Genomic DNA, 113,139 nt, shown 5'->3' on the forward strand with positions numbered 1-113,139 from the left:
GCAGCGCCTGACCGACCTGCTGACCATGCTGCGTCCAGCGGAAGTGGCTGTAAATCAGGTGCAGCCTACGCTGCGCTAAGCGAGGTAGTATTTTCGGCAAGCTTTTTGGCAAAAGCCCGTTTAGTGCACAGCAGGTGCATTGAACGGGCTTTTGCACGACCTCACAAAAAATAGTCTTGTAGTTCAGCTAGGTATAGCCAGCCGGCTATATTTGGCGAACATTTTGCCAGGAAGTCAAGTAAGCACATCCGGACTGTAAGCAAACCCGCTCTTTTTTTCTTTCCACCAATTTTCTTCTGATGAAATCTCCCAAATCCCTTCTGGCTCTATTCATGGCCCTGACCATGTTCCTGGGTTCCTGCGCTTCTTCGCAGCCAGCCAGCCAGCCTGATCTGTCAACGAACAATGGTACCGGTGCTCGCAAAACCGGCATGAGCAAAACCGCTAAAGGCGGTATTATTGGTGCCGGTGCTGGTGCTGCTGCCGGGGCTGTATTGGGCCGCGTAATTGGCGGTAAGTCAGGTACGGCTGCTGGCGCTATTATCGGTGCTGCTGTCGGCGGTACGGGCGGCGCGCTGATTGGCCGTAAAATGGACAAGCAGGCCGAAGAGCTGCAGCGCGACATGAAAAACGCCCGCGTAGAGCGGGTTGGTGAAGGTATCAAAATCACCTTCGATGCCGGTATCCTGTTCGATACGAACAAGTCGGACCTGCGCGCTGCCTCGCAAACTGAAATCCAGAAAATGGCTGAGGTGCTGAAGAAGTACCCCGACACCAACGTAATTGTAGAAGGTCACACCGACAACTCCGGTTCGGACGCCATCAACCAGCCTTTGTCTGAGCGTCGCGCTCAGGCCGTTGCTAACTACACCACGGCCCAGGGCGTTGATGCTTCGCGCATCACGACCAAAGGCTATGGCTCGTCGCAGCCCGTGGCCGACAACACCACGGCTGAGGGCAAGCAGGCAAACCGCCGCGTAGAAATTGCCATCTTCGCCAACGAGAAAATGAAGAAGGCTGCCGAAAACGGTACCCTGTAAGCTTCGGCTTTCTATTATTGTCTTTGAAAGAGCCGCACCCATAAAGTGCGGCTCTTCTTTGTCTATAGTGGCAAGCTACTGGTGATGAGCAGCCTTATTTGCAGGAAACGAACAGTGATTTTAATTCAGAATATTAATTGAAAAATCCTGTAAAATAGTTTTTAAAACCGGTTCATAACCACTGTAAACTCTAGTGCTGATTAATCAAACAATAGGGCCAGCCGATGAGAGTTAGATAAGCTGAATTAAGGCAATAAAGAGGGCGTAATTATCGTTTGTAAAAATAATTACCGAGGTAAAATGCTGGTTATTTGCGTGGAATGGCACTTTGTGGACTTTTTTTTAATCGTTTGCAAAGTTTGGCAAGGAGGTTGCAAAATACCTTGCATCAGACCCTCAGCCATGATATAAAATAGTAGCATGGCGGTTTGAAAAGAAAAACCTCTGCATATTTACAGCGCACCAAAAACACAAACTCACAAGACAATGAAAACCCTTCGCTCGTATATCGCAATCATGTTGGCAGTGTTGCTGCTGGGCACTAATTACGCCCAAGCCCAGACGACGACTACCACGGAAAAAAAGCCTTGGAGCAAAACGGCTAAAGGCGCTATCATCGGTGGTTTGGGTGGGGCTGCCGGTGGTGCCGTACTGGGCCGCGTAATCGGTGGCAAGTCGGGCACCGCCAAAGGCGCCATCATTGGAGCCGCCGTAGGGGGCGCCGGTGGCGCACTGATTGGCCGCCGCATGGACAAACAAGCTGCTGAGCTGAAGAAGGAAATGGCCGGTGCTCGCGTAGAGCGGGTTGGCGAAGGTATCAAAATCACCTTCGACTCGGGCCTGCTGTTCGCCAAGAACTCGGCCGCTCTGACCTCGACTGCTCAGGACAACATTGCTGAGCTGGCCAAAACCCTCATCAAGTACAACGACACCAACGTAATTGTAGAAGGTCACACCGACACCAGCGGTTCGGATGCTATCAACGACCCTTTGTCGCAGCGTCGTGCCCAGGCTGTAGCCAACTACGCCCAGCAGCAAGGTGTTGATGCCTCACGCTTCACGGTAACGGGTTACGGCTCGAAGCAGCCGGTAGCCGACAACTCGACCGAAGCTGGTCGTATTGCTAACCGTCGCGTAGAAGTAGCCATCTTCGCCAACGAGAAACTGAAGAAAGCTGCCGAGAAAGGCACTATCTAAGGCTCAATAGGCTGATTATCAAAAAGGCGGCGCCCCAGGGTGCCGCCTTTTTTGTTCCGTAGCTGCATGGGCTGCGTGCAGCACTTCCGAGAAAGTAGCAACCCATACCTGGCCAGAGCGGTACAAACAGGCATGACCTCAGCCTATGCTCTCCCACCCGCCGACAAAACCTGGCAAGACCATGTTATCCTCAACGAGTTCTTTGGCCCCCTCGACCCTACGCCCCGCCGCACCCCCATGCGCGAGCTGATCAGCACGCTGCTTTCGCACCGCACTACCCACCATGACGAAGAGCTGGCCTACGACCGGATGCTAGAAGCTTTCGGGGATTGGGATGGGGTATTAGCAGCTCCCACGGCGGAGCTGGCCCACGCCATCCGTACCACGCGCTGGCCCGACACCCAAGCCCCCCGTATTCAGGAAATACTGCGCCGCATCAAAGCGGAGCAAGGAGCCTTTACACTCGATTTTTTGGCCGACTGGCCCGTGGAGAAGGGACTTGCTTGGCTGACCGATATGCCCGGCATTGGGTTGAAAACAGCGTCTTTGGTATTGCTCTTCAATTATCAAAAGCCTGTGCTGCCCGTGGATACGCACGTGCACCGCGTGGCCCAGCGCGTAGGCATGATTGGACCCAAGGTATCGGTGGAGAAAGCCCACCAGGTCCTGCTGGCCCAGTTGCCGCAGGACGCCTCGATTCTGCTCAACTTCCACAAGCACAATTACTGGCACGGCCAGCATATCTGCTTTTTCACCAAGCCCGATTGTCCGCGCTGTCCGTTAAAGGGCTTCTGTAACTACTACCTCGAACACTATGGGCCGGCTACGGCTGAGGCGGTGGTAGCTACGCCCCGGCAGTGGGATACGTCGCGGGGCACCTTGCAGCACTAAGTATCAGCGTAGTTCGCCGAGTACGTGGTCTAGGGCCGTGGCAAAGGGCCGTAGATACGTTGGTAGCTGCTGGGTGTTGGTGTCAATTAGCCAGAAGCGCCGCTGTCCGTTCTGAGTGACTTCTACATAAAAACCTCCCTGGTCGGTAGCATCGGGTGAACCTATCACGGTCGATTTCTCCAGGAGCAGTTCGACCGGTAACTGAGGAATTAAATCTTTAGCCAGGGCATAATCAGCTTGACTACGAGCCGTATAAACTCCATCATAGGCCGTGTCGGCCCCAGGCCGCTGATCCTTGGTGTCTTCAGCCAGCGTGTTAGCCTTTGTATCGAGCTTGTAAATATCGACGCACTGTTCGCCGATGCATTCACCGTAAAACGACCCAAAGATCAGGGAACTGGTGTCGAAGCTAGAATCGGCTTCAACGTTTTGCTTTGAGCAGGCGCTCAGACTTAAGCTGGCTATACTTCCTAAAATAAGCAGCGTAGAGATTTTCATGCATCCGAGCGTAGTGAAACTTACCTACCAAGCAGAGACTTGCGCAACCGAATTGGTTGCATCCGGTTGCTGACGGTAGCCTCAACCTCTTTTTGCCAGCTAGCACCTGCTTACCTTTACCCAACTATGCGTCTTGTTCGTCACCCGGTGCTCTGCAATTACTACGTTACGTATCGGTGTAATGCGCGCTGCTCATTTTGTGATATCTGGGAAAAGCCTTCTCCCTACATTCAGTTGGCCGACGTAGAGCAAAATCTGCGCGACCTGAAACGGCTGGGTGTAAGTGTGGTCGACTTCACTGGGGGTGAGCCGCTGTTGCATCGTCAGATTCACGAGTTTGTGGGCTTGGCCCATGATATGGGCTTTATCACTACCCTGACGACCAACTGCCTGCTATATCCTAAGTACGCGGAAAAGCTGCGCGGCAAGGTTGATATGCTGCACTTCTCACTCGATGCCTCCGAAAAAGAAGTCCATGACAAAGGCCGGGGGGTGGCCTGCTACGACTTCGTGCTCGAAAGCATTCGGGTAGCCAAAGAGTTGGGGGAGCGGCCCGATATTCTGTTTACCGTGTTCCGGGAAAACCTCCACGACCTGGAAGCCGTGTACCGCGACATTGCCCAGCCCAATGGGTTGATGCTCATTATCAATCCGGCCTTTGAATACAACAGCGTCGAAACCGGTGAGCAGCTGAACGCCGCCGAGCTGGCGTTTCTATCGGCTTTTGGGAAACGGCGCGGCGTGTATCTGAATGAAGCCTTTATTCAGCTGCGCAAAGACGGCGGCAACCATGTAGCTGCGCCGGTGTGCAAGGCCGCCAGCACCACGCTGGTTATTTCGCCCAGCAACGAGCTGGTAGTGCCGTGCTACCACTTGGGCGAGCAGAAATTTCCCATCCAGGGCCAGCTTCACGATTTGTATCACTCGCCCGAAGTAGGCCGGATGATAGCCTTGGAAGGGCGACTGCCCCAGTGTGAAGGCTGCACGATCAACTGCTACATGCAGCCCAGCTTTGCGGTGGAGGTAAACAAATACTTCTGGCAGGCCTTGCCCAGTACGCTGAAGTACAACGTGCAAAAAGGCACCTGGAAGCGTATGCTCACCCGTTAGAGATTTAAACCGGGAGGCAGAAACCAGTCTTCTTGCAGTACCTCCGCACGATTCGCTCATTTTTTCATCAGTTTCTTATGTCAGCACTGATTCTGCCTGTTCACGGTATTCTACCAACGCTGGGTGCTAACTGCTTTGTGGCGGATAATGCCACTATTGTCGGGGATGTGACGCTGGGCGCCGAGTGTACGGTCTGGTTTAACGCCGTTATCCGGGGCGACGTGAACAGCATCCGGATTGGCGACAAAACCAACATTCAGGATGGCGCCGTGCTGCATTGCACCTATCAAAAGGCCGCTACCACGGTAGGCTCGCGGGTGAGTATCGGGCACAAAGCCATTGTGCACGGCTGCACTATCGAGGATGATGTGCTCATTGGCATGGGAGCTATTGTGATGGACCACGCCGTAGTAAGGCAGGGCTGTATTATCGCCGCCGGGGCCGTGGTCCTGGAAAATACCCAGTGCGAGCCGGGCTATCTGTACGCCGGCATTCCGGCCCGCAAGATCAAGCCCGTAACCGAAGAGCAGCGGACGAACCTAAGCCGCACCGCCGACAACTACGTGCTGTACGCCAGCTGGCTGAAGCCTGAGTAAGGCTCTAGTAGTGGTTTTTGAAGATTACAAAAAAGGCCCGCACTCTACAGCGCGGACCTTTTTTTGTGGTTGCTAGTGTAGCCACAACGCTACAAGTTTAGGCTTTCACCTGCCTCTAGCTCCCGTTCTTCGGGGGCCGTAACGCGCAACTGTACCAGCTCTACGGCTCGGCGGGAGCGTTTCAGGACGCGAAACTCGTAATTGTCGAGCACGGCCACGTCCCCGACCTCGGGGATGTTGCCGTAAATCACGTTGAGCAAACCGCCGACGGTTTCGTAATCGTCGCCTTCGGGCAGGGGATAGGGCAGGTACTCGTTGGCGTCGGAAATGGGTGTAGATGTATTGACGCGGTAGTCTGTTTCCGAAATTTTCTCGACTACGGGCACTTCATTGTCGTACTCGTCCTGAATTTCGCCGACCAGCTCCTCAATAATGTCCTCGATGGTCACAATACCCGACACGCCGCCAAACTCATCCGAGACAATGGCCATGTGGGTATGCTTGCGCTGAAACTGGCGCAGCAAGCGGTTGATTTTTTTGGTTTCTGGCACGAAGTAAGCCGGCCGCATAATCTTGGACAGCACGATGGGCTCGTTGCGGCGAATGATCTGCAGCAGGTCCTTCACGTAGAGTACCCCCACGATGTTGTCGATGTTTTCTTCGAACACCGGAATCCGTGAGTAGCCCTCGTTATACACAATTTCCAGGATGCTTTCCTGGGGTGTGTTCACATCAAGGGCAGCTAGTTTGGTGCGGGGCACCATAATCTGCTTCACCATCCGGTCGTTGAACTCAAACACGTTTTCGAGCAACTCGTGCTCCGAGTCCTGAATTTCTCCGCTTTGCTTGCTTTGGTCGAGCAGCAGGCGTAGCTCTTCCGACGTGTGTACTTCCGTGCCGTGCGTAGCGCTACCGCCAAACAGGCCTGCTACGATATTGGACAGCCGATCCAGAACCCAGATCAGCGGAAAAGTAACAAAGGCAAAAGCCCGCAACGGTATGGCAATAGCCATGGAGGTTGTTTCAGGTTTCTGAATGGCCAGAACCTTCGGGGCCTGTTCACCGAGTACAATGTGAAGAACGGTAATCAGCGTAAACGACGTGAACAGGGCAATTTTATGCACCGTTGCATCGGAGAGGGTGATTCCAAGTTGGTGAATAATAGCCAGCACGACTTCCGCCACAACGCTTTCCCCGATCCAGCCTAGCGCCAGCGAAGCCAGAGTGATACCTAGCTGAGTGGCGGATAAGTAGTAGTTCAGATCATGCAGCATGCTCTGAACTAGCTTGGCTAGTCGGTTGCCTCCCTGCGCTTTTATCTCAATTTGAGACAGACGGACTTTGACGAAAGCAAATTCAGCGGCCACGAAAAAGCCGTTGATCAACACCAACAGAATAGTCAGTAATATTTTTAATCCCATAGATCCGGGGGTCGGGCTCACGCGGCCCAGCTCCCTTGGTACCACAAAAGTACGAGATTCTGCCCAAGCGGTTCCGGCTCAGTTTCTATTGGCTTAGCAAGAAGTGCCGATGACCTTCGAACCGAGAGGGCAGGAGCAGCCTTAATAACAAGATTGTGACACTTCCTACCGTACTTTGTTTATCCAACGACGTTGTCGCCGTTCTAAATTTGCTTCATGCTTTTCAGTAAAAAAATATTGCTGCCACTGTGGTTACTCCTGCTTTTGGTGAGTGCTGCCACGGCTCAGGTCTTGGTTCCTACCAAGCTCAGTTCGGCCATAAGCCAGCCTACTGCCAAGGTGGGAGAAGAGGTTGAAGTCATCGTCAATGCCCGTATCGACAATACCTGGCACCTCTACGCCACCGATTTTGACCCTGACCTGGGGCCTACGGTTTTCACTTTCGCCTTTGCCAAAAGCCCGGCCTACGAGTTGGTTGGCAAACCTAAGTCCATTGGCGCCAAGAAAGCTTTCGACGAAGTTTTTAAAGGAGACGTCACGTATTTCGAGAAAACCGGACAAATCCGTCAGCGCATCCGGGTCTTGCAGCCCGGCCCGCTCATCATCAAGGCCGATGTAGAGTACCAAAGCTGTACCGACGTAGACGGGCGCTGCATCCCCGGCAACGAAACCCTGAGCTTTGGTCCGGTAGAAGTAACCGGTACTGCCGCCGCCCCAGCTACTGCTACCACTGCCTCCGGACCGGCGGCCACGCCTGCTACGGCTCCGGCGGCCACCAATATGACTCCAATAAATTCTCCCGGCCAGGACTCCGTGGCCGCGGTAGCTGCAGTGCCCGGCCAGGATTCCGTAGCAACTTCCTCCAGTGCTACTCCCCAAGTTGCTGTTGCTCCGTCGAATAGTGCTGCTCCTGCTGCCTTGGCGGCAGCTCCCGCCAATGCTCCGGCCGGTGCCGGGCTGAGCTTGTGGAAATACTTACTACTGGCATTTGGAGCCGGTCTGGTAGCCGTGCTCATGCCCTGCGTGTATCCCATGCTGCCCATGACGGTGTCGTACTTCACCAACAACAGCCGCAGCCGGGGCGAGGCTATCAGCAAGGCGTTGGTGTATGGCCTATCCATTATCAGCATCTACACGGGGGTAGGCGTGGTGTTGAGCCTGATTTTCGGGGCCGATGCGGCCAATGTTATCAGCTCCCACTGGCTGCCCAACCTGCTGTCTTTCGTTATTTTCCTGATTTTCGGCATGTCGTTTCTGGGCATGTTCGAAATCAATGCGCCCAGCCGCCTAGTCAATAAAGTTGATGCGCAAGCGGACAAGGGCGGCTGGTCAGGCCTGTTTTTTATGGCCGCCACGCTGGTGCTTGTATCCTTCTCCTGCACCGTGCCCATTGTCGGCTCGGTTGCCATTGCCGCCGCTAACGGGGAGCTGTTGCGCCCCACGCTGGGCATGCTGGCTTTCTCAACTGCCTTTGCGCTGCCCTTCGTGCTGTTTGCTCTGTTCCCGACCTGGCTGAAGTCTATGCCCCGCTCGGGCGGGTGGCTTAATACGCTGAAAGCGGTGCTGGGCTTTGTCGAACTGGCTATGGCGTTCAAATTCTTGAGCTCCGCTGATCTGTCTTACCACTGGGGCCTGCTGCCCCGCCCCGTATTTTTGGCCATCTGGATTGTGCTGGCGGGCCTGCTGGGAATGTATCTGCTGGGTAAGATTCGGCTCCCCCACGACAGCGACTCCACCCGCGTAAGCGTGCCGCATCTGCTGCTGGCGGCCATTGCTCTGTCGTTTATGCTGTACATGGTTCCCGGCTTGTTTGGCGCGCCGCTCAATGGGCTTTCAGCTCTGGCTCCGCCACCTACTCGGCAGGATTTCGCCTGGCTCAACAGCGGCTCAACTATTTCTGCCGCCACCCCTACGGCCGGGTCCACGCTCTGCAGCACTCCTCAGTATGCCGATCAGCTAGAGCTGCCGCACAGCTTGAACGGCTATTTCACCTTGCAGGAAGCTCTGGCTTGTGCCCGTCAACAAAACAAACCTGTATTCGTCGACTTCACGGGCCACAACTGCGGCAACTGCCGCGTAATGGAAGCCTCCGTCTGGAGTGACCCCCGCGTCCTGAAGCGCCTGCGGGAAAACTTCATTATCGTGGCTCTGTACGCCGACGATAAGACGGAGCTGCCCACTAGCCAGTGGTATACCTCAGCCCGCGACCAGCGCGTGAAGAAGACTATTGGAGAGCAAAACCTCGACTTTCAAATCAGTCGCTTCAACATGAATGCGCAACCCTATTACGTTTTGCTTGACCCAGCCAGTACCATCGAAAAGCCGGTACTACTCAACCAGGCAGTGGCTTACGAGTCGGATGTCACTAAGTTTATTCAATTTTTGGATGCTGGTTTAGCCCAGCACCGCCAAGCCAGTACTCCGGTAGCTCAGCGGTAGGTAACGTATTAATAAGTACTTATATACACAATAAACCGGCGGTAAAACCTTTTAGTCATATCTGACATAATAAGATGGTTTTACTGCCGGCCTTTCATCTTGTAGGGTTTTTTGGTTTTCTTTGCAGCCGATTGGACTACGGAAGCAATGAATTGACTGCTTCGCTGACAGATTGTTACCACAAAAAAAGGCTGCACCCACCCAGATGCAGCCTCTTGAATGAGGACGTACCCACCCAGATACGTCCCTTTTTTTCCCTCCTCACATTATCCAACATATCAGCTGTAGAAGAAGGGTTCGAACCTCCACGGTGTAGTTAGCCGGCCGCCGGACCAGTTTCTCCCAAGTCACCACCCCCGAGAGAGGAGGGCATGTCTGCCAGTTTCATCATTCTACAAGGTGGTCCAACACCGTTTGCGATGGATTGCAACAAATTTAGCGTTTGGGTTGATTAAATAAAATAATGGCAGACATATGGAGTAAAATTTACATACTTTTTACTATCTCTTACACCGATTTGCAAAACCGGCAATCAACCTGCTGAAAAATGGCCCGTAATTACGAACTTGACGACACCGACCGCAAAATCTTGGCACTTCTGATCGAAGATGCCAAGATTCCCTACACCGAAATTGCCCGCAAGGTCCATGTTTCGGGGGGTACCGTACACGTACGGATGGCTCGCCTAGAGGAGTTGGGCATCGTGAAAGGTGCTACGCTAAAAATTGACTATCAGAAGCTTGGCTACGGCGTAAGCGCTTTTCTAGGCATTTATTTGCTCAAAAGCTCTGTTTATGCCAGCGTCGTTGAGCAGCTGCGCGAGATACCCGAAGTCGTGAGTATCGATTTCACTACGGGCGCCTACGGGGTGTTTGCGCGCCTGGTGTGCCGCGACACCCAGCACTTGCGCGACGTACTCCACGACCAAATTCAACTCATTGAAGGCATTGAGCGCACCGAAACCCTGATTTCCCTGGAAGAGGCTCTAAACCGCGCTATTCAGCTGCAGTAGCCGATCCGAATAGTGTATTACCCTGAGGTCAGCCCCTACTAGCTTGTAGTGGAGGCTGATCTTTTGCTTTCAACTTCCTGACAATTATTCAGCGGTATAGGATGGCCTGCATGAGCGCTACAACGCTTGATTGAGGATTTTTTCCGGAAACAGCTAGACTATCTTCTGAGTATATAGTACGCTGTATGCGCATCTGTCGGTGCAGATTTACTGCCTGATCTGGCGGTACTTGGCTATAAGCGAGTAAGTAAGTATCTTTCCTGAGCTGATTTTTTCCGGAAATCCATGAAAGCGCTTCTCATTGCATTTTTAACTGCTTCAGCCGCTCTGCCTACTGCCAGTGCCCAGAGCCTGCCCGCGGTGTACCTAAATGCACGCGACGAAGAAACCGTACCCGACAGTGCGACGCATTATCGTATCGTGGACCGAAAAAAAGGGGAGGGCGGCTACGCCATGCGCGATTATGCCCTCAACGGTACTTTGCTGCTGCGCGGTACGGTTACTGGGCTGGAGCCTGCGGTGCGAAATGGCTTGTTTACCTGGTATCATCCCAATGGCAACAAAGCCGCCCAGGTACACTACCGCAACGACGAAGCCGACGGAGTGTATGTGTCGTGGTACGAAGACGGCAAAGTAAGCCAACGGGGCGAGTACGCCGACGGGCAGCGCGTGGGCAAATGGCTTAGCGTGCACCGCAACGGCCAGAAACGCTCGGAAGGCACCTACGTAGCCAGCCGGCCCCACGGCGAATGGCGCTATTACTACGACACAGGCCAGCTCAGCGCCATTGAGAGGCTCGACAATGGCCGCAGCATGAATCTGAAGTTTTTCAACCTCGACGGGGAGCTGTACGCGGGTATTCCCCGGCGTCGGCAGGCCGCCGAGTTTCCGGGCGGGCAGGCGGCGCTGATGCAGTATCTGGCCCGCAACACCATCTACTCGCGCGCCGCCCGCCGCAAGAATATTACCGGCAAAGTCTACGTATCCTACACCGTGGGCGAGGATGGCCGAGTAAGCCAGGTGCGGGTAGTGCGGGGCCTCGCGCCGGAAGTAGACATTGAAGCCCGGCGGGTAATAGCCGCGCTGCCCGTGTTCAAGCCCGGGCGCGAATACAACGTGCCAACGGCCATGACCTATACCCTGCCCATTATGTTTGCGCCCAACTTTAAGCTGTTTGGCGGGGTGAAAGCCACCCAAACGCCCCCCACGGAGGCCCGGGCCAGCAACCCGGACGACAGCTTTTAGCTTACCAGCTACCACCTGCTTTCAACAGAAAAGCCCTGCCTTTCATAAGGCAGGGCTTTTGTATGGTGTTCACCACCTCTTGAACTAGGCGGTTACCTGGGCATCAAGTTTTTGGGCCAACACGTGCTTTGGCACGGCACCCACTTGCTTGTCCACAATCTGACCATTTTTGAACACCAGCAGGGTTGGGATGCTGCGGATGCCAAACTTGGCCGAGGTCTGCGGGTTGGAGTCTACGTCGACCTTGCCGATAATGGCCTTGCCTTCGTATTCACCGGCCAGCTCTTCTACAACCGGGCCTACCATGCGGCACGGACCGCACCACTCGGCCCAGAAATCCACGAGCACGGGTTTGTCGGAGTTGATGATCTGGTCGAAGTTAGCATCGGTAATTTCGATGGCTTTATGTCCCATGACAATAGGGGGTTTGTGGTGACAATGAAAATGCTCCTTACGAAACTTGGGGCTGCAAGGTAGCAGATTGCGAGTTCAACAAGTCCCGCGCCGGAAAGTTTCAACCAGCCAGCTTGTCATATTCTACCCTAGCACTTGGTAGGCGCCTTGCGCCGGCTTATCGTCATCCAAACCAAGCCGGCGCGAAACTGCCTTATTGCTTAAACAGGCTTGTCGACGACAAACTGGTAGGTGCGGGCGTATTCCTGGGCCCGGTGGCGTAGTTTATAGAACACGTAGAGATTAAAGAAGTGCATGGCACCCAAAATCAGAATGATCGTACCTAGCTTGATGCTAAGCGTCTCGACGCTGGCTTGGTAGCTCGTGATTTGGTCGGTACTACGGAGCGTCAGAGTGGCATACCCAATGTTGATCAGGTAGAACCCCGTGAGCAGGAGCTTGTTGACGGAATCCGCCAGGTGCTCATTGCCGTGAAAAATATCGACCAGGAACGTGCGGCCATTTGTGAAAAGCGTACGGGCCACCCACACCGTGAGCAGAACCGTAACGGGCAGGTATACCCCGTAAACGAGCAAGTGGTAATTCATGACGGTAAGCAGTTAAAAATGAGAAAAAATGAACAAGGAACGCGGAAGTAAAATCGGTTAGGGGAGCCGGGGTACCAAGTCGGCGAGGGCCTGCCGGCAGGTAGGAAACTGAAACTGGAAGCCTGCCTGCAACAGCCGCTCGGGTATCACCTTCCGGCTCTTCAGAATCAATTCAGTTTCGGTTCTGAGCAGGAAGGCCCCGATTTCGAGCAGCCACCGGGGTTGGGGCAGATGAAAGCGTGGCTGGTAATAGTGGTCGAGCAGGCCGTTGAACTCCTGATTAGTCAGAGGCTGCGGAGCACACAGGTTGAAGGCCCCATCCAGCTCTGAACGAGCTAGCAGAAACTCCACGGCCCGGCAGAAATCCAGCACGTGCAGCCAGCTTACCCACTGCTGACCGGTGCCCTGCGGCGTGCCCAAGCCGAAGCGGGCCAGGCGGGCCATAACGGGCAATGCTCCCCCGGTGGAGCCCAGCACAATAGCCGTGCGCAACACTAAACGGCGCGTGCTGGGCGTGGCGGCCGCCCAACATTCGGCTTCCCACTGCTGGGCCACCATTTCGGAAAAGTTGCGCCCAATCAAGCCGGTGGCCTCCGTGTTGGCGGGCCGGTCGGCCGCAGTGTCCGCATAAATCGTGGCAGTAGATAAATTCAGCCAAACGGGTGGCGGAGCCTGGCAGGCACCAATAGCCTGCCCCAGTACTCGGGTGCTTTCGGTGCGGCTACGGGTAATGGCGTACTTATTAGCCAACGTGTAACGACAGTCGACGCTACGGCCGGCCAAATTAATAACTGCGGCGGCCCCTTCTAGCTCGGCCGTCCACGGACCCAGGGTGCGCCCATTCCACGCAACCCGGCCAATTCCCGACCTGCGGCTTAGCACCACAACCTGATACCCTCGCCCGGTGAAATAACGGGTCAGATGCTGACCAAGAAATCCAGTGCCACCAGCGAGTAGCATTTTAAGCCGTTTCATGCTGTAAAAGGCGTTAAGTGGAGAAAAGAAGCGGAAAGAGAGAAAAGCAAGTGCTGATTTGTATTAAACTTTCAATAAAATTTGAAAGTAACAAGGCAAAAAAAGAGGCCTTTACGGGTTGGGGCGCATAAGCTTCATAAAGGTGCTTAGAAACCAGTTTTCATCCGCTTTAATAAGGGTGGCTGCGGCACGGTCGGCAAACTCGGCGAAGTTCTGAATGCTGGCAATCATCTGCGTGAAAGCCTCGGTTTCTTCAGGAGTAGCGGTGGCGGAGGGCTCTACGTGGCGAATTTCACCCAGTACGCGCACAATGGGTTCCAGCTCCCGGCGACGGCGCTCCTTCAGAATCAGGGTGGCTACCCGGTGAATGTCTTTCTCAGCCGAGAAAAACTCACGCCGTTCCCCGGGCCGCAACTCCTTGCGCACAATGCCCCAGTCCATGAGGGCGCGCACGTTCATGTTCACATTGCCCCGCGAAATCTGCAACTGGTCCATGATGTCCTCCGTGCTCAAGGCTCCTAGCGACACTAGCAGCAGCGCGTGCACCTGCGCCATCGTACGGCTCACGCCCCAGGCAGAGCCCAGGGTGCCCCAGCCTTCAATGAATCTGCGCTTGGCTTCGTCGAGTTGCATGGCTCAAATGTAGGAGACTATTTTAAACTTTCAATAATTATTGAAAATAAATTTTCACTCAAGTCCTACTGTATTGTTTCGGATAGTTGATAAAAAATCATGTTTAAATTCAATGAGACATGTGTGAAATTTGTCCAGTTTGTCTGCCGAGCTTGTAAGTAGGTCTATTCTCGCCTGGTGGTAAACAGGCTGGAACATCGAAACATACGCATGTAAAAATACAGGTTCCCATAGTCCTAAATCTCTTGTTGAGGCGAGTGTGCAGGCTAGCTGAGCCGTAGGAACTAACCAGGGGAGGCAGCGTAAGATTTGCCCATGGAACCCAACCGCCCTATATCAACTCCAGCCGAAACGTCCCAGCCGGCTACTGCCGGCATTGGTCAGCCCTTGGTTATTCCGGTCATTGAAGAACAGGCCGTTATCAATCGTGAGGTAGTGGAAAGTGCACGAGTGCGCTTAGCCAAAACGGTGCACGAGCGCGAGGAGATGTTGGAAATACCGCTGCAGCACGAAGAAGTGCTAGTTGAGCGGGTACCCGTCAACCAATTTGTGGCCGACGGGGCCGCAACTCCTGGCTTGCGCTACGACGGCGACACTACCATTATTCCGGTGCTGCGCGAGGTCGTTGTGACGCGCCTGTTGGTGGTAGAGGAAATCCGGGTTACCAAGCGCACTCAGACCACGACTCATACCCAGCCCGTTACGCTACGGCACGAGGAAATACACGTCGAGCGGAATTCGGCAGCCGGCCCTTCGCCTACGCCCGCACCGGGCACGAGTCCGACAACCTGAGAAACAACCTATTCATAATTCCCCAACCCTAAATTCTTTCACCATGAATCAGACCGTAGTAGGAATCTTCGATAATATTCAGGCTGCTCAGCAGGCTTCCCGTCAGCTTATTGCCGCCGGTTTTACCCAGGAAAATGTTGACATCTCCTCCGGAGGCACCGCCTCGTCCAGCACCAGCACCACTGGCGCTACGAGCACTACTAGCAGCAACTACCAGAACACCAGCGGTACGACAGCCGAAGCTGTGGGCGACGCCACGGGCCGCACCGGTGATGGCATCAGCAACTTCTTCAGCAACCTGTTTGGTGGCGACGACACCGAAGACGCCCGCCGCTACTCGCACGTAGCCCGCCAAGGTCACTCCATTCTGACGGTGCATTGCCAATCGGCGGAGCACGCCCGCCAGGCTGCCGAAATCCTGGACAACGCCGGGGCAGTAGACGTGGACGAGCGTGCCGCCCAGACCGGCTACGCCGGCACCAATAACTATCAGGCTGGCGCCAACACGGATCAGGCCGGAATGTCGGCTCAAGTAATTGAGGAAAACCTGCAGGTAGGCAAGCGGGTGGAGCAAACCGGGGGTGCCCGGCTGCGCAGCCGCATCGTGGAGCGGCCCGTGGAAGCCAGCGTACGGCTGCGCGAAGAACACGTGAATGTAGAGCGTCACGCTGTAAACCGGCCCGCTACCGAAGCGGATTTCAACGCCTTTAAGGAAGGTGAAATTGAAATTACGGAAAGCGCCGAGCGGGCTGTTGTAGGCAAAGAAGCCCGCGTAGTAGAAGAAGTGACCTTAGGTAAGGAAGTGACTGAGCGCGAAGAAACCATTCGTGACACGGTGCGCAAAACCGAAGTTGATGTGGAGCGCATCAACGATGCTTCTACCCAGCGCAGCGGCTACACTACCGACGACGACCAGCGTCGTAACTCGTAGTTGCCGACGAGCTTAAAAGAAAAAGGGAGCCTGTGTAGGCTCCCTTTTTTGCGTTTATAGCTGATTAGGCTGCCTCTTACTTAGCTGAGGCTTTGCGCAGCTTGTCCAACGCATCCAAGTCCGCTTCGCCCTGCGCGGCGGTTACCCATTGCCAGAGGGGAGCACCGGGCGTGGCCGGGGTAGCCGATATTTTGAGGTAATTCAACTGAGCCGCATTGGGCACCAGCAATTGACAAGGATTGGGGGTAGCTACCTCCAAACACAGCCGCAGCATCCGGGCATAATAAGGCCAGGGTAGCTCCAAGTATTCGTTGGGAAGCAACTTGCCGACTTCCTTGCCCTCCACAAATACGGTAATCGGGGCTGGGGAAGCATCGGCTGCGCGGTAGAGGTACACGTAGGTGGTGTCGGGCCGGGCCGGGCGGGCACGTAGCGGGTTGGGGTAAGGAGCAGACTGGCCGGTGCGCATGTCCACAGCGTAGGGAGTTGGCTCACCGGTGTGGTTGGGGGCCCGTACGGTAGCCACCCCCGTTACCATAGCCCGGGCCTGAGCATCCGACCGGGCCCGCATATATTCTACATCCAGGGGCTTCTCGCCCACAAACGTGAAGAAATTGCCTTGGCGCATCAAGGGGAAATATTGCTTATTGTGCTGCACGTAAAGCTGCTGTCCATCGGAAAAGCCCCAGGCCATTTTGCCAACGGGCTGGTCGTAGTTGTGACCGTTGGGGGCTACAGGTCGAAACCGGGCAACGCCAGACCAGAGTAGACGGCCGTTGCTGCCGCGCAGGCGCAACGGTATCGTATCGGCCCGCACGGGCAGGATGGAGTCGGGGCGGTTGGCCAGGAATTGCTCGAAGGTGTAAAATATGCCCCGCCGCGGCACTTCCCGCAGAATAGGCGCGAGCGGGACTCTTTTACCATCGGGGGTTGCGGCTACCGGGTTGTCGGCGGCAAGCTGCGCCAGGGTTCGAGCCGGGGAAAACTTGGTTTGGGCCCAGTCGGTAGCCGTAATCTGGCCCAGGCACCGCTGCAGCAACAGGGCAATGTGCTCGGGGTGCTGGGCGGTAGTTTCCAGGGCTCGGTTAGAAGTGCGGGCAGCCACGGTCCGGACAAAGTAGTAGCCGCCCCCAGGCAGGTGCTCGTACACATCGGCGGCCAAATCGGCACTGGCTACTTCAGTCAGGCCGCCTAGCTGCTCACTGATGCGCAGCTCGCGCAGGCAAAGCACCACCGCGTGGTCGGCGGGGCGGGCCGGCAGCTGTTTTTGCAGAAACGTCTGCAGTTCTGATTCCAGCCCATTGCGAAACAGCACCGCGGCGGGCCGGTTGTCCAGCCCCCGGTAAACCAAGCCAATAGTCGGATGACCCGGCCGACCGTCGACAACCTGCTCTACCTGGAGTGTGCGTTCGGGCAACGTCAGGCGCTGGCGGCTCAGGTCGAGGTAGTATACCTGAGCCTGAACCTGAGCCGTGAAGAGGCCGCAAATAACCAGTGAAAGCAGACGACACCAGAAACGGGTGGATAGTGGCATTCGTCGATGGATAGCAACGTCAGAAAACCTTGGGCAAAAAACATCCGCCGGGCTTGCAGAACCTTACTGCAAGTCCGGTGGCGAAAGATCTGTACTGGCAGGTAATACTTAAATCAGCTGGCAGGCTTCGATTTCCATTTCCCGCATCTTGCGAATAAACTCCTTGGGCTCAATACGGTAACGGCGCGAATACGTGTCGACGGTGAGGTGCTCGTGGGGCTCGGCAAACTTGATTTCGAGCTTTTTCGAGCCCGCGCAGCCTTCCACGGCTTCCATGAACCGGTCCATGAAGGGCTCCGTGATGGTGCGCAGATCGAGCTGTACCCGCACGCCGTTGGCTAGTTTCTCGGCCACGTTGAACAGGGGCTCCATGGTCAGGATCTTGAACTCGAACTGGTCGGAGTCGCGGAAGCGCTGGGCATACTTGCCGCGGATGTACATGGGCGGTACCTGCTCCTTGTCGTAGTTGCGGGGGTTAATCAGGGCCGAGAAGCGGGAGTAGTCGTCGCGGAACAAGGCCAGGTTCAGACTCGACTCGTAGTCTTCAATCGTGAAGGAAACGAAGGGCTGGCCAGTTTTGGTGGTCTTGAACATGACGTTCGTAATCAGGCCGGCCACGGTTACCTCGCGGTTTTTGTAGCTCTCTACCTTGTCCAGCCCGCAGGTGCAGTACGAGTCGATTTCGAGCTTGAAGTCGTCGAGTGGGTGGCCCGAGAGGTAGAAGCCTACCACTTCTTTTTCGCGGCGCAACTGCTCGGTGGCGGGCCAGGGCTCCATGTCGGCCACTTTGGGCAAGGGCATGGCCACAGCCCCAAAAGCTCCGCCGCCAAACAGGCTCTGCTGGGCCGAGTCCTGGTCGGCCTGGTACTGCTGGCCCATTTTCACGGCCTTGTCGATGAGGTTCTGGTCGCCGCCGGGGGCTTCCACAAACTGCCGACGGTGGTAGCGCTCAAACGAGTCGAAAGCGCCCGACAAGGCCAGGCTTTCGAACGTCTTCTTGTTGACGGCCCGCAGGTTGACGCGCTTGGAGAAGTCAAAAATATCGGTGTACGGGCCTTTTTTGGCGCGCTCGGCCACGATGTTCTCAATAGCCGCTTCCCCGGCCCCCTTCACGGCGGCCATGCCGAAGCGGATCTGGCCCTTTTCGTTGACGTTGAACTTGAGGATGGATTCGTTGACGTCGGGCCCGAGTACTTCCACGCCCTGGCGGCGGGCTTCCTCGATAAAGAAGGTGACCTTCTTGATGTCCGACATGTTGTTGGTCAGCACGGCGGCCATGTACTCGGCCGGGTAGTTGGCCTTGAGGTAGCCGGTCTGGTAGGCCACTACTGAGTAGGCGGCCGAGTGGGAGCGGTTGAAGCCGTAGGCCGCAAACTTCTCCATCACGTCGAAGACCTCGTTGGCCTTTTTGGGCTTGATACCGTGCAGCTTCTCGGCGCCCTCGCAGAATTTCTCCCGCTCCTGGGCCATCTTCTTCATGTCCTTCTTACCCATGGCCCGGCGCAGGAGGTCGGCACCGCCGAGGGAGTAGCCGGCCAAAATCTGAGCGGCCTGCATGATCTGCTCCTGGTACACCATAATGCCCTGGGAGTAGTTCAGGATGGGTTCCAGCAACTCGTGGGGGTACTCAATTTCCTCGCGCCCGTGCTTGCGGTTGATGAAGTTCGGAATGAACTGCATCGGGCCCGGCCGGTACAAGGCGTTCATGGCAATCAGGTCCTCGATGTTGGTGGGCTTGAGGTCCTTGAGGTACATGCGCATGCCCTCGGATTCAAACTGGAACGTGCCAATCGTGTCGCCGCGCTGGTAGAGCTCGTAGGTTTTGGGGTCGTCGAGCGGGATGTCGTCGATGTTGATGTCGACGCCGTGGTTTTTCTTGATCAGCTCCAGAGCATCGACGATGATGGTCAGGGTTTTGAGGCCCAGAAAGTCCATCTTCAGCATCCCGGCGCTCTCAATCACCTTGCCGTCGAACTGCGTGACGAGCAGGTCCGAGTCCTTGGAGGTACTGACCGGAATGTACTTGGTGATGTCGTCGGGGGCAATGATAACGCCGGCGGCGTGAATGCCGGTGTTGCGCACCGAGCCTTCCAGTTTTTCGGCCAGGCGCAGAATCTGGCCCCGGAGGTTGTCGGGGGCGTCGTCACGCCGGATCATGTCGAGCTCCTGGTTTTCGGCAAAAGCCCCGGCCAGGGTCGTGCCGGGCTTTTCGGGCACCATCTTGGCCAGCTCGTTGGTCAGGGGCAGGGGCAGCTCCATAGCCCGGGCCACGTCCTTGATGCTGGACTTGGCGGCCATGGTACCGAAGGTGATAATCTGGGCCACCTGGGTTTTGCCGTACTTATCGACCACGTAGTCGATGACGCGCTGGCGGTTCACGTCGTCGAAGTCGATGTCGATATCGGGCATGGACACCCGCTCCGGGTTGAGGAAACGCTCGAACAGCAGGGAGTACTTAATCGGGTCAATGTTGGTGATACCCACGCAGTAGGCCACGGCCGAGCCGGCCGCCGAGCCCCGGCCCGGACCCACGGCCACGCCCATTTCCCGGCCCTTGTTGATAAAATCCTGGGTAATGAGAAAGTAGCCGGCAAAGCCCATCGTCTGGATGATGCGCAGCTCGTAGTCCAGGCGCTCCTCAATTTCGGGCGTCCGCTCGGAGTAGCGCGGCGGCTTGGTCATCGTCACGACGCCTTTGCCCGCACTCGGCCCGAAGGCCCCCACGTAGGTCAGCTCGCGCAGAAACTCGTCGGCATTGGCAAAAGCTGCGGGAATGGGGAAGTTGGGCAGCAGAATGTCGCGCTGCAGCTTGGGCGGCGTGATTTTATCAACGATTTCGTTGGTGTTGTCCACGCTTTCCGGCACGTCGCGGAAGAGGTGGTTCATCTGCTCCTGGCTCTTGAAGAAGAACTGGTCGTTGGGGAAGCCGAAGCGGGAGCGGGGCCGGGGCATCTGGGCTTCCTCGTCGATGCGCATGAGCTGGCGGCGCACCGAGTCGTCGGAGGCGGCCAGGGGGCGCAGGTTGTCGAGGTGGTCGTAGAGCACCTCTTTTTCACCCGAAATCAGGCGGAAGTATTTCGTCTGAAAGTCGCCGACCGGGATACTGTATTCTTCGCCCGTATTGACGCACAAGAGCAGGTCGTGGGGCGCAAAGTCTTCCTGGTTGACGTAGTGCGAGTCGTTGGTGCAGATAACCTTGACGTTATACTTCTGGGCCCAGCGCAGCAGCACCTGGTTCAGGTCTTCCTGGCTTTTGCCGGTGTTGTCGATGTTCTCGATGCCGTGGCGCTGGATTTCGATGTAGTAGTCGTCGCCGAACACGTCGAGCCACCACTTGAGCTGTTTCTCGGCTTCCTCCTCGGTTTTCCAGAGCAGGGCCTGGGGAATTTCGGCCCCGATGCAGCAACTCGTGGCAATCAGGCCCTCGTGGTACTGGAGCAGCAGCTCCTTGTCGATACGCGGGTACTTGCTGTATACGCCCTCGATAAAGCTCATGGAGCAAAGCTTGGCCAGGTTCTGGTAGCCGGCCTGGTCTTTGGCCAGCAGCAGCTGATGGTGGCGCACGTCCCGCTCGCCTTTTTCCCGGCTGAAGCTCTTCTTGTGCCGGTCTTCCACCAAGTAGAACTCGCAGCCCACGATGGGTTTCACGTTGTACTTATTGGCCTCGGCCACGAAGTTGAAGGCCCCGAACATGTTGCCGTGGTCGGTGAGGGCTACGGCGGGCATGCCGTCGGCCTGAGCCTTTTTCATCAGGGCGCTGATGCTGGCCTGGCCGTCGAGCAGGGAGTATTGGGTGTGGCAGTGGAGGTGCGAGAAAGTAGGCATAAGCAGGGTGGTTTCGCGCGGGATAAAGCGTCAAGCGAAAAGTAAAGTTACCACCGCTGCCCGGGAATGGAAAGTAGGAAAACCGGTGCTTTTTGCGTAAACAGAGGTACTACCATAGCCCCGGCTCATTGTCGGCCGGGAGGGTCGCTGTTCGGGCCGGCGGCTGCCCGGCAACGAGAAGCGCCCTCAAGGATTGCTACTTAGTGAAGACTTATTATCTAGTAATAGTGCCCTGTTTTGCTACCATGCGTACCCTGTTTACTGGCTGTTGCTATTGGCTAATCCTGAGTGGGCTAGGCAGTTGCATTCAACCTTACGCCCCCGAGGCACTGTCCGGCCCCACGCAGTTTCTGGTGGTCGACGGCTGTATTAACCCGCGGGGGGTGACCACAATTCGACTGAGCCGTACCCGTCCTTTGCAGGACGACAGCAAGCCGGTGGAAAGTAAAGCTTCGCTGGCGGTGGAGGAAGAAGGTGGGCCCCGCCACCCTTTACTGGAAACAGCCGTGCCGGGTACCTATACCTCCGCCGCCTTGCAACTGCCGGCGGGCCGGCGCGTGCGGCTCATCATCAAAACAGCCGCGCAGCGCGAATATGCCTCCGACTACAGCACCGTAACCATTACCCCCGAAATTGATGCCGTGACCTGGCACATCGGGCCCGAAGGCGTGCAGTTCAACCTCAGCACGCACGGCGCCCAAGCAGCGTCGCGCTACTACCGCTGGGAGTACGAGGAAACCTGGAAGTTTGTCTCCGCCTTCGAGTCAACGGTAGAGTTTAGCAACGGCCGCCTGATTCCCCGCACCACTGATATCTACCGGTGCTGGGGAAGTGAGCCGTTTACCCGCATCAAAATTGGGAATACGGCAAGACTGACCCAAAATACTGTAGCCGACTACCCGTTGCAATTACTGCCGAGCAACTCAGTGAAGCTGCGGTTTCGCTACAGCATTTTGGTAAAGCAGTACGCGCTGACGGCCGCGGAGTATGCCTACTGGGAGGCCTTAGGCAAAAACACGGAGAACATCGGCTCGCTGTACGACGCCTTGCCCACCCAGCTCGCGGGCAACGTGCACGCGCTGGCCGACGCTGCGGAGCCCGTGCTGGGCTTTGTCGGGGCGCAGTCCGTGACCCAGCAGCGTCTCTACATCGACCGCACCGAGCTGCCCACCGACTGGCGCTTCGAGACCGGCTACAATGACAAGTGTGAATTGAGCAGAATACCGGTTTCCCTCTACCAATACGGTAATTATACCCCCGTTGAACTCAGCTTGGGCAGCACGACTGAGTGTGTCGATTGCCGCAAACGCGGCACCAACATAGAGCCAACATTTTGGCAGGATTAAGGGCTAAACTATCCTTTGTCATACCCAGCGCAACGCCCCCTGAACCCGAGAATTGCGAGGGTAAAGCAGCCCTCGGTTTGCTAAAGTGTTAGTAGTACCGAATGGCTATATTTGGTGCCGCTCCTTTCTCAATTCACTTATGCAACTAATTCGATACTGTATCTACTTGGTCCTCGGGCTGAGCTTAGGCGGCTGTATTCAGCCCTACGCACCGGAAGTGCTTACTCAGCCGAACAACTTTCTGGTTGTGGATGGCTTCATCAATACCCGTGGGGTAACGTCGATTCGGCTCATGCGCACGCGCAACCTGCAAGACGACAGCAAGATTCCGGTGGAAAGCAAAGCCGTGCTCTACATCGAGCAGGAGGGCGGGGGCCGCTTTCCACTGACCGAAACAGCCGTGGCCGGCACGTATACTTCCGCCCCGTTGCAGCTAGCCACCGGCCGGCGCGTGCGCCTCTACATCAAGACCCAGGCCCAGCGCGAATACGCATCTGACTATGTGGCGGCGAAAGCTACCCCGGCAATTGACGCCGTAACCTGGCGCATCGGGCCCGACGGGGTGCAGCTCTACGCTAACACGCACGACGACACCGGCGAGACGCGCTACTACCGCTGGGAGTATGAGGAAACCTGGAAGTTCACCTCCGCTTTTCAGTCTATGTTGCAGTGGACGCCTACTGCTATTACCTACCGTCCCGAAAATATCTTCAACTGCTGGGATGACGAGAATTCAACTTCCATTAAACTAAGCAATACGCTTAAACTAACGAAGGACGTGGTGGCAGATTATCCCCTGACCTTGCTGCCTGCTACCTCGCCCAAGCTGCGGTTCCGCTACAGCATTTTGGTAAAGCAGTATGCGCTGACGGCCGCGGAGTATGCCTACTGGGAGGCCTTGGGCAAGAACACGGAGAACATCGGCTCGCTGTACGACGCCTTGCCCACCCAGCTCACGGGCAACGTGCACGCGCTGGCCGACGCTGCGGAGCCCGTGCTGGGCTTTGTCGGGGCGCAGTCCGTGACCCAGCAGCGTCTCTACATCGACCGCACCGAGCTGCCCACCGACTGGCGCTTCGAGACCGGCTACGACTGTGAGCTGGCCGAGTTGCCCCCGCCGCTGGCGCCGCCCGTCAACCCGCTGGTGTTCTTCCGGGACGGCACCTTTATTCCCGTCGAGATGATCAACGGCAAGTATATGTATGGCACGGCCGACTGCATTGATTGCCGCAAGCGAGGTACGAATGTAAAGCCAGCTTTTTGGCAGGATTGACGCACCCTATCGACGGATATCTAGAGTATAGCGCGTCAACAACTATAGCAATTATCAATGGATACGATTACGACGATTATACTCCGTTACTGCTGCTACGTTGCTGTGGCAGTTGGGCTTAGTGGCTGTATTCAGTCCTACTTGCCCGAAGTCCTGTTGAACCCCGATAGTTATCTGGTCGTGGATGGCTCGATCAATCCGCGGGGTATTACCTCCATTCGGCTCATGCGCACGCGCAACCTGCGCGACGACACTACGATTCCGGTGGAAAGCAAGGCCGTGCTCTACATCGAGCAGGAGGGCGGGGGCCGCTTTCCACTGACCGAAACGGCCGTGGCTGGCACGTATACTTCCGCCCCGTTGCAGCTAGCGCCCGGCGCCCGGGTACGGCTTTCGCTTAAAACCCAGGCGCAACGCGACTATGTATCGGACTATATAGAAGTGAAAATCACCCCGGAAATTGATGCCGTGCATTGGCGCATCGGGCCCGACGGGGTGCAGCTCTACGCCAACACCCACGATGATACGGGCACCTCACGCTACTACCGCTGGGAGTATCAGGAAACCTGGAAGTTTACCTCTGCTTTTCACTCTCATTACAAATGGACTCCGACTGGTATAGTTTACCGGACGGAGGATATTTTCAACTGCTGGGACGACGAGAATTCGACTAATGTCAAACTGAGTAACACCACGAAGCTGACCAAGGATGTGGTAGCCGACTACCCGTTGCAGCTATTGCCGAGCAACTCGGTGAAGCTGCGGTTCCGCTACAGCATTTTGGTGAAGCAGTACGCGCTGACGGCCGCGGAGTATGCCTACTGGGAGGCCTTGGGCAAAAACACGGAGAACATCGGCTCGCTGTACGACGCCTTGCCCACCCAGCTCACGGGCAACGTGCACGCGCTGGCCGACGCTGCGGAGCCCGTGCTGGGCTTTGTTGGGGCGCAGTCCGTGACCCAGCAGCGTCTCTACATCGACCGCACCGAGCTGCCCGCCGACTGGCACTTCGATACGGGGTACAACTGTGAGCTGGACGTCTATCCGTCGCCCTTTGCTATTAGGCCCAACGCTTTTGTCTTTTTTTCGGATGGCACCTTCATTCCGGTGGATGAACTATCCCCTGGAGTGGCGTATAAGTATGGCACGGTCGAGTGTATCGACTGTCGGATACGGGGTACCAACGTAAAGCCGGCCTTCTGGCAGGATTAAGCTAGGTGACCGGGCATGCGGGCAGAAACCCTATACCGTGCTTATCACAAGAAAGGCCACCTCGTTCGGGTGGCCTTTTTTATGCGCTAGTACCGCTGGGTGCTAGAAGAATCTACTTGGACGTTTCCACTACGAGCACCTCGCCAATTTTTACGCCTCCGTCGGCCTTCTTATTCCAGGCCTGCAGCTGGGCCGGAGTAACTCCGTACTGCCGGGAGATGCTAAACAAGGTTTCTCCTTTCTGCACTGTGTGCCGGGTAGTGGCAGCGGCTGTGGCCACAGCCGGGGCCGGAGCTACCTTGGCGGTGGTAGCAGAAGCAGTTGCTGCCGGAGCTGGTTTGGGCGCTACGGGAGCCGGTTTCGGAATGGTAAAGCCCGCGGCGGGCTTGGCTCCACCGGCTTTCGAAGAAGCTAAGGCATTGCTGGCTGGCACCGGGCGCGACTTAGTTGGGGGCAGCGAAATAGTACCCATGGGCTCCGGGGCCGGGGCAGCGGCAACGGCTGGTGCCGGGCGGGCCGTGCCTACAAAGCCCGAGGCGTGCAGGCGCTCAGCTGCCGCTTTCAAGTCGTGGTTTTTGGCGGCCCGGGCGTCAAAACCCCGAAACTGCGGGCTCCGCATCAGCGTCTGCAACTCAATTTGCCAGGGCTGCTGCCGTAGCCGCTGGGCCAGTACCTGCTGCTGGTCGCGCGGCAGGCTGGCTGTGTAGTGGCTCAAGCGCTGATTTAGCGTCGGAATTTCTTGCAGCGCTTTTTCAATCAGCTCCACCGCGCGGGCGTCGCTGGGTTCAAAATAAATTTCGCGCAGCTGCCGCACGCTAGCCTGCACCAAGCCCGACATAACCCGCACGGAGTCTTCGGAAAGGGCAGCTGGTGCCGGGGCCGACTGCTGGGCCTGTGCTGCCAAAGGACCTGCCAGCAGGCTCCCACACAAGAGTACTTGGAAGAAGGGACGCATTCGGAAAATCAGAAAATAAGTATCGAGAACCGTTCAAAAAATCGGAGCAGACTACTTGGCCGGGTTAATCACCAGGACCTCGCCCAGCTTAACGTTGGAATCAGCCTTGTTATTCCACTCCATTACTTGTTTAACACTCACGCCGTACTTGCGGGCAATGCCATACATCGATTCGCCGGTAACCACGGTGTGGCGCACGGGAGCGGCCAGCGCTACTTCCGTGGCGGTTGGCAGGCCCGTAGTGTTTGCTGGGGCCACCGTAGCGGGAGCCGTTACGCGCAATACCTGCCCCAGGCGCAGGGCCGGGCTGGCGGGCAGGTTGTTCCAGGCAATCAGGTCGGCCGGGCGCAGGGCATACCGCCGGGCCACCGCATACAAGGTTTCCCCTTTTTGCACGGTGTGCAGCCCCGTAGCCGGAATGGGCTCTACCGCCGTAGTAGCCGCGGCTGGGCCGGCGGGCGGTAAGGGTGCAGACGTTGGGGCCGGCACCGGTACTGGAGTCTTGGCTGCCGCTGGCGCACTAGCCGGAGAAGCTGTTTTGGGGGCCGGCGCAGGCTTGGCCGATACCGGGGCTGGCGCGGCGGCTACGGGTTCTTCCGCCGTCTGGGGCTCATCGGCTACCGGAGCGGTGGCGGGCAGCGGCTTGGGGGGCTGCTGAGCTACCGGGGCTTCCTGGGCGGCTGGCTTAAGAGGAGCTACTGCTGTCTGCGGCAGCTCGTTGAGGTTTTCCATGTGGTCGTCCGTCACGCTGTCGGCCTGGGTTACCAGGGTCTTGTCCGTGTTGGCGGCCTCTTTGTCGAGTTCCCCGGTTTCTTCCACGGCCCGGCTGGCGGCCGCCGTTGGGCCCGTGTAAGGTTCGGCTTCGTCCTTCGCTTTATCCTTCTTCTTGGCTGGCTTGGCAGGGACGGGTGCGGCGGTGGCCGGCTGGGGAGCCCGTTCGAAGGCGGCCAGGGCGGCGGCATTGCTGCTATTGGCATACTCGATGGCCACATCCTTGGGCCGGGTGTGCTGCAGCCACAGGATGCGGCCGGGGCGCAGCTCCTCGTTGCGCGGCATGCGGTTCTTGCTCCAAATGGCCTTGGCGCGCACCCCATATTTCTGCGACACGATGGCGACACTCTCGCCCGGCTGGGCTACGTGGTATTCGACGGCGGCCTTGTCTCGCTTCTTCTGCACGAAGTAAGGCTGACCTACCACGATATTGTCGAAGGCAAATAAATCATTGTATTGCATGAACCGCCGCATTTTCAACCCAGCCCGCTGCGCCAGGCTTTCCTTGGTTTCGCCGGGCAGGGCAATAATGGCCCGCAGCCCGTTGACCTGCACAAACTCGGCGTTCTGGGGGTCAGGGGTGGGTTCGTGTAGCAGCTGACCCACGGTAGCGGCGTGTTGCTGGGCGGCCATGGCCGTGAGCTGCAGCGGGTCGGTGATGGGCACCAGGATGGTGTAGGCTTTATCCGTCGGCACGGGGCCGTCGTTGAGCAGCCAGCGGTTGTGCTTGGCTAGCTCCTCGGGGCTGGTTTGCAAGGAAGCGGCCATAGCCGAGAGCTGCTGCCCGGCCATAGCCGGAAATTCCTGGAGCAGCATGGGTGGCTTGGGGTTCTGGCCGCAGGCCGTTTCGAAGGCTACCTTATGGGCCAGAAACGTGAGAACATAGGTGTGGGTCTGCTCGGAAATCTCCATTTCCGTGGCGTTGGCATCGGTGGGCAGCGCGTACGGCTTGGCCCCGGTTAGGCCCAGGTTGTAGCTCAGCAGCGTGTTTAGCCAGTTGTGAAACGTATTGTTGTTGCGCAGGAAATACTTGGCCGCCGCCCGCGACGAGGCCACAATGTGCTTGCGCTCATCTACCGCGTCGTTTACCAGTACGCCTAGCTCCGTGGCCGACTCGCGCTTGAACTGCCAGTAGCCTACCGCGTCGTGAATAGATTGGGCCTCGCCCTGCAAGCCGCTTTCCTGGAGCACCAGGTAGCGAAATTCCATCGGCACTCCTTCGGTCTGGAACACCCGGTCGATGATGGGAAAATACGCATCGGCTAGGTTCACGCGGGCCTGAAACGAGGGCTGGTAACGCCGGATAGCGTCTACTTTTTGTTGGATAGCCGCCCGGCCGCCGTCAGTGAGGCGCAGGTGCAGACCGGCAAAATACAGGTCGGCGGGAACCGGCACGCTCTGGGCCGCGGCCAGCAATGGCAGCAAACAAAGCAGGGAGAGTAGCAGTCGTTTCATAACGGGCAAAGCGGAAATTCTGACTTCAATCCTACTGCAAGTCAGTTTTCACCTCTACAAAGTAGGCGAAAAAACGGTGGATGAAGCTGCAAAAGGCCTGAAAAAGCATGATTTTACCGGTTGCCCGGGTAGTTTCGGCGAGCTGTTTGGCCTAGCGGGTGCAAATTTCGCTGCCGCCAAACGAAACAGGGCGCCGGCTTTTCGTAGCCGGCACCCTGTTCGAGCAGTGCCTTTTGGCGGGGTTGAGCGGTGGACTTAGCCCCCGAATCCGCCGCCGGGGCCCCCGCCGCCGCCCGGAGGACGGCCGCCGGGGAAGCCGCCCCCGGGAGGCGGGCCAAACGGCCGGTTTCCGTCGCGGGGCTGGTCGGCGGGGGAGCCACCGGCGCCGCTGAAGTTGCGCAGGTTGTAGGTAAACATCAGCATAAAGTAGCGCTGCAGAATGTTGGTGCGCACGTCTTCGGTATAGGCGTCGGTGATGTTGCGCTGAATGCTGTTGTTCTGCCCCAGCAAGTCGAAGGCGAACAGGCGAATTTCCCCTTGCTGCTTGGCAAATACCTTTTTGCCCAGGCTGGCATTCCAGAGCACGAAGTTCTGGTTGTAGCCCGCCGTCAGGCCCCGGTAGGCCACATGGTTTACATCCGACTGCAGCGTGACGCCCTTAACCACAATCCAGTTCAGGCGCAGGGTGGTGTTTTGGCGGAAATACTCGCTGTTGCTCTGGCTCTGCACCGTGTTGCGGGCATAGGTCTGGGAGGAGTTCGACGAGATGGTGAAGTCCAGCTCGGGGCTGATGTTGCTGCTCAGCACCGCGCCCAGACCAAAGTTGGGCGCCCGGTTGTAGTTGAGCCGGTCGTTCACGAAGCCGGGAGTTTGGGAAAAAGTGGCCGAGGCGTTCAGGTTCAGGTTCGACTTGATGACTTTCAGCGGCAGGGTGTAGTTGGCAAAAGACCGTAGCGAATACTGATTATTCAGGTTGACGGGGCGGATAATGGTACCGCCGGCCGGCACGATAACCCCGCCAATGGCCGTCGGCTCGCGCACCACCGTGGTGCTGTTGGCAATGGAGTTGTCGGTGTAGGAGCCGCCAATCAGGGCAAAGAAGGAGCGCGACGTTTCGGGCTGCGACGAGGAGTAGCGGATGAACAGGTTGTGGGTAAACTCCTGGGCCAGGTCGGGGTTGCCGGTCCGGATCTGGAGCTGGTTGGAGTTGTTCACTACCTCCTGCAGCTGGCTGATGCTCGGGTTCTGAGTGCGCACCTGGTAGTTGAGGCGCAGGTTCTGCTGGCGCGAAAATTTGTACTGCACCTGCGCGTTGGGCAGAAGGTTGAGGAAGTTGCGGTTGGTGGTCAGGGTGCGCGGAAACTCCTGCTCGTTGTGCAGTTGGGCGTACTGCACCGCAGCGCCCACGGCCCATTCCAGCTTCTCGAACTGGTAGCGGTAGGTCAAGCCCCCGGAGTTGGTCAGGTAGCGGCTCGTGAAGACGTTGCTGAGCTCTTCGTTCAGCTCCCGCTGCTCGGCCGGCAATAAGTTAAACGTCTTCTTGTCCGAGTCGTTGGGCGAGAAGTTGAGGGTGTAATTGAACTGCAGCTGGCTTTTCAAGCTGAGCGGCTCAGTGTAGTTGGCCGAGCCGTTCCAGGTCCAGCCAATCTGGTCGAGGCGGGAATACTGGTTGGTTTGAGTCAGCGTCCGCTCGGGCCGGGAAGTAAAGTCGTAGTTATCCGAATACAGGTAATTGTCCGCGTCCCGGTCGTTGTAAGTGGTATTGACGCCCAGCGAGAAGGTGCGGCCCCGCTTGGCAAAACGGTGACGGTACAGAATCTGGTTGGTAAATGTCAGGCCGTTCTGGGCCGAGTTGTAGCGGCTCAGGTTTTGGCTCTGGGTGCTGTCGGCCAGGTCGGAAAAGTCGCCCAGAAAGGTGCGGCCGTCCAGGTTGCTCTCGCTCGTGTTGCGCTGCATCGTGAAGCGCGGCTGCCACAGAATCGAGTTCAGCGAGTCGAACTTGTGTTCCAGGCGCAGGTTGAAGCGGTTGTTGATGTTGCGCGCCGAGCCGTCCGATACCTCGTCGTAGCCTAGGGTGCGGCCCCGGGTCAGCACGTTGTAAAGGCGGTTGGTGGTGCTATTAGCGACGTTGTCGCTCAGGTTGAAGAAGTAGCTGGCCTGCACCTCGGTTTTCTTGCCCCAGGTGTCGGAGTAGTTCAGGCCCAGGGCGTGGGTAGTCGAAATGCCACTGGCCTGATTAACCAGGAAATTGCTGGCGTTGCCGCCGCCCCCTTGGCCGCCGCGGTTACCGCCCTGGCCGCCCTGGCCGCCCCGGTTGCCGCCTTGGCCGCCCCCGCGGGCTCCCCCACCCCCTTGAGCCGAGGTGCCGATGACGCCCAGCAGGTCGTCGGTGCCGAAGTTTTGCTCGTTCACGTTGTTGGACTGGGCCACAATGGAAAAGCGGCGGGCCCCCTTAAACGAGTTGATGTTGCCGCTCACGCGGTACTTGTCGTTGCCCTGGTCGGGGCCGTAACCGGCCACAAGGCGGCCGAACTGTCCGTTGCGGAACGTGGGCTTGGTGACGATGTTGATGGTTTTCTCGGTGTTGCCGTCGTTGAAGCCCGTGAATTGCGACTGGTCGCTGCGCCGGTCGTAGACCTGAATTTTGTCGATGGCCTCGGCCGGCAGGTTTTTGAGCACGGCGTCGGGGTCGCTGCCAAAAAACTCTTTGCCATCCACCAGCACCCGCTGCACCTGTTCGCCCTGGGCCTGCACCTTGCCGTCGGTAACGACCACGCCGGGCATCTTGGTAATCAGATCCTGGGCATTGGCGTCGGGGTTGGTTTTAAAGGCCCGCGAGTCGTACTGCGTCGTGTCGCCTTTCTGCACCGACGAAGCTGCCTGCCCCACCACTTCGACGCCGTTGAGCTTCACTTGGTTGGTGGCCAGGCCCAGGGAGCCCAGCGCCACGGGCGCCGAGGCCACTTCCAGGGGCCGGCGCAGGGTCTGGTAGCCCAGAAAGGATACGGTCAGCACGTAGCGGCCGGGTGCGGCCGGTAGTTCAAAGCGGCCGTTGGGGTCGACGGCCGTGCCGGTTTTCACCGAGTCGGGCAGGCGCACCAACAGCACGTTGGCCCCAATAAGCGGCGACTGGTCGGTGATGTCGACTACGCGCCCCGAAATAGGATAGGTTTGGGCAAAAACGGGGGCCGTAACCAATAAAAACAAAAGGAGTAATGCTACTTTTCTCATCATACTATTGAGCCTGAAGCTCAATAGACGCGGCGTTACCCTAAATGTTTAATAGCCCGCCATAAAAATTATCGTTTGCGTACCATCAGTAGGCCGTCGCGCAGGGACAGGAAGACATTTTCCACCCGCTCATCCTGCTGCACTAAGTCGTTGAAGGCCCGCACGGCGTGGGCATCCTTGTCGGAAGGTTTCAAGCTATAAGAAGGTAGGGCCTTGCCGCTCCAGAGCACGTTATCAATCAGAAGAAAGCCGCCCGGGCGCACCCGGGGCAGTACCAGTTCGTAGTAGCGCGCGTTGTTGATTTTGTCGGCGTCGATAAACACCAAGTCCCAGGTTTCCTGCAAGGTGCCCAATACGGCCGTGGCATCCCCGATGTGCAGGTGGATGCGGTGGGCAAGGCCGGCTTCCTGCACGTAGCGCCGAATTCGAGCCTCTAACTCGGGGTTTTGCTCTACGGTATGCAGCTCGCCATCGGCCGTAAGGCCCTCGGCCAGGCACAGGGCCGAGTAGCCCGTGAAGGTGCCCAGCTCCAGCACGCGGCGGGGGCGCACCATGTGGCTGAGCATGCTCAGCACCCGGCCCTGCAAATGCCCCGACAACATACGCGGGGCCAGCACCTGCACGTGGGTTTCGCGGTTGAGACGACGCAGCAGTTCGGTCTCGGGCGTGGAGTGGGCTTCGGCGTAGGCCTGTAGTTCGTCGGGATGCACAGAAAAGAATGGAAAAGTAAGCGAATCAGGAAAGAGCGGCGGCCGGCCCGGCCAGGCGGCGGCGCAGGGTACCGGCCGCTACCAGCATGCCGACCAGCCCGGCACTCATGCCCGTAACGAGTACCGAGTTGGCGTCGAAGGGCCAGATGGAGGCAGAGTAGATCATAAACGGACCCCACAGCAGCAGCAGCACCGCTCCAGTCGCCAGCCAAAAGGTAAACCGGGTGCGGGTAGGCGGTGGGGCGGCCGTCGGCTGAGCGGGCAGCTTGAGAATAAACCACAGAATGCTGCCCAGCCCAATGAAAGTACTCACGTACTGCAGAAACGTATACAGGGGCCACCCCAGCGCAAAGCCCGGCAGTACCTGGCGCAGCAGCGGCCAGTGCCGCACCACCAGGCCGTCATCGTGGGTAAACCAGTCCCAGACGATGTGGGAAACGCAGCCGAGCAAAGCGCCTAGCAGCACCGGTGCCGAAAGCAGGCGGCGCCCTGGCCAGGCCGCCCCGACCAACGGCAGCAGACGGGCACGGAGCAGGTCCGGCAGGCTTTGCACCAGGGGCCGTTTTACCAGGTTGTGAAACAGCCAGGCAAAGACCAGAATCAGCGGCAGGTCGAGCCAGAAGATGCCGGCCAGCGTGTGCCCATAAATCCCGTCGGGCCGCAGCCGCAGGAAGTATTCGAAGTCGGGAGCCATGGCGCCTAGTACCAGCGCCGTAGCCGACAGCTGGCGGTGCCAGGGGCGCAGCAGGGGCAGGACCAGGGCCGGATGGGCGGGCGTGAAGGGCATGCCGCTAACGGTTCAGAGGTGTGATAAAGACGGACCGGCGCGCAAATAACGTTAAATCAGGGGGCAGCATTATACGTCGGCTAGTAGAGGGCGCAAAGTAAAAAGCCAGATGCAGAAACCCGACCGGCCCCGCACGTATTGAGCATCTCTGACTTGGTACAGGCCTTCGTAGCGGTAAGCCGATAACCCATCCTCCGTGTCAACTTTTTGCAGCACGCGCACCGGCAGCTGGGTTTCCAGGCTTTGCAGAAAAGCCCGGTTACGACTGGTCAACTCCTGGTCGGCTACCTGGCGGCCGGTTTTGGCGTCGCGCCCGCCTTGTCCGGCGTACAGAATCTGGTCTTCCCCGAATACGTCGTCTTCGTACTGGCCAGCCAGCACAATCGAGTCGACACCCTCGGCCGGGGTGCCGCTGACGCCCGCCCGCAGTGGCCGGTGCACTCCGGCCGCACTAAGCGCCAGGCGCGACGCAAACGTGTCGCCGGGCCGGTAGGTGCCGATATGGCCAAAAACGCGCATAGGCGGGAAAGGAATAATTTAGTGACTAAGTGAGTTTCCGTGCTGTCCTTGCGAGGAGAAACGACATTCCGCGCAGCAAGCGGCGGCCATCCGTCCGCGGCACAGGTAAGCCCGTTCTTTACCCAAAAAGCCCTTTATTCCAGCGGGAGTAAAGGGCTTTTCACGTTAGGGCACTTGGTCCATTTCAGCGGACGGATGGCCGCGCTGCGCCCGCCAGGACACAAGACGCAAACCCTGCTTACTCCGGCAAATACTGCAGCACGCTCAGGTTGTCTTCGCGCAGCACGTCGTTGGCCAGGTCCCGCAGCTCTTCGGCGGTAATCTGGCGAATCTGGGCGAAGACCTCGTTGATAGACTCTACCCGGCCCAGGTCGAGGGTGCTTTTGCCCAGCAGCTGCATCATGCCGCTGTTGCTTTCCTCCGACATGGCCAGCTGCCCCATCAGCTGCTCTTTCACCACGTGCAGCTGATTGGTGGTCAGGGTTTTTTCGCGCAGGAGCTTTAACTCTTTGTTCACCAGGGAAATGGTGCGGGCCACCTGCTTTTTCTCGGTGCCGAAGTAGATGCCAAACAAGCCCGTATCGGTATAGGGGCTGTAGGTCGAGTCGATGGTGTACACCAGACCGTACTTTTCGCGCACGGCCAGGTTCAGGCGCGAGTTCATGCCGGGGCCGCCGAGCAGGTTGTTGAGCATGAAAAACGGAATGCGCCGCTTGTCGCCAATGGCGTAGGCGGGCCCCCCGATGATGCAATGGGCCTGGTTGATGGGCTTCCGCTCGGTTTGCTCCACGCGCTGAAAGGCCGTGAAGGGCGTGCGGGGCCGGGCGCCCAGCTGAGCCGGCAGCGGGGCCAGGTACTTGTCGGCCAGGCGCTTCACTTCCTTGAAGGGCAGGTTGCTCACCGAGCTAAAGGCCAGCCGGTCGGTGCGCACGTTGTCGGCCAGGAACTGGAAGAAATCCTGCTGCTGGAAGCCCGACACACTCTCGCGGGTACCCAGAATGTTGTGGCCCAGGGAATGGTTCGGGAAAATCACCCCGTCGAAGTCGTCCACAATGGCGTCTTCGGGCGCGTCCTGGTACATGCTCATTTCCTCCAGAATCACGCCGCGCTCCTTCTCGATTTCCTTTTCGGGAAACACCGAGTTGAAGGTCAAGTCGGTCAGCAGCTCGAAGGCCCGCTCGAAATGGGTGCTGAGCAACGAGGCGTAAAAGCAGATTTTCTCCTTGGTGGTATAGGCATTCAGCTCGCCGCCCACGGTTTCGAGACGGTTCAGGATATGAAAGCTCTTGCGCTTTTCGGTGCCCTTGAAAGCCATATGCTCCCAGAAGTGGGCCAAACCCAGCTGGTGCAGCTTTTCGTCGCGGGAGCCAATGTCCAGCAGGAAGCCGCAGTGCGCAATTTTGGTGTGCAATACTTGTTTATGTAGAACCCGAATGCCGTTGGGCAACTCGTAGAGGTCGTAATCAGACATTGGTTGGGGTCTTGAAGACTAGGCCCGGCCAGCTAAAAAATAGCCCGGTCCGGAAAAGATACTAACCAGCAAGCACCGCCGCTGGTTTCATCCTGGCAAAGGTAGCGCGTCAGCCTACATGTGCTTCGGCCTCGGCCAGGGCACTGAGCAGCTGACTGGTTTCGATGCCGTGGGCGCAATGGAAATGGTTGAGCGGGCACTTGCGGTAGCCGTGCAGGCCGCAGGGCTTGCAGGCCAGCTCCTCCCGCAGCTCGACCACCCGGGAAAAGGGGCTCAGGGGACCAAAGCCGAAAAAGGGCACCGTAGAGCAGTAGATGGCACAGGTCGGTGCGCTTTGGGCCGAGCACAGGTGCATGGGAGCCGAGTCGTTGACGTAGTTGAGTACCGCTCCGCGCATCAACGCCGCCGAGGCCAGCAAGGACAGCTTACCCGCCAAGTTCACGACGCCAGGTCTGCTCGTCGCCGCTAGCAGCTGCTCACACTCGGCCACGTCGGGCGGGCCACCCAGCAAGAATACGGCGTATTTGGCCGGCAACGCCCGCAGCAGCTTTACCCACTGCTCCCGCGGAAATTGCTTGGTAAACCACACCGAAGTGGGCGCAATGCAGATATACGGCTGGCCGTGGCTGAACTCAGCAGCCTGGGCCGCGGCGGCTTCATCGGCGGCGGTGGGGTAGAGGCGGGGCAGCGTCAGGGGGCCGTCGTAGGCCGGGTCGAGCAGGTGCAGGTTGCGCGATACCTCGTGCACGCCGGGCCCAATGACGTGGGGAATAGTGCGCGTGAAGCGGAAGGCCAAGGGGTTCTTGTCGAAGCCGACCCGCTCGGGCGCCCCCGAAAAAGCCGTCAGGAAGCCCGTGGAGGCAAAGCGCTGCAAGGTTACGACCCGCTGGTAGTCGGCCTCGCGGATCTGCTGGAGCAGGTGCCACAGGCCGCGGTACTTGTCTTTCTTCTTGTCCCAGATCAGCACCCGGCGCACGTGGGGGTGGTCTTGTACCAGGCCTTCATTGCCCTTGCGCACCAGAAAGTCAACCGGCGTGTCGGGCTCGGTTTGGTGCAGATACTCCAGCAGCGCCGTGGCCAGAATAACGTCGCCGATGAAGGCGGTTTGGATGAGCAGGACGGCGCGGCGGGCAACAGGATGGGGCATAGATGAGTAGCAGTTTGCAAAGATACCGCCTTGCCGCCCAGGTTCAAGCCGGGGCGTAAATAAGCGCGGCCCCGCCCGGCATTCCGGCGGGTGTGCCCAATCTATTTAACTTGCAGCCGCCCCGCCCCGGGCGCGTCTTTCTTCGCCAACCAACTCCTTCCTATGCGTTACGGTCCCATCGATCCGCAGCTGTTTATTCAGAATCGGCGCAACTTCGTTCAGCAACTGCCCCCGGCTTCGCTGGCCATTTTCCACTCCAACGACATCATGCCCACCAACGCGGATGGGACCATGGCTTTCCGCCAGAACAACGACTTGTTCTACCTCTCGGGCGTCGACCAGGAGGAAAGCATTCTGGTGATTTTCCCCGATGCCAAGCTGCCCCAGTACCGCGAAATCCTGTTCCTGAAGGAAACCAGTGAGCATATTCTGGTCTGGGAAGGCTATAAGCTGACCAAGGCCGATGCCCGCGCCCAGTCGGGGGTGGCCACCATTATGTGGCTCGAATCGTTCGAGACGGTGCTGCCGGCCCTGATGAACGAGGCCGAAAACGTGTATCTGAACTCCAATGAGCATATCCGGGCCGTGGTGGAGGTCGAAACCCGAGACGCCCGTCTGGGCAAGAAGCTGCGCGAGCAGTACCCCTTGCACCAGTACCGCCGCGTGGCCCCCATCATGCACCACCTGCGCGCTACCAAGAGCGAGGAGGAAATCCGCCTGATGCGCGAAGCGGCCAACATTACCGAAAAAGCCTTCCGCCGCCTGCTGGGCTTCGTCAAGCCCGGGGTGTGGGAGTACGAGATTGAGGCCGAAATCCTCCACGAGTTTGTGCGCAACCGCAGCCGCGGCCCGGCCTACGGCAGCATCATTGCCTCGGGCGCCAATGCCTGCATTCTGCACTACGTCAGCAACGACCTGCAGTGCCAGGACGGCGACGTGCTGCTGCTCGACTTCGGGGCCGAATTTGCCAACTACGCCGCCGACCTTTCGCGCTCCATTCCCGTGAACGGTACCTTCACGCCGCGGCAGCGCGCCGTGTACGAGGCCGTGCTGCGGGTCATGAAGTTTGCCACTTCCCGCCTCGTGGCCGGCAACAACATCGAAGACTACCACGCCGAAGTGGGCCGCACCATGGAGCAGGAACTCATTAAGCTCGATTTGCTCAATGAAGCCGACGTGCGCAACCAGGACCCCGCCGCCCCCCTTTACAAGAAGTATTTCATGCACGGCACCTCCCACTACCTGGGTCTCGACGTGCACGACGTGGGCGCCAAGTACCGCACCTTCGAGCCGGGCATGGTGTATACCTGCGAGCCGGGCATCTACATCCGCGAGGAGGGCCTGGGCATCCGCCTCGAAAATGATATTCTTATCACCAAGACGGGCAACGAAGACCTGATGAAGAATATCCCGCTGGAAGCAGCCGATATCGAGCGGCTGATGGCCGAAAGTCGGAGCTAACCGCCTGGAATAGTACCTGGCCTGGAAAAGAGCCGTCCGGGGTGCGGGCGGCTCTTTTTTGTGGGCAGTAATCTGAGTAGAGTGAAATAATCAGGATTTGTTACAAATTTTTTGACAGGGCGTGACTGGCTGAGAGGCAGGCAGAAAGCCCCCAGGCCTAGGGGGGCAAACAGGGTTTGTAGCACCTCAGCGGCAACCTTCTTGTAGCTAAAAGGTATAGACCATTAGCTATGTTTGAGGCATGGCCGTCTTTGGTATGTCCACAACGCGGCTGATTTTCCATCCAAATCCGTTCTCATGAAACGTTCTCTAATCTCCTCCCTGGCCCTGGGACTGGCGCTCTTGGCGGCGGCCCCGCGTGGGCACGCGCAGACAGCTGACCGCAAAACGGCTATTGGCCTCTACGGCAGCGCCTACCAGTACAAGGGTAGCCTCGGCTCCGATTTCTGGAACTGGAGCAACAACTCCTATGGCCCCGGCATCAGCATCAACCGCTACCTCACCCCCGGCCTCGATTTGGGGTTGCAGGGCGCTTATGTGGAGTTGAAGGGCACCAAGGACGCGGGTACCAACTTCGCGACCAACGTGGTGAATGTGAACCTGGCGCTGAAGCTGAAGCTCAACAACGGCTGGGCGCTAAAAGAAGATGCTAAAATCCAGCCCTATCTGCTGGCCGCGCCCGGCATTGCCTACACCAGCCGCGAAGGCGTGGTGCGCGGGCAGCGCATCGACGAGGACAAAACCTATTTCGACCTGTTTGGCGCCGCCGGTATCAACTTCCAGGTAAGCGAGGCTATCGGCTTGTTTGTGCAGACCGGCCAGCATATTCCGCTCAATGCCAACCTCGACGGGGAGCCGATTCGCGACGATGATAAGTTTGATGACCGCTACCTGCAACACACGGTAGGCGTAAACATTGCCTTCGGCAAAGCCAAGGACACCGACGGTGACGGCGTGCCGGACCGCAAAGACAAATGCCCCGACACGCCCACCGGCGTCGCCGTGGATGAGAACGGCTGCCCCCTGGACGGCGACGGCGACGGAGTTCCGGATTACCAGGATAAGTGCCCCACCGAAAAAGGTGTAGCTAACTTGGAAGGCTGCCCCGACCGTGACAACGACGGTGTGCGCGACGGCGACGACGCCTGCCCCGATACCCCCGGTACGCCCCAGATGCGCGGCTGCCCCGACACCGACAAAGATGGCGTAGCAGATCCGCAGGATAAGTGCCCCGACACACCCGCCGGCACGCAGGTGGATGCCAACGGCTGCCCACTGGTGCTCGACCAAGACAATGACGGCATCCTCGACAACGTGGACAAGTGCCCCGACACCCCGGCCGGTACCCGCGTCGATTCGAACGGCTGCCCGCTCGTTGTGGACCCCGCCCTGCGGAAGCTGGAAGTGCCGATTCGCTTCAAAACCAACAGCACCGTGATTGAGCGGAGCTCGTACCCCGCGCTGAATAAGATGGTAGAAGCCCTGAAAACGCGCCCTGAGTACGGTATCCGCGTCATTGGTCACGCCGACAGCCGCGGTACCGATGAGTACAACCAAGGCCTCTCGGAGCGTCGTGCCGAATCGGTGAAGCGCTACTTCACCGGCAAACAGGTAGAAGGCAGCCGCGTCGTGACCGAAGGTCGTGGTGAAGGGGAGCCTGCCGCCCCGAACACGTCGTCCTCCGGCATGTCGAAAAACCGCCGCGTAGAGTTCAAGTTCGAATTCTTCGCCCTGCCGAAGCCCGCTATGTAATCTGTAGCAGAGTTTATACAAAAAAAGGCCTCACCAATCCGGTGAGGCCTTTTTTTGTGGATTATCGTTTCGGGGTGGTGGTTTGCAACTCGGCTATTTTCTGCCGGGCTTCGGGCAAGTCCTGAATGCGTAAGGCGGCAGCGTAGTAGCGTAGGGCTTGGGCCTTGTCGCCCCGCTGCTCGTAGTAGGCTGCCATGCTGGCGTGGGCGTTGTAGCTCTGGGGGTAGTTCGTTAGGTTCAGCTGCAGAAACTGGTAGGCTTTTTCCCAGAGCTTGTGCTGCATATAGCCCCAGGCATACATATTCATGGTTTCCTCCGGCGGCAGCACGGCATAACCGTATTGCTGCGAAACCTGCGCGTAGTGCCGCTGCACCACCGCCAGAGTAAAGCGTGGGTCGGTGGGGGAAGTGGGCAGAGCCAGCTCCTGATGCCGAAAAAAGGCGTGCAAAGCATCGTACTCGGCCGGCACCGCCACCGAGAAGTGATTTTCGCGGGGGTAGTATTTCCACTGCCAAGCCAAAGAGCCCGGCTTCTGCCGGCGCAGCCGGTCGACCAGGGCCAGGTTAGCCCGCGTATGCCGGGTGCTGCCCGTCGTGTCGCGCCGCACCTGGGCCGTATCGAGGTCTGGCCTTTCGGTGTGCGCCACGGCCAGAAATAGCTTCTGCCCGGTGAATCTACCTTGTTGCCCGGCTGCGTCTAGTTTCCGCAGCACCAGGGTATTGTCCCACCACAGGCTGGGCTCAATGGCTAGGTACGCATTGAACAGCTTGGGCTTGGTGGCCAGTGTGTTCAAGACCGCTAGGCCGCCCAGGGAGTGGCCTACCAGCAGCCGGTACGCCACCGTGGGGTAGTTCGCGTCGATGTAGGGCTGCAGCTCGGTTTCCAGAAACTCCAGGAATTTTTCGCCACCGCCGGATCCGTTCAGCGCCCGGTCTTCGGTCCCATCCCAGCGCCTGGTCGAGTGCGTGGGCGTCAGGTCGCGGGTGCGGGTGGGGTAGGGGTGCGGAATCCCGACCACTATCATTTCGGGGCCCTGGCCGCTCAGGTGCAGTTGCTGGGTTAGGGCCGTGACGTAGGCAAAATTCAAGTCGCCATCCAGCAAATAAAGCACCGGGTAATGCTTGGGCGCGTAGCCGGGCTCGGCGGCAGCCGGCGGCACGTAAATCCACAGACCGCGCCGTTCCTGCAGCACTTTTGAGCTCAGGCTGTCGATGTGGCCAATCGTAATCTTGTTCCGTTGGGCCCGGGCCGGGCCGGCGCCCAAGTGAAGCAGCACTAGCCCCATGGTCATTACTTTCCAAAGCATAGATATCGACGTGTATAAAGTGCTCCTGGCTAGCCAAGAATCGGGTAGATAATGTATAGTTTTTTCAACAAGCCACGAATCTGAAGGACGCAATCAGGCGCTGACCGGGCGGCCACAAAAAAGGCCGCCCGGTTACCGGGCGGCCTTTTTTGTGACTGGAAAAATGGCGCTACTTAGCCAGTTCGCCGCTTACATTAGGCAGGAACCGCACCAGCTTATCAACCTGGCTTTTGGTGAAGTCGCCGGAAATGGCCACGAGCATAAACGACTCGGGGGCACCCTGCACGTTGCCGGTAGCTACCACTTCCTTTACCCGGTCGCCCTGCTCCCGGGCCGAATAGCGCATCACCGTGGTGCCGGCTTCGGCCGTTACGGGCAGGGGCTTGTACCGCTCGTTGGCCAGCAGGCCGTCTACCTCCTTGGTCAGACCCTCGGCTACCAATTCGCGGGCACTACCGGTAGTGGGCGAAAACGTGAGCACCTTCACGCTGCGCACCGCCGAAATAGCCTGGGTCAGCTCATTGTCGCCGCCCAGGTTGCCTAGCTTCAAGAGCAGGAGCCGGGTTGTCAGGCCCGCCGACCAGTCGGTGGCTTTAAAGCCGGAGCGGTTTTCATACTTGTTGAAAAATTCGGCTACCGTGCGGGCGGGGGTGCCGGGGCCGCTGGTACGGCAGCTGCTGGCCGCGAGCAGCGCAATCAGCACCCAAAGAGTCAGAATTCGGTTTTTCATAGCGTAAAAGAAGAGCAAAAAGAACAAACTGCTTTTCCCATACGCAGCCCCGGGCCGTCCGTTCGGCTCAGTTGAAATCGACGGCGTTGACAAAGAACACGTCACGGCCGTGCCAGTTGGCGGCGCGCACGTGCTGGTAGCCAAAAGCCAGAAACCGCCCGCCGTACCAGGCCTGCATGCCGCCGTGGGTAGTGCCCGATGGTTTTTCCTTCACGTTGGGCGTCAACGTGGTGGCAATAGGCACCAGCAAATCATTCGGGGCCGGGGCCGTGCGGTCAATGACTTTGTAGCGGATTTCCTGGTCATCCAAGTACGCCAGGGCAAACCGGCGCCCATCGGGCAGAGCTTGCACCCGCACCATTTCCTGCAAAGAAACACTTTCCACATCCTTTAGCACGAAGGTGTTGTCCCAGAGCAAGTTGCCCCGCCGGTCAAATCCGCAGATAATGGCGTGCGTGGTTCGGTAGCCGTCGAAGTTGCGCGGTAAGCTGCTGCCGGGCCCGTACCAATAGTTGCTGTACCGATAATGGGGGTAGTAGATTTCGGCGACCATCACGTAGCCTTCCGGGCTGGGCAGCAAATCGTGCATTAGCAGGCGGTAGTGCAGCCGAAATTCGCGGGCGGCCGCCAGGCGCCGGGCCCCGCGCTGCCGTAGCCGGGCCTGCCGGTTGGGGCTCATGAAGTCAAAGAAATGCTTCAGGTTCAGAAAGTCGTAGAAGCGCAGCGAGGACCGCACGCCCGTGGGCGTCAGGCCCTGGGTGAGGTCGGTGGCAAACAGGCCCTGGGAAAACCGGTTGTCGCGCAGGGTGTAGGTGCCGGCCATCAGGCGGTTGGTCGAGTCGCCGGTGCTAAGCTGGGCCGTAATCAGGCTGCGGTTGCTTTCGGCCTGCACAAATTCGCTGTGGAGCAGCTTGCCCTGGGGCGAAATCTGCTTGACCTGCAGACGGGATTTTACGCCGTTGGTTTGGCTGACCACAAACTTGATTTGCTTGGCTACCGAGTCGGCCAGAAAGGTCAGCTGGCTGTCGAGCGGTTCGTAGACGGCGGGCAGAAACTGAAACTCGCCCGACTGCAGGTTCAGCATCAGGGCCGTGAGGTGCTGCTCGATTTGCACCGTCACGAAGACGTTGCCATCGAGCACTTTCATGCCGAAGATCTGGTGGTTGATTTTCGTGTCGTAGGTAGAGGAGCGGATTTCGCCGGTGCGGCTGTTCAGCGCCGCAACCCAGAGTTTATTGGCCAGAAAATCGTCCTGAAACAAGGCGTATACCATCGTTCCTTCGGCGCACATCCGCGACAGGTAGAACCGTTCGGGTACTTCCAGGGGCTTCGTCCAGCGGGTGTGCAGGGCGTGGTCCAGCTTCTGAAACGTGTAGGTGCTATTGCGGGAAAGCCGGGGCTCACGCTCAATGAGCAGCACGGCGCTGCTGTCTTCGGGAATAGCCAACACGTCCACGTCACTGGAATACGTTTCCAGGTCGAGTTCCAGCCTGGCGGTTTGCCGGGGCGCATCCGCGGGTACATCCTGGGCCCGCAGCTGGCCGGGCAAAGCCGCCAACATCAGCAGAAGGAGGCCGAGTAGGGTTTGTTTCATAAGAACCATCGGGCAGGGCACCGCGCCAGTATCAGGTAAGGGGAAGATACGACGAAGGCCAGACAATAGCCACGCGTCGTACTATGCCTGATGCCGCGTTTCGTCATTTTGCACACAACATCCGGCGAATCGTATTCTGTTCAGGCCCGCAAAAAAACCTGGCCCTCCAGAAAAGACCAGGTTTTGGCAAAAAATGGGAAGTGGGAACAGGCTAGCTGCCCAGCTCCAGCAGCACGTCAAACTCCTCGGCGCGCAGGGGCATTACGCTCAGGCGCGACTGGCGCAGCAGCCCGATCTGGCCCAGGCGGCTGTCTTGCTTGATCTGTTCGAGCCGGACGGGCCGGGCCAGGGCCTGCTGGGGGCGTAGCTCCACGGCTACCCAGCCACTGCCGGCTTCGGCCGTTGCGTCGGGGGCGGCGGCTTGGCTAACCTCGGCAATGCCCACCACGGTTTTTTCGGTTACGCTGTGGTAAAATAACACCAGGTCGCCGGGCTGCATCTGCTGCAGGTAGTTGCGGGCCTGAAAATTACGCACCCCGGTCCAGTCGGTGCGGCCGTCTTGGGTGAAGTTCTGCCAGGAGTAGGCGCTGGGTTCTGATTTTACGAGCCAGTAATTCATGAAAGCAAAAAGAAAGCAAAGGAAAAGCCCGGCAAAAGAAGACTGAAAAATGTTCAGTTCAGCTTTTGTCGGGCTTTTTATCCGGTTGCCCCGGCGTCGAACCAGGCTATTCTACCCGCCGCACGTAGAGCACGTCGTTTTGGATCGAAATCAACTGCAGGCCGTAGCTGATGCTTTTGCCGCTGGGCGTAATGCGGAACGTGCTGTTGTCTTCCGTAATCCAGAGGCCGGGGTAAATGGCAATACCATCGGTAGGCGAGGGGCCCCGCCCGGTAAAAACACCGTTTTCATCGAACCGAAACCCATTGCGGGGCCAGGAAGCGGGAAACGCGTAGGTATCGGGGCGGAATACTTTAATGTCGCTGCCGGGCTGCTCTTCCTCCCACGACTCCACCCAGTTGCGCCCCTGGATCTGGGAATCAAAGGAGGCTTGGGTAACAATTGGAGCAGTAGGATCGGACTCTTTGGAGCAGCTACCCAGCAGAAGCAGGGCGCTAAGCGAAAAAAGCAAGAGGCGCATAAAGCAGAACAAAAAATTGCGGGAGTATATAGACTAGATACTATAATAGGGGTGAAGGTTGCACGGCGGCACCGCTTCTCTCGTTACTCCAGGCGGCGCACCTTCAGCACCCCGCTTTCCAACGACACAATTTCGAGCTTGTAGTCAGGGTCTTTTTTATCGTCGAGGCTGATGAGCAGAATAGTGCTGCCTTCGGCCTTCCACGTGCCCTTGCGGCCTTCCAGGCCGTCGGTAGGAGCAATGTCATATTGCGTAAACAGGCCGTTGTGGTCGAACTGGAACCCCGTGCGGCCCCGGGAAGGCGGGAAGGCGTAGGTATTGGGCCGGTACACCTGCACGTCGCCCTGGTCTTCCTCGTGGGCATGCAGCCAGGTGCCTTCCAGCTGCTTGAGCCGGGGCGTCGAAGCCCGCGAATCGGTGTTGCAGGTGCCAGCCAGCAGAAACATACTCAGCGAAGCCAATAAAGCCAGTAAGCGCATACGAAAGACGAAAAGGAGAATAAACCTAGCCACTGCTCGGCAATGGGCCGTAGGAGCGAATGTACGACTTTGGCCCGTACCTTTGACCAGCCACCCCCATCTGGTTTCGTTGTTAGCTGCCCGTTGCTTGCCGTCCGTTTCGGCAGTTCCGCCCCCCGGCTAACAACTGATAACCGACAACTAGCAACTACAAACGAAGTGGATAACCGCGCCCTTATTCGTGCTTTTCGCCTCGCCGCGTCGCTTATGGAGCTGCACGACGAGAATCCTTTCAAAATCCGGGCATACGAAGGCACCGCCGCTACGCTCGAGCGCCTGGAGCTGCCCGTGGCCGACATGGACCGCACTGGCCTGCCCGACCGCACGGGGCTGAGCAAGACGGCCGCGGCCAAAGTAGCCGAAATGCTGGATACGGGCACGTTTGAGGAGCTGCGCAAGCTCCTGGAAATTACCCCGCCCGGCGTGGTCGAAATGCTGGGTATCAAAGGCATCGGACCGAAGAAAATCCGGGCCCTGTGGCGGGAGCTGGGCATCGAAAGCCCCGAGAAACTGCGCGAGGCCGCCGAGCGGGACGAGGTGAGCAAGCTCAAGGGCTTTGGCAAGAAAACCCAGGACCTGATTCTGGCCGCCCTCGAATTCAACCAGGAAAGCCGGGGCAAGGTGCTCTACCCCCAGGCCGAAGAGCTGGCCGAGGACCTGGCCCGCCGCCTGCGCGAGGCGCTGCGCACCGAGTCGGTGGCCGTGGCCGGGGAAGTGCGCCGCCGCCTCGAAATCGTAGAAACCATTGTGCTGGTGGCGGCTACTGCCCAGCCCTGGCAGGCCCACGAGCTGCTGAATGGCCTCGAGGGCCTCACGCCCGACCCGCAACGCTCCGGGCCCTTTGCCTGGCGCGGCACGGCCACGGCTTCGGGCGTGAAAGTGGAAGTGCAGCTGGTCAGCAAGGAAAACTTCGTCAACCAGCTGTTTCTGCTCTCCGCTACCGATGCCCACCTGACCGAGCCCCTGGCCCACGCCGGCCGGGCCGGCACCCTGCGGCAACTGGTCAAGCAGGAAAAGTTTTACCAGGAAACGGCCATCTACGAAAAAGCCGGCCTGCAATACGTGGAGCCCGAGCTGCGCGAAGGTCTGGGCGAAGTAGCCCTGGCCCAGGAAAAAAAGCTGCCCCAGCTGCTGACCGAAGAAGACCTGCGCGGCTCCCTGCACAACCACAGCACTTACTCCGACGGCGCCCACACCCTGCGGCAGATGGCCGAGTTTCTGCGCGACCAGGGCTACGAGTACCTGGGCATCTGCGACCATTCGCAGGCAGCCCACTACGCCAACGGCCTCAGCCCCGAGCGGGTGCGGCAGCAGCAGCGCGAAATCGACCAGCTAAATCAGGAGCTGGCTCCTTTCCGCATTTTCAAAGGCATTGAGAGCGACATTCTCGGCGACGGTTCGCTCGATTATTCCAACAACGTGCTCGAAAGCTTCGACTTCATCGTGGCCTCGGTGCACAGCAATCTGCGCATGGATGAGCGCAAAGCCACCGAGCGGCTGCTGCGGGCCATTGCCAACCCCTACACCACCATGCTGGGCCACCCCACGGGCCGGCTGCTGCTACGCCGCGAAGGCTACCCCATCAACCACAAGGCCATTATCGACGCCTGTGCCCAACACAAGGTCATCATCGAAATCAATTCCAACCCCTGGCGGCTGGACCTGGACTGGCGCTGGGTGCGCTACGCCCTGGACCAAGGCGTGAAGCTCAGCATCAACCCCGACGCTCACCACACCGACGGCTACGCTGACATGCGTTACGGCGTGATGATGGGCCGCAAGGGCGGGCTGACCAAGGACATGACCTTCAACGCCCTGAGTGCGGAGGAAATGGCTGCCTATTTTGCCGAGCGCAAGGCCAATATTACCCCGCCCCTGGAATTTAAAGACTCCCTATTTGGGTAATAGTACGGGTCGGCTACGTCCAGCCGGCCGTGAGTAGCTTGTATGAAAATTCTGGTTCTGCGCTTTTCTTCCATCGGTGATATTGTGCTGACAACGCCCGTGGTGCGGGCGCTAAAGCAGCAGGTGCCCGGAGCACAGGTGCATTTTTGCACCAAACCTGCCTACCGCAGCCTTATCGAACCCAACCCCTACATCGACAAAGCGCACTACCTGACCGGCACCCTGGGCGAGTTGGTGGCCGAGTTGCGGCAGGAGCGGTTCGACTATGTCGTCGATTTGCACAACAACCTGCGCACCAGTATCCTGAAGCTGCGCCTGGGCGTGAAATCGGCCAGCTTCGACAAGCTCAACGGGCAGAAATGGCTGCTGGTGAATACCAAAGTAGATCTGCTGCCGCGGGTGCACATCGTGGAGCGTTACTTGGCCGCCGCCGCCGCCCTGGGGGTAACAGACGACAAACAGGGCCTGGATTACTTTATTCCCGAACAGGACGAGGTGAACGTGGCCACGCTGCCGGCGGGGTTTCAGCCGGGCTACGTCGCGTTTGCCATTGGGGCGCAGCACGCCACTAAGCGTTTGCCCACCGAGCGAATCATTGAATTGTGTGCCCAGCTCAACCGGCCCGTGGTGCTGCTCGGTGGCCCCGAGGACGAAAGCAACGGTCATATCGTGGAGCTGGCCTTTGAAAACAACCCCGCCTCGCGCACAACCATTTACAACGCCTGCGGCCACTACTCGCTAAACCAGTCGGCCTCGCTGGTGCGGCAGGCCCAGTTTGTCGTCAGCCACGACACCGGCCTGATGCACATTGCGGCCGCCTTTCACAAGGAGATTTTCAGCGTGTGGGGCAACACCGTACCCGAGTTTGGCATGTACCCCTACCGGACCGAGTTTCGGGTGCTCGAGGTGCGCGGGCTGCCGTGCCGTCCCTGCTCCAAAATCGGCTACGCTAAGTGTCCGCAGGGGCATTTCAGGTGTATGCGCGACATAACGTTCGATCTGGATCTGCCGCCCAGCCACGACGGCCGGTAAGCTCGGCCACGACAGCTGGGATACGCGGCGACAATTGGTTACCTTTTGCCTTTCCGCCCGGCGGTGGTTGCCGTTTGGGTCTAACGACTAGTTCCATGCTGGCAGATAAACACGTGCTGGTGCGCGTCGGCCCCGAGGCATTGCAAGCCGATGTGCAGGCCGGGCGCCACACCTTTATTGTGGACGAGCCTACCGAGGTGGGCGGGCAAGACCGGGGGCCCACGCCCTACGACTTATTGCTCAGCGCCCTGGGCGCCTGCACCGCCATTACGCTCCGCCTCTACGCCACCCAGAAAAAATGGCCGCTCGAAGGCATAGAAGTGCGGCTGAGTCATCAGCGCGTGCACGAGCACGACTGTGAGAAGTGTGAGCAGCCGGGGCAGATGCTGGAGGAAGTCACCAAGGAACTGCGCCTGCTCGGCCCCCTGACCGAGGAGCAGCGCCAGCGCCTGGAGGCAATTTCCCAGAAGTGCCCGGTGCAGAAAACCCTGATGAGCGGCCTGCGCATTGTCACGCGGCTGGTACCTGAAACCGAATTTCTTACCTCTTAAAACGTGTTGCTCTATGGCCCTTTGTCAGCATTTGCAGGCTATTGAACCCATTATTCCGGCGGCTGCCTACAGCTGCGCCGAGTGCCTAGCGCTGGGCGACACCTGGGTGCACCTGCGCGTGTGTCAAAGCTGCGGCCACGTCGGCTGCTGCGACTCGTCTAAGAACAAGCACGCCACCCAGCATTTTCGGGCCACCCAGCACCCGGTGGTTACCTCCGCCGAGCCCGGTGAGCAATGGGCCTGGTGCTACCAGGATCAGGCTATGGCCGAATATTAGTTGCCTTCAGCTCTGCTGGCGCAGAAAGCATTGGAAAGTGAACAAACGTCTCCTGGTGAGCCTGAACGCCGAAGTTATTCTTCTAAAATGAGCTGATGCTTGGAAAGAGGAAAGCCCTTACTCGTTGTGCTACGAGTAAGGGCTTTCTGGTAAAAGGGCGGGGACTACGGCGCCGAGTGAGTCATTGCAAGCAATGCGAAGCAATGACTCACTCGGCGCCTCGCGAAAACAGGTTGTCTACCCGATTTTGCTGAACCCGCAGTAGCTGTGCAGCACTTCCGGCAGCTGAATGCCGTCTTCCGCCTGATTGTTTTCCAGGAGGGCTGCTACAATGCGAGGCAGGGCCAGGGCCGAGCCATTGAGCGTATGAAGCAGCTGGGTTTTGCCATTGTCGCCGCGGTAACGCAGCTTGAGGCGGTTGGCTTGGTAGGTTTCAAAGTTCGAGGCCGAGCTTACTTCCAGCCACCGCTGCTGGGCGGCACTCCACACCTCCAGGTCGAAGGTCAGGGCCGAGGTAAAGCCCATGTCGCCGCCGCAGAGGCGCAGCACGCGGTAGGGTAGCTCTAGCTTCTGCAGCAGCCCTTCGATGTGGACCACCATGCCGTCGAGGGCCGCGTAGCTGTCTTCGGGCTTGGTAATCTGCACGATTTCGACCTTGTCGAACTGGTGCAGGCGGTTGAGGCCGCGCACGTGGGCGCCCCACGAACCCGCCTCGCGGCGGAAGCAGGGCGTGTAGCCGGCATTGCGCACCGGCAGCTGGTCGGGGGCAATGATTTCGTTGCGGTAGAGGTTGGTAATGGGCACCTCGGCCGTCGGAATCAGGTACAGGTCGTCGGCCGTGGAGTGGTACATCTGGCCTTCCTTGTCGGGTAGCTGGCCCGTGCCGTAGCCGCTGGCCTCGTTCACCAGAATCGGGGGCTGGATTTCAGTATAGCCGGCATTGCGGGCCTCATCCAGAAAAAAGTTAATCAGGGCGCGCTGTAGGCGGGCGCCCTGCCCTTTATACACCGGGAAACCGGCGCCGGTAATCTTATTGCCCAGCGCAAAGTCAATGATGTCGTACTGCTCGATAAGCTCCCAGTGGGGCTTGGCCGTAGCGGGCAGCTCGGGCTTGGTGCCTACTTCGCGCACGACTTCGTTGTCGTCGGCCGAGCGGCCTTCCGGTACGCTGCTGTGGGGCACGTTGGGCAGTTTGTACAAGGTTTGCTGCAGGGCTTCCTCTACCTGTACCAGTTCGTCAGAATGGGTTTTGGTCAGCTGCTTAAGCTCGGCGGTGCGGGCCTTTAGAGTTTCGGCCCCGGCTTTATCGCCGCTTTTCATCAACCCCCCGATTTGCCGGGCCAGGTCATTGGCTTCGGCCTGGGCTTGGTCGTGCTCAGTTTGCAGCTGTTTGCGGCGCTGGTCCAGGTTCAAGATGGCCGAAACATCCGCTTCCGCCGTTTTATAGTGTCTTTTGGCTAGGCCGGCCAAGACCAGCTCGGTATTATCTCGCAGAACAGAAACTTGCAGCATAAGGCAGAAAACGCGGTTTTGAACAAGGGCAAAAGTAGGTTTTTTTGAATAGGCTTTCGGATAAAAACACGATTGATACGGCGGTGAAACCTCAAACTGCTTTTCGGGGTAAGCTATACGGTGCTGGTAGTGCATGGAAAGCGCGGGGGTCAATCCTGGCTGAAAATGGAAGCCAGCAAGTACTTGGAAGGGCTTCGCACCAATCAGTTAAAAAAAATGTATCCCATTTGGCGGTTCGGGCGTATTACGCTAACATTGCGTAAGCAAGCCGGCCGCTGATGCCGGGCCCGCAGTCAGTTTTATTGCGCACGGCCCGATTTATCCCCAGCGCCTCCCCCTCGTAATTACCCCCGTTTCATTCCGTTACTGTGCTTCCGCGCCGCCTTGCGGCTGCTTCTGTTGCCCGGATTGGCCTGTGTTGCTCTGTGTCGGTTTCGCCCCGCCCGTTTTTTCTCCCAGTTTTAGTGTATGTACAATATTGAAGAGTTGAAGGACCGTCTGCTTTCCGAGTTGAAGGAAATAGCGGAAGAACTGAACGTCGGTAACTTCAAAAAACTCAGCAAGCAGGATCTGATTTATAAGATTCTGGATCAGCAGGCCATCACGCCAGCCGACAAGCTCCCCAAAAAAGTGAAAACGGGTGACGATAAACCCGCGGCCACCGCGCCGTTGGCTTTCTCGGATGTAGCCGTAGCTGCGGCTCCGGCGGCGCCCGAACTGCCGGCTCCGGTAGCGGTAGCTCCCGCTCCCCGCACCAACTCCCGGGCCCCGCGAACCACCCCGCCCCGTCGCGACAATGGCGTAGCCCGTGCTACGGCCGCCGCTGCGGCTCCGGTTGCTGTAGCAGCCGAAGTTGTCGCCCCGGTAGCTGTGGAAGCCGCCCCAGTGGCAGCCGAAGTTGCTGCTCCTGCCGCTGAAACCCCGGCCCGGCCCATCAAGCCTTACCAGCGCCCCGAGCGCCGGAGCCGCTCGGAAGGGCGGAGCCGCGTAGAAGAAGCCCCAGCTGCAGTGGCTGCCCCAGCCGCTGAAGAGGTGAACAATTCGGCGGCCGAAGTGGCCGTTGCGGCGCCGGTAGAGGTGGAAGCCGTAGCAACGACCCCCGAAGCGGTAGTGGCACCCGCCCCACCGCGGGAGCCCCGTCCGGAGCAGACGAACGGCCAGCCTCGTGAGCAGCGGGAGAGCCGGGAAGATGGCCGGGAGCCCCGCAATTTCCGAGAGAACCGGGAGCCCCGCGAAGGCCGCGAGCCCCGGGAACAGCGGGCCGATGCGCCGCGCGAATACCGCAATGATGTTGTGCGTGAGCCCCGGGAAGGCCGTGAGGGCCGGGAGCCGCGCGAGCCGCGCCCCCTGCGCGACACGCCCCGTGAACTGCGGGAGCCCCGCCCGGAGCGGGAAGGCCGCGAAGGACGGCGGGAAGACCGGTTTGCCGCTCGGGACCAGCAGCGGCAGCTGCGTCAGGGCGGTGAGCCGCGGCCTCAGGGTGAGCAGGCTCAGCAGCGCCCCCGCAACGATTTTGACATTGTAATTCCCAGCGAAGGTACACTGGAAATGATGCCCGACGGCGGCTACGGCTTCCTTCGCTCGCCCTTCTACAACTACCTCGCCTCGCCGGATGACATTTATGTGGCTCCGCAGCAGGTAAAGCAGTTTGGCCTGAAAGCTGGCGACACGGTAAAATGCACAATCCGCCCCCCGCGGGAAGGTGAAAAGTACTTTGCCCTGGTTGGCGTAGAAGGCATTAACGGCCGGACACTGGAGGAAGCCCGGGACCGTATCCCGTTCACCAACCTCACGCCGCTGTTTGCCGAAGAGCGGCTGAAGCTGTCGACCAAGTCGAGCCAGCTGAGCACCCGCATTCTGGACCTGTTTGCCCCCATTGGCAAAGGCCAGCGCGGGTTGATTGTGGCCCAGCCCAAAACCGGTAAAACGGTGCTGCTGCAGGAAATTGCCAACTCGATTTCCGAAAACCACCCCGAGGTCTACCTCATCATCCTGTTGATTGATGAGCGCCCGGAAGAAGTAACGGACATGGCCCGCTCGGTGAAAGCCGAAGTGCTGAGCTCCACCTTCGACGAAACGGCCGACCGCCACGTGAAAATTGCCAGCATTGCGCTGGAAAAAGCCAAGCGCCTGGTAGAGTGCGGCCACGACGTGGTGATTCTACTCGACTCGATTACCCGCTTGGCTCGTGCTTATAACACGGTGCAGCCCGCTTCGGGCAAGATTCTGTCGGGTGGTGTGGACGCTAATGCCCTGCATAAGCCTAAGCGCTTCTTCGGTGCGGCCCGCAACGTGGAAAACGGCGGCTCGTTGACCATCATTGCTACGGCCCTGATTGAAACCGGCTCCAAGATGGACGAGGTTATCTTCGAGGAATTCAAGGGTACCGGCAACATGGAACTGCAGCTGGACCGCAAGCTGGCCAACAAGCGTATCTTCCCGGCCATCGACGTGCCGGCCTCGGGTACCCGTCGCGAGGACCTGCTCATGAATAAAGACGAGTTGAACCGCATCTGGGTGCTGCGCAAGTTCATGGCCGACATGACCGCCTCGGAGGCCATGGAGTTCTTGAAGGACCGCATGAAAGGCACCAAGGACAACGAAGAGTTCCTGATGTCGATGAACGGCTAAGCCGGATATAAAAGAACGAAAAAGCCAGTGGAACCATGTTTCACTGGCTTTTTCATTTCATGCCGCCCAAACTTTTACCTTCTTTGCCGGTCTTACTGCTTTTGCCAATACCTGATATGGAACAAACCCCCGACCTGCCCGAACTGCTGTACATTTTTGACCCGCTGTGCGGCTGGTGCTACGGCATGAGCCCGGTCGTGGAGCGTATCCAAAACGAGTTTGCCGGCCGCCTGACGGTATCAGTGCTCAGCGGCGGCATGGTGACGGGCGAAAACGTGGGCCCCATCCGGCACGACTGGGACTATATCAGCGGGGCACTGGCCCAGGTGGAAAAGGTGGCCGGCGTTAGCTTCGGGCCCGCCTTTCGGGCGCTGGGTGCCGAGGGCAGCTACATCCAGGATTCGGAGCCGCCTTGCCGGGCCCTGACTGTCTTTCGCCAGCTCGACCCTTACAACCAGACGGCCAGCTTTGCCCACGCCTTGCAGCAGGCGTACTTCGGGGAAGGCAAAAATCTGAACGACTCGGCAACTTACGAGGTGCTGGCCGCTGACTTTGGCTTGAACGTAGCCGAGTTCAGCCGGCGACTGGCCTTGCCCGAAACCGCCCACGCGACGCGCCAGGAGTTTGCGGCGGTGGCTCGAATTGGGGTGCAGGGGTTTCCTACCAGTATTTTGCGCGTGGGCAACCAAGGTTACCTCCTTGCCCGCGGCTTTATGCCCTACGAGGCCTTTGCCAGCAGCCTGGAGCAGGCTATGCAGCAGGCCGCCGAAGAGCACGGAAACCAGTAGAGCCGCTAGCCGCCCTGGCTCGGCAGATGCACTACCTGCTTTTTCAGCGGCGACCAGACAATCCGCTTGCGGTCTTCCTTGCCAACCAGATACTGGAAGCTCATGGCGTCGGGGCGCTTGCGTAGGTCGTCCCAGGTGGCGCGGTCCAGGTCGCCGGGCGTGTAGGTGTCTTGGGAGCCCACGGCGGGCTTGCGGAAGTTTGGCTCGGCGAAAAGGTTGTCGATTCGGCGGCGAACAAAGGCCTCGCGCTCGGCTTGGGTGGCCGTAGCGGTTTTCATCTCATACACCATCGAGGCTTCCAGATCAGCCGGGCTCAGCATCTCGCGGAAGATGACCTGCCCGGCCGCATCCGTAATCGTAAAGGAAACCTGCCCGTTGAGCACCGAAGTACCGCGCAGCACGGCCGTAAAGAGGTCGGGAGAGCCGGGTGAAGAAAAAACGTGGCGTTGTCGCACTACCTTCAACGTATCCGACTGAGCCGTCACATTCTGCGCCCGGGCCGTATCCAGCGGCTCGGCTGCCGTGGCCACGGAGTCGGTGGTGGTGGCACTCGTGGTCTGCGACGAATCGGAGGTAGAGCAGGCACTAGACAAAGTCAGCAGTGAAAGCAAAGCGAGTGTACGCATAGTCGTTGAAGGCGCTTATAGGTGGTAATTGCTGCGCAATACGTACCGTTTGGCTTTCCTGTTGAGCCACGAGCTACACATAGCTTAGAATCAGCATCACCAGAAAAGCACCGCTCAGGCATAAGGATGATACCTGATTCATCCGCATGGTATGCTCATAATCGGCGGCGGCTGGGTTGTGCCACACGGCCCAGGCCCAGCGCGTAAACAGAAAGACGACCGGACCGGTGGCAACCAGGAAAATCAGCAGGTTGCGCAGTTCGTGGCGCAGCCAATACGCTATAGCCATCAGTACTGCCCCGGCCAGCAGGCCCACGCCCGCAAAAAGGAAGGTGCCCCGAATGCCGAGCCACAGGCTGAGGGTCTGGTCGCCGCGCTGCCGGTCTTCCTGGTGCTGATATACCTGCGTGAGCGGGTAGGAGCCGCACAGAAACAGGGTGCTGACCAAGGCCAGCAGCAAGTTAGAGGATTCCAGAATAGCGCCTGTGGGTGCTCCAACCCCGACCTGGGTCATCAGGAAGGTAAAGGCCCCTTGAAAAACGACGACCACTGCAGTGCTCAGAAACGGGTACTTCTTAAGCCGGACTCCTTCGTAGCTATAGGCTTTGGAAACGAGCAGATACACGGCTACCAGCGCGGCAAACAGCGGCGACAACAAGGCCGCTCCCAGCACGGCCAACGCGTCGAACAGCCAGACCAGGTGAATTAACTCCTCGGATACCTTCGGGGGGCGCTTGAGGCCGCCAATGCTGCCTTCGTCCCGGTCGTAGTAGGAGTTGTAGCCGTTGGAGGCCGGATACACCAGCAGGTGCAGAATCAGGAATACGGCGGCGGCTCGCCCCGGTGCCACCGCCTGGGGCAGGGCACTAAGCCCAAACCAGTACACCGGCATCAGGTAGATGGAAAAGGGGATGCGCAGCAGCGGCAGCGCCCGGCGGTAAGCAAGCAGCATAAAGCAAATGTAGACGTTCGGGCCAAACCCACTGGTTAGCCTACTTCGGATAGCCCACCAGATAGGTTACCTCGGGCCCCCAGCTGTGGCGCACTTTGCCCGCCTGCCAGTGAAATTGCTGGCCGGGGTCGGCACGGCGGGCCAGCTCCAGCAGCTGGGCCGGCGGATACATGCGCAGAATTGAAACGGTGCCATCCCAGATAGTGAAGAGAGGAATAAGTGGCACAACGTAGGTGAAAAACAGCCGGCTGAGCCGGAAAGGGCGCATAAAGGGCGTAATCAGCAACTGGGCCACGGGCAGCACCGTCCAGGCCAACAGAATTTCGAGCCAGTGCTTGCCCGCGCCTTCAAACACGCCAATGCCCGAGTTCTGGCGCACGGCATCGGCCAGCATAGCCTCGGCGGCAGGGGGGGAGAAGTGGTGAAAAGCAGAAAAAATAGTGCGAAAACCCACCAGCCCGGGCGGCACCGCCAGGGCATTTACCGGGACGGGCTCAAAGTCGATGACCGGGGCATTGCGCTGGGCCAGCAGCTGCCAGGCGGCGGGCTGCGGATACAAATCAGTAAGGGTGACGCGCAACTGCTGCAACTCGGGGTATTGGCGCAAGGCCAGCGTCACGCCCTCGGTACCGCCCCCGGCCCCGGCCCCTAGTTCTACGAGCCGCTGCTGCCCCGTGGCTTGCAGGGCCTCCCGAAGCAGGGGCACAATGGGCTGGTAGGTATTCAGGGCACTAATCATAAAGCGCAGGTAGTCCATCATGCCAGCCCTGATGACCCCGGGAAACCAGGGCAGGTCTTCAAATTCAAATAGCTGGAGGCGCAGGCGCATGGGAGGTCTGGGAGGAGGAAGGAAAAGCGGAACGCAGATAAGAACGATTAGCCCACAGCGTAACCAGGTAGGCCGCCAGAATCCAGGACCGGCATGTTTTCAGGGCCCAGAACCAGTTCACATCTACGAATTCTGACCCGGCTTCCTGAAGGGTGGGTACGGGTAAAAAAGCCCCCAGGGTTACGCCCATCAGCAGCCAGGCCCAGCGTTGCCAGGCAGGCCTGCGGGGGCCGTAGCGGCGTAGCCCGGCCAGCGTGGCGAATAGAACCAGGAATGCCGGCCAGGATAACCACAGGGCGAGGTAGGTAACGAAGCCTAAGGTTCCCAGCAGTTTTTCTATTTCTTCCACAAAATTGACCTGCTCACCATTTGTATCGGACAAACTGGCTGACAAGAGCACCCACAGTAGCGTACCTAACACCAGAATAAGTATATACTGGCCTACTGCGGCTAATACCAATCGGCCTATCGGTAGCCAGCGGTTAGTAGTCGACGGGGCTACATAATCCATAGCGCAGGAAAATTTGAAAAATGTTAATCCGGTTAGGCTTGCAATATATCGGTTGTCTACTAGCTTTGCATCACAAAGTGCTCTGAAAGACATGAAGCCAGCTACCGATCCACTTGCTCAACTCACCGAGATTCGCGCCATTATGGAGCGGTCCTCCCGCTTCTTGTCGCTCAGTGGCCTCTCAGGGGTGGGCGCCGGGGTAGTGGCGCTGGCCGGGGCCGCCGTTGGGCATTGGTACCTGCAAGCTCACTTTGGCCAGCAAGGCTTCCTGAGTTTGATGGTTGGCTCAGAAGAGCGGCGGCAGACGGCCTTGCCCTTTTTGCTGGGCTTGGCCGTGGGCATGATTGGGCTGGCGCTGCTGGTGGCCTTCTATTTTACCTGGCGCCGGACCAACCGGGAAGGCCGCACTCTTTGGGATGCGCCGGCCCGCCGCCTGGCCCTGAGCCTGGCCCTGCCGCTGGTAGCCGGTGGGTTGTTCTGCCTGGGGTTGTATCTTCGCGGCGCGGCTTCGTTTGTTGTGCCGGGTTTGCTGTTGTTTTACGGCCTTGCCCTGCTCAACGCCAGCAAATATACCCTCGATGAAATTCGTCTGCTGGGCCTCACCCAGATGGCCCTCGGTTTGGTAGCCATTCTGCTGCCCGGCTGGGGTCTGATTTTCTTTGCCCTGGGTTTCGGACTGGGCCATATTGGCTACGGTCTTCTTATGTACAACCGCTACGAACGCGCGCCCCGGCCCACGCTGTGAAACACCTCATCCATACGCTCAATAAGGCTTTCGACAACCGGGTGCGGTTGGGCGTCATGGCAGTGCTCATGGCCAACGAAGCCGTGAGCTTTAATGACCTGAAGGAAGCCCTCGACCTAACCGATGGTAACTTGGCCAGCCACGTATCGGCCTTGGAAAAAGCAGGCTATGTACTGGTCAATAAGCAGTTTGTCGGCAAGAAGCCCAATACTACGTATCAGGCTACCAAAGAGGGGAAAAGCGCCTTTCAAGACCATCTTACTGCCCTCGAAAAGCTGCTGCGGGGTTCTCCGTAGTCTTTTTTTATGGATAAACTTTGAAATACAAAGTTCTTTTAAAATGCCCAGCTTATGCCTTCTCCTATGCTTCCCGACCTTGTTCCTGCTACTCCGTCCTGGCTGATGCTCGGCCTCGACACCCTGGTACTGTGGGTGCTGATTCTGGCCATGAGTCTGCTATTACTCCTGAATTGGGGGTGGGAGCTGGCGCTGAGAATCTGTTGGCCCATGGCTCCCGCAACTTCCGCAGAAAACTAGGGAGACTCTTTTTTTTGTTTTTTGTCTTTATACTTTGAAATACAAAGTTCTTTTAAGCATTACGCAGCAATGACTACTTTCACTTCCTCTTCCGCGGGCTGGCCGGCCGCTCCTGCCGCCAAGGCCGCTCCTTTCCCGCTAACAAACCTGCAAAAGCTTCTGCTACCGGTCGGCGCCGTCCTGTTCGATGTGCTGTTCTGGCAGGAGCGGGCTGCCCTGAGCATGCTGCTCTACACGGCTTTTGTGGTGGGCGGCGTGCTGGCGGGCTTGCCCCGGCACGCGGCAGCCTGGCGCTCGGGCTACTTCTGGCTGACGCTGGCCGGAACCGGTATCAGTGCCGTGATGGTGGCTGTCTACAGCTCGGCGGCCGCGCAGCTGAGCTGCGTGGTGTCGTTGGCGGCGTGGCTGGGTTACGTCAATCAAAGTCACCTGAAGCTGGTGGGCTACGCCGTGCTGACCAGCCTGGTAAACCTGTTCCCGGCCATCGAGCGGGTCGGGCAGCTGGTTCGGTTTCCGGCCAATGTGAGTGGGCGGGCCAGCCGGCTGTGGTACTACGGGCGGCTGCTGGGCGTACCGCTGGCGGCGCTGCTGCTGTTTCACTGCCTGTTTGTGGTAGCGAATCCCCAATACAGCTATTTCAGCGGCCGGGTGCTGGAGTTGCTCGGGCAAGCGTTGGACTTGCTCTTTGCCCGGCTGTCGGTGCCGCATTTGTTGTTTTTTGTTCTGGGGCTGTTGCTGACCGCCGGCGCCGTCTTCCTTATTCCGGTGCATTACTTTGCCGATCAGGAGTCGCGCTTTGGGGAGGTTGTGCGCCGTAGCCGCGACCGGGTGGCCTCCTTTGCCGTGCGCCGCCCCGATTTCCGCCCCGCCGCTTTCCGCACCCTCGACCTGCGCAAGGAATACCTGATGGCGCTGAGTCTGATTGGGCTCGTCAACGTGCTGTTGCTGGTCGTAAACGTCATCGACATCCGCTGGATCTGGTTTGGCTTCGTTCCTACCAGAGACTTCGACCTGACCCAGTTTGTGCACGAGGGTACCTACGTGCTGATTTTCAGTATCCTGGTGGCTATGGGCATTGTGCTGTGGTTTTTCCGGCGCAACCTGAACTTCTACCAGCCCGGCTTGCCGGTGCTGCGCTGGGGCGCCACGGTGTGGGTGCTGCAAAACGCGGTACTGGCCGTGTCGGTGGGCTTGCGCAATTACTACTACATCCAGTACACGGGCCTGGCCTACAAGCGCATCGGGGTGTACGGCTTCCTGCTGCTAACCTTTTTCGGGCTGGCTACCGTGCTGCTCAAAGTGTGGCAGCGCCGCTCGGCCTACGCTTTGGTGCGACTCAATGCCCTGGCCGTGTACACCGTGATGGTACTGCTGGCCTGCGGCAACTGGGAAATCTGGATTGCGCGCTACAACCTGCAACCCCGCTTCCGGGAAATCGACTACGGCTTCCTGCTCGACATGCCCGACCGGGTGCTGCCCGAGCTGGCCGCCCACGCGGCTACGCTCGGCCGGCAGACGCTGATTCGTGAGGATGGCTACAACCACTGGGCGCCCTGGCCCCAGGAGGAGGCCCGCCAGGCTCTGCAGGCCCGCATCCGCAGCTTTCGGGCCCAGCAGGCCCAGCGTCACTGGCCCAGCCTTTCCTGGGCCGACTACCAGGCAGCCCGTTACTTCGATGCTCATCCTTTACCCGCCCTTGGCCATGTTACAGTTCGCCCTTAGTCTGCTGATGATTCTGCTGTGCGCGGGCGGTATTGTGGCGCTGGCCCAGGTCCTGGCCTGGCAGGAGCAGGCCGCCTCGCCCGACGTCCGCCGCCACCGCCTGCTCTGGCTGGTGCTGCCGGTGGCCGGCACCGTGCTGGCTCTTATGCTCGGGGCCGTGTTCTTGCTGATGACCATTTGGTCGCCCCAAAGCGCTGATATTCTGGCCAGCCTGTAGCCAATTTTTCCATGCCGTCTACCAACTTATGTATGGACCTCACTTCCCCGACTCCCGGCCTGAACCAGTACCAGCGGCTGGCCCGCCAAGTCATTGCGCAGGCCACAATTTCCCTGCTGATTCCGGTGCTTTGGCAGCTGTATGGCACCGACAAGCCTGAGTTGACTTTGGAACAGCTGGCTCAGCTGCCCGCGGGTAGCCTAGGCCGGGGCATTGCCCAGGTGCCGCCGCTGCGTTCTACAATTGGTTTTTACGAAGCGCAGGAAGTATGAAGACCTTGGACAATCGGCTGACGCCCGTGGCTTCGGCCGGCCCCAGTCTGGGCGTGCTCATCAGCGTCGTGGCCGGGCTCTGGTTCTGGCTGCAGCTGCCCGACTGGTACCACGCCGGCCACGCCGAAGCTGCCGGGTGGCTAACCAGGCTGGTGTATAATACCTGGACTGCCCTGGGCCTAATTGTAGCGGCCAACGTGGCGGTGGCCCGCTACACCACCGCGCCGATGTGGCGGCTGGGGCACTGCCCCGCGCTGCAGGGCATGCAGGGGGCCTTTGTCTTTGTGCTGGGCCTGCTGTTTCACCTGCTGGCCGGGAGCTTCGGCGTGGTGCTGCTCTGGCTCGGCGCAGCCGATGCTACAATGCTGAACGGGTAGCTGCTGGACCATGGAAAACCTGTTGTACTGTATCCGGCTCGTGTTGCAGGTGGCTCCTCCGTTGCTGTGGTGGACGGTGGGCGTGCTGGTTTTTAGTTTACTCAACGTAGAACTGGCTTGGGAGCTGTGGCCGCATACCCCGCTGGCTCAGCCGTTCTTTACCGGGCTGGCCGTGGGCTGCGTGCTCCTGCTACCCTGGATTGCCGTGTATTTGACCTGGCAGTTGGCGGAGGTAGTGCAGAGCTTCTTCTGGAAAACCATCTGGCGGTTTGCCTCGGTGGCGGCATTTGGAGGCGGACTGCTCTTCTTGTTCGGTGCCCTCATCTTCTTATGGGAGTAAGCAGCGGCCTTACTCCCCGGCTCTTTCTAGCGACTCAGAAACCTCAGCCGCCCGGCTCACGCTGCCAATGTACCCAGCGGCTGAAACAGGAAAGGTGGTATCTATACTTGGTGCGGTATACAGTAGGCGCAAGGCGCAGTAATAGCTAGTGTTTTATCCTTAAACGCCCCGGCTGCTGCGGCCGGGGCGTTGCTATGCTTAGCGGGTAGAGCTCTTGGGGTAAGAATACTGGCGCTGCTTGGCGGCAAAGCACCTTGCTACCACGGCGGGTAGCCCGGCCAGACAGGCGCCCAACTACTAGCTACTGCGGTTGGGGTACGCTCTCAACAAAGCCTCGTTTTCACTAGCTTACGGCCTTTCCCACCCAACCTTGTACTATGGCCCGTACCGCGCTGCTCGTTCTCCTGTTGCTCGCTTTGGTTATTGAGTTGGGGCTCACCGTGGGCGGGTTTGCCGCCCCGGAGGTGCTATTGGCTAAGTTTGGGGTAGGGGCTACCCCCGATACCCGGTTCATGGCTTACGCCCTGGCCTGGCTGCTGCTGTTTGTATCGGTAGTCGACGCCGCGGCTCTGTGGCAGGTCTGGCGCCGGCAGCCGCACTACGCTACGCTCTGTTACGTATTAGGCTTCTGGTGGATGGGCATCGGGCTCGGGCTTTATCTAAACTACCACCGGCTCGACAACCTGCTGCTCGACACGGGCAAGGGCCTGTTGATCGTGCTGGCTACCTGGCAAAGTCGCCGTAATTCGTTGGTTATGGCTACTTAGCCGGGTAAATACCCCGGTCGGAGCAACTCCGACGCTTACGGGGCCGCGCCTAACTGGTATATTTGCACTTCAGTTGCCAGGAGCTTGGCCTCCTGCTGCCTCTATCCGTCCCGAATGTCCGCTTCCGAACAACCGAATACAACCGCCGCTTCCCGCCCCCCGCGCCGTTGGCCCAACATCGTGTCGCGCACAGTCTGGGGGTTATTCGTCGTGGGCGTCGGCATTTTTCTGCTGTATCCAATTCTGGTCAAGAGCAACTTCCTGTTTTTGTTCGGCAAGTCGCCGGGCCTGGAGGATCTGGAAAACCCGCGGGTAGAGCAGGCCTCGGAGCTCTACACGGCCGATGGGGTACTGATCGGTAAGTATTTCCGCGAAAACCGCTCCCCGGTTCCTTTCAACCAGATTTCGCCCCTGCTCGTCAAGGCCCTTGTTGCCACCGAAGACATTCGCTATTACGAGCATTCCGGCATCGACCTGACGGCTCTGGCCCGGGCCGTGGCCGGGGGCGGCCGCAACGGCGGCGGCTCAACGCTAACCCAGCAGCTGGCCAAGAACCTCTACAAAACCCGGCGCGGCGAGCGGGGCCTGCTCGGGCATATTCCCGTGGTCAGCACCATTATCAGCAAGACCAAGGAGTGGCTCACGGCCGTGGAGCTGGAAAAGCGCTACACCAAAGAGGAAATTCTGCGGATGTACCTCAATACCGTTGAATACGGCTCCCAGGCCTTTGGCATCAAGGTCGCGGCCAAAACCTTCTTCAATACGTCTCCCGACAGTCTGAAGCCCGAACAGGCGGCCATGCTGGTAGGGATGGTCAACAACCCGACGGCCTTCAACCCCAAGTTTCACCCCGAAGCCGCCCTGAAGCGCCGCAACGTGGTGCTCTCGCGCATGAAGCAGGCCAGCATCCTGCCGGCGGCCAAAATCGACTCGCTCCAGCAGCTGCCCATTGTGTTGCAATACCGGGTTGAGAAGCACATCGACGGGCCCGATACCTATTTCCGGGGCGCTGTGAGCCAGTACGTGAACAAGTGGTGTGAGGCCAACGGCTACGATATGTACCGCGACGGGCTGAAAATCTATACCACCATCGACTCGCGGATGCAGGCGCACGCCGAGGATGCCGTCCAGGACCGCATGAAAAAGCTGCAGCAGCAGTTCGACCGGTTCTGGCGCAACCGCGGCGGCAACCCCTGGGTGGATGATGAAGGCAAGGAAATTCCGGGCTTTATCGAAACCCAGATCAAGCGCACCGAGCTCTACAAGGAGCTGGCGGCCCGCTACCAAGGCCAGCCCGCCCGCCTCGACTCCGCCCTGCACGCCAAGCGCCCCATGAAGGTCTTTACCTGGAAAGGCGACGGCGACACCACGCTGGTGCTTTCACCCCTCGATTCGCTGGCTTACTATAAGCACTTCCTGCACGCGGGCATGATGACCATGGACCCGTTCACGGGGCATGTGAAAGCCTGGGTGGGGGGCATTAATTTCCGCTTCTTCAAGTACGACCACGTCAAGCAGGGCCGTCGCCAGGCCGGCTCCACCTTCAAGCCTTTCGTGTACCTGACGGCCCTCGACAACGGCTACACGCCCTGCGACCGTATCCGCGACCAGCGTGTGACCATCAAGTACGTGGAAAACGGCAAAGACATGGAGTGGCAGCCCGACAACGTGACCCGCGAATACACCGGCATCAACATGACCCTGCGCCACGCTATGGCCCGGTCGGTGAACTCCGTTACGGCCCAGCTCACTGAGAAGGTAGGTTGGGAAAACGTAGCTAAGTATGCCCACAAAGTCGGCATTACCAGCCCGTTGCTGCCCGTGCCCAGCATTGGCCTGGGTTCCGGCGGCGACGTGAGCGTGTATGAAATGGTGGATGCCTACAGCACGTTTGTCAATAGCGGCTTTCAGAGCGAGCCGCAGTTTATTACCCGCATCGAAGACCGCAACGGCAACGTCATCAAGCAGTTTGACCCCAAGCAGAAGCGCGCTATTCCATCGGAAACGGCTTGGCTGATGCTTTACATGCTGCGCGGCGGCATGGACGAACCCGGGGGCACCTCCCAGGCGTTGTGGGAATACGACCTCTGGAAAAAAGACAATCAGATTGGGGGCAAAACCGGCACCACTTCCAACTATTCCGACGGTTGGTATATGGGTGTTACCAAGGACTTGGTAACGGGGGTGTGGGTAGGCGGCGAAGACCGGAGTATTCACTTCTACGGCTCCCAGCAGGGGGAAGGCGGCCGGATGGCTCTTCCCATCTTTGGTACCTACATGGAGAAGCTTTACAAAGACGAAGACCTGGATATTACCATGGGCCCCTTCCCGAGGCCTGCCTCCAAAATCACCAAAAAGTACATCTGCGTTTCCGAGTCTGAGCCGCGCCGGCGCCGCGCCGAAGCCGTTGATACTATTGCCACCGATAATCTGCTGGAGCAGCTCAATACGCAGGGCGCTGCCGTACCGGATAGTATTAAACTGTAAGGGAGCGGACGACGGCTTAGCCCTTAACCTATTGCGTGGATCTTAACCTGCTATTCCTCGCCGTAGAACGATTTCAGGGCCGGCTTCAAATCCGGATACTCAAATTGAAAGCCGGTGTTAAGCACTTTCGTGGCACTCACCCGCTGGGAAGCCAGGATAATTTCGCTCATCTCGCCTAGTACGAGCTTAAGGCCAAATGCCGGCACCTTCGGCAGCACCAACGGGCGGTGCATCACTTCGGCCAGGGCTTCGGTGAATTCCTGGTTGGTGACCGGGTTTGGGGCCACGGCATTGTAGACGCCCCGCCACTCGGGCTCTTCCAGGGCCTGCATAAAGAGGCGGCACACGTCGTCGAGGTGAATCCAGGACATATACTGTTTGCCTGAACCCAGCGCCGCTCCGGCCATCAGCTTGATGGGGCGGGCCATAGGGGGCAACGCGCCACCTTGGGTACTCAATACTATGCCGATTCGAACGATAACCGTCCGGATACCCATATCGGTCACGGGTTGCACGGCTAGTTCCCATTGGTGGGCTACGTCAGCCAGAAAGTCGTCGGCTGGGGCCGGCGGGGTTTCCTCCGTCACGACCCGGTCGGCACTGTCGCCGTAGATACCAATAGCGGAGGCCGAGAGAAAGGTGCGCACGTGGTGGCCGCCTTTGGCCAATTCACGCACCAGCAAGCCCGTCCCGCCCAGGCGGCTGGTCATAATGTCGCGTTTGCGCTCCTCCGTCCACTTCCCTTCCGATACGCTGGAGCCCGCCAGATTAATGATATGGTCGGCATAACGTACGGCCGCCTCATCAATGGTACCGTGTTGGGGGTCCCACCGAAAGCTGCGGTAACGGCTCTGGCTGGGGGTGCGGCTCAGCAAGGCTACTTCGTAGCCCGCGTCAATCAGCATCTCTGCCAAGCGTGTTCCAATCAGGCCAGTGCCACCGGTAATGAGAACTTTCTGGGACATTTTCTGAGTATCCTGGCCACGGTTAGAGGTCAGGAGTTGGCGGTTGAGTAACGAAGTAAACAAGAAAGCAGGCCGCAAGCTACTATACTAATAGCGAACGACCCGTCTTTTTCATTTCCCGATTAGGCGCAGAAACTCTGCCCGCAGCCCCTGATCCTCCTTAAACAAGCCGCCGTACTCGGCCGTCAGGGTGCTGCTACCCGTATCGTTTACGCCCCGGCTCATCACGCACAAGTGGTCGGCTTCGATAAGCACTGCCACGTTTTCGGTACGAAGAGAGTGTTTCAGCTCCTCCGCAATCTGGCGGGTCAGGCGTTCCTGCACCTGGGGGCGCCGGGCGTAGTACTGCACTACCCGGTTCAGCTTCGACAACCCCACCACATGCTCGCCGGGCAAGTAGGCCACGTGCGCTTTGCCCATGATGGGCACAAAGTGGTGTTCACAGCACGAAAACACGGTAATATCTTTCTCTACCAGCAGCTGGTGGTAGCCGTAGCGATTCTCAAACAGCTTCACTTCGGGCCGGTGCTTAGGGTCGAGGCCCCGGAACCATTCGTGCACGTACATCTTAGCCACCCGGCGCGGAGTCCCCTTCAGGCTGTCGTCGCTCAGGTCCAAGCCCAGCAGGTGCATGATTTCGTGGAAGTGCTCGGCAATTCCGGCAATTTTTTCCTCGTCCGATAAAGCAAAGGCATCCGGGCGGAGAGGAGTGCGCAGATCCGGCGCGAGGTGGGAGTCGGCGGGTCCAGAGCTGTGCGCGGCCGCGGCCGCTGACACGGAGTTATCCATGGTATTCTACAAAGTTGCGGTCGGTTTCATACAGCGTGACCGACAGGGCCAAGTGCGGCTCAACGTGAGCACGCAGCCGATTCCAAATCACGACAGCAATATTTTCGGCCGTAGGGTTAAGCTCGCGAAAATCCTCGGTGTCAAGATTCAGGTTTCGATGGTCAAAGGTATCCAGAATCTCGCGTTTGATGAGGTCACTCAAGCGCTTCAGGTCATATACGTAGCCCGTGGCCGGGTCGACGCTACCTGTTAGCCGTACCGTTAGCTCATAGTTATGGCCGTGGTAATGAGGGTTATTGCACTTACCAAATACCTGCTCGTTGCGCTCCTCGCTCCAGGCGGGGTTGTGCAAGCGGTGCGCGGCATTGAAATGTTCTTTTCGGCACACGGTTACTTTCATAGGATCCTTGAACTGGTAATACCATCTTTTGTTTTGATTTCCAACTAGATTACGCAGTTTGTGCACAAAGAAGCAGTTTTACTTAATCTGGTTTTAAGTACATGCTAGTTGAATTTTGGTAATATTAGATAGTCACTATCCAATAAAATGAATATTCTGCAAAAAAAATCAATCACAGGTGCGTCAACATCAGGGGAGTCTGGTTAAATTTGGTGAGTTGGATTTCTATCGCCGGAGCCAACTTCACCTTTTGTAACTTCTTTTTCTCTAACTTCTTCATTTCACTATGAAACCAGGCGTACTCCTCTCTCTGCTACTGATGCTTTTGCTATCAGTGACTGGCTACGCGCAGAAATCGCCCGTAGATGAAACAGACATGGCCATCAAGGGTATTCCCCGTAAGGGCCAGCGTGTTACCATCCAGCTGGACAGCAAGCGCGTAGACGAATCGTGGCAGAAAATGCTGGGCGAAAAATTCGGCAGCAAATTCAAGTCGGACAAAGGTGTTTACACCATGGACGGCGTTGTAATCGAAGACATCTCCAAAACCCCTATCCGCGTGATCAGCAAAGTTGATGCTACGCCAACGGGTACTACCGTATGGTGGTCGATTGACTTGGGCAACGCTTACCTGAGCAAGGATGCTACGCCCGTGCAGTGGAAAGCTTCGGAGAAATACCTGAAAGATTTCGCCCGCATGCTGTACCGTGAAGACTTGGCCGTACAGGTTTCGGAAGCCGAGAAGGCTCTGGTTTCCTCGCAGAATAACCACATGGCTGTTATCAACAAAGCGGACGCCATTAAGAAGGACATCGAGAAGAACAAGCTGAAGAAGCAGGAAATTCAGCAGCAGCTGGCTCAGAACGCCGCTGAATTGCTGCAATACAACAACCTGATCGACTCGAACCTGAAAGAGCAGGAAGCTGCCCGCGCCGACATTGTCAACATGCGCGTAGCGCTGGAAGCTGTAAAGGAGCGCATGAATAAGATTGAGTAGTCCTACTCGTCTCCAACAGAAAAGCCCGGTCGAGCAATCGACCGGGCTTTTTTTATGGTTGTTCTGGAAGCTTTTACTTCATCGCGGCGTGAATTTGCTGATCAGCGGCTTTTTCATCTTTCCAGCCGACTAGCCGAACTTCGCCAATGCGGCCTTGGTGTTGAAACCACTGGCCGACGGCCTGCTGAGCCCCGGGAAACTGCTTGGTCAGGGATTTCCAGGACGCGATGCCCGGCAAAATCTGCTGGCTGGGCCGGGCCGGCACGGCTACAATCACCTGCTCTAGCACTCCGTTGTCATCAAGCGTTAGCACGCCAATAGGCAGCACCTCTATAACCGTACCCTCCGCCTGAGTTTCGGCCAGGACGATGGCCTGCAACGGGGCATTCGTACTGGGCAGTAGCGTGCCCGGAATAAAGCCTTGGTTGCCGGGGCAGGGTAGGAACTCTACAATGTGGTCGAGGCCGGCCCTGCGCACGGGCAGGAAATCCTTCTTGGCCGGGTCGTAGCGCTGGGCGTGGTTGCTGCCGGCGGGTATTTCTACCACCACTTGCAGCAGCTTGCGTTCGGGCGAAAACGTGGGCAGCTGGGCGTAGTCAGTTTGGCAACTGCTTAGGCCCAGGCTGCACAGGCTTACGATGATACTCCCGAAGGCAAGCCGCATACAAAAAGGGTTATTGGGCTAGAAGTTGAGAGATTTGGCGGAACGGATTGAGTTGCTCGAGCCGCAGCACAAACCGGATCCGGTCGGTGAAATCCTTGCGGCTGCTGGGCAAACCATCCTGGTACTGGGAGCCCGCCACGGGGAGGTACAGCTGAAAGATATCGGGAATAACAGGGACCACCAAGCCCGCGTCGTAGAACAGCCGCTGTGTGTTGGTGCGGCCCTCAATCTGGAACCGCTCATCGGTGGCGCCAAAGTCGGCAAACACGCCCAGGCGCGTCACTGGCAGCTCGGCCTGCAGATTCAGGGTGCTAATCCATTTCTGGCTATAGACGGGTAAGAACGCCTTAAAAGCCCCATCCCGGTCATCGGTTTGGTGTACCTGCGCGGTGAAGGTATGGGAAATCATCTGCCGGTCCAGGAAGGCCGTTTGCCGGCGGTAGTCGGGGCTGCCGCTGAGGCCCATTACGAAGTCGGAAGAGCTATTCAGGAAACGGCCCCCAAACAAGCGCACCGAAACCTTCTTCTTCGGCGAATAGAACCGCTGGTAGGTGGCGGCTGCCCGCAACAAGGTAGCCTGGGTGGAGCCGGTTTCCTGGGAAATAGCGGAAGTCAACTGGTTCAGCTCTACCTGGGCTCCCCACTTTTGCAGGGCGTTGCCCCCCGCCACCGTGTATTCGCCGGTTTGGATGCTGGTGGTCTCGTTGCCACGGTCCTGGTCTTTGACAGCCGTATTGGCTACGCGCAGGGTATGCTGCGGACCGTTATAAGCCGATTTGGGGAAGGTAAAGGCAATGCTGGGTTCTACCTTGAAGTACCGCTCGAAGCGCTGCAGCGTCAGGCTGGTTACAATTTGGCGCAGGAAAGCCGTATTAGGCAGCACGCTCACGTTGACGTGCGCAATGCCATTGACTTCGTTGCGGTTGATGCTATACATGGGCATCACCACGTAATTCAGATTCTTGTTCAGCACCGGGCTGTTGAAAAAGGCTGCGCCCAGCATGAATTTGTCGGATGTGTTAGCGCCAACGACCGGGAACCAGTTAAGTGTAGCCCGGTCCCAGCGCTCTACGCTGGCCAAGGGCTTAATGCGGATGGGCTCGAAGCGGCGCAAAGAGCCCGAGACGGTCATTCGGTCGTCGCGGCGGTTGAGCTGGGGGGTTACGTAACCCGCGTCAACGACCACGGCGGCTACTCCTTCGCGGCGGAAGTCAAGTTGAACCTCATCCTGCTCGTCCTCCGTGCTGATCAGTGGGGTCCACTGCGTCTCCAGAATCTTACCCTGGGCATCTACGGTGCTAACGGGCACGGCAAACGGGGCCGGTGAGTCGTTGCGGACTAGTACTTTCACCTGGGAGTCGGTCAGCTGCATGTCCGACAGAGCCGCGTCGTAGTGATACGTGTTCTGCAGCATGTCCTTGAAAAACCAGTCGAGCTGCTGGCCCGTGGAGGTTTCGAACACGCGCTGCATATCCTCGGGGTAAGGGTGCCGGAACTGCCAGGTTTCGTAATAGGCATGCATGGCCTTGTCGAATGGTTCCTGCCCCAGATAGCCGGCCAGGTACTTCAGCAAAGCGGCCGTCTTCATGTAGACAATGAGGCCGTAATTGAGCTTGCCGTACTTGTCAGCGCGCAAGCCACTCACGGGCTGGTCGAGGCCACGGCTGGCTTCCGCTTGGTAGGGCACCTGGTTTAGGGCCGAAGCCGGTAGGCCGTCAACGCCCAGCTTGCCCGCAATTTTAGTTGACTTGAGCAGACCACTGAACTGGCCGGCCTGCGGGTCGTTGCGCTCGGCAATGCGGGTTTCGATATAAGAGTTGACGCCCTCATCCATCCAGGCAAAATCCCGCTCATTGGAGCCCAGAATGCCGTAAAACCAATTGTGGCCCACTTCGTGAATAATAGCGGAGGGCATAGTCACGGTCACCATGGGGTATTCCATACCGGCCCCGGCACTCAGGGCGCCATCCACGGCCGTGGCCGCTGCGTACGGATATTCGCCCACCCACTGCGAGTAGTACGTCAGTGCATCATTCAGGTCCTGCAAGCCTTTAATCCACTTCTCCGCGTCGGTATTGGTGAAAAGTACCCAAGACGTAACCTGGCGGCCGGAGGGCAGGGTTACGCCGCTTTTCAGCACGTTGAAGCGCTTGTCGGCAAACCAGGCAAAGTCGTGCACCCGGTCCTGCACGTAGCGCAGGGTTTTGGTTTCCGACGACGATACCGGAAACGACAAGTCCTTGCCAAAGTCTTCCTGCGTCTTTTTCTGGGCCGTAGCCTCCGCCAGCTTATCCAGGCGCTGTTGTTCGTCGGGGTTTTGCAGTACGCCCGTCGCGCCTACCGTATAGTTGGCCGGCAGCGTAATGCGCACATCGAACGCGCCAAACTCCGAGTAGAATTCGCCCTGGTCGAGGTAGGGCATCGGGTGCCAGCCTTTGCGGTCGTACACGGCGGGCTTGGGGTACCATTGGGTTATCTGGTACGATTGGTCGACGTGGCCAAACCGGGAAAACGAGGTAGGAATCTTGACGTGGAAGGGAGTCGAAATGGTCGCCTTGGCACCCGGAGCCAGGGGCTGGGGCAGAATCAGCTTGGCCATGTCCGGGTTTTGCGGGTCGTAGGCGAGCTGAGCGCTCTGGCCGTTTACCTTGAAGTCGAGCTGGTCGATGTAGCCCCGTTCGGAGGCTTTGGCAAACTCAAACTTGCGGCTGCCATTGCGCAGCTGCTGTTGAGCGAAGGCCGTGTTGTTGTCCTTGTAAGCGTTGGGCCAGAGGTGAAACCAGATAAAGGTGAGCTGGTCGGGCGAGTTGTTGGTGTACTGCAGCTCTTCAGTGCCCTTGAGCTCGTGCTGTTTGTCATCGAGCGTGACGTCTATCGAGTAGTTGACTTCCTGCTGCCAGTAGCCGGCTGGGGCTGCGGCTTGCTGGGCAAACGTCAGATAGGGCAGGGCCGCCAGCGCAACGCCGGCAAATAATGTTTTCATGAAACGGGAACAGGGTAGAAAGGAATCGGTAACGAAAGTACGTTTTCGGGCCGGAAAAGCTGCGGTGCCAATAACCCCACCGTTGCTGGGCCGTTAAGGCTACTTAAGTGTACCACACAATCCTACCGCCAAAACCCCCGCTACCATGGAAAAGAAAGAAGTGCAACACCAAGTTCATTTAGATGCTGCTACGGGCATGCTCACCGGCAATCTGCAGGAAGTAGCTTCCCATGCCGGCTTCGACAACGTGCTGCAACGCTGGATTCAGGACTTAAAAGACGCCGACAACCCCGAGTTGCATCAGCTTATTGTTGATATGCAGGAGCTGAAGGCCCATTTCGGCTCGGGCACTTATGATAAGGCCGTAATCGGCCGTTTGCTGGGTCGTCTGGGCGAAAACACCATCAAGGCCGCCGTCTTTGCCGAAGGCAACACCAAGCCCCGCGTAGAACAGCTCGGCGAAGCCTTGCTACAGGCTGCCAAGCAGGTCCAAAACCCCCAGGCTAGCCCCGAGCAGGATTTGCAGAATAATAATCAGCAGAACAGCTAGTCCGGCTTCTGGCCGATTTGGCTTGAATGCAAAAAAGCCGGCTCCCGTGAAAGGAGCCGGCTTTTGTAGTTCTAAGAAGAAGCAGAGATTAACCGCGACGCTCTTTGATTTTGGCAGCTTTGCCCGACAGGCCGCGCAGGTAGAACAGACGGGCGCGACGTACTTTACCGCGACGCACCAGCTCGATCTTATCGATGTTGGGCGACAGCAAAGGGAAAATACGCTCGGTGCCGATCTGGTTGGAGATCTTACGCACGGTGAAGGTTTCGCCGTTGGTGCTGGCGTTCTTGCGCTGAATAACAACACCCTGGAACTGCTGAATGCGCTCCTTGTTGCCCTCGCGGATTTTCACGTGGACGTTAACGGTGTCGCCGGCGGCGAAAACAGGGAAGCTGGCGCGGCGCTCCTGGGACTCCTGCTGGATAAAATCGAGTAATACGCTCATGGCTGGAAAAACTTGAAAAAGGACGGCGCCGCCGCCCAAGGGGTTTCGCTTAAAGAGGCGCAAATATAGCGCTCTGTTTTGATGATTACAAATGGCAGGAATTGTTCGGTAGTGGATTGCGAAGCTGCGGAAGGCTTTACGGCGCAAAAACCAACATTCAGCTCATTAACTACTTAACAAATTTATTCTGCCAGCAGGTCGGGACGGCGCTGACGCGTCCGTTCCACGGCTTGCTCGTGGCGCCAGGTTTCTACCAGCGGCGTGTTGCCGGAGAGTAGAATGTCAGGCACTTTTTCGCCCCGCCATTCGGCCGGCCGGGTATATACCGGCGGGGCCAGCAGGTTATCCTGAAACGAGTCACTCAGGGCCGACTCCTCGTTGCCAAGCACGCCCGGCAAAAGGCGCACTACGGCATCCACCAGAATGGCAGCACCCAGCTCACCTCCGCTCAGCACGTAGTCGCCCACGCTGATTTCGTGGGTGATGTAGGCCTTGCGGATTCGCTCATCCACGCCCTTGTAGTGGCCGCAGAGGATGAGCAGGTTGCCGGCTAAGGAAAGCCGGTTGACCAGAGGCTGGCGCAGGGTTTCCCCGTCGGGCGTCATGTAGATAACCGCGTCGTAGGAACGCTGAGCCAGCAGCTCGTCGAAACAGGCCGCAATGGGCTCTACCCGCAAGACCATGCCGGCCCCGCCGCCAAACACGTAGTCGTCAATCTGCCCGTGCTTATTGATGGCAAAGCGCCGTAAGTCGTGCACGTGAATTTCAGCCAAGCCTTTTTCCTGGGCCCGCTTCACGATGGAAACGGCGAAAGGGCTGGTCAGCAGTTCCGGCTGGCAGGTGACGATGTCGAGGCGCATGGTGAGCTTACTTCTGATCTGCTGCCTCCGACTCGGTGTCGGGCCCGTCGAATTCGTCGGGTTCGTCCCGCTCCCGGGAAGCCGGGCTCAGGTACACATCGAGCAAGCCTTCGGGCAGAGTCACGTAGAGCTTTTTCTCGGCCTGGTCGGCCCGGGAAATCAACTCATCCACCACCGGTACCAATACTTCCTTGCCTTGGTAGCGCATGCCCATCAGATCCTGCTGGGGCATCTCGTAAAAGGTTTCCACGGTGCCCAGTTCGCCCAGCACGGTATCCACTACGGTATAGCCAATCACGTCGTGGAAGTAGAACTGGTCTTCTTCCAGCTCGGGCAGCTCGGCTAGGGGGCGGTAAAGCTTGGCGTTACGCAGGGGTTCGGCCGCTTCAATAGTATCGATGCCGGAGAGCTTTAGCAGGGCGCGGTCGTCGGCCTGGGGCTGGAGCTTGTCCACACCGTAGGGCACGAGCTTGCCGGGCTTGCCGGGCAGTTCCAGGTACACCGACTTCAGGCCCCGGTACTCGGCCAGATCGGCCACGTCCATGAAAGCTACTACAAAGCCTTTCAGGCCGTGCGTTTTGCCCAGGGAGCCCAGCAGGTAGCAGTCGTCGATAGTCATGCGGAAGGAAAAAGAAGATCAAAAAAGTAGGGAGTCTGGAAGCTGGGCCAAGTGGGCGCCACACTTCCAAACTCCCTGACTCTGGGACTAACGCTTAGGCGCCGGCTTCCTCGGTGCCTTCGGTCGAAGCAGCAGCCTCGGTCGTTTCACCTTCGGCAGCTTCAGCAGCGGGGGCGGCTACGGGCGTATTTTTGATACGCAGAGCTTCGGCGCGAGCTTCTTTTACTTTGGTCTCAGCAGCCAGAGCAGCCTTGCGGGCTTCTTCTTTAGCCGAACCCAGAGTGGTGCGCTTGCCTTCGATCTTAGCATCTTTCTGCTCTTTCCAGGCAGTGAAACGCTCGTCGGCTACGTCCTGCGAAATGGCACCCTTGATAACACCCAATTGCAGGTGCTTGCGGTACAGAACACCGCGGTAGGAGAGCATAGCGCGAACCGTATCGGTTGGCTGGGCACCCTTCATGATCCAGTCGAAAGCTTTGTCGCCGTCGAAGTTGATGGAAGCGGGGTTGGTGTTGGGGTCGTAGGTGCCGATTTTCTCGATGAAACGGCCGTCGCGGGGCGCGCGGGCGTCAGCTACTACGATGTCGAATTGAGCGGCCTTTTTACGGCCACGACGGGCGAGGCGGATTTTAACTGCCATAAACCGGGTTGGTTAAGCGACGCAACTCGTGCGTCTGGTTGAAAATGAGGTGCAAAGGTAAGGGAAATTACTGTGAGGTTACTATGGAGAATGTGAGAAATGTGCTGGTGTGCTAATTCTTGCCATTACGAGCGGAGCAACGTCATTCGTCCGCTGAAATGTGCCGGGTGTTTTAACGTGAAAAGCCCCTTACTACATGCCGTAGTAAGGGGCTTTCTGGTAAAAGGACGAGTCATACTGCGCAGAGCACGGATTGCTTCGTTATTCTGCCTCGCAATGACGAGCGTTAGGCCGCCGCTTGCAGTTTCTGGGCGGTTACTTTCCGCTTAATCTTGATGATACCAGCTTTATCCAAGGTCCAGATAACGGAGTAGGTCGGGTCGAATTCCCACCATTTTACCCCGAAATTCACGCGCATGGGCAGCTTGTGGTGGTTGTTCTGGAACAACTCCCCGAAAGCCAAAAAGTCCAGGGCCAGGGTGTTCTTGCTGTGGTCGTGGTTGTCGAAGTTCTGGTAGCCGTACTTGTGGCCGCCCCAGTTGACGATGGCCCCGTGAATGGGGCCCATCAGGAAGTGGATGGGCAGCAGCAGGAACATCCACCAGGCAGTGGCAAACTGCACGTAGAACAGCACGTAGAGCGCGCCCCAGCCAATGCGGGAATACCATTTGTCGCCCAGATTTTCGATAAGGGACCACTCGGGGTAGTCGCCTTCAAACCGCTCGGCCGCGGCGTAATTGCGGTTCAGCACATCATTATAAATGTTCTTGGTCTTCCACATCATGCTGAAAGCATTCGACGAAAATAGGGGCGAATGCGGGTCCATTTCCGTGTCGGAGTAGGCGTGGTGCATGCGGTGCAGCAGCGCGTAGGCCCGGGGCGACAGGAAAGAAGATCCCTGGCAGATATAGGTGAACAGGAAGAAGAACCGCTCCCAGAATTTGTTCATGGTGAACATTTTGTGGGCGGCGTACCGGTGCAGGTAAAACGTCTGCGTGAAGAGCGACAGGTAGTAGTGCGCTACAAAGAAAATGAGTATCGGCATGGGCCAGAAAAAGTTAGGGACGCAATCAGCGGCAGACGTGAAGACGCCCGCAAAAGCACAACGGCAGCGTATTAGTTCACATTTGCCAATACAAACCTACGGCCACACATACGGGTGGTCAATTATTTGGCTTAAAACGCCAAAATCTTATTCAGGATAGGTCTGAAGAGGCCAGGCATAGCTTTGCTCGTTGAGCCGTACAAAAACCGGCTACGGCACTAACTACTGTAGGCTATAGAAGGTTTGGGCTGCTTCCCAGTGCGGCATCTCCGGCACCGGAGCCCGGAAACACATAGCCTCCCGCGTCACGGGGTGCTCAAACTCCAGTTGCCGGGCGTGCAAGGCAATGCTTACGTCGGGCAGGGGAGCCAGAAAGCCGTATTTTACATCCCCCACGATGGGCGTACCCAGGCCGGTAGCCAACTGCACCCGAATCTGGTGGGGCCGGCCCGTAATGGGGTTTACCTGAATCAGGAAACGGTTGCCGGCCGCGCCCAGCACCTGGTAGTCTAAGTCCGCTTTCAGGCCCTGGGGGTGAAGCTTGGGGTAGGCCTTGGTAACGTTGCGAATCGGGTCTTTTACCAGCCAGTGGGTGAGGTGGCCGCTGTCCTGCTCGGGGCGTTTGCCTACCAGGGCCCAATAGGTTTTGTGCACCTTGTTGTCGCGGAACATTTCGTTCAGGCGGCTCAGGGCTTTGCTGGTTTTGGCCAAGGCTACCACACCACTAACGGGCCGGTCGAGGCGGTGAGCCACGCCGACGAAGGCTGCGCCCGGCTTTTTGTATTTAAACCGGAGGTACTCAGCCGCTTTGACGGATAGCGGCTCATCCCCGGTATTGTCGCCTTGCACCAGGACGCCGGCAGGCTTGTTGAGGATGAGCAAGTGGTTGTCTTCGAACAGAATTTCTTTCTGCTCCGACCAGATATTAGGACGATTCACGCGGTAAAGGTAAGCGGAAGAAGGTTAGAAGCGTTTAATACGCCTCCTCGGCACTGGGGAAGTTGTGGTCTTTCACATCCTTTACGTAGCGAGTCACCGCGTCGCTCATTAAGTCGGCCAGTTCGGCGTAGCGACGCAGAAAGCGGGGCTTGAACTCCTTGGTAATACCCAGCATGTCGTGGACAACCAGTACCTGCCCGTCTACATTGGGGCCGGCGCCGATACCGATTACCGGAATGGAAAGCTTCTCGGCTACCTGCTTGGCCAGAGCTGAGGGAATCTTTTCCAACACCAGCGCAAAGCAGCCCAAATCCTGGAGCAATTGGGCGTCTTCGATGAGTTTCTGGGCTTCGGCCTCTTCCTTGGCCCGCACGGTGTAGGTGCCAAACTTGTAAATGCTCTGGGGCGTGAGGCCTAAGTGGCCCATCACGGGTATGCCGGCCGTCAGAATACGGGTAATGGATTCCTTGATTTCGGCGCCCCCTTCGAGCTTAATAGCGTGCCCACCCGATTCTTTCATAATCCGGATGGCCGAGCGCAATGCCTCCGACGAATTGCCCTGGTACGAACCAAAAGGCATATCCACGACCACCAACGCCCGCTTCACGGCCCGCACCACCGATTGGGCGTGGTATATCATCTGGTCCAGGGTAATGGGCAGGGTCGTCTCGTGACCGGCCATAACATTGGAAGCCGAGTCGCCCACCAGCAGCACGTCGATACCCGCTCCGTCGAGGATGGTGGCCATCGAGAAATCATAGGCGGTGAGCATCGAAATCTTTTCGCCCCGCTGTTTCATGGCCAGGAGCTGATGCGTGGTGACGAGCTTAACTTCTTTGTGCTGCGACATTCGGGTGAGCGGCTAAATCGGAAGAGGAAGAATAAGGGCAAAGCTGCGGATTTTTTGCCATATCCGGCCCATCCGCCAATGATGCGGCCCGGGAAGCTTGTTCTCCGGGGTATGTATAGTTACCGTTGCCTAATCAAGAGTGCCCGTGGTGCCCAAATAAGTCAGCGGCCAATAGTAGGCATAAAAAAGCCGCCCGACTCCTTAAAGGGAGCGGGCGGCAGCGTGCAGCACTCGGCTTAGCGGTTCAGGAAGGAGCGGTTGCGGTTCAGCTTCAAATCCTGCAGCAGCGAAGATTTGGCCGCAATGGTCACGAAGTAGCCCCGCTGCAAACCAAAGGGCCGCCAGTTGCCCGAAATCTGCCAGCAGTGCAGGTCGCGGTAGAAGTCCAGGGACGGGGCCACTACCTGGTTGCTCACAAAGTCGTAGCTGGCGTTGTAGCCGAAGCGGAAGTTGCTGGTCAGCTTCACCGAGCCGCTGGCCGTAATCGAGGCCGAGGTAATGGGGCGGCGCAGGCGCGTACCACGTTCGGGCAGGGGGCCCGGGTCGGTGTAGGCCGTCGTGAAGCTGGCCGACAGCTCCCAGGGAATTTCGAAATCGACGTAGTCTTCGTAGGGGTTCACGCGGTTGGGCGTACCCAGCGTGGGGTCATTGGTAGGCGGCAGGTTGCGCGGCACCGTCGATTTTCGCTTGCCCTGGGCCGGGTTGAACTGGTAGTTCAACGACAGGTCGGCGGTGGCCAAGCGGGCCAGGCGGCGACGCGACTGTTCGAACAGGTACTTGTTGAGCAGGCGGCCGGTGGAGTCGCGCTGATAGAAGACAAAGTTGGCGTTGACGTTCACGTTGAGCTTGCGCGCAATCTGGGTGCGGAACACGGCCGACAGCGGCTGCAGCCGGAAGGAGTCGGCCGCCAGGTTGTAGCCCGTGCTGAAGTCAAGGCCATCAATCAGGCTCACTTTCTCAAACGGGGTGGTGCCGGTGGTGTCGTTGTTGTTGCGCACCTTCATTTCCACCTGGTTCTGCAGCGAGAAGCTGATCTGGCTAACCTCCGTACCGCTGGGCGTGCCGTAGAGGAAGCCCTGGTAGCGGGAGAAGCTCACCGGGTTCAGAATCCGGCCGTTGACTTCGTAGTTGTAGGGCTGGCCCTGGCTGTTGGTCAGGCCGGGCAGGGGCTGGTTTACCCAGTACAGGCTGCTGCGCCGGGTGTAGTCGGGCGCGTAGCTGTAGTTCAGGCTGGGCGTGAGCTTGTGGCGGATAGCCTGGATCTTGTGGGTGCCCTTGCGCACCAGCGTCCCGTAGACGTTGGTACCCAGGTTTACCCCGCCCGACCAGTTGTAGACCCGGTTGAACCCCCGTACGGTATCGATGCGAATGGCCCGGGCCACCTCGTTGTAGGAATAACGGAGGCGCTTGTTGTACCACACTTCCCCGTAGTTTACCGACGGCGACACGTTCAGGTGCTTGAGCAGGGTATAGGAGCCCAGCGCAATCTGGAACTGGTGCTGCACGCCGGTCTGGGAGTTGCGGAACAGGGGTGCTAAGTTGCTAAAGGAAACGGGCAGCTGGCTGGCTTCGCTAGTACCGCCGAGCAGCGGAATGCCGCTGCTCAGGCCGCGGGCCGGCAGGGAGTTGCTCAGCCGGTTTTGTCCGGTAAAAGTGTAGCCCACCGAAAACTGTTCGTAGAAGCGGCCCCGGGGCGAAAGGCCCAGCCACTCGTAGGGGTACTGCCGGGCTACGCCCACGGTAATATCGGGCAGGGTGAAGTCCATGCTGCCGGTAGCCGTGTTCTGGCTTTGGGTCAGCTGCAGGGCGTAGTTAACGGGCGAGTTGCGGATCTGCTTCTGGTAGCTGATGGTCGAGCTAAAGGAAGGGGTGAGGTAGCGGCGCTGATCGAAGCTGTTCTGCTGGTTGTAGTCGCTGCTACCGGCCTGCACGCTGGCCGAGAACCGGCCGCCGCCCGGCCGGGGCGTGGGGGTGTGGCTCCAGCTTAGCCAGAACGTGCGCGGGGTCCGGGGACGGCGGTACTCGGCATTGGTATTGACCGTATTGGAGCGCAGAATCAGGTCGGGCGGGCGCTGGCTGTAGCTGAAGTTCAACAGCCCGTTATAGGAATACCGCTTCAGGTACTGCATTTCGGCGGTAGCCCCGAAGCCCCCGAAGGAGTTGGCTACCCCCGAGTACACGTCGCCGGTGAAGCGCACCCCGATATTATCGTTGACCACCCAGTAGTAGCCGCCGTTGCGCAGGGCAAAGCCCCGGTCGGAGGTTTGGCCGAAGGAAGGGAAAATCAGGCCAGACGCCCGGCTTTTGCCCGGGGTCGGGAAGTAGCCGAACAGAAAGCCCAGCGGCGTGGGAATGTCGCCAATAACCAGGTTGAAGGGTCCGGTTACTACCTTTTCCTTCGGAATTACCTTCATCTTGGTGGCATTGATGAAGAAGTGCGGGTGCTCCAAGTTACAGGTCGTGTAGCGCCCGTTGCGGCCGAAGATTTCGTTCAGCTCGTTCTTTTTGATGGTTTCGGCGTGCACGTAGCCCTCGCCCTGCTGGGTGACGGCCTCGGCAATCTTGCCCCGCTTGGTTTTGAAGTTGTAGTTGATGCGCCCGGCCGCGTAGGTGCCCCCGGCATCCTTGAACACGGGTTTGTCCTGCACTTTGCCGGTGGTGTCGGCGGCGCCTTCGGCCGTGAGCAGGTTGGAGCTGTAGTCGACCGTGATGCGCGCCGCCTTCAGCTCCAGGTCGCCGTAGTCGATGCTGGACTTGTTGAAGAGGCGGGCCACTTTATTCTGCACCTCAAACCGGATAGAGTCGGTGGCCGAATACTTGATAGTGGTTTCAATGTCGCCCTTGGGCTTGGCCGACACGCGCAGGGAGTCGCCGGCAGCGCTGCTGTCGGTGGCCGCTAGAAGGGGCCGGCGCCGGGCCGTATCGGGCTGCACATCGGTAATGCGCCGCCCGTTGGAGTCGAGGCGGGGAGTAGTACCGGAGGTGCGGGTCTGCGGGACGGTCTGGCTCCGGGCAGCAGAACTAGTGCTGAGCCAAAGCACGGCCGCCAAAAACAGAAACGGCCACTGGCGCGCACAGAGACGGAAAGTAGAGAGGATAGACAGCGTAGACAGGGCCACGTGGTTTTTATCGTTTATTTTGTGGCTGTTTGCAAAGGTAACGGGTAGCTGCCCCAACTAACGAACTCCGTGCGGAATATTGTCGCTCTTTGCCTGTCGGGTCTGGTTTTTCTTTCGGGCTCGTCGGGAGCCGTAGTGCCGGGTGCGCCCGGTCTGCCGCCCCAGAAATATCATTTGCGTACCGTTGTGCTTGATGCCGGGCACGGCGGCAAAGACCGTGGCTGCACCGGCGTGAAAGCCCGGGAGGCGGACGTGTCCTTGAAAATCATCCTCGAAGTGGGCCGCCTCATCGAGGAAAACATGCCCGACGTGAAGGTGGTGTATACCCGTAAGACGGATGTGTTTGTGGAGCTGGCCGACCGGGCCGGCATTGCCAACAAGCACGGAGCCGACCTCTTTATCAGCGTGCATTGCAATGCCAGCGTGCCGGCTGCTTACGGCACCGAGGTCTGGACGATGGGGCCGCACAAGACCGAGGCCAACTTGTCGGTAGCCAAGCGCGAAAATGCCGTTATTCTGCAGGAAGACAACTACAAGGAGCGCTACAGTGGCTTCGACCCCACGTCGCCCCAGAGTCATATTCTGTTCTCGCTCTACCAGAGTGCCCACATGGTGAACAGCCTGCGCCTGGCCCAGAAGGTCGACCGGCAATTCCGGACCACCGTGGGCCGGCATTCCCGCGGGGTGAAGCAGGCGGGCTTCCTGGTGCTCTGGAAGTCGACCATGCCTTCGGTACTAATTGAAGCGGGCTTTCTGACCAACCGCTCGGAAGAGCAGTATCTCAACGATAAATCGGGGCAGTCGTATATGGCTTCGGGTATCTACCGGGCTTTCCGGGATTATAAGAATGAACTGGAAGCCATGAACGGAGAATAAGCGGGCTTCCATCCTTTTCGACGTGAGTTAGCGTTTATTTTCTACCTCCCTACACCCTCAAGATCTGACGCAACGTGTCAAAAGAAATTAAAGTGGCCCTGCTGGGCATTGTCGCCCTGGCAGCCTTATATATCGGGTTCAATTTTCTGAAGGGGAGCAATATCCTGTCGTCGGACCGAACCTACTTTGCCAAATACGATAACGTCGATGGGCTGACGGTGGGCAACCCCGTGATTCTGAACGGTATCAAAGTAGGACAGGTCAAAAACATGGAGCTGCTGCCCGAAGACCGGAACCGGATCCGGGTATCGTTGGAGCTGGAGAAGGGAATCGTGGTTGGCGACTCGACCGTGGCCAGCCTCTCGGGCTCGTTGCTGGGCAGCAAGACCATTACCCTGTTTCTGGGCAAGAACTCGAAAGTGTACGACGGGGGCGAGGAGCTCAAGTCCTACACCGTAGCCAGCATCACCGATGCTTTCCAGGCCAAGGCTTTGCCCGTGCTCGGCACCGTCGACTCGACGCTGATGAAGGTGAACGGTTTTTTGAGCAAGGAAGCCAAAGTAAGCCTACAGGCCACCCTGCTTAACGCCCAAGGCTCGACCGAGGCGCTCAAAAACCTGCTGATTATGAATCAGCGCAACATCAACCAGATTACGACCAACATGGCCAAGCTCACGGCCGAGCTGAACAAAACCAGCACTAAGTTCGACCGGATTGCCACCAACTTCTCCCAGCTCAGCGACTCGCTGAAAGGAGCCCCGGTGGGGCCGGCCATGCGCAAGCTGAACGCTACCATGACGGAAGCCCAAAGCTCGATGACGGCACTGAACAAGGCCCTGACCGACCAGAAAGGCTCCCTGGGTAAGCTCATCAACAACGACTCGCTCTACACCAACCTCAACGCCACGGCAGCCAGCTCCAACGCCCTGCTGGTCGATTTGAAGGCCAATCCGAAGCGCTACGTGCACTTCTCAGTGTTTGGGGGCGGCGGTAAAGACAAAACCAAGAAGGAAACCACCAAGAAGCCCAGTGGCGAAATCAAGGTGGAAGAGAAAAAAGTAGAAACTACGCCGCCCATCGGGGCCAACGACTCCACGTTGAAATAAGCCCTGGGAGCCGTACTGCAGAATCCATTACCTTTGAATCCGCCCCCTCCAGGGCGGATTTTTTGTGCCTTCCCCACCCACTTCCATCCCCACCCGCAATGGACCTCGAGTTCAACAAAAACGAAGACAGCATTAAGCAACTCACCTTTCAACTCTCCCAGCGCCTGAAAAAGGTGCAGCTCGGCGGCGGCGAAAAACGCATTGCTGCCCATAAGGCCAAGGGCAAACTCACGGCCCGGGAAAGAATCGACTATTTGATTGACAAGGACTCCCAGACCATCGAAATCGGCGCCTTTGCCGGGGAGGGGATGTACAAGGAAGAGGGGGGCTGCCCCTCGGGCGGCGTGGTCGTGGTTATCGGCTGGGTGCAGGGCCGGCAGTGCGTAATTGTGGCCAACGACGCCACCGTAAAAGCCGGGGCCTGGTTTCCGATTACGGCCAAGAAAAACCTGCGCGCCCAGGAAATCAGCATCGAAAACAAGCTGCCCATCATCTACCTCGTCGACTCGGCCGGGGTGTATTTGCCGATGCAGGACGAAATCTTCCCCGACAAGGAGCACTTTGGCCGCATCTTCCGCAACAACGCCGTGATGAGCAGCATGGGCATCGTGCAGCTGGCCGCCATTATGGGGCCCTGCGTGGCCGGCGGGGCGTATTTGCCCATTATGTCCGACGAGGCCATGATTGTGGACGGCACCGGCTCGGTGTTTCTGGCCGGTTCCTACCTCGTGAAGTCAGCCATTGGCGAAACCATTGACAACGAAACCCTCGGCGGGGCCACCACCCATTCCGAAATTTCGGGCGTGACAGACTACAAGTTTGCCAACGACGAGGAGTGCCTTGACCACATCCGCAATATCTTTGATAAGCTCGGGGCCAACCCCACGGCGGGCTTCTCGCGCAAGACTCCCCAGGCCCCGGCCAAGGACGAGAAGGAAATCCTGGGTTTGCTGCCGTCGGATCGGGTGAAGCCCTACGACATGATGGACATCATCGAGCGGCTGGTGGACAACTCGGAGTTTGAGCCCTACAAGGACCTCTACGGCCAGACCCTGATCTGCGGCCTGGCCCGCATCGACGGCTGGGCGGTGGGTATTGTGGCCAACCAGCGCAAAATCGTCAAATCCAAGAAGGGCGCCATGCAGATGGGCGGGGTTATCTACTCCGACTCGGCCGACAAGGCGGCGCGCTTCATCATGAACTGCAACCAGAAGAAGATTCCGCTGGTGTTTCTGCACGACGTATCGGGCTTCATGGTGGGCTCCCAGAGTGAGCACGGCGGCATCATCAAGGACGGGGCGAAGATGGTGAATGCCATGGCTAACTCGGTGGTGCCCAAGTTCTCGGTCGTTATCGGCAACAGCTACGGGGCTGGCAACTACGCCATGTGCGGTAAGGCCTACGACCCCCGCCTCATCGTGGCCTGGCCCACGGCCCAGCTGGCCGTGATGAGCGGGGCCGCTGCCGCCAACACGCTGCTGCAAATTCAGGTGGCTTCGCTCAAAGCCAAGGGCGAGGAAATCACCCCCGAAGCCGAAAAGGAGCTCCTGGACCGTATCAAGGCCCGCTACGACGAGCAACTCTCACCCTACTACGCCGCCGCCCGCCTCTGGGTCGACGCTATCATCGACCCGCTGGAAACCCGCAAACTAATTTCGGAAGGCATCAGTATGGCGAATCACGCCCCGATTGAGAAGCAGTATAACGTGGGCGTGATTCAGGTGTGAGAACAAGCTGAACCTGACCAGTAGAGACTAACACCTACTTGGCTGTTTAAATACTGCTGCCTATTCTTTTTGCCCGGCCCGCCGCAACGCCTGTTGTGGCGGGCCGCTTTTGTTTCTGCCTAACCTTGTGGCTGGCTTGACTCAACTGAGAACTTGGTAGACAAACTTGACTATTATGCCTAGTGTGTATATCAATTAGGTAAACAAGACATAGTATATGCGAACATTGTATATCTTATCGGTAAACGATATGCCAAGTATTGCAATCTTGTATACCATCAGTAGCAGACAACCTATCCTAATTCTGCGGGTTCTATTACTTCCCAACCAACTGAGCGTAGTCCGACGGCTGCCGAGTGAGTCCATCAGGACTTGCCAACTTAGCAAATGGCCCGCTGAGCAGAGCAGCTTCGGCCTTTTAAACAAAGTACGGGGAGTGACCCAATCGAACTATTTTTTGATTGGGTCGCTCCCCGTACGGCTTTCGTAAAAGTTCTTCTTGTAGCCGCCTCTTATCTTTGCCCGCCCACCACCACGGCCCTTGTAGGCCTGAGCACGACGGATGAAGAAAAGATTGCGGCGGGAGGCGCGCCGGGTGAAGCTGATTGTCTACGAGGAAACGCTGTTTGATTACAAAGAGCATTTCTGGACGTTTCTAGGCTCCTTCGTGGGTATTGGGCTCATTGGCCTGTTGAACAGCTACGTGCTGGAGCGCACCGATACCCTCTGGATCATCGGGTCGTTCGGGGCAACGTCCGTTTTGCTCTACGGCCACATCAACTCTCCGCTGGCCCAGCCACGCAACCTCCTTGGTGGCCACCTGATTGGGGCTTTTATCGGCGTCACAGTCCAGAAGCTGGTGGGCGGGGAACTGTGGCTGGCCGCGGCCCTAGCCGTGTCCCTGACTATTGTAACAATGCAGATGACCAAAACCCTGCACCCACCCGGCGGCGCTACGGCTCTAGTGGCCAACATCGGCTCGGCCCAGCTCAAGGCCCTGGGCTACTGGTACATGCTGATGCCGGTGCTGGCCGGAGTGCTAATACTGCTGACCGTGGCCCTGGTGTTCAACAATGCTACCGCCTCGCGCCGTTACCCCACAAATAAGCACTGGTATAAAATCTGGCAGCGTCGCTACGTGTAGGTAAGAGCCGGGGGATACACAGGCTGAGCGGGCAATACGGTAGTTAAGGCCAGCTAAGCGCCCTTAAGTCGTACCAACAACGGCTGGTAAACTACGATAACCAGCAGATCTGTCAAGTAAGGCCACGGGCAAGCAACACAACGGAAGAATTGGGTAGCACTTTTAGTTGTTTTTGCTTTACTTGCCATTATTAGCACCTACGGGTGGCTTAGTGGTACGTCCGATTAACGGATGGTGCCACCATGCAGCAAGCTATATTAGAAGAGTACAATTAGAGTTCTTTAGGTTTTATTAACTATCTGATTACCAATTAGATTTATGGCTATTCCTATTAGTCCAGAGCCGCTGTTGCTCGTGGTACGCGCGTATTATGGTTTTTCGCAAACTGAAGTAGCAGAGTTCTTGGGGGTTTCGCGGGGGCAGGTGGCCCTGGTAGAAACGGGGCGCCGCCTGCTGTCCTCGGTGGGGGAAAAACGGCTGCGTTTTCTCAGCACTTGCCTGAGCAACTTTGTCCCCAGCCAAGCCGAAATGTTTCCTTTCAGCGCCCCTACAGCCTGGGAGCCGTTGCAGTGTTATCAGCGCAAATGCCTGCGCCAGGCCCATGGGTTGCGTCAGGAGCTAGCCAGGCTACAGATGCTGGCCATGCAATGTCAGCGCCGCCTGCAGGATATGCCCGTTCTACGCGCAGCTCTGGCCCAAGAGCTGCCCACTGCTGACCTGCAAACCTGGTTGCACCAGCGTGAGGAACAGGCTCACGCCGGCCTGACCGAGTGCGGCCCCGCGGCCCAGGCGCTCCTGCAGATGCGCATCAATACCCTTGAATCGCAGGCGGCAGATGCAACTCGTAAGCTAGGTGCCATTAGGCGACCGTTAAGCAAAGCCCGGCCGCGGTTGTAACGCCTTTCGGCTTTGCTAGTGCTCCTGTAAAGGCTGCCCTGCTGAGCCGGGGGGTGGATCCTGTGCCATAGGAGGCCTGGCGTTAGCGCTAAGAGATCAGCATGACTGAGAGCCACTCAACCCGAAAGCCGGTTGAGTGGCTCTAGTGGCTGCCTATAGCGTAAACTGAACCAATCGGGGCGGTGAGCGGCGTAGGCGAAACCGGCCATTTCCCGTATAGCCATCAGACTATACCTGATGACTATGGCCAAGAAAACTGTCTCTGAAATTATTGTCGATACCTTGATGGCGGCCGGAGTGACCCGCGTCTATGGTGTGGTCGGCGACTCGCTCAACGGTATCACCGACGTAATTCGGGCCCGGGAAGGCATCGAGTGGGTGCACGTGCGCAACGAAGAAGCCGGAGCCTTTGCCGCCGGTGCCGAAGCCCACGTAACCGGTAGCCTGGCCGTGTGCGCCGGCTCATGCGGCCCCGGCAACACGCACTTGCTCAACGGCCTCTACGACTGCCACCGCAGCCGTGTGCCGGTGCTAGCCCTGGCCGCCCAGATTCCGAGCGTGGAAATCGGCAGTCAGTATTTCCAGGAAACCCACCCCGAAATCACCTTCAAAGAGTGCAGTGCCTACTGTGAGCTGATTGGCCACCCCGACCAAACCGTGCGCTGCACCGAAATGGCTATCCAAACTGCCCTGACCCAGCGCGGGGTGGCCGTGCTGGTAGTGCCCGGCGACATCAGTCATCAACAGGCCGAGGCGCCCGAGCCTCGCCTGCCCGTGCTGCGCAGCAAAGCTACGCTGGTGCCCGGACTGGAAGATCTGCGTGCGGCCGCCGATGTGCTGAATTCCAGCGGCAAGGTCACCATTATGGCCGGGGCCGGCTGCGCCCAGGCGCATGCCGAGCTGCTGCAAGTGGCCGAAATGCTGGGTGCGCCGGTGGTACACGCCCTGCGGGGCAAGGAATACGTGGAGCCCAGCAACCCCTACGATGTGGGCATGAGTGGCCTACTGGGCTTTACGTCCGGTTACGAGGCCCTGATGAGCGCCGACGCCTTGCTTATGCTCGGCACCGATTTCCCGTACACGCAGTTTTTGCCCCAGGATGCCCGCACCGTCCAGATTGACCTGCGCGGCGAGCATATTGGCCGCCGGGCTCGGGTGGAAGTGGGCCTTATCGGCGACGTAGCGGCCAGCCTCCAGGCGCTGCTGCCCCTGCTGAATCATAAGTCGGACCGCCGCCATCTGGAGCGGGCCCTCAACAACTACCGCGAGGCGCGGCAGGACCTCGACGAGCTGGCCGTGGGCGAGGCCGGCGACACGAGCATGCACCCGCAGTACGTGGCCCGCTTGCTGGATGAGCAGGCCGCCGAAGATGCCATTTTCACCTGCGACGTGGGCACGCCTACCATCTGGGCGGCGCGCTATCTGCGCTTCAACGGGCAACGCCGCCTGATTGGCTCCTTCAACCACGGCAGCATGGCCAACGCCATGCCTCAGGCCTTGGGGGCGCAGCTGGCTTTTCCCGGCCGGCAGGTCATTGCCCTGGCCGGCGACGGAGGCTTCGCCATGCTTATGGGCGAGCTGCTGACGCTTAAACAGCTCAAGGCTCCGGTTAAAATCGTCATCTTCAACAACAACAGCCTGGCCTTTGTGGAGCTGGAAATGAAGGCCTCGGGTATTCTCCAGTACGGTACCGACCTGGAAAACCCGAACTTCGCGGCCCTGGCTGAGGCGGCCGGCATTCGGGGTATCCGCGTTGAGGACCCCGCCGCCCTGCCCGCCGCCGTAGCGGCAATGCTGGCTCACCCGGGCCCGGTAATCTTGGACGCCGTAGTTAAGCGCACCGAGCTTTCCATGCCGCCCACGATTCAGAAGCAGCAAGTGCTGGGCTTCAGCCTCTACACCTTAAAAGCTATTATGAGCGGCCGCGGCGACGAAGTGCTGGAATTGGCCAAAACCAACTTGCTACGCTAGGGGAGTAGTCATCGAATTGTGATTCCCACCCTGCAGTGGCTTTGCCGGTATGAGATGCGGAATGATAGGTGTGGTCGTAGAACTATTTTCGTCCATGCCAACGAAATAGCGAGTCGGCCGTTCTTTCTCAAACTCAACGGCCACGTTTTACCTTTCTCCCGAATTGAACAATATACCGTCGGATATATGTTAATTCCTGGCAGCCAGCCGTGCGCAAACCGCGGCAGTTGCTTTTATTTGCTCTTTCCCCGCAGTACGGCAGCCTCTCTTTGCCGCGGCCCGCACCCTAGTCCATGACCAACAAAGAAATTAAAGCCTTAATCTCCCTGCTGGATGATCCGGAAATTGCTCCCCAGATCCAGGACCGCATCCAAACACTAGGAGAAAGTATTATTCCATTTCTCGAAGAATCCTGGGAAGAAAGTCTCGACCCCCAGCAGCAGCAGCGACTCGAAGATCTGATTCATAACCTGCAGTTCGACGGGCTACAGCAGCGCCTGCGCGTGTGGCGCGACTCGGGTGGCGAAAACCTGCTGGAAGGCATGTGGCTGCTGAACTCTTACCAATACCCCGACGCCGATTTGCAGGCCCTGAACCGCGCCATCGAGCAGCTGCGCTTCGAGGTCTGGACCCTGCTGCGCCCCGACATGCACCCCGCCGACCAGGTGCAGGTGCTGAACCACGTTTTGTTTCGCACGCACAAGTTTGCCGCCAACACCCAGAACTTCCATTCGCCGGCCAACTCCATGCTGCATCTGGTACTGGAAACCCGCCGGGGCAACCCCCTGACGCTGTGCGTAATTTACCTGCTTGTAGCCCAGCGTTTGAACCTGCCGATTTACGGCGTGAACCTGCCCAACCTGTTTGTGCTAACCTATCGGCCGGAAGACCGTGCTGCTCCAGCGTTTTACATTAATTGCTACAACCGCGGCCTGATTTTGTCGCGCACCGACATTGAGCACTACGTTGCCCAGCTGAACCTGTCGTCAAACGATATTTTCTTCGAGCCCTGTTCCCACCTCGATATTGTGCGTCGCGCCCTGCGCAATCTGATGCTGAGCTTCGAGAAAATGCAAGAACCGGCCAAAGCCGCCGAGGTAAGCAAGCTGCTGGCCATTCTCACCGACGAAAGCGGCGAACCAACCGACAGCAGCGCCGCCGAAGACGACGACGAGGAGTAAGAGCTGATGCTCCATATGCCCTGTCCATACTGACGCATTCCATCCAGCGGAACGGGCAGAGTTCTCTAATGTGAAAAGCCCTTTACTCAACGACGAGTAAAAGGCTTTCTGGTAAAAGAATGGCTAGCACTAGCAGGACGAATGGCTCGCTTCGTTCGCCGTAGCGGGCGAATTGCTTGGTCGTACCTCTTTTTATGCTGGGGGCGTTAGGGCTTCTTGATCAGGCAGCCGGCCGCCCGCTTGTCCGTGACGCCGACGGGGCGGCCCGCCAGAATATTGTCCAAGGCCTGTGCCAGATACTTGTCCTTGGCGTAGGCTTCCACCTGGGCATTGTCGTCGATGGCACCCTTGTAGCGCACCACAAACCCGCTGCCGGCTGGCACCAGCACAACGGCTTCGGGCGTTTTGGTAGCGCCTAGCAGGCCGCTTACCTGCTGGCTCTCATCGGTCAGATAGGGGTAGTCGTCGGCGCCCGTGGTTTTCATCTTCAGCTTCTCGGCATCGGCCGCGTCGGCGGTAGCCTCAAGGTTGATGGGCGTGTTGATAAACAGAAACTGCACTCCCCGGCCGCTATACGCCGAGTTCAGGGCATTCAGCCGGTTTTGGTACAGCTTGGAAAACGCGCAGTTCGGGTTGACAAACACCACGACTACAGCCTTGTTTTTGGCGTAGCTGCTCAGCGTTACGCTGGCGTTGGTGGGGCTTTTCAGGGTAAAGTCACTGACCGTTCGGCCATCCTGGGCGCGGGCCACGCCCACGGCGAGGGCAGAAAATACCAGGGCCGCAGCGGCAAGTAGAGAAATTCGACGAAAGGTCATACGGTAGGGCAAGGTCAGAAGGAAGGGGGCGCGACGTCCTCCACGCAGTAGGTGAGGATGTAGTCGGGCGTAAGGCGCTGGTAGTGAATCTGGTGTTGGCTGCGGGAGTTTTCTAGCAGCAGGTGCCCCGTCAACACACCTGCCTCCCGCAGCTCAAACGGGTTGAGCCGAATTTGCTCTTTAAACACCAGGCCCCGGCGACTATGCAGCTTATAGAGCGTCTCTTTGGCACTCCAATAGAGACTGTGTTTGGCTACATCATCACCGGTGTTGGCTAGCTCGTCTTTCGATAAAAACCTGGTAGCCAACAATTGCGCTTTGGTGCGAATCAGTTCAATATCTGTGCCAACGCGGCCGCGGGTAGCAACAATGCCGGCCAGCCACTGCCCGGAGTGCGACAACGAAACCGCATAATCAGGTAATTGCTCGAAAAAAGGCCGGCCATTTTCATCGTTGCGCAACACGGCCCGGGCATCCGCATTTACTTCTCTGAGTAGGGCATGGGCCAGGGCCCGGCCGGCCAGCCACTGCAACGTGCGGGCTTCGTCGCGGGCGGCGGGCTGCAACTGGCTATATAGCTCCGGGCGTGGCACCAAGCGCAAAAGCTCCGCCGGTTGCTCCGTCAGCTGCCACAGGCCCAGCAGGGCATGTTCAGAAAGCGGCGTAACGGAATGAAGGGGCATGGGCGGATGAACGGTAGAAGGGGGCGGCCAGATTGTGGCTTGGTAACTAAAAACTGCCCTGCAATCAGCAGAGGCGGAATATGGGCCGCTAGTGGGCCCAATACGCTCTGCTCGTCAAAACTGGCGTATTTTTGCCCTAAATCCTAACTCCCTGCCATGCCGCTGCTTTTTCGTCCGGAGGTTCAGAAGCTTGCCACCCTCAGCGGCCACCACGACTGCGTCTACGCCCTGACCGGGGCCCCTGCCACTCCCATCGTGTACTCGGCTGGCTCCGATGGATTTGTGGTAGCTTGGAACAGCGCCGTTCCGGAGCAGGACGGGGAATTGGTAGCACGGGTTGAAAACTCGGTGTACGCGCTGCAGTATGTAGCCGGTCGGAATCTGCTGCTGATAGGCCACAACTTTCAGGGCGTGCAGGTAATAGACCTGCATCAGAAAAAGCTGGTGCATGCCACCGCCCTGCCCCCGGTAGCCATCTTCGATATCGTGTACGCGGCCAGCCAGCAGCGCATCTACGTAGCGCTGGGCGACGGCACACTGGCCGTGCTGCACAGTGAGACTTTCCGCCTTCTGCACTTGCAGCGCCTGTCGGATAAAAGCCTGCGCTGCCTGGCCCTGCACGAGGAGCGCGGGGAGTTGGCCGTGGGCGGTAGCGACCAGCTGGTTCGGGTGCTGGACGCGGCTTCGCTGCAAGTAAAATACACCCTCGAGGGCTCCACCAATTCGGTATTTACCGCCACCTACTCGCCCGACGGCCGCTGGCTGCTCACGGCCGGGCGCGATGCGCATCTGCGCATCTGGGACGTGGCCCAGGGCTACCCCGAGGCCCAGAGTATCATTGCCCACCTGTTTGCCATCAACCACGTAGCGTACAGCCCGGACGGGCAGTTTTTTGCTACCTGCAGCATGGACAAATCGATTAAGCTGTGGGAGGCCGAGAGCTTCCGCCTGCTACGCGTGCTCGACAAGGCCCGGCACGCCGGCCACGGTACTTCGGTCAACAAGTTATTTTGGTCAGGACCGCGGAATCGGCTAGTTTCGTGTAGTGACGACCGCAGCCTTGCGGTTTGGCAGCTGGTACAGAGTGGCTAGTCCTGCGCAGATAGAAACCTCCGGTTGGTGCCGCCTAAGCATTCCGCACAATTACCTGTTGGCTGGTACTGCCCGCTCCGTACCTAATTCCTTTTTTCGATTACCATGAAAATCACCGCCCTCGATATCCGGCAGAAGACCTTTGAAAAAGCATTTCGGGGCCTCAATAAAGAAGAAGTAGAAGCCTTTTTGGTTACGCTTTCGCAACAGTGGGAGCGAATGGGCGACGAAAACCGCGAGCTGCGCATTAAGCTGGAGCATGCTACCCAGGAAGTGAGCAAGATGCGGGAAGTGGAAACCTCTCTCTACCGCACCCTGAAAACGGCCGAGGACACCGGCAATAGCATCACGGAGCAGGCCCAGCGCGACGCCGAGTTGCGGGTGCGCGAAGCCCAGCTCAAGGCTGAGCAGCTGCTGGCCGACGCCCGCCAGAAAGCCCGCCACGTGGTGGATGAGGCCTACAAGCAGGCCGAGAAAACCGTGGCGGAAATGAAAACCGAAGTCAATGGGCTAGGGCAGGAGTGCCAGCGCCTGGAAGCCCAGATGGAAAGCCTCGTGCGCGACTTGCAGCGCCTGGCCAATGACGCCCTCGATAAGGTAGAAAAAGTGAAAGCCCGGCCGAAAACCTCGGCAGCAGCCATCCTTTCGCGGGCGGCCAGCGTAAAGGTGAACAGACCCGATTCTTCACCCGAAACCGACACTGCCATGTTTGTAGGCTCAGCTTCTTCCTCTTCCGTAGCCGCTGTAGCGGGTGCTACCGCTGCCGCCGTGGGCGGCGTCGCCCTCGATCAGCCCGCTTCTCGCCCCATCGGGCCCCAGCCCGGTAGCTATAATCCCAAGCCGGGGCAGCAGCCCGACCCCGGTGCGCCAGCCCAAACGCCCGGCCCCGATATCGAGCCTAACCGCCTGCCCAACGAAAACCCGGGCCACGTAGATCCGTCGCGTATTTATAACCCCGAGCCTTCGCGCGTGCCCGAGCCCGACTCTCCCCGCATCGAGCCCACGGCCCCCGACATCCAGCCCATCGGGCCCGGCCACCCCGAAATTACCCAGCCTTCGCCCGCCACGCACCCCGGCATGGCCGCAGCCGCTTCGACGGAGAAGTCATTCTTTGACGAAATATAAACTCCGGATTTCTCCGCGTTTTGTCGTCGATTACATTTGAAGCCTGCCTTTCGGGGCGGGCTTCACTTTTATACAGCTGCCTCAGCAAAGCGGCCTAGAAAACTAGCGGGGCAGTAGAATGCGAGGCACTCAGAGCCTTGCTCGTTGCTCGGCCTTTCTAAGCAATTACAGGCGGCAGCTGTTTACCGTTTTACACTTTCACCTCGTCACTATATGGGCCAGATTGCACTGGAAGGAATGGAGTTTTTTGCGTTTCACGGCTTTTATGATGAAGAGCAGAAAATCGGCAACAAGTACGGCGTTGATTTATACATTGAAACGGACCTGCACGCGGCCGGCACCTCCGACAAGCTCGATGCGACGGTAAATTATGAAGTCCTGTACCGGGTAGTGGCCGAGGAGATGCTGGCTCCGGCCCGCCTGCTGGAACACGTAGGCCACCGCGTGATGGACCGGGTGATGCAGAAGTTTCCGCACGTAAAATCGGTGAAGGTCTGCGTGTCGAAGTTCAACCCGCCCCTGGGCGGTATCTGTCACCGGGCCCGCGTAACGCTGAAGCGCAAGCGCGCCAAGCAACTGTAGTGGTTGAAGGTGAGTCTGTTAAAGCCCGGTTGGTAGCCGGGTTTTTTGTTGCTAGAGTATTTGTACGAAATAAATCGTAGATAAAATTTGCTTCTACGATTCACTTCGTATATGTTTGATGTACGAAGTAGTTCGTATCAAGAAAAGCACCTAGTTATGAGTAAGGCATCCCTTCCTAAACCCACCGAATCGGAACTCGAAATCCTGCAAGTGCTCTGGCAGCACGGCCCCAGCACGGTCCGGTTCGTGAACGACGAGCTCAGCCGCAAGCGCGACGTGGGCTATACGACGACCCTGAAACTGCTGCAACTCATGCTCGACAAGGGCTTGGTGCTGCGCGACGACGACAGCCGCACCCACGTGTACCGGGCCGCCGTGCGCGAAGAGGAAACCCAAAGTCAGCTGCTCGACCGGTTTGTGGAAGCCGCCTTCGGGGGCTCGGCCATGAAGCTGGTAATGCAGGCCCTGGGCAACCGCCGCACATCCAAAGAAGAGCTACGCCAGATTCGGACGCTGCTCAACGAAATCGAAGAGGATAAACCCGAAACTGAGAAAGGAGGCCCCAATGAACTGGCTTGAGAACGTACTGTCGCCCGAGCTAGTGCGAGCCGTGGGCTGGACGATAGTCCACTCGCTCTGGCAGGGGGCCATGGTTGGGTTGGCGTTGGTGGGGCTGTTGCTGGTGCTGCGCCGGCACTCGGCCCAGGTGCGCTACAACGTGGCCGGCCTGGCCCTGATTACCATGCTCGGGCTGGCGCTGGTCACGTTTGGGCGGCACTACGCCGTGGCCCTGGCTAGCAGCAAAGCCGCTGTTGCGGTGGCCGGCACCGCAACCTCGACTACTACTCTAAGCCTGTCGCCGGCAGCGGCAGCTGCCACGGTTGAGGTAGCCCAGCAGTCCACTTCCTTGCTCGAAATCGGCCGCCAGTATTTCGACCAGCACCTGCCCCTGATTGTGGCGGCCTGGTTTCTGGGGCTGCTGGCCATGACGCTGCGGATGCTTGGCGGCCTGGCGTATGTGCAGCGCCTGCGCCACTACCGCGTCGAGCCCTTGTCGGAACAATGGAATGAGCGCCTGAAAGTGTTGGCCGAGCGGGCCGGGCTGAAGCGCACGATTACGTTACTTGAATCGGCGCTGGTAAAGGCGCCACTGGTAGCAGGCCACCTCAAACCGGTGATTCTGCTGCCTCTGGGTACGGTGATGGGACTGAGCCAGGCTCAGCTGGAAGCTATTCTAGCCCACGAGCTGGCCCATATTGCCCGCCGCGACTACCTGATGAACATTCTGCAGTCGATGGCCGAAATCCTGTTTTTCTACCACCCCGCCGCCTGGTTTATCACGGCCTGCCTGCGCACCGAGCGCGAGAACTGCTGCGACGACGAGGCCACCGCTATCTGCGGCGACCCGCTGACCCTGGCCAAAGCCCTGGCCGCCCTGGCCGAAATGGGCCAGAACGTGTATCCGACGCCCCAGCTGGCTTTGTCGGCGGTGGGCCCCGATGGCTCGTTGCTGGGGCGTATTCGGCGCCTGGTGCAGCGCCGGGCCACGCCTACGTTCTCCGAGGGCTTTATGGCAGCTCTGGTGGTCATCGGCGGCTTGGCGCTGATTGGCCTGACTACGGTCGTAGCTATGGCTAACCCCCGGCCCTGGCCGGAAAAAGCCAAGGAACTGGTAGGAGCCGTGTTCGGTCCCGAAAACAGCATCTGGGCCAACAGCCTGCCTACATTTCAGGCAGAAGAAGCTGCCCACGCCGCTTTCCCGGCACCCTTGGCTCAGGGCAACGACGATGACGATAAGAAAAAGCGCAAGAACAAAGGCAAAGACGATAAGCACACTGTGATAGTGCGCGACGCCGACGAAGGCCAGACCCTGCGCCGGGGCAAAGATGGCGGAACGGTGGTCGTGAAGCGCGACAAAAAAGGTCGTATCACGGAGCTGTATGTGGACGGCCAGCGCATCGAAATGGAGGAAGGCAAGCCCAAAACAAAGAGCAACACCACCGAAGTTATTCGCCTGGCTCCTTCCAGCCGCAGCCGGCGGAGCACCGCTTCCAACTTTAACTTTGACTTCGACTCGCGCAACTACGGCATGTCGGCCCGTGACCAGCAGGAGCTGCAGAGCTCGATGCGGCGCCTGGAGCAGGACTTGGCCCGTAACCCGGCCATCGTGCGCCGCGACGGTACCACCAGCATCATCCTCAATGATGGTAACCGCGTGGAAGTCCGCTCGGGCAAGGATGTGAGCATCAATACCGACAAAATAACCGCGAAGGCCCTGCTGGATGCCGAGCGCTCGTTGCGCGAAGCCGAGCGGACCGAAACCGATGCGGAAGCCCGTACTAAGATTCGGGAAGAGCTGGAGCGCATTCAGGAGCGGCGCGAAGAGATTCGCGAACGGCAGCAGGAAGCCCGGGAGCGGGAGCAAGAAGCCAATGAGGCCGTGCGGGAGCGCCAGCAACTGGAGCGCGAACGGTACCAGGCCGAACGGGAGCGGTACCAGGTTGAGCGGGAACGATACCGGGCCGAGCGGGAAAAGGAACGCGCCGTTCGGGAAGAGCAGAACCGCAAGGTGGAAGAGTCTATTGTCGATGAGTTGGTAAAAGACAAGCTAATCAAGGACAAGAAGTATTTCCAACTGGTGCTGAAAGCCAACGAAATGGTGGTGGATGGCGAAAAGCAGCCTGAAGCCGTGGTCAACAAATACCGCAAGCTGTTTGAAGAAGGAACCGGCCGCACCCTGGGAGCCAATGGGTCGGTGATTTTCAGCAACACCGGCAACGACAGCAACCGGATTTACTCCAACACCACGGGCAGCTCGAAGTACATGCCTGTGCCCCCGGCGCCACCAGCTCCGCCAGCTGCCCCCCCTCGCCCCCCACGCACGCCCCGTGTACCGAGCTCGAGCTTAACGCCCCCGGCTCCGGCTCCACCCGCCCCGCCCCGGGCGCCGCGCCCACCTCGCGCGCCGCGCAATGTGAAAGTGAATTCGGTAGCCCTGGGTGAGCAGCTGCGCAAAGACGGCCTCATCAACCAGAATGCCCGCTCGTATCAGCTGCAACTGAACAACTCGGGTATGTCGGTGAACGGGCAGAAACAGTCCGAAGAAACGGCGAAGCGCTACCGGGAGCTACTCGGCAAAAACGACGGCAAGAACTTCAACATGGACGTCGTCATCACCGAATAGCTTTCCTTTCCCCGAAAAAGGCCTGCCAGCTGGCAGGCCTTTTTTTGTGGCTGTTTCGCAAGTGCTGAGCAACCATTAGGCATCGGCTATCATCTATTCCCGCACTATCTCTCCCTCTTTACCCCGCGTTCATGTTTCTACGTGTACTTCTCTGTTGTTGTGTTGGGCTGCTTACGTACACGGCTGCTGCTCAAACTTCGTCCACTGCCTCGGCCGATGCCAAGGTGCTGGCTCCCAAAAAGCAGCTGCAGGCCTTGCGCATCACGGAGGGCATCAAGCTGGATGGGGTGCTCGACGAAGCCATGTGGCAGCAGGCGGGCATTGCCACCGATTTTATTCAGAACCGCCCCAATCCCGGCCCGCCCGAAAAGCACAAGACCGAGGTGCGCGTGCTCTACGACGACGCCAACCTCTACATCGGGGCCGTAATGCACGACGTGTCGGGCGACTCCATCCTGCGGGAGCTAACGGCGCGCGACAACTTCGGCAACACCGACTTTATCGGAATCTTCCTCGATACCTACCACGACAAGCTCAACGGCTACGGCTTTTTCGTGACTACGGGTGGGGTGCAGATGGACTGCCGCTACTCGCCCGCGGGTGGGGAAGATTTCAACTGGAATGCCGTGTGGGACTCGCGCACCAGCGTGAAAGGCACCGACTGGGTGGCCGAAATGCGGATTCCGTACTCGGCCATCCGTTTCAGCCAGGCTCCCGAGCAACTTTGGGGACTCAACTTCATGCGCCAGCGCAAGCGCGACAACCAGGCATTTTTCTGGAACGAGGTGAAGCCCGCCGTGGACGGTTTCGTAAACCAGTGGGGCACACTCGAAGGCTTGCGTGATATTAAACCGCCCCTGCGCTTGTCCTTGACGCCTTACGTGTCGGGCTACGTGAACCACAACCCGCTCAACGACGAGGGCACGCGCCGCACCACGACCAGCTTCAACGGCGGGGCCGACGTGAAGTGGGGCATCAACGAAAGCTTCACCCTGGACGCCACCCTGGTGCCCGACTTTGGGCAGGTGCAGAGCGACAACCAGGTGCTGAACCTGTCGCCCTTCGAGGTGCAGTTCAACGAGAACCGCCAGTTTTTCACCGAAGGCACCGAGCTCTTTAACAAAGGCAACCTGTTTTACTCCCGCCGCGTGGGTGCCACGCCCATCGGCTTTTACAACGTGGAAGCCGGCGACAACGAGAAAATTGTGCAGAACCCGCCCGAAACCCGGCTGCTGAACGCTACCAAAGTCTCGGGGCGCACGAGCAAGGGCCTGGGGGTAGGCGTGTTCAATTCCGTGTCGAACGACGTGTACGCCACCATTCGCAACACCGAAACGGGGGAGGAGCGCCGCGAATTAACCCAGCCCTTCAGCAATTACAACATTGCGGTGCTGGATCAGTCGCTGAAAAACAACTCCTACGTCTCGCTCATCAACACCAACGTCACGCGCTTTGGCCGTACCTACGATGCCAACGTAACGGGCGGCCTGTTCCGCTTTGCCAACAAGAAGAACTCCTACGCCGTGGATGGCCGCATAGTGTACTCGCGCCGCCGGGGCTACTTCTTCCACGAGGAAGACTTGGTCGACGACCAGGACGGCTATAAGTACCAGGTGGGCATCAGCAAAATCAGCGGCAGCTTTACCTGGGGCGTCAACCACGGCATCGAGTCGCACACCTACAACCCCAACGACCTGGGCATCTTGTTTGGCAACAACAATATTTCCCAGGGTATTTACGGCAACTACAACCACTACAAGCCTTTCTGGAAGGTCAACAACTTCTACTCCTACTTCGGCCTCGACCAGTCGTTGCTTTACCGGCCCACCGTGTACCAGAAAACCAACCTCTACGGGGGAGCCAACACGACTTTTACCAAGAACTTTCTGACCGTAGGCTTCAACTTCGACGTGAACCCCATCAACCGGGACTACTTCGAGCCGCGCAAGGAGCCGCTGGGCGACTACTACGTGCGCGTACCCGCCAACGCCAACTTCGGCGCCTTCACCTCAACGGACTACCGTAAGAAGCTGGCGTTGGACTTGAATGCCGGGATTCGGGGCTACAAGGAGGAAGACCGGTTTGAGCGGCCCCAGCGCCTGGGCATCGGCTTTGGGGTGTCGCCGCGCTACCGCGTTAACAACAAGCTCAACTTCCGCTACAGCCTCGACTGGAGCACCAACCGCAACCAGATTGGCTACGTGAACCCCTCGAGCGGCGACAACGGCAGCCTGAGCAGCAAATACCCGGAGGATGCCCGGATTCTGGATGAGTTTCCGGAGGCCGTGCTACTGGGGCGCCGCCGTGTCGTGACGGTTTCCAACGTCCTGCAGGCGGCTTACACGTTCACCAACCGCATGTCGCTGACGGTGCGCACCCGCCACTACACCAGCACCGTGCGCTACCTGGATTTTGCCCGCTTGGCCCCCGGCGGCGAGGAAACGCTCGTGGACTACACCCGCAACCGCGACAATACTTTTAACGCCTTCAACGTGGACGCGGTGTACTCGTGGTGGTTTGCACCCGGCTCCCAGATCAGCGTCGTCTGGAAAAATGCTGGCTCTACTTTCCTGCAGGCCAATGAAGCCACGCCGCTGTATTTCGACAACCTGAACAACACCATCAATACCCCCCACAACAACTCGGTATCGGTCAAAATCCTGTACTATTTGGATTACTTAGCCGTGCGGCCCCGGCGGGCCTAAGCCGCCTGGCTGCACCCCTTCGACTACGCGTACCGCGGCGGCCTCCTTACTGGGTGGGTGCGCCGGGTTTGTGGTCAAATGATGAAAGAAGCCACCTGAGGGCTACGCTAAGTTGCTACCACCGCTTATTCTATTTCACGCATGCATCTGGGTTCCGTCGCGCTGCTGGTGCGCGAGTACGACGAGGCCATAGCCTATTACGTCGGCACCTTAGGCTTTCAATTGCTGGAAGATACCGATCTGGGCCAGGGTAAGCGGTGGGTGCGGGTAGCGCCTGCTGGAGCCGCCACCAGCTTGTTGTTAGCCCAGGCCAGAAGCCCCGAACAGATGCAGGCCATCGGCAACCAGTCCGGGGGCCGAGTATTCCTGTTTCTGCACGCCGATGATTTCTGGGCCGACTATCACCGCCTAAAAACGCGGGGCGTGCAGTTTGTGGAAGAGCCCCGTCTGGAAAGCTACGGCTACGTAGTCGTGTTTACCGACCTCTACGGCAATGCGTGGGACCTGCTGGAAGCGACACTATAAACCAATGCCGCCCAGCCTGGAAAATAAAAGGCTGGGCGGCCTTACCGTTACGCAGGCCAAATGGTAAGGCTACCACTTACCAGGCAGAGCCATGGCCTACCGTGAAATGACTAAATGACTACAAGCCCAGCAACTCGGCGGCGGCCCCGAAAGCCGATTTGCTGCCTTGCAGCACTTGCTGGCGCAAGCCCGGTAACTCAGCCTGTACGCTGGGCTTGGCGTAGAACTGCTCCTCCAGCCCTTGGCGGATGGCCTCGTAAAGCCAGTGCAGGTTTTGCTCCTGCCGCCGCCGCTGAAAGTAGCCGCTGGCCTGAGTTTGCTCGACGTACTCTTCCACCACCTGCCATACTTCCGGTACGCCCTTGCCCGTGAGGGCCGAACTGACGGTAACCTTCGGGCTCCAGCCCGAGGGGGCCAGCGGAAACAGGTGCAAGGCATTCTGGTACTCGCGGCGGGCCAGCTTGGCGGCGGTTTCGTTCTGGCCGTCAGCCTTGGTGATGGTCACCGCATCGGCCATTTCCATGATGCCCTTCTTGATGCCCTGCAGCTCGTCGCCGGCCCCGGCCAGCATCAGCAGCAAAAAGAAGTCGACCATGCCGTGCACGGCCGTCTCGCTCTGGCCCACGCCCACGGTTTCGATGAAGATAACGTCGTGGCCGGCAGCTTCGCACAAAATCATGGCCTCGCGGGTGCTGCGTGTGACGCCGCCCAGGCTGCGGCCCGCCGGCGAGGGGCGAATGTACGCCCGCTCGTGGGCCGCCAGCTGGTTCATGCGGGTTTTGTCGCCCAGGATGCTGCCGCCGCTGCGCTGGCTGGTGGGGTCGACGGCCAGCACGGCCAGGCGCTTGCCCTGCCCGAGCAGCTGCAGCCCCAGGGCTTCGATGAACGTGCTTTTGCCCACGCCCGGCACCCCCGTAATGCCTACCCGCACCGAGCGGCCGGCGTGGGGTAGCACCCGGTCGAGAACTTGCTGGGCCAAGTGCTGATCGGAGGGCAGGGTGCTTTCCACGAGCGTAATGGCCCGGCTCAGCACCATGCGGTTGCCCGCCAAAATACCATCGGCGTACTGATCAACGGAAAAGCGTTTGGCCAAAATCAGGGTCTTTTGAAAGAAAATACTGGGGCGGAGCGTTTACGGTTGCTCCGGCAGCCCAAGCTCCGGCCCGCAAAATAGTAGGCGTGGGCCAGAATCCTGGTGCGCTCTGGTACGTAACCGAAGATGGCGCTTGTCGGGAAACCACTCCCGAGAGCGGCTGACGTAGCGCACTGCATCCTTTTTATCCAGTATTTCGCCCCGTGAAAACTATCCGTTTTGCCCTGAGTGCCGGCCTCTGGCTGGCTACTGCTACCGGCCTACGGGCCCAAACCGAACTGAACTCCTTTTCCATTGTGGGGCGGGGCGGGGTGGCCAATACCTTTGCCAATGACTACCAGGCCCTGGGCGTGAACCCGGCCAACCTGGCCCGCACCGGCAATGCCGTGGTGGCTTTTACCATTGGGGAGGGCGGCGTGGGCGTGGCGTCCGAGTCGCTGACGCGGGCCCAGATTCGGGCCTTTCTGCGCCCCTCCGACCAACCGCTGACGCTAGCCGAACGACAGGGGCTGGCCCGGGCCTTTACTTCGGAAAATGCCTTGAATGTAAATGCCGACGTTGTGCCCCTGGCCGTGTCGGCGTCGTTTCCGGTGCTGGGCAGCTTTGCCATCAGCAACCGGCAGCGGCTCGTCGGGCACATAGCCCTTAATCAGAATGCCGCTGAAATCCTGTTTCTGGGCCAGGATGCGCCCATCTACGCCAACTATAATCCGGCCACGTCGCCCCTCATAACCGAGGCGCTGGCGGGTACCGAGTTTCAGGGTACCTGGTACAACGAGTTCAACTTCGCCTTTGCCCGCCGCTTCATCACCCTGCCGCTCTTGCGCGTATCGGGCGGCGTGGGCTACCGCTATATTCAGGGCGTGGGCGTGGTAGATGTGCGCGTAGAGTCCGGGCAGCTGGAAGCCTACAGCGCGGTTTCCCCCCTTTTCGACCTCGATTACAGCAAGCTGGCCAGCAACAGCTCTTTCAATTTCCAGGAGCGGGCCAATGGGTTGCAGCCCGTGGGCCGCGGCCACGGCGTTGATTTGGGCGTAGCCGTCGAAGCCGGAAAAATGCTGCGGCTGGGCTTGTCGGTTACGGATATTGGCAAGATGACCTGGGAAGGCAACCTACTCACGGCCTCCGACCAAAAGCTAAAAAAGCTGCAGTCGGAAGGCCTGGATAGCTACGACTTCCTCAACCACGCCGCCGAAATTTTTGCCTCCGGCACCGACAGCGTCCTGACCTACAAGCCCAGCCTGGAACGCACGGCCAGCTTGCCCACCAAGCTACGGGCCGGGGCGGGCCTGCGAATTTCCAACAGCCTGGAACTGGGCCTGGACGTAACGCTGCCGTTCAATAACGTGGCGGGCAATATCACGTCGCCCTTCGTTGGGGCCGGTATCGACTACAAGCCCGTGCGCTACCTGCGGCTGAGCAGCGGGGTATCGGGCGGGGCCGGCTACGGTTTTAGCCTGCCCCTGGGCGTCACCTTCACTACCAGCCTCTACGAGTTTGGCGTCAGCACCCGCGACGTGCCGGGCCTGCTGGCCGACAAGGGCCCATACGCCTCCGTAGCGGCCGGTTTCGTGCGGTTCCGGTTTGGGGAGATAAAAGATTAGCACCAAAAAGGCCTGCTGAAGTCAGCAGGCCTTTTTGGTTGCCCGAGTGGGGCTAGCGCACGAAGATGGGCAGCCCCAGTTTGCTGCGGCGGCCGCCGAGTTTTAGGCCGTCGTCCACGTAGGTGCAGGCTTTGCCGGCCGCGTTGGGGTCCTGAATCACGCCCAGGAAGGGGTTATCCTCGCGGGCTACGTAGATTTTACCGTCGGGCGCCAGTTGCAGGGAGCCAATCTTGCGGTTGGCCGAGGTGCCGACTTTCACGGCATTTTCCTTGCTTTTAGTTTTCAAGTCGAACTGCCACACCTCGGCTTGCCCGCCGCCCTTGCCGTTGCAGGTGCCGTAGAGCTTCGAGCCATCGGGCGAGAACTCCACGCCGTAGGCTTCCTCGTAGGTGCCAAACTGGCGCGGATTGCTCACCTTGCCGGTGGTGTTGTCGAAGTCAAATACCTCGAACTTGTTGCTTTCCCGCCACAGGGCCGAGGCGATTTTGCTGCCGTCGGGGGAGAACTTGATACAGCCAATGGCATTGCGGCCGGGGCCGGCGTTCATGCTGCCCACGTTGCTCAGAATTGGCTTGGTTTCCACGCCCTCGGCCGTTACCAGGTACGACACAAAGGCGTTGGAATTCCAGCGGTGCCCCACCACCCAAATGTCGCGGCCGTTCTTGTGCTTCACGGCGGCCAGCTTTTCGGCTACCGGCGAAATCAGCAGCATGTTGGCCCGGGGCACGTCGCCAAAGCCGCCCTCGCGCGTCATGTCGACCACGGAGTAGCGCATGCCGTTCTTGCCGCCCTGGGGCGCGACGGTGAAGATGTAGAACACGTTGCCGCTGCCGGGGTCGGGCACAATCAGGGCACTCTGGGCGCTGGATTTGCTGCCCATCAGCCCTTTGCCGTTCAGCATGGGCTGGTGCTTGCGGTTGTATACTACCTCCCCATCGGTGTAGAAGAGGAGCTGGCCTTGCTGGTTGGTAGCCACCGACGAGCCTTCGTAGGTGCTCATCTTGCCATCAAGCAGGGGAGTAGGGGCCGCCGTGCCGTTGAAGCGCAGACCGGCTTGCCCGCCGAAATACCAGATGGATTGCTCGCCCTGCGCACGAGCAGGAGCAGATACGGCCAAACTGGCCAGGAAAAGCAGAAAAAGGGACAGACGTTTCATAGACGTTGAGCTGTACGCAGCCCGGTAGTTGGCAGCTGCGCACCGCCAAAATAAGAATTGAAATCCGTGCCAAACTGAGTAGCTCTGTTGCGACTCGTAACGCAGCGCCTCACCGCCGCAGTGCCTGGTTCACGCAAAGGCCCGGCGGCGGGGCTAAATAGTCCACTCCCCGGCCAGCAGCCGCGGTATCAAGGGGTGAATAATTCGGTAGCTGGCTCCCCAAAGCTGGTAGGGCCCGACGCGGTAAAAGTCGACCAGCATGCGCTGGGACCAGCCCGGCAGCTGCCACCACTCCTGGGCGTGGGTCGCCGGGTCGGCCAGGGTACGCAGGCTGATTTCGAGCACTTCGGCAATTTCGGGCTGTTGGCACCACCACGTGGCGGGCCGCCGGATGCTGGCCAAAAAAGGCGCAATGTGGAAGCCGCCGGTGAACGTGCTCAGCGTCGGCAACGCTAGCAACACCCGTATGTCCTCGGGCTTTAGGCCTACTTCTTCCTCGGCCTCGCGCAGGGCCGTGGCCAGCAGCGACGCATCTTCCGGGTCGCGCTTGCCACCGGGAAATGCCAGTTGCCCGCCGTGAATGCCCCGTTCGCCGCGCCGCACCAGGACCAGTTGCAGCTCCCCGGCCGCGTCGCGGTACACGGGCACAATTACGGCAGATTCGCGCAGGGGAATGGAGGGGGTAGTCATTGGCAAAAGAAAAATACGGGCATAAACGGACAAAAGTACGCCCGCGACCTTGTTCACCGTACCACGTACCGGCCGGTGGCGGCCACTTCCACGGTCGGCAGGCGCACATGCGCATCAAAGTAAGCGAAACCCGGCTGCAGGCTCTGCCAGAAGCTATAGTGCCTGCTGGTCTGGTAGCGCTCCATATTCGGGGGCGTCAGCTCGAAGGGGAAAATATGAATCTGCATGTCCTGCTGGCCGGCACAGCGGGCTTCCAAGGCTAGCAGATACACTTCCTGAATACAGTCGTCGGTGATGGGCAGGCAGCCGACCGTGACGTTGGAGCCGTGCACGAAGATGTGGCTGCCCGGGTTGACGCCGCCCAGTGCCCGGTCGGAGGCGTTGGGGTAGTCCAGGCCCAGCGACATGTAGTAGGTGCTGATTGGGTTGAACCGGTCGATGTGGTAGAAGCCTTCGGGCACTTGGTTGTCGCCCTCGTTGCGCTTGGGGCCCAGCGTGCCCGAGGTGGCTGCCAGCGGGTAGGTGCGCAGGAGCTGAAAGGTGGCCTCGCCCTGGTTGCGGGCCCATACTTCCAGCCGCCGGCCGATTTTAAACACCCGAAAAAATACTTCCAGCCGGGCGGGGTCAATCTTGCGGCTGCGCAGCAGGGTGTGGAGCTGGGGCCACTTGCGGGCGTAGGCCAGTTTCACCCGCGGGTACGTGAGCTGGTACTCCCGAAGAGCCGGATTGGGTGGGCAAGCCGCCACCAACGACCACAAGCTGATGGCTAAGAACAAGATGCGCATAGGCCGAATGCCTGGGATAAGCCGTATAAAACAGGGCGGCTCAGTGGAGCAGCGTCAGAGAACGGTAAATTACCAATGTTGCGTATGCTATATATAGTAAATAGTAGAGTTGTTTATACCGTCGATTTAGGGAGCATTATGGCTGTAGAACTCTATGCATAGCTTAGAAGCTGTGCTAGGCCAGTTCTTTTTTTAGTTTCATTGTTGTCGCGCTTCATCATGGCTGAATCATATTACCAACCCGACGTACTGGGCCCTGACTTTGAGCAGCAGGTTATTCCCCAGCCGGCTGATTACGAAGGCGCGGTGGTGTGTACCCTGGTACGTTTGCGCGAGCAGGCCCCGGGCTCGAAGGCCGTGCTCTACGTGCACGGCTTTACCGACTACTTCTTCCAGCGCGACATGGCCCTGGAGTACCGCCGCCACGGCTACCGCTTCTACGCCCTGGATCTGCGCAAGTATGGCCGCTCCTGGCTGCCCCACCAAACGGCCAACAACGTGCGCGACCTGCGCGAGTACTACGCCGACCTCGACGCGGCGCTGGCCCGGTTGCAGGCCGAAGGCAATACGACCATTGTGCTCAGCGGCCATTCTACCGGCGGGCTATTGGTGGCTTTGTACGCGCAGGATGGAAGCCGCCGCGGCGCCGTTGCGGCCCTGTTTCTGAACAGCCCGTTTTTTGCCATGCACCAAAACTGGCTGAACCGCCACCTCGGCGTACCGCTGGCCGCCCGCCTGGGCCGGTGGCTGCCCGACGTGCAGCTGCCGGCTAATCTGCCGACCGAATACGGGCAGAGCCTGCACCAGCGCTACCACGGCGAATGGGACTACTACCTGCCCTGGAAGCCGATTGAGGTGTTTCCCGTCAAGCTCGGGTGGCTGCGCGCTATTCATGCCGGGCATCGGCGCATTGCCCGGGGCTTGCAGATTCCGCAGCCGGTGCTGGTGATGCACTCCGACAAAACCCTTAGCCGGGCCGGGTGGAGCGAGCAGTATTTCGAAACCGACGCGGTGCTGAACGTGCGGCACATTCGGGAGCTAAGTCCTGGGCTGGGCGCCCACGTCACGGTAATGGCCATTTCCGGCGGGATTCACGACCTGGTATTGTCGCGGCCGGCCGTGCGCGCCCACGTCTACCAGCAGCTGTTTCGGTGGCTGGCGACGGTGCTTGCCCCCGCTGAAGCAGCAACGGACCGCCGCTAAAGGGTAAAGGCATTGAAAACCGAAGCAGGGCTCTACCGGTTAGGCTTAGGTCAGATGCTCCCAACCGTTACACCACCAGCTGCCTGTGGGGGTTGAGTGCTCAAAACTTACTGCCTGCCCCGCCTATGCGTAGCCTATACTGGAGCCTGTTGCTAAGCCTGGGCCTGGCTGGTTTTGGGGCCCGGGCCCAAACCGCCCGGGAGGCGTTGAGGCGGCCGCCGGGCCAGGTGGTGGTAATCGGGCACGCCGGCTCGGGTTTTTTTACGCCCCTGAACCCGTTCAATCCATTGCCGCCCAGTAGTCTGCGGAGCGAGCTAAAAGCCCTGGAAGATGGGGCCGACGGCCTGGAAATCGATATCCAGCTTAGTCAGGACAGCGTGCCGGTACTCTACCACGACACGACGCTGGACACCATGACCAAGACCGGCCGGGGCTGCACCCACCAGTACCCCGCCGCTCAGCTCGTGCAGCTGCAGTTTCGCGGGGGCTGGCCCTACGACTGGTTTCAGCACGAGCGGCTGGTGACCCTCGATACGCTGCTAGCCCGCCTGGCGCGCCAGCCGGCCTATCCTTACCTCCACCTCGACTTGCACGAAATCCTGCCCTGCCTAACCGAAACGCAGACTTTGCGCAACTCGGCGGCCCTGGCCCGGCAACTAGTAACCCTGCTGCAGCGCTACCACGTGCCCGCCGCCCGGGTTCTTATCGTCTCCGACCAGCTCCCGACGCTGCGGCGCTTCCGGCAGCTGTGGCCTGAGCTGCCACTGGGGCTTGAAATCAACGGCGGCTATGCGGCCAACCTGGGCGTAGCGCAAACCGAGAAGCTGGACGCGGTGGTGTTGGCTGAAGACCTGACCACACCCGACAACACCGCGGCGGCCCACGCGGCAGGGCTGGCTGTGGTAGCCTTTGGGGCCCGATCCGCCAAATCCATTACCAAGGTGGTCGGGGCGCATCCCGATGCCTACGAGGTGGATAACGTACGCAAGCTCCGGCGAATCCTGGGCCAGCCGGCAGCTGCCAAGCAGTAGCGTTGCGCTGGGGCGCAAAACCGAGAGTTCTTTATTTCGGATAGAGAATATAGACGCTGGCAGATAGAATGCAGTAGTTAAGCTAAATTCTGAGCGCAGGGCTCAGCAGTTGAGTCTATTTGGGAGAACCAAACGCTCTGAAACCGGAGCTATCCGTCTCTTTATCAGTCTTCTGTCCATGCGTACTGCCCTGCTTCGCCCCGCTGTTTCCTTTATTTTGTTCGTGCTGCTGCTGGCTTCGACGCTAACCGCCTCGGCCGGCAACCCCTACCTGCGGGCCCTGCAGCACGGCCGCCGCTACGTACACCGGCCCATCTACAAGCAATACCAGCACCCCACGCACAAGAGCCACCGCGGCCTGTGGCTCTTCAAAAAGTAAACCTTGGCTTCATAAATAAAAAGCTGTTCTATAGGGCCATTCGGGCGGGTTCGTTACTTTAAGGCTTTCCTTGAGCGAAGCCGTTTATGCTGGATTATTACCGCCTTTTGGGAGTCGACTTTACGGCCACGCAGGCGGAAATAGAGGAGGCCTACCAGCGGCAGAAAGCCCGCCTGAGCCGGCGCACCGCTGACCCGGCCATGCAGTTGCGTCTGCAGCAGGTGCACACGGGCTACGAAATTCTGGGCAACCCCGGCCGCCGCCTGGCTTACAACGTGCTACTGGCCCAGGAGCCCGTACCCGAGCCACCCGCCGACCCCACCCAACTCCTGCTGGCCCGCTATGCTCCGGCCGCCCGCTGGCTTAACGCCGGGTTGATTCTGGGCTGCCTGCTGCTGTTGCTCGACTGGGCCCTGCCCATGCGCACGTTTCCGAATGAAGAAGTGCTGGTCCGCCAGATTGTGTCGGTGTCGTCGGCGGCTTCCGATCCGCAGATGGCCTATGACGTAACCACGCCCCGCACCACTTTCCGCGTGCCCAGCCGCTACGGCCACCGGGTCCGTAAAGGCGCCCGGCTGACGGTCAGCCAAACGCCCTTGTTGGGGGTGGTGCGCCGCATCGGGGTGCCGCCGACTTCGCCGGGCGAGTTACCGGAGTTCAAGGCCTCGGGGGGCAATATTTACGGTTCGTTTAGCTTGTTGCCCGGGGTACTCTTCATCGTGGCAACCCTGGGACTGCTGCCCGGCCGCTCCCCCGAAATGCGCGTCAATACGGCCGTGGTAGGCGCCTTGCTGGCCGTTGTAGCTCTAGTGGTGCTAATCTGGTTTTGAGGCCTAATCAAAAGGAAAAGCGGCCCTACGTGAAGTAAGGCCGCTTTCTTATTAGCAAGCACTACTACTTCCTAGGCAATACTGCGAATCACGCCGCCGTCGACCCGCACCGAAGCGCCGTTGGTGGCGGCCGCCAGCGGGCTAGCCAAATAGGCGACCATAGTGGCAATTTCGTCGGTGGTGGCAAAGCGCTGCAGCAGCGACGACGGCCGGGCCTGCTGGAAGAAGTCGTGCTCGGCCTCTTCCTTGGTTTTGCCTTCGGCCGACAGCTTGCTCAAAAACTCCTGCACGCCCTCGGAGGCCGTGGGGCCGGGCAGCACCGAGTTAACCGTGACATCGGTGCCCTTCGTCAGCTCGGCCAAGCCCCGGGCTACGCCCAGCTGGGCCGTTTTGGTGGTGCCGTAGTGAATCATTTCCTCCGGAATCTGTAGGCCCGATTCGCTGGAGATAAACAGGATACGGCCCCAGTTCTGGGCCAGCATCAGCGGAAAATACTGGCGCGACAGGCGCACTCCGCTCAGCACGTTTACTTCAAAAAAGCGGAGCCACTCGTCGTCGGTGATGTCGGCAAACGGTTTGGGTTCGAAAATACCCACGTTGTTCACCAGAATATCTACCGTGGGTACTTCGCGCAGTAGACGCTGCACCTCGTCGGCCCGGCCAAAATCGACGGCTACCCCGCGCACGTTGGCCTGGGGCGTAGCGGCCAGAATCGTGGCCTGGGCTTCTTCCAGGCGGGCTGCCGTGCGCCCCGTCAGAATTACCTGGGCGCCCTCGGCCGCCAGCCGTTGCGCAATAGCCAAGCCGATGCCAGCGGTGGAGCCCGTAACCAGCGCTACTTTATTGGTGAGGTGTAAATCCATAGCAAGACAAGAGTAGAGGAAAAGAGAAATTCTCTCTTAAACCGCTCTGCCCCGATTTTGTCTGCTTCCCCCACCGAAATCGGCCTGGCTGTTCACGTACAGCTACACCCCAACCGCCCGAACCGCCCTGCCAAGCCAAAGGCCCGACGGGACGGTTCGGGTGGTTGAAACAGCTGACGCAAGGCGCTCCGTGAAGCGGAGGTGTGGCTACTGAATGGTTACCCGCTGGGTTGTTACCTGCTGGTTGTGCTCCAGATTCAGTACGTACAGGCCGCGGGGTAGGCTGGAGGTATCAAAGCTGGTTTCAGCAGTGGTGCCGGCGGTGCTACGCAGGGTCTGGCGGGCTACGATTCGTCCGAACGGATTGTACAACGTGGCAATTATGGCCTGGTCGGCTTCCGAGGCCTGGATGCGGAGCGTGAAGCGGCTTTGCGCGGGGTTGGGAAATACGCTCGATTCCAACGCTACGGGCTCGGCCTGCTGGCGGGCCCGGGAAGTAGCCGTGCCGAGGCGGGCCAGGTAGCAGTTGGTGGCCGTGCCGGCCGTGGCATACGGCCCAAACTGGCAAGTGCCCGTAGCCGTGCCGGCCGTGTACACGGTATTGCGCCCATCCAGAATCAGGGAGCTGCCGGTGCTGCTGCCGGGACCTCCTACCAAGGTGGTGCGGGCTATTTGTCCCGTAGGCTGGAGCTGGGTAATAAAGGCCTGGTTATTGGCCTGCGAACCGGTCAGGTACGCTATGCCGGCCGTTTTGTCGATGGCAATATCCGTCGGGAAGTCGTAGTTGGCTCCCCCCATAGCCGTAGCCCATTCTGCCTGGCCCTGGGGCGTATACCGCGTCATGAAAATGTCGGCGCTGCCGTTGCTGATCAGAGTAGTGGCGCCAAATGAGGCTGTGCCGCTGAAGCTGTCGGCCAGGTAGATTTTGCCGGCCGCATCGGTGCCCAGGCTACGCCCGTCGCCGTAGCCGGCCGGCGCCAGGGCCCACTGCACCTGGCCCTGGGCTGCACTGAAGCGGATCAGAAACAGGTTGCTGTCGGAGTTGGCCGGCTGCAGGGTTGTGCCGTCAATAGTGAGGCTGCTGAAAAAATTGCCGCTCACGTAGCAGTTGCCGGCCGCATCCACGGCCGTGGCGCGGCCGGTGCTGGGAGCGTAGGCGTCGGCCGGCGCATCCCACACTTTGGCCCAGCGAACAACGCCCTGGGTGGTGTAGCTGGCTGCAAAGGCCTTGTTTTGGCGGTTGGTGAAGCTCAGGCGGCCAAACTGCACGGTGCTGCCGCTCACGCTGCCGGTTACGTAGCTGTTGCCGGCCGCATCTACCGCCACCGACCAGCCTTTGTTGGTAGCGTACCGTTCCGGGGCGGTGCTGCTGGCCTGCTGCACCCAGCTGATGCTCCCGGCGGCAGAGCACTTGAGTAGGAGCACGTCCTCCGCATCGGGGGTTTGGGAGGTGAGCTGGGCGTTGCGGCCGTAGCTGAGCGTGCCCCGGAAAGAGCCCGTCACGTAGCTGTTGCCGCTCCGGTCAACAGCAATGCTGGTGGGCAGTACATCGTCGCTGACGCTGAGCTGGGTGGTGTGCAGCACCCGGCCACTGGCATCGACGCGGGCAATGTAGAGGCAGCGGCCAGGACCGGTCAGGCGGCGGTTGCCGAGTTGCAGACTGTTATCAAAGCGGCCCGTTACCACAAAGTCGCCGGTAGGCGAGCAGGCAATGTCAGCCACGGAATTCACGCCTTCCACCGACTGCAGCCAGTTCCAGGTGGGTGTTTGCGCTTGGGAGATAGACGAATAACCAACGAGTAGAGCGAAAGCGAGAAAAAGTTGTTTCATAGCGAAATGGAGGGGTGGGGAATGACTTGATACAAGTGAAATGGGGGAGATGGTGAAGTAAGAAACAGCCTGCTGCCGGTCGCAGGAGAAGCCAATGCGTCGAAAACCAAGGGGAACAACGGCCCTGGGTGTTGCAAAGCCGGAGTCTGGCTGCAGGCCCGGCAGCTGAAAGGGAAACGAAGGGGAAAAAAGAAAGCCGTAGCCGCGGAATATCTGCTAATGATATGCCGGATGCTGGTCCAAGCCCAGCTTAACGTGTTGCTAAAGAGTAACTAAGAATAATTCTGCCCAACTGCCGCCAGTAAGCTCCTTACCAGCCATCGACCAACCTCTTCAAAAAAGAGCACAAAGAGGGAGGTGCCACGATCCAACTACTTATCCTAAAAATGAAATTATTAAATCTTATTTATAAATGACATAATCCTATCAAAAAGAATTTTGGCTTTCCCGCCATTACTGATCAGCTTGATTAGGGCGGTAATACGGGCCCTTGTGTTCCAGAGCCCGAAAACAGACCACCGTAGACCCTTCAAAAAAGAGCCTACGGTGGAGAAAGAAATTTTTGTGGTTGCTGCCGCCTGTTGCTATCCGGTGGGTATGCTGGCAAAGTCCGTTGGGTCTATTTCGCTAAAGTGCTAAGCTCCAGTGTCTCGCCCGCCCGTAAGGCGTGCACTTGCACCGCGTCCGCAGGGGATAGGTAGGCGCGCAGCTGCTCGGGAGTGCCGACCAGGGAAGCAAAGGTGCCGTAGTGAAACGGCACCACGTGGGGCACCCGCAGCAGCCGGGCGGCCAGAGCAGCTTCGCGCGGCCCCATGGTGTACCGGTCGCCGATGGGCAGCAAGGCTACAGTGGGCTGGTAGAGCTCGGCGAGCAGGCGCATGTCACCAAACAGGGCCGTGTCGCCGGCCGCGTAAAGCACGGTTCCATCGGAAAAAGCCAGGATATAGCCCACGGCCTCGTGCTGAAAACCGGTTTTGTTACCCGGCAAATCGACATGGGCCGCGTGGTGGCCCACGGTCATGGTCAGGCGCAGATCCAGCACCTCAACGCCACCGCCGACATTCATGGCCTCAAACTGCTCGGGCGGCACGCCTTGCTCATACAAGTAGAAGCGCACGGGAGCCGGCGCCACCACTTTAGCACCCGTGCGGGCCAGCAGCGCGGGCAAATCGGGGTCGAAATGGTCGTCGTGGCCGTGCGTAATCAGCACCAAATCGACGTGCTCAGGGTGCCGGAGTTCCTGGGGTATATACGGGTTGGTTGCCAGCCAAGGGTCGAGCAGGATAACGCGGCCCTCGGGCGTGGTGAGGCGGAAGCTGGCGTGACCCAGAAACTGAAGCAGGGTAGGTGCAGGCATAGCGAATAGGGAAGGTATGGGGCCGCAAAATAGCATCCCGTAGCTGCAGATTCCTGCCCGTCGTTTTTTGCCTTACAAATCGAAAGAAAGGATTTAGGCCCACACCGGCTGCCAGGTTTGCTCGGCTACGGCGGCGGTGTTAGTCGAGAGGAAGTCGTTGTAGAGCTGCTCGGCTCCGCCTTGGTCTACCAGCGGGCGGCCTTCGGTGGGCAGCACCAGCAGCGCTTCCTGGCCGCCCAGGCCCAAGGCCGCGCTGAGCTCCTGCTGCAGCCGGGCCACGTCGCCTTCGTAGGACTCTTGAATCTTAACTACGGTTAGCGGCTGGCCGTTGTGCTCGATGCGGGCAAACACGCCGGCCGGAATAATGGGGTTGGGTTCCATGTAGTAACTGGTACGATAGTTTCTCTGCGTTACGCAGAAGCAGACCGGAATGGCCATGTCCGCCGGACGCTTGCAAACAAGACACTGATACGGAGGGCGGATTTTTACTGGCTACTGCATCTTCCGCAAACTAATCTGTGGCCTTTCTGCGTGGCTTTTCGATACTTTTGCCGTTCTCCGCCCTCTCCTTTTTTCGCCGTATTGCATGTTGGCCTTCTCTCCTGTCTATTTTGAAAATGCTGCCGGCCGGGTGTCCGAGCACCCCAGCGGATTTGCCGTAGTGAAGTGGCATAAGGGCGTCCGGCGGCTGGAGGATTTTAAAGAGGCGCTTCAGCACCTCGACCGGCTACTACGCCAGCGCCGCTGGAGTAAACTTATTGCCGACCAGCGCGACCTGACGCCTTTCACGGCCGAGGAACGTACCTGGACCCTGGAGGAGTGGCTGCCCCTGGCCGTGGGCAACGGGCCCTACCGCTTTGCCGCTGTGCTGCTGCCTTCCGATGTATTTGCCCGCCTGGCCTCGAAGTCCATCATGTCGGAGTCGCAGGAGAAATTTCTGGCTTATCAGTTCTGTGAAAGCGAAAACGAGGCGGTGGCCTGGCTGCTGACGCAATGAAAGGACTGGGCCGGCTGCGGAACCGCAGCTCCAGCCTTGCCTGCTTATCCTATTTCGTGGGGCTTCGTAGTAAGAGCATCATCTACTCTTTAACCCGACGACCTGTATGAACGACACCGTCTCGCGCTACGCCCCCTACGTGTACGCCCTGCTGCGCATCGTGGTGGGACTCATGTTTGCCATGCACGGCAGCCAGAAGCTGCTGGGTTTCCCCGGCGACAAACCTCCCGTTGAGCTAGCCTCGCT

At 58.9% G+C, this 113,139-nt stretch carries 105 protein-coding genes (2 of these 105 running past the window's edge); 55 read left to right on the forward strand and 50 right to left on the reverse strand.

What is annotated here, in order from left to right:
• The 4 genes from accD to E5K02_RS20990 form a co-directional block, all read left to right on the forward strand.
• Window positions 1-79 carry the 3' portion of an acetyl-CoA carboxylase, carboxyltransferase subunit beta gene (gene accD / locus E5K02_RS20975; RefSeq protein WP_135397659.1) on the forward strand. It extends 806 nt beyond the left edge of the window, so only the last 79 of its 885 coding nucleotides appear in the window; the start codon falls outside the window, past its left edge; the stop codon is at window positions 77-79.
• Window positions 80-299: 220 nt separating this feature from the next.
• The gene (locus E5K02_RS20980) at window positions 300-1,040 is read left to right on the forward strand and encodes an OmpA family protein (RefSeq protein WP_240737382.1); all 741 of its coding nucleotides are present in this window, start codon (window positions 300-302) and stop codon (window positions 1,038-1,040) included.
• A 486-nt stretch (window positions 1,041-1,526) separates the two neighbouring features.
• On the forward strand, window positions 1,527-2,237 hold the full coding sequence (locus E5K02_RS20985) for an OmpA family protein (RefSeq protein ID WP_135397661.1): 711 nt from the start codon (window positions 1,527-1,529) through the stop codon (window positions 2,235-2,237).
• Between the two features lie 132 nt (window positions 2,238-2,369).
• Window positions 2,370-3,128 carry an endonuclease III domain-containing protein gene (locus E5K02_RS20990; protein WP_135397662.1) on the forward strand — a complete coding sequence of 253 codons (759 nt, stop codon included), beginning with the start codon at window positions 2,370-2,372 and terminating at the stop codon, window positions 3,126-3,128.
• Window positions 3,129-3,131: 3 nt separating this feature from the next.
• Here E5K02_RS20990 and E5K02_RS20995 read toward each other — a convergent pair whose 3' ends face one another.
• Window positions 3,132-3,626: a hypothetical protein gene (locus E5K02_RS20995; protein WP_135397664.1), complete on the reverse strand. Its 495-nt coding sequence runs from the start codon at window positions 3,624-3,626 to the stop codon at window positions 3,132-3,134.
• A gap of 126 nt (window positions 3,627-3,752) precedes the next feature.
• Here E5K02_RS20995 and E5K02_RS21000 point away from each other — a divergent pair, with 126 nt between their 5' ends.
• Window positions 3,753-4,736 carry a radical SAM protein gene (locus E5K02_RS21000; protein ID WP_135397666.1) on the forward strand — a complete coding sequence of 328 codons (984 nt, stop codon included), beginning with the start codon at window positions 3,753-3,755 and terminating at the stop codon, window positions 4,734-4,736.
• A gap of 77 nt (window positions 4,737-4,813) precedes the next feature.
• Window positions 4,814-5,332, forward strand: coding sequence for a gamma carbonic anhydrase family protein (locus E5K02_RS21005; RefSeq protein WP_135397667.1), 519 nt, complete (start codon window positions 4,814-4,816; stop codon window positions 5,330-5,332).
• An 89-nt stretch (window positions 5,333-5,421) separates the two neighbouring features.
• On the opposite strand, the gene E5K02_RS21010 is transcribed toward E5K02_RS21005, so the two are convergent.
• Window positions 5,422-6,753 carry a hemolysin family protein gene (locus tag E5K02_RS21010; RefSeq protein WP_167856527.1) on the reverse strand — a complete coding sequence of 444 codons (1,332 nt, stop codon included), beginning with the start codon at window positions 6,751-6,753 and terminating at the stop codon, window positions 5,422-5,424.
• Window positions 6,754-7,020: 267 nt separating this feature from the next.
• Here E5K02_RS21010 and E5K02_RS21015 point away from each other — a divergent pair, with 267 nt between their 5' ends.
• The 3 genes from E5K02_RS21015 (at window position 7,021) to E5K02_RS21025 (ending at window position 11,449) form a co-directional block, all read left to right on the forward strand.
• Window positions 7,021-9,192, forward strand: a complete 2,172-nt coding sequence (locus E5K02_RS21015) for a protein-disulfide reductase DsbD family protein (protein ID WP_240737383.1) — start codon at window positions 7,021-7,023, stop codon at window positions 9,190-9,192.
• Window positions 9,193-9,739: 547 nt separating this feature from the next.
• A complete protein-coding gene (locus tag E5K02_RS21020; protein WP_135397671.1) occupies window positions 9,740-10,204 on the forward strand; it encodes an AsnC family transcriptional regulator in 465 nt (154 codons plus the stop codon).
• A 285-nt stretch (window positions 10,205-10,489) separates the two neighbouring features.
• Window positions 10,490-11,449 carry an energy transducer TonB gene (locus E5K02_RS21025; RefSeq protein ID WP_135397673.1) on the forward strand — a complete coding sequence of 320 codons (960 nt, stop codon included), beginning with the start codon at window positions 10,490-10,492 and terminating at the stop codon, window positions 11,447-11,449.
• An 84-nt stretch (window positions 11,450-11,533) separates the two neighbouring features.
• Here E5K02_RS21025 and trxA read toward each other — a convergent pair whose 3' ends face one another.
• The 4 genes from trxA to E5K02_RS21045 all read right to left on the reverse strand — a co-directional run bounded on the left by trxA (window position 11,534) and on the right by E5K02_RS21045 (window position 14,058).
• A complete protein-coding gene (gene trxA, locus E5K02_RS21030; RefSeq protein ID WP_135397675.1) occupies window positions 11,534-11,863 on the reverse strand; it encodes a thioredoxin in 330 nt (109 codons plus the stop codon).
• A 200-nt stretch (window positions 11,864-12,063) separates the two neighbouring features.
• Window positions 12,064-12,450, reverse strand: a complete 387-nt coding sequence (locus tag E5K02_RS21035) for a hypothetical protein (RefSeq protein ID WP_135397677.1) — start codon at window positions 12,448-12,450, stop codon at window positions 12,064-12,066.
• Between the two features lie 57 nt (window positions 12,451-12,507).
• Complete coding sequence (locus E5K02_RS21040; protein ID WP_135397679.1) at window positions 12,508-13,425, reverse strand: TIGR01777 family oxidoreductase; 918 nt, start codon at window positions 13,423-13,425, stop codon at window positions 12,508-12,510.
• Window positions 13,426-13,536: 111 nt separating this feature from the next.
• Window positions 13,537-14,058 (reverse strand): GbsR/MarR family transcriptional regulator, encoded by a 522-nt coding sequence (locus E5K02_RS21045; protein ID WP_135397681.1) that lies wholly within the window; start codon window positions 14,056-14,058, stop codon window positions 13,537-13,539.
• A gap of 315 nt (window positions 14,059-14,373) precedes the next feature.
• Between E5K02_RS21045 and E5K02_RS21050 the strand changes: the two genes are divergently transcribed.
• Window positions 14,374-14,850 (forward strand): YsnF/AvaK domain-containing protein, encoded by a 477-nt coding sequence (locus E5K02_RS21050; protein WP_135397683.1) that lies wholly within the window; start codon window positions 14,374-14,376, stop codon window positions 14,848-14,850.
• Window positions 14,851-14,893: 43 nt separating this feature from the next.
• Window positions 14,894-15,781 carry a YsnF/AvaK domain-containing protein gene (locus tag E5K02_RS21055; protein WP_135397685.1) on the forward strand — a complete coding sequence of 296 codons (888 nt, stop codon included), beginning with the start codon at window positions 14,894-14,896 and terminating at the stop codon, window positions 15,779-15,781.
• 76 nt (window positions 15,782-15,857) lie between these two features.
• Here E5K02_RS21055 and E5K02_RS21060 read toward each other — a convergent pair whose 3' ends face one another.
• Both E5K02_RS21060 and dnaE read right to left on the reverse strand, forming a co-directional pair.
• Window positions 15,858-17,315 carry a hypothetical protein gene (locus tag E5K02_RS21060; protein WP_135397687.1) on the reverse strand — a complete coding sequence of 486 codons (1,458 nt, stop codon included), beginning with the start codon at window positions 17,313-17,315 and terminating at the stop codon, window positions 15,858-15,860.
• Between the two features lie 108 nt (window positions 17,316-17,423).
• A complete protein-coding gene (gene dnaE / locus E5K02_RS21065; RefSeq protein WP_135397689.1) occupies window positions 17,424-21,140 on the reverse strand; it encodes a DNA polymerase III subunit alpha in 3,717 nt (1,238 codons plus the stop codon).
• Between the two features lie 245 nt (window positions 21,141-21,385).
• On the opposite strand from dnaE, the gene E5K02_RS21070 reads away from it, so the two are divergent.
• From E5K02_RS21070 to E5K02_RS21080, 3 genes are all read left to right on the forward strand, one after another.
• Window positions 21,386-22,486, forward strand: a complete 1,101-nt coding sequence (locus E5K02_RS21070; RefSeq protein WP_135397691.1) for a DUF4249 domain-containing protein — start codon at window positions 21,386-21,388, stop codon at window positions 22,484-22,486.
• A gap of 139 nt (window positions 22,487-22,625) precedes the next feature.
• On the forward strand, window positions 22,626-23,759 hold the full coding sequence (locus tag E5K02_RS21075) for a DUF4249 domain-containing protein (protein WP_135397693.1): 1,134 nt from the start codon (window positions 22,626-22,628) through the stop codon (window positions 23,757-23,759).
• A 141-nt stretch (window positions 23,760-23,900) separates the two neighbouring features.
• Window positions 23,901-24,971 (forward strand): DUF4249 domain-containing protein, encoded by a 1,071-nt coding sequence (locus E5K02_RS21080; protein WP_240737387.1) that lies wholly within the window; start codon window positions 23,901-23,903, stop codon window positions 24,969-24,971.
• A gap of 112 nt (window positions 24,972-25,083) precedes the next feature.
• Here the strand turns inward: E5K02_RS21080 and E5K02_RS21085 are convergent, their stop codons facing one another.
• The 8 genes from E5K02_RS21085 to E5K02_RS21120 form a co-directional block, all read right to left on the reverse strand.
• Window positions 25,084-25,926 (reverse strand): LysM peptidoglycan-binding domain-containing protein, encoded by an 843-nt coding sequence (locus E5K02_RS21085; protein WP_135397697.1) that lies wholly within the window; start codon window positions 25,924-25,926, stop codon window positions 25,084-25,086.
• Window positions 25,927-25,977: 51 nt separating this feature from the next.
• Window positions 25,978-28,152, reverse strand: coding sequence for a lytic transglycosylase domain-containing protein (locus E5K02_RS21090; RefSeq protein WP_135397699.1), 2,175 nt, complete (start codon window positions 28,150-28,152; stop codon window positions 25,978-25,980).
• Between the two features lie 255 nt (window positions 28,153-28,407).
• A complete protein-coding gene (locus tag E5K02_RS21095; protein ID WP_167856528.1) occupies window positions 28,408-31,359 on the reverse strand; it encodes a TonB-dependent receptor in 2,952 nt (983 codons plus the stop codon).
• A gap of 92 nt (window positions 31,360-31,451) precedes the next feature.
• Entirely contained in the window at window positions 31,452-32,093 is a 642-nt protein-coding gene (locus E5K02_RS21100; RefSeq protein ID WP_135397703.1) for an O-methyltransferase, read from the reverse strand.
• Window positions 32,094-32,118: 25 nt separating this feature from the next.
• Window positions 32,119-32,880, reverse strand: coding sequence for a DUF4184 family protein (locus E5K02_RS21105; protein WP_135397705.1), 762 nt, complete (start codon window positions 32,878-32,880; stop codon window positions 32,119-32,121).
• A gap of 69 nt (window positions 32,881-32,949) precedes the next feature.
• The gene (locus E5K02_RS21110; RefSeq protein WP_135397707.1) at window positions 32,950-33,399 is read right to left on the reverse strand and encodes a YDG/SRA domain-containing protein; all 450 of its coding nucleotides are present in this window, start codon (window positions 33,397-33,399) and stop codon (window positions 32,950-32,952) included.
• A gap of 238 nt (window positions 33,400-33,637) precedes the next feature.
• Window positions 33,638-34,870 carry a M16 family metallopeptidase gene (locus E5K02_RS21115; protein WP_135397709.1) on the reverse strand — a complete coding sequence of 411 codons (1,233 nt, stop codon included), beginning with the start codon at window positions 34,868-34,870 and terminating at the stop codon, window positions 33,638-33,640.
• Window positions 34,871-34,979: 109 nt separating this feature from the next.
• Complete coding sequence (locus E5K02_RS21120) at window positions 34,980-36,017, reverse strand: glycosyltransferase family 9 protein (protein WP_135397711.1); 1,038 nt, start codon at window positions 36,015-36,017, stop codon at window positions 34,980-34,982.
• A 162-nt stretch (window positions 36,018-36,179) separates the two neighbouring features.
• On the opposite strand from E5K02_RS21120, the gene E5K02_RS21125 reads away from it, so the two are divergent.
• Both E5K02_RS21125 and E5K02_RS26190 read left to right on the forward strand, forming a co-directional pair.
• Window positions 36,180-37,478 carry an aminopeptidase P N-terminal domain-containing protein gene (locus E5K02_RS21125; RefSeq protein WP_135397713.1) on the forward strand — a complete coding sequence of 433 codons (1,299 nt, stop codon included), beginning with the start codon at window positions 36,180-36,182 and terminating at the stop codon, window positions 37,476-37,478.
• 297 nt (window positions 37,479-37,775) lie between these two features.
• Entirely contained in the window at window positions 37,776-39,230 is a 1,455-nt protein-coding gene (locus tag E5K02_RS26190; RefSeq protein WP_135397715.1) for an OmpA family protein, read from the forward strand.
• A 61-nt stretch (window positions 39,231-39,291) separates the two neighbouring features.
• On the opposite strand, the gene E5K02_RS21135 is transcribed toward E5K02_RS26190, so the two are convergent.
• The 6 genes from E5K02_RS21135 to E5K02_RS21160 form a co-directional block, all read right to left on the reverse strand.
• Window positions 39,292-40,536, reverse strand: a complete 1,245-nt coding sequence (locus E5K02_RS21135) for an alpha/beta hydrolase-fold protein (RefSeq protein WP_135397717.1) — start codon at window positions 40,534-40,536, stop codon at window positions 39,292-39,294.
• 169 nt (window positions 40,537-40,705) lie between these two features.
• A complete protein-coding gene (locus tag E5K02_RS21140) occupies window positions 40,706-41,266 on the reverse strand; it encodes a DUF4252 domain-containing protein (protein ID WP_135397719.1) in 561 nt (186 codons plus the stop codon).
• A 67-nt stretch (window positions 41,267-41,333) separates the two neighbouring features.
• Window positions 41,334-42,860, reverse strand: coding sequence for a hypothetical protein (locus E5K02_RS21145; protein ID WP_135397721.1), 1,527 nt, complete (start codon window positions 42,858-42,860; stop codon window positions 41,334-41,336).
• Window positions 42,861-43,071: 211 nt separating this feature from the next.
• Window positions 43,072-43,479, reverse strand: a complete 408-nt coding sequence (locus E5K02_RS21150) for an EVE domain-containing protein (protein WP_135397723.1) — start codon at window positions 43,477-43,479, stop codon at window positions 43,072-43,074.
• Between the two features lie 106 nt (window positions 43,480-43,585).
• Window positions 43,586-43,999, reverse strand: a complete 414-nt coding sequence (locus E5K02_RS21155; RefSeq protein WP_135397725.1) for a hypothetical protein — start codon at window positions 43,997-43,999, stop codon at window positions 43,586-43,588.
• An 83-nt stretch (window positions 44,000-44,082) separates the two neighbouring features.
• Window positions 44,083-44,478, reverse strand: coding sequence for a hypothetical protein (locus tag E5K02_RS21160; protein WP_135397727.1), 396 nt, complete (start codon window positions 44,476-44,478; stop codon window positions 44,083-44,085).
• 198 nt (window positions 44,479-44,676) lie between these two features.
• Here E5K02_RS21160 and E5K02_RS21165 point away from each other — a divergent pair, with 198 nt between their 5' ends.
• The 4 genes from E5K02_RS21165 to E5K02_RS21180 all read left to right on the forward strand — a co-directional run bounded on the left by E5K02_RS21165 (window position 44,677) and on the right by E5K02_RS21180 (window position 48,282).
• Window positions 44,677-46,422, forward strand: a complete 1,746-nt coding sequence (locus tag E5K02_RS21165) for a helix-hairpin-helix domain-containing protein (RefSeq protein ID WP_135397729.1) — start codon at window positions 44,677-44,679, stop codon at window positions 46,420-46,422.
• A 42-nt stretch (window positions 46,423-46,464) separates the two neighbouring features.
• Window positions 46,465-47,454, forward strand: a complete 990-nt coding sequence (locus E5K02_RS21170) for a glycosyltransferase family 9 protein (RefSeq protein WP_135397731.1) — start codon at window positions 46,465-46,467, stop codon at window positions 47,452-47,454.
• Window positions 47,455-47,549: 95 nt separating this feature from the next.
• Window positions 47,550-48,005, forward strand: coding sequence for an OsmC family protein (locus E5K02_RS21175; protein WP_135397733.1), 456 nt, complete (start codon window positions 47,550-47,552; stop codon window positions 48,003-48,005).
• A gap of 13 nt (window positions 48,006-48,018) precedes the next feature.
• Window positions 48,019-48,282, forward strand: a complete 264-nt coding sequence (locus E5K02_RS21180) for a UBP-type zinc finger domain-containing protein (RefSeq protein WP_135397735.1) — start codon at window positions 48,019-48,021, stop codon at window positions 48,280-48,282.
• Between the two features lie 237 nt (window positions 48,283-48,519).
• On the opposite strand, the gene serS is transcribed toward E5K02_RS21180, so the two are convergent.
• Entirely contained in the window at window positions 48,520-49,794 is a 1,275-nt protein-coding gene (gene serS / locus E5K02_RS21185; RefSeq protein WP_135397737.1) for a serine--tRNA ligase, read from the reverse strand.
• Window positions 49,795-50,262: 468 nt separating this feature from the next.
• On the opposite strand from serS, the gene rho reads away from it, so the two are divergent.
• Window positions 50,263-52,425: a transcription termination factor Rho gene (gene rho / locus E5K02_RS21190; protein ID WP_135397739.1), complete on the forward strand. Its 2,163-nt coding sequence runs from the start codon at window positions 50,263-50,265 to the stop codon at window positions 52,423-52,425.
• Window positions 52,426-52,541: 116 nt separating this feature from the next.
• Window positions 52,542-53,213: a DsbA family protein gene (locus E5K02_RS21195; RefSeq protein WP_167856529.1), complete on the forward strand. Its 672-nt coding sequence runs from the start codon at window positions 52,542-52,544 to the stop codon at window positions 53,211-53,213.
• A 5-nt stretch (window positions 53,214-53,218) separates the two neighbouring features.
• Here the strand turns inward: E5K02_RS21195 and E5K02_RS21200 are convergent, their stop codons facing one another.
• The 4 genes from E5K02_RS21200 to E5K02_RS21215 form a co-directional block, all read right to left on the reverse strand.
• A complete protein-coding gene (locus E5K02_RS21200) occupies window positions 53,219-53,839 on the reverse strand; it encodes a hypothetical protein (protein WP_135397743.1) in 621 nt (206 codons plus the stop codon).
• A 73-nt stretch (window positions 53,840-53,912) separates the two neighbouring features.
• Window positions 53,913-54,791, reverse strand: a complete 879-nt coding sequence (locus E5K02_RS21205; protein WP_135397745.1) for a UbiA family prenyltransferase — start codon at window positions 54,789-54,791, stop codon at window positions 53,913-53,915.
• Window positions 54,792-54,831: 40 nt separating this feature from the next.
• On the reverse strand, window positions 54,832-55,620 hold the full coding sequence (locus tag E5K02_RS21210) for an NUDIX hydrolase (protein WP_135397747.1): 789 nt from the start codon (window positions 55,618-55,620) through the stop codon (window positions 54,832-54,834).
• Entirely contained in the window at window positions 55,595-56,131 is a 537-nt protein-coding gene (locus tag E5K02_RS21215) for a hypothetical protein (RefSeq protein ID WP_135397749.1), read from the reverse strand. The genes E5K02_RS21210 and E5K02_RS21215 overlap by 26 nt, the downstream gene beginning before the upstream one ends.
• Before the next feature lie 91 nt (window positions 56,132-56,222).
• Between E5K02_RS21215 and E5K02_RS21220 the strand changes: the two genes are divergently transcribed.
• From E5K02_RS21220 to E5K02_RS21260, 10 genes are all read left to right on the forward strand, one after another.
• Entirely contained in the window at window positions 56,223-56,876 is a 654-nt protein-coding gene (locus tag E5K02_RS21220) for a hypothetical protein (RefSeq protein WP_135397751.1), read from the forward strand.
• Complete coding sequence (locus E5K02_RS21225) at window positions 56,873-57,172, forward strand: winged helix-turn-helix domain-containing protein (protein WP_135397753.1); 300 nt, start codon at window positions 56,873-56,875, stop codon at window positions 57,170-57,172. Before E5K02_RS21220 ends, E5K02_RS21225 begins: the two co-directional genes overlap by 4 nt.
• 66 nt (window positions 57,173-57,238) lie before the next feature.
• The gene (locus E5K02_RS25685) at window positions 57,239-57,412 is read left to right on the forward strand and encodes a hypothetical protein (RefSeq protein WP_167856530.1); all 174 of its coding nucleotides are present in this window, start codon (window positions 57,239-57,241) and stop codon (window positions 57,410-57,412) included.
• Between the two features lie 69 nt (window positions 57,413-57,481).
• On the forward strand, window positions 57,482-59,134 hold the full coding sequence (locus E5K02_RS21230) for a DUF4153 domain-containing protein (protein WP_135397755.1): 1,653 nt from the start codon (window positions 57,482-57,484) through the stop codon (window positions 59,132-59,134).
• Window positions 59,115-59,351 (forward strand): hypothetical protein, encoded by a 237-nt coding sequence (locus E5K02_RS21235; protein ID WP_135397757.1) that lies wholly within the window; start codon window positions 59,115-59,117, stop codon window positions 59,349-59,351. The genes E5K02_RS21230 and E5K02_RS21235 overlap by 20 nt, the downstream gene beginning before the upstream one ends.
• A 32-nt stretch (window positions 59,352-59,383) precedes the next feature.
• On the forward strand, window positions 59,384-59,623 hold the full coding sequence (locus E5K02_RS21240) for a hypothetical protein (RefSeq protein WP_135397759.1): 240 nt from the start codon (window positions 59,384-59,386) through the stop codon (window positions 59,621-59,623).
• Window positions 59,620-60,000, forward strand: coding sequence for a hypothetical protein (locus E5K02_RS21245; protein ID WP_135397761.1), 381 nt, complete (start codon window positions 59,620-59,622; stop codon window positions 59,998-60,000). Before E5K02_RS21240 ends, E5K02_RS21245 begins: the two co-directional genes overlap by 4 nt.
• 10 nt (window positions 60,001-60,010) lie before the next feature.
• Entirely contained in the window at window positions 60,011-60,340 is a 330-nt protein-coding gene (locus E5K02_RS21250; RefSeq protein WP_135397763.1) for a hypothetical protein, read from the forward strand.
• Between the two features lie 377 nt (window positions 60,341-60,717).
• Window positions 60,718-61,107, forward strand: coding sequence for a hypothetical protein (locus tag E5K02_RS21255; protein ID WP_135397765.1), 390 nt, complete (start codon window positions 60,718-60,720; stop codon window positions 61,105-61,107).
• Window positions 61,108-61,221: 114 nt separating this feature from the next.
• Complete coding sequence (locus E5K02_RS21260) at window positions 61,222-63,594, forward strand: transglycosylase domain-containing protein (RefSeq protein WP_135397767.1); 2,373 nt, start codon at window positions 61,222-61,224, stop codon at window positions 63,592-63,594.
• 50 nt (window positions 63,595-63,644) lie between these two features.
• Here E5K02_RS21260 and E5K02_RS21265 read toward each other — a convergent pair whose 3' ends face one another.
• From E5K02_RS21265 to E5K02_RS21275, 3 genes are all read right to left on the reverse strand, one after another.
• Window positions 63,645-64,559, reverse strand: coding sequence for a TIGR01777 family oxidoreductase (locus tag E5K02_RS21265; RefSeq protein WP_135397769.1), 915 nt, complete (start codon window positions 64,557-64,559; stop codon window positions 63,645-63,647).
• Window positions 64,560-64,670: 111 nt separating this feature from the next.
• Window positions 64,671-65,348, reverse strand: a complete 678-nt coding sequence (folE, locus tag E5K02_RS21270) for a GTP cyclohydrolase I FolE (protein WP_135397771.1) — start codon at window positions 65,346-65,348, stop codon at window positions 64,671-64,673.
• Window positions 65,341-65,748 (reverse strand): 6-pyruvoyl trahydropterin synthase family protein, encoded by a 408-nt coding sequence (locus E5K02_RS21275; RefSeq protein ID WP_135397773.1) that lies wholly within the window; start codon window positions 65,746-65,748, stop codon window positions 65,341-65,343. The genes folE and E5K02_RS21275 overlap by 8 nt, the downstream gene beginning before the upstream one ends.
• Before the next feature lie 319 nt (window positions 65,749-66,067).
• Between E5K02_RS21275 and E5K02_RS21280 the strand changes: the two genes are divergently transcribed.
• A complete protein-coding gene (locus E5K02_RS21280) occupies window positions 66,068-66,745 on the forward strand; it encodes a DNA repair ATPase (protein ID WP_135397775.1) in 678 nt (225 codons plus the stop codon).
• Between the two features lie 73 nt (window positions 66,746-66,818).
• Here the strand turns inward: E5K02_RS21280 and E5K02_RS21285 are convergent, their stop codons facing one another.
• A complete protein-coding gene (locus E5K02_RS21285) occupies window positions 66,819-67,409 on the reverse strand; it encodes an inorganic diphosphatase (RefSeq protein WP_135397777.1) in 591 nt (196 codons plus the stop codon).
• Between the two features lie 10 nt (window positions 67,410-67,419).
• Entirely contained in the window at window positions 67,420-70,392 is a 2,973-nt protein-coding gene (locus E5K02_RS21290; protein WP_135397779.1) for a M1 family metallopeptidase, read from the reverse strand.
• A gap of 145 nt (window positions 70,393-70,537) precedes the next feature.
• Between E5K02_RS21290 and E5K02_RS21295 the strand changes: the two genes are divergently transcribed.
• Complete coding sequence (locus E5K02_RS21295) at window positions 70,538-70,942, forward strand: hypothetical protein (protein ID WP_135397781.1); 405 nt, start codon at window positions 70,538-70,540, stop codon at window positions 70,940-70,942.
• Between the two features lie 88 nt (window positions 70,943-71,030).
• On the opposite strand, the gene rplS is transcribed toward E5K02_RS21295, so the two are convergent.
• The 8 genes from rplS to E5K02_RS21335 form a co-directional block, all read right to left on the reverse strand.
• The gene (rplS, locus tag E5K02_RS21300; RefSeq protein WP_100337626.1) at window positions 71,031-71,387 is read right to left on the reverse strand and encodes a 50S ribosomal protein L19; all 357 of its coding nucleotides are present in this window, start codon (window positions 71,385-71,387) and stop codon (window positions 71,031-71,033) included.
• A 182-nt stretch (window positions 71,388-71,569) separates the two neighbouring features.
• Window positions 71,570-72,247 (reverse strand): tRNA (guanosine(37)-N1)-methyltransferase TrmD, encoded by a 678-nt coding sequence (gene trmD, locus E5K02_RS21305; RefSeq protein WP_135397783.1) that lies wholly within the window; start codon window positions 72,245-72,247, stop codon window positions 71,570-71,572.
• 7 nt (window positions 72,248-72,254) lie between these two features.
• Entirely contained in the window at window positions 72,255-72,866 is a 612-nt protein-coding gene (gene rimM / locus E5K02_RS21310) for a ribosome maturation factor RimM (protein WP_135397785.1), read from the reverse strand.
• A 94-nt stretch (window positions 72,867-72,960) separates the two neighbouring features.
• Window positions 72,961-73,506, reverse strand: a complete 546-nt coding sequence (locus E5K02_RS21315; RefSeq protein ID WP_135397787.1) for a 30S ribosomal protein S16 — start codon at window positions 73,504-73,506, stop codon at window positions 72,961-72,963.
• Between the two features lie 286 nt (window positions 73,507-73,792).
• Window positions 73,793-74,551, reverse strand: coding sequence for an acyl-CoA desaturase (locus tag E5K02_RS21320; RefSeq protein WP_135397789.1), 759 nt, complete (start codon window positions 74,549-74,551; stop codon window positions 73,793-73,795).
• A gap of 222 nt (window positions 74,552-74,773) precedes the next feature.
• Complete coding sequence (locus tag E5K02_RS21325; RefSeq protein ID WP_135397791.1) at window positions 74,774-75,490, reverse strand: RluA family pseudouridine synthase; 717 nt, start codon at window positions 75,488-75,490, stop codon at window positions 74,774-74,776.
• A gap of 34 nt (window positions 75,491-75,524) precedes the next feature.
• Window positions 75,525-76,340, reverse strand: a complete 816-nt coding sequence (gene panB / locus E5K02_RS21330) for a 3-methyl-2-oxobutanoate hydroxymethyltransferase (protein WP_135397793.1) — start codon at window positions 76,338-76,340, stop codon at window positions 75,525-75,527.
• A gap of 236 nt (window positions 76,341-76,576) precedes the next feature.
• Window positions 76,577-79,459: a putative LPS assembly protein LptD gene (locus tag E5K02_RS21335; protein WP_135397795.1), complete on the reverse strand. Its 2,883-nt coding sequence runs from the start codon at window positions 79,457-79,459 to the stop codon at window positions 76,577-76,579.
• Window positions 79,460-79,528: 69 nt separating this feature from the next.
• Between E5K02_RS21335 and E5K02_RS21340 the strand changes: the two genes are divergently transcribed.
• From E5K02_RS21340 to E5K02_RS21370, 7 genes are all read left to right on the forward strand, one after another.
• Window positions 79,529-80,335, forward strand: a complete 807-nt coding sequence (locus E5K02_RS21340; protein ID WP_135397797.1) for an N-acetylmuramoyl-L-alanine amidase family protein — start codon at window positions 79,529-79,531, stop codon at window positions 80,333-80,335.
• A gap of 74 nt (window positions 80,336-80,409) precedes the next feature.
• Window positions 80,410-81,441, forward strand: a complete 1,032-nt coding sequence (locus E5K02_RS21345; protein ID WP_135397799.1) for an MlaD family protein — start codon at window positions 80,410-80,412, stop codon at window positions 81,439-81,441.
• Between the two features lie 98 nt (window positions 81,442-81,539).
• Window positions 81,540-83,168 (forward strand): acyl-CoA carboxylase subunit beta, encoded by a 1,629-nt coding sequence (locus tag E5K02_RS21350; protein ID WP_135397801.1) that lies wholly within the window; start codon window positions 81,540-81,542, stop codon window positions 83,166-83,168.
• A 562-nt stretch (window positions 83,169-83,730) separates the two neighbouring features.
• Complete coding sequence (locus E5K02_RS21355) at window positions 83,731-84,312, forward strand: HPP family protein (protein ID WP_135397803.1); 582 nt, start codon at window positions 83,731-83,733, stop codon at window positions 84,310-84,312.
• A 318-nt stretch (window positions 84,313-84,630) separates the two neighbouring features.
• Window positions 84,631-85,209, forward strand: coding sequence for a hypothetical protein (locus tag E5K02_RS21360; RefSeq protein ID WP_135397805.1), 579 nt, complete (start codon window positions 84,631-84,633; stop codon window positions 85,207-85,209).
• Window positions 85,210-85,452: 243 nt separating this feature from the next.
• Entirely contained in the window at window positions 85,453-87,180 is a 1,728-nt protein-coding gene (gene poxB, locus E5K02_RS21365) for a ubiquinone-dependent pyruvate dehydrogenase (protein WP_135397807.1), read from the forward strand.
• Window positions 87,181-87,473: 293 nt separating this feature from the next.
• Entirely contained in the window at window positions 87,474-88,361 is an 888-nt protein-coding gene (locus E5K02_RS21370) for a transglutaminase-like domain-containing protein (RefSeq protein WP_135397809.1), read from the forward strand.
• Window positions 88,362-88,567: 206 nt separating this feature from the next.
• On the opposite strand, the gene E5K02_RS21375 is transcribed toward E5K02_RS21370, so the two are convergent.
• Window positions 88,568-89,179: a redoxin domain-containing protein gene (locus tag E5K02_RS21375; RefSeq protein WP_135397811.1), complete on the reverse strand. Its 612-nt coding sequence runs from the start codon at window positions 89,177-89,179 to the stop codon at window positions 88,568-88,570.
• Between the two features lie 14 nt (window positions 89,180-89,193).
• Window positions 89,194-89,862 carry a 4'-phosphopantetheinyl transferase superfamily protein gene (locus E5K02_RS21380; RefSeq protein ID WP_135397813.1) on the reverse strand — a complete coding sequence of 223 codons (669 nt, stop codon included), beginning with the start codon at window positions 89,860-89,862 and terminating at the stop codon, window positions 89,194-89,196.
• 156 nt (window positions 89,863-90,018) lie between these two features.
• Here E5K02_RS21380 and E5K02_RS21385 point away from each other — a divergent pair, with 156 nt between their 5' ends.
• The 7 genes from E5K02_RS21385 to E5K02_RS21415 all read left to right on the forward strand — a co-directional run bounded on the left by E5K02_RS21385 (window position 90,019) and on the right by E5K02_RS21415 (window position 99,075).
• Complete coding sequence (locus E5K02_RS21385) at window positions 90,019-90,954, forward strand: WD40 repeat domain-containing protein (protein WP_135397815.1); 936 nt, start codon at window positions 90,019-90,021, stop codon at window positions 90,952-90,954.
• Between the two features lie 105 nt (window positions 90,955-91,059).
• A complete protein-coding gene (locus E5K02_RS21390; RefSeq protein WP_135397817.1) occupies window positions 91,060-92,079 on the forward strand; it encodes a DivIVA domain-containing protein in 1,020 nt (339 codons plus the stop codon).
• Window positions 92,080-92,292: 213 nt separating this feature from the next.
• Complete coding sequence (folB, locus tag E5K02_RS21395; protein ID WP_135397819.1) at window positions 92,293-92,661, forward strand: dihydroneopterin aldolase; 369 nt, start codon at window positions 92,293-92,295, stop codon at window positions 92,659-92,661.
• Window positions 92,662-92,817: 156 nt separating this feature from the next.
• Entirely contained in the window at window positions 92,818-93,240 is a 423-nt protein-coding gene (locus E5K02_RS21400; RefSeq protein WP_135397821.1) for a BlaI/MecI/CopY family transcriptional regulator, read from the forward strand.
• Window positions 93,227-95,845 (forward strand): M56 family metallopeptidase, encoded by a 2,619-nt coding sequence (locus E5K02_RS21405; protein WP_135397823.1) that lies wholly within the window; start codon window positions 93,227-93,229, stop codon window positions 95,843-95,845. The genes E5K02_RS21400 and E5K02_RS21405 overlap by 14 nt, the downstream gene beginning before the upstream one ends.
• 131 nt (window positions 95,846-95,976) lie before the next feature.
• Window positions 95,977-98,550: a DUF5916 domain-containing protein gene (locus tag E5K02_RS21410; protein WP_135397825.1), complete on the forward strand. Its 2,574-nt coding sequence runs from the start codon at window positions 95,977-95,979 to the stop codon at window positions 98,548-98,550.
• A 141-nt stretch (window positions 98,551-98,691) separates the two neighbouring features.
• The gene (locus tag E5K02_RS21415; protein ID WP_135397827.1) at window positions 98,692-99,075 is read left to right on the forward strand and encodes a VOC family protein; all 384 of its coding nucleotides are present in this window, start codon (window positions 98,692-98,694) and stop codon (window positions 99,073-99,075) included.
• A 118-nt stretch (window positions 99,076-99,193) separates the two neighbouring features.
• Here the strand turns inward: E5K02_RS21415 and meaB are convergent, their stop codons facing one another.
• A complete protein-coding gene (gene meaB / locus E5K02_RS21420; protein WP_135397830.1) occupies window positions 99,194-100,168 on the reverse strand; it encodes a methylmalonyl Co-A mutase-associated GTPase MeaB in 975 nt (324 codons plus the stop codon).
• 203 nt (window positions 100,169-100,371) lie between these two features.
• On the opposite strand from meaB, the gene E5K02_RS21425 reads away from it, so the two are divergent.
• Window positions 100,372-101,772, forward strand: coding sequence for a DUF5723 family protein (locus E5K02_RS21425; protein WP_135397832.1), 1,401 nt, complete (start codon window positions 100,372-100,374; stop codon window positions 101,770-101,772).
• Between the two features lie 52 nt (window positions 101,773-101,824).
• Here the strand turns inward: E5K02_RS21425 and E5K02_RS21430 are convergent, their stop codons facing one another.
• The 3 genes from E5K02_RS21430 to E5K02_RS21440 all read right to left on the reverse strand — a co-directional run bounded on the left by E5K02_RS21430 (window position 101,825) and on the right by E5K02_RS21440 (window position 104,403).
• Window positions 101,825-102,928, reverse strand: a complete 1,104-nt coding sequence (locus tag E5K02_RS21430; RefSeq protein WP_135397834.1) for a YncE family protein — start codon at window positions 102,926-102,928, stop codon at window positions 101,825-101,827.
• A 153-nt stretch (window positions 102,929-103,081) separates the two neighbouring features.
• Window positions 103,082-103,618, reverse strand: a complete 537-nt coding sequence (locus tag E5K02_RS21435; RefSeq protein WP_135397836.1) for an NUDIX hydrolase — start codon at window positions 103,616-103,618, stop codon at window positions 103,082-103,084.
• A 53-nt stretch (window positions 103,619-103,671) separates the two neighbouring features.
• On the reverse strand, window positions 103,672-104,403 hold the full coding sequence (locus E5K02_RS21440; RefSeq protein ID WP_206026000.1) for a L,D-transpeptidase family protein: 732 nt from the start codon (window positions 104,401-104,403) through the stop codon (window positions 103,672-103,674).
• Between the two features lie 219 nt (window positions 104,404-104,622).
• Here E5K02_RS21440 and E5K02_RS21445 point away from each other — a divergent pair, with 219 nt between their 5' ends.
• The 4 genes from E5K02_RS21445 (at window position 104,623) to E5K02_RS21460 (ending at window position 107,846) form a co-directional block, all read left to right on the forward strand.
• Window positions 104,623-105,606: an alpha/beta hydrolase gene (locus E5K02_RS21445; RefSeq protein ID WP_135397838.1), complete on the forward strand. Its 984-nt coding sequence runs from the start codon at window positions 104,623-104,625 to the stop codon at window positions 105,604-105,606.
• Window positions 105,607-105,731: 125 nt separating this feature from the next.
• Window positions 105,732-106,637 carry a glycerophosphodiester phosphodiesterase gene (locus tag E5K02_RS21450; RefSeq protein ID WP_135397840.1) on the forward strand — a complete coding sequence of 302 codons (906 nt, stop codon included), beginning with the start codon at window positions 105,732-105,734 and terminating at the stop codon, window positions 106,635-106,637.
• Window positions 106,638-106,815: 178 nt separating this feature from the next.
• Entirely contained in the window at window positions 106,816-107,016 is a 201-nt protein-coding gene (locus E5K02_RS21455) for a hypothetical protein (protein WP_135397841.1), read from the forward strand.
• An 86-nt stretch (window positions 107,017-107,102) separates the two neighbouring features.
• A complete protein-coding gene (locus tag E5K02_RS21460; protein ID WP_135397842.1) occupies window positions 107,103-107,846 on the forward strand; it encodes a J domain-containing protein in 744 nt (247 codons plus the stop codon).
• Between the two features lie 71 nt (window positions 107,847-107,917).
• Here the strand turns inward: E5K02_RS21460 and E5K02_RS21465 are convergent, their stop codons facing one another.
• From E5K02_RS21465 to E5K02_RS21480, 4 genes are all read right to left on the reverse strand, one after another.
• Window positions 107,918-108,709: an SDR family NAD(P)-dependent oxidoreductase gene (locus E5K02_RS21465; RefSeq protein ID WP_135397843.1), complete on the reverse strand. Its 792-nt coding sequence runs from the start codon at window positions 108,707-108,709 to the stop codon at window positions 107,918-107,920.
• Window positions 108,710-108,916: 207 nt separating this feature from the next.
• Window positions 108,917-110,539 carry an SBBP repeat-containing protein gene (locus tag E5K02_RS21470; protein WP_135397845.1) on the reverse strand — a complete coding sequence of 541 codons (1,623 nt, stop codon included), beginning with the start codon at window positions 110,537-110,539 and terminating at the stop codon, window positions 108,917-108,919.
• 619 nt (window positions 110,540-111,158) lie between these two features.
• Entirely contained in the window at window positions 111,159-111,896 is a 738-nt protein-coding gene (locus tag E5K02_RS21475) for a metal-dependent hydrolase (protein WP_167856531.1), read from the reverse strand.
• A gap of 93 nt (window positions 111,897-111,989) precedes the next feature.
• Window positions 111,990-112,277 carry a hypothetical protein gene (locus E5K02_RS21480; protein ID WP_135397848.1) on the reverse strand — a complete coding sequence of 96 codons (288 nt, stop codon included), beginning with the start codon at window positions 112,275-112,277 and terminating at the stop codon, window positions 111,990-111,992.
• 205 nt (window positions 112,278-112,482) lie between these two features.
• Between E5K02_RS21480 and E5K02_RS21485 the strand changes: the two genes are divergently transcribed.
• Both E5K02_RS21485 and E5K02_RS21490 read left to right on the forward strand, forming a co-directional pair.
• Complete coding sequence (locus E5K02_RS21485; RefSeq protein WP_135397850.1) at window positions 112,483-112,893, forward strand: hypothetical protein; 411 nt, start codon at window positions 112,483-112,485, stop codon at window positions 112,891-112,893.
• Window positions 112,894-112,999: 106 nt separating this feature from the next.
• Window positions 113,000-113,139, forward strand: partial view of a DoxX family protein gene (locus E5K02_RS21490; RefSeq protein ID WP_135397852.1) — the beginning only. It continues 268 nt past the right edge of the window; the window shows 140 of its 408 coding nt (coding positions 1-140); the start codon lies at window positions 113,000-113,002; the stop codon falls past the right edge of the window.

The sequence above is a fragment of the Hymenobacter metallicola genome, assembly GCF_004745645.1.
GTDB lineage: Bacteria > Bacteroidota > Bacteroidia > Cytophagales > Hymenobacteraceae > Hymenobacter > Hymenobacter metallicola.

Excerpts from the sequence above, each read along its gene's own strand:
- E5K02_RS21480 (WP_135397848.1), bottom strand. The coding sequence starts at position 112,277 with ATGGAACCCAACCCCATTATTCCGGCCGGCGTGTTTGCCCGCATCGAG.
- E5K02_RS21360 (WP_135397805.1), top strand. The coding sequence starts at position 84,631 with ATGGCTATTCCTATTAGTCCAGAGCCGCTGTTGCTCGTGGTACGCGCG.
- E5K02_RS21025 (WP_135397673.1), top strand. The coding sequence starts at position 10,490 with ATGAAAGCGCTTCTCATTGCATTTTTAACTGCTTCAGCCGCTCTGCCT.
- E5K02_RS21150 (WP_135397723.1), bottom strand. The coding sequence starts at position 43,479 with ATGAATTACTGGCTCGTAAAATCAGAACCCAGCGCCTACTCCTGGCAG.
- E5K02_RS21200 (WP_135397743.1), bottom strand. The coding sequence starts at position 53,839 with ATGCGTACACTCGCTTTGCTTTCACTGCTGACTTTGTCTAGTGCCTGC.
- E5K02_RS21320 (WP_135397789.1), bottom strand. The coding sequence starts at position 74,551 with ATGCCGATACTCATTTTCTTTGTAGCGCACTACTACCTGTCGCTCTTC.
- E5K02_RS21050 (WP_135397683.1), top strand. The coding sequence starts at position 14,374 with ATGGAACCCAACCGCCCTATATCAACTCCAGCCGAAACGTCCCAGCCG.
- E5K02_RS21405 (WP_135397823.1), top strand. The coding sequence starts at position 93,227 with ATGAACTGGCTTGAGAACGTACTGTCGCCCGAGCTAGTGCGAGCCGTG.
- E5K02_RS21435 (WP_135397836.1), bottom strand. The coding sequence starts at position 103,618 with ATGACTACCCCCTCCATTCCCCTGCGCGAATCTGCCGTAATTGTGCCC.
- E5K02_RS21410 (WP_135397825.1), top strand. The coding sequence starts at position 95,977 with ATGTTTCTACGTGTACTTCTCTGTTGTTGTGTTGGGCTGCTTACGTAC.
- E5K02_RS21245 (WP_135397761.1), top strand. The coding sequence starts at position 59,620 with ATGAAGACCTTGGACAATCGGCTGACGCCCGTGGCTTCGGCCGGCCCC.
- E5K02_RS21350 (WP_135397801.1), top strand. The coding sequence starts at position 81,540 with ATGGACCTCGAGTTCAACAAAAACGAAGACAGCATTAAGCAACTCACC.
- E5K02_RS21355 (WP_135397803.1), top strand. The coding sequence starts at position 83,731 with ATGAAGAAAAGATTGCGGCGGGAGGCGCGCCGGGTGAAGCTGATTGTC.
- E5K02_RS21005 (WP_135397667.1), top strand. The coding sequence starts at position 4,814 with ATGTCAGCACTGATTCTGCCTGTTCACGGTATTCTACCAACGCTGGGT.
- E5K02_RS21110 (WP_135397707.1), bottom strand. The coding sequence starts at position 33,399 with ATGCGCGTTTTTGGCCATATCGGCACCTACCGGCCCGGCGACACGTTT.
- E5K02_RS20995 (WP_135397664.1), bottom strand. The coding sequence starts at position 3,626 with ATGAAAATCTCTACGCTGCTTATTTTAGGAAGTATAGCCAGCTTAAGT.
- E5K02_RS21470 (WP_135397845.1), bottom strand. The coding sequence starts at position 110,539 with ATGAAACAACTTTTTCTCGCTTTCGCTCTACTCGTTGGTTATTCGTCT.
- E5K02_RS21075 (WP_135397693.1), top strand. The coding sequence starts at position 22,626 with ATGCAACTAATTCGATACTGTATCTACTTGGTCCTCGGGCTGAGCTTA.
- E5K02_RS21055 (WP_135397685.1), top strand. The coding sequence starts at position 14,894 with ATGAATCAGACCGTAGTAGGAATCTTCGATAATATTCAGGCTGCTCAG.
- E5K02_RS21485 (WP_135397850.1), top strand. The coding sequence starts at position 112,483 with ATGTTGGCCTTCTCTCCTGTCTATTTTGAAAATGCTGCCGGCCGGGTG.
- E5K02_RS21210 (WP_135397747.1), bottom strand. The coding sequence starts at position 55,620 with ATGCGCCTGCGCCTCCAGCTATTTGAATTTGAAGACCTGCCCTGGTTT.
- E5K02_RS21040 (WP_135397679.1), bottom strand. The coding sequence starts at position 13,425 with ATGAAACGGCTTAAAATGCTACTCGCTGGTGGCACTGGATTTCTTGGT.
- E5K02_RS21475 (WP_167856531.1), bottom strand. The coding sequence starts at position 111,896 with ATGCCTGCACCTACCCTGCTTCAGTTTCTGGGTCACGCCAGCTTCCGC.
- E5K02_RS21020 (WP_135397671.1), top strand. The coding sequence starts at position 9,740 with ATGGCCCGTAATTACGAACTTGACGACACCGACCGCAAAATCTTGGCA.
- E5K02_RS21295 (WP_135397781.1), top strand. The coding sequence starts at position 70,538 with ATGGAAAAGAAAGAAGTGCAACACCAAGTTCATTTAGATGCTGCTACG.
- poxB (WP_135397807.1), top strand. The coding sequence starts at position 85,453 with ATGGCCAAGAAAACTGTCTCTGAAATTATTGTCGATACCTTGATGGCG.
- E5K02_RS21105 (WP_135397705.1), bottom strand. The coding sequence starts at position 32,880 with ATGCCCTTCACGCCCGCCCATCCGGCCCTGGTCCTGCCCCTGCTGCGC.
- E5K02_RS21000 (WP_135397666.1), top strand. The coding sequence starts at position 3,753 with ATGCGTCTTGTTCGTCACCCGGTGCTCTGCAATTACTACGTTACGTAT.
- E5K02_RS21010 (WP_167856527.1), bottom strand. The coding sequence starts at position 6,753 with ATGGGATTAAAAATATTACTGACTATTCTGTTGGTGTTGATCAACGGC.
- folB (WP_135397819.1), top strand. The coding sequence starts at position 92,293 with ATGGGCCAGATTGCACTGGAAGGAATGGAGTTTTTTGCGTTTCACGGC.
- dnaE (WP_135397689.1), bottom strand. The coding sequence starts at position 21,140 with ATGCCTACTTTCTCGCACCTCCACTGCCACACCCAATACTCCCTGCTC.
- E5K02_RS21255 (WP_135397765.1), top strand. The coding sequence starts at position 60,718 with ATGGCCCGTACCGCGCTGCTCGTTCTCCTGTTGCTCGCTTTGGTTATT.
- E5K02_RS21460 (WP_135397842.1), top strand. The coding sequence starts at position 107,103 with ATGCTGGATTATTACCGCCTTTTGGGAGTCGACTTTACGGCCACGCAG.
- E5K02_RS21090 (WP_135397699.1), bottom strand. The coding sequence starts at position 28,152 with ATGAAACGACTGCTACTCTCCCTGCTTTGTTTGCTGCCATTGCTGGCC.
- E5K02_RS21070 (WP_135397691.1), top strand. The coding sequence starts at position 21,386 with ATGCGTACCCTGTTTACTGGCTGTTGCTATTGGCTAATCCTGAGTGGG.
- E5K02_RS21060 (WP_135397687.1), bottom strand. The coding sequence starts at position 17,315 with ATGCCACTATCCACCCGTTTCTGGTGTCGTCTGCTTTCACTGGTTATT.
- E5K02_RS26190 (WP_135397715.1), top strand. The coding sequence starts at position 37,776 with ATGAAACGTTCTCTAATCTCCTCCCTGGCCCTGGGACTGGCGCTCTTG.
- E5K02_RS21275 (WP_135397773.1), bottom strand. The coding sequence starts at position 65,748 with ATGAAAGTAACCGTGTGCCGAAAAGAACATTTCAATGCCGCGCACCGC.
- E5K02_RS20990 (WP_135397662.1), top strand. The coding sequence starts at position 2,370 with ATGACCTCAGCCTATGCTCTCCCACCCGCCGACAAAACCTGGCAAGAC.
- E5K02_RS21415 (WP_135397827.1), top strand. The coding sequence starts at position 98,692 with ATGCATCTGGGTTCCGTCGCGCTGCTGGTGCGCGAGTACGACGAGGCC.
- E5K02_RS21215 (WP_135397749.1), bottom strand. The coding sequence starts at position 56,131 with ATGGATTATGTAGCCCCGTCGACTACTAACCGCTGGCTACCGATAGGC.
- E5K02_RS21250 (WP_135397763.1), top strand. The coding sequence starts at position 60,011 with ATGGAAAACCTGTTGTACTGTATCCGGCTCGTGTTGCAGGTGGCTCCT.
- trmD (WP_135397783.1), bottom strand. The coding sequence starts at position 72,247 with ATGCGCCTCGACATCGTCACCTGCCAGCCGGAACTGCTGACCAGCCCT.
- E5K02_RS21160 (WP_135397727.1), bottom strand. The coding sequence starts at position 44,478 with ATGCGCTTACTGGCTTTATTGGCTTCGCTGAGTATGTTTCTGCTGGCT.
- serS (WP_135397737.1), bottom strand. The coding sequence starts at position 49,794 with ATGCTGCAAGTTTCTGTTCTGCGAGATAATACCGAGCTGGTCTTGGCC.
- rimM (WP_135397785.1), bottom strand. The coding sequence starts at position 72,866 with ATGACTATCGACGACTGCTACCTGCTGGGCTCCCTGGGCAAAACGCAC.
- E5K02_RS21315 (WP_135397787.1), bottom strand. The coding sequence starts at position 73,506 with ATGGCAGTTAAAATCCGCCTCGCCCGTCGTGGCCGTAAAAAGGCCGCT.
- E5K02_RS21375 (WP_135397811.1), bottom strand. The coding sequence starts at position 89,179 with ATGACCTTTCGTCGAATTTCTCTACTTGCCGCTGCGGCCCTGGTATTT.
- panB (WP_135397793.1), bottom strand. The coding sequence starts at position 76,340 with ATGTCGCAGCACAAAGAAGTTAAGCTCGTCACCACGCATCAGCTCCTG.
- E5K02_RS21235 (WP_135397757.1), top strand. The coding sequence starts at position 59,115 with ATGTTACAGTTCGCCCTTAGTCTGCTGATGATTCTGCTGTGCGCGGGC.
- E5K02_RS21285 (WP_135397777.1), bottom strand. The coding sequence starts at position 67,409 with ATGCGGCTTGCCTTCGGGAGTATCATCGTAAGCCTGTGCAGCCTGGGC.
- E5K02_RS21280 (WP_135397775.1), top strand. The coding sequence starts at position 66,068 with ATGCTTTTGCTATCAGTGACTGGCTACGCGCAGAAATCGCCCGTAGAT.
- E5K02_RS21260 (WP_135397767.1), top strand. The coding sequence starts at position 61,222 with ATGTCCGCTTCCGAACAACCGAATACAACCGCCGCTTCCCGCCCCCCG.
- E5K02_RS21380 (WP_135397813.1), bottom strand. The coding sequence starts at position 89,862 with ATGCCCCTTCATTCCGTTACGCCGCTTTCTGAACATGCCCTGCTGGGC.
- rho (WP_135397739.1), top strand. The coding sequence starts at position 50,263 with ATGTACAATATTGAAGAGTTGAAGGACCGTCTGCTTTCCGAGTTGAAG.
- E5K02_RS21400 (WP_135397821.1), top strand. The coding sequence starts at position 92,818 with ATGAGTAAGGCATCCCTTCCTAAACCCACCGAATCGGAACTCGAAATC.
- E5K02_RS21120 (WP_135397711.1), bottom strand. The coding sequence starts at position 36,017 with ATGCCCCATCCTGTTGCCCGCCGCGCCGTCCTGCTCATCCAAACCGCC.
- E5K02_RS21430 (WP_135397834.1), bottom strand. The coding sequence starts at position 102,928 with ATGAAACGTCTGTCCCTTTTTCTGCTTTTCCTGGCCAGTTTGGCCGTA.
- E5K02_RS21290 (WP_135397779.1), bottom strand. The coding sequence starts at position 70,392 with ATGAAAACATTATTTGCCGGCGTTGCGCTGGCGGCCCTGCCCTATCTG.
- E5K02_RS21085 (WP_135397697.1), bottom strand. The coding sequence starts at position 25,926 with ATGCGTCCCTTCTTCCAAGTACTCTTGTGTGGGAGCCTGCTGGCAGGT.
- rplS (WP_100337626.1), bottom strand. The coding sequence starts at position 71,387 with ATGAGCGTATTACTCGATTTTATCCAGCAGGAGTCCCAGGAGCGCCGC.
- E5K02_RS21205 (WP_135397745.1), bottom strand. The coding sequence starts at position 54,791 with ATGCTGCTTGCTTACCGCCGGGCGCTGCCGCTGCTGCGCATCCCCTTT.
- E5K02_RS21175 (WP_135397733.1), top strand. The coding sequence starts at position 47,550 with ATGCTGGCAGATAAACACGTGCTGGTGCGCGTCGGCCCCGAGGCATTG.
- E5K02_RS21135 (WP_135397717.1), bottom strand. The coding sequence starts at position 40,536 with ATGCTTTGGAAAGTAATGACCATGGGGCTAGTGCTGCTTCACTTGGGC.
- E5K02_RS21115 (WP_135397709.1), bottom strand. The coding sequence starts at position 34,870 with ATGTCTGATTACGACCTCTACGAGTTGCCCAACGGCATTCGGGTTCTA.
- E5K02_RS21465 (WP_135397843.1), bottom strand. The coding sequence starts at position 108,709 with ATGGATTTACACCTCACCAATAAAGTAGCGCTGGTTACGGGCTCCACC.
- E5K02_RS21035 (WP_135397677.1), bottom strand. The coding sequence starts at position 12,450 with ATGAATTACCACTTGCTCGTTTACGGGGTATACCTGCCCGTTACGGTT.
- E5K02_RS21265 (WP_135397769.1), bottom strand. The coding sequence starts at position 64,559 with ATGTCCCAGAAAGTTCTCATTACCGGTGGCACTGGCCTGATTGGAACA.
- E5K02_RS21390 (WP_135397817.1), top strand. The coding sequence starts at position 91,060 with ATGAAAATCACCGCCCTCGATATCCGGCAGAAGACCTTTGAAAAAGCA.
- E5K02_RS25685 (WP_167856530.1), top strand. The coding sequence starts at position 57,239 with ATGCTTCCCGACCTTGTTCCTGCTACTCCGTCCTGGCTGATGCTCGGC.
- E5K02_RS20980 (WP_240737382.1), top strand. The coding sequence starts at position 300 with ATGAAATCTCCCAAATCCCTTCTGGCTCTATTCATGGCCCTGACCATG.
- E5K02_RS21045 (WP_135397681.1), bottom strand. The coding sequence starts at position 14,058 with ATGCAACTCGACGAAGCCAAGCGCAGATTCATTGAAGGCTGGGGCACC.
- E5K02_RS21450 (WP_135397840.1), top strand. The coding sequence starts at position 105,732 with ATGCGTAGCCTATACTGGAGCCTGTTGCTAAGCCTGGGCCTGGCTGGT.
- E5K02_RS21140 (WP_135397719.1), bottom strand. The coding sequence starts at position 41,266 with ATGAAAAACCGAATTCTGACTCTTTGGGTGCTGATTGCGCTGCTCGCG.
- E5K02_RS21445 (WP_135397838.1), top strand. The coding sequence starts at position 104,623 with ATGGCTGAATCATATTACCAACCCGACGTACTGGGCCCTGACTTTGAG.
- E5K02_RS21440 (WP_206026000.1), bottom strand. The coding sequence starts at position 104,403 with ATGCGCATCTTGTTCTTAGCCATCAGCTTGTGGTCGTTGGTGGCGGCT.
- E5K02_RS21230 (WP_135397755.1), top strand. The coding sequence starts at position 57,482 with ATGACTACTTTCACTTCCTCTTCCGCGGGCTGGCCGGCCGCTCCTGCC.
- E5K02_RS21195 (WP_167856529.1), top strand. The coding sequence starts at position 52,542 with ATGGAACAAACCCCCGACCTGCCCGAACTGCTGTACATTTTTGACCCG.
- E5K02_RS21125 (WP_135397713.1), top strand. The coding sequence starts at position 36,180 with ATGCGTTACGGTCCCATCGATCCGCAGCTGTTTATTCAGAATCGGCGC.
- E5K02_RS21370 (WP_135397809.1), top strand. The coding sequence starts at position 87,474 with ATGACCAACAAAGAAATTAAAGCCTTAATCTCCCTGCTGGATGATCCG.
- trxA (WP_135397675.1), bottom strand. The coding sequence starts at position 11,863 with ATGGGACATAAAGCCATCGAAATTACCGATGCTAACTTCGACCAGATC.
- E5K02_RS20985 (WP_135397661.1), top strand. The coding sequence starts at position 1,527 with ATGAAAACCCTTCGCTCGTATATCGCAATCATGTTGGCAGTGTTGCTG.
- folE (WP_135397771.1), bottom strand. The coding sequence starts at position 65,348 with ATGGATAACTCCGTGTCAGCGGCCGCGGCCGCGCACAGCTCTGGACCC.
- E5K02_RS21220 (WP_135397751.1), top strand. The coding sequence starts at position 56,223 with ATGAAGCCAGCTACCGATCCACTTGCTCAACTCACCGAGATTCGCGCC.
- E5K02_RS21385 (WP_135397815.1), top strand. The coding sequence starts at position 90,019 with ATGCCGCTGCTTTTTCGTCCGGAGGTTCAGAAGCTTGCCACCCTCAGC.
- E5K02_RS21180 (WP_135397735.1), top strand. The coding sequence starts at position 48,019 with ATGGCCCTTTGTCAGCATTTGCAGGCTATTGAACCCATTATTCCGGCG.
- E5K02_RS21145 (WP_135397721.1), bottom strand. The coding sequence starts at position 42,860 with ATGAAACAAACCCTACTCGGCCTCCTTCTGCTGATGTTGGCGGCTTTG.
- E5K02_RS21170 (WP_135397731.1), top strand. The coding sequence starts at position 46,465 with ATGAAAATTCTGGTTCTGCGCTTTTCTTCCATCGGTGATATTGTGCTG.
- E5K02_RS21155 (WP_135397725.1), bottom strand. The coding sequence starts at position 43,999 with ATGCGCCTCTTGCTTTTTTCGCTTAGCGCCCTGCTTCTGCTGGGTAGC.
- E5K02_RS21455 (WP_135397841.1), top strand. The coding sequence starts at position 106,816 with ATGCGTACTGCCCTGCTTCGCCCCGCTGTTTCCTTTATTTTGTTCGTG.
- E5K02_RS21240 (WP_135397759.1), top strand. The coding sequence starts at position 59,384 with ATGGACCTCACTTCCCCGACTCCCGGCCTGAACCAGTACCAGCGGCTG.